Genomic DNA, 115343 nt, shown 5'->3' on the forward strand with positions numbered 1-115343 from the left:
CCGGCACCCGAAGAATCCTTTCTGCTCGGTCTCGGGCAGGACGAGCCCGTGCTGCGGCTCGATCGCTTGCGCCTGGCCGATGGCCAGCCGCTCGCCATCGAGCGCGCCGTCGTACCGATCAAATTCGTCGGCGAGGATGCGGTTTCCGAGGGTTCGCTCTATGATGCGCTGGCTGGAAACGGCTTCAAGCCGGTCCGGGCCCTGCAACGGCTGACAGCCGTGACGCTCGATCCGACCTCCGCGTCGATCCTCAACGTCAAAGCCGGCGCGCCCGCGCTTTTGATCGAACGTATTTCACGCCTGGAAGACCAGCGCGTCGTTGAATACACCCGCTCGCATTATCGCGGCGATGCCTATGATTTCGTTGCCGAATTGAGAATTGGAGATGACCTATGAGCGAGACCCAATCCCTGATGCTGACGGAAGCCGGCCAGTCGCCGGATGTTGTCGCGGCGCTGCTTGAGAAAGAAAAGCCCGTCTTTGCTGAAATCGCAAAGCTCTTCACCTCTACGCGTCCCTCTGTTATCACCACGGCCGCACGTGGGTCTTCCGACCATGCCGCCACCTTCTTCAAATATCTCTTCGAGATCTCCCATGGCGTACCCGTCGCGTCGGTCGGTCCGTCGATCGCCTCGGTCTATGGCGCCCCCCTGCATCTAAAGGGCGGCATCCACTTCACCGTATCGCAATCCGGCGGCAGCCCCGACATCATCGCGCTGCAGGCCGCCGCCAAGCAAGGTGGTGCCACCACGATCGCCGTCGTCAACGTCACCGACAGCCCGCTCGCCAAGGAGGCCGATATCGTGCTCGGTCTCAACGCCGGCCCGGAAAAGAGCGTCGCCGCCACGAAATCCTTCATTGCCTCCGTCGCAGCGCTCGCCGGCGTCACCGCCGCGATCTCGGGAAACCAGGCGCTTGCCGCCGGCCTCGCCAAATTGCCGGAAGCGCTTGCAGCGACATCGGGGATCGACGGCAAGGCCGCCGAGGACGTGCTGTTCAACGCGACATCGCTTTATACCGGCGGTCGCGGTCCAGCATTCGCCATTGCGCTGGAGGCAGCCCTGAAGGCCAAGGAAACCTCTGGCCTGCATGCCGAAGCCTTTTCGCTTGCCGAGCTGATGCACGGACCGATGCGGCTAGTGCAGCCGGGCTTCCCGATTGTTGCCTTTTCGCCCGACGATGCCGCCTTTGCCAACAATGCCCAGGCGCTGGAGCGCCTGCAGAAGCTCGGCGCCACCGCCGTCTCCTTCTCTACCGCTCCGCTACCCGGCATCAACCTTCGCATGCCGACCACCGGCAACGGTTTGCTCGACCCGCTGGTGTCGCTGCTCTGCTATTATCGCCTCATCGAATCCGTGACGCGTCGCAAGGGATTCGATCCGGATAAGCCGGCTAATCTTCTCAAGGTAACGGAGACCATGTGATGGATTACAAGGTCTTTACCGGCGCCCGCGTCTTCGACGGCGAACGGTTTCACGAGGACAGCGCCTTGGTGACCGGCAATGGCCGGGTGCAGGCGATCACCGCCGCCAACAATGTGCCGGATAATGCCGAAGTGATCCGCCTTGACGGCGGCGTCCTGTCCCCCGGCTTCATCGACGCACAGGTGAACGGCGGTGGCGGCCGCATGCTGAACGACGGCCCTTCGCCGGAAGCCATGTATACGATCGCCGAGGGGCATCGCCCCTATGGTACGACGGCGCTGCTGCCGACGCTGATCACCGATATCGCTGCGACGACGACGGCGGCGATCGAGGCGGCGACCGAAGCCGTCAAGGCCAACCGAGGCGTCGTCGGCCTGCATCTCGAAGGCCCGCATCTGGCGCCGGCCCGCAAGGGTGCACATCTTGCCGAACTGATGCGCCCGGTCGAAGACAGCGACGTCAAGACCCTCATCCGCGCCCGCGAGGCGATCGGCATCCTGCTGGTCACCATGGCGGCCGAGCAGGTCACCGCACGCCAGGTACAGGCGCTGAACGAAGGCGGCGTCATCGTCAGCATCGGCCATAGCGACTGCACCGCGGAAGCGGCCGATGCCCGCTTCGACGCCGGCGCCCGTGGCGTCACCCATCTTTTCAACGCCATGAGCCAGATGGGTCATCGCGCGCCGGGCCTCGTGGGCGCAGCGATCGACCATCCCGCGCCCTGGTGCGGCATCATCGCCGATGGTCACCATGTCGATCCACGAGCCCTGCGCATCGCGCTTCGCGCCAAGCGCGGCGAGGGCCGGCTGTTCTTCGTCACCGATGCCATGTCGCTGGTTGGCACCGACCTTCCGAGCTTCACCCTGAACGGCCGCACCGTCTATCGCACCAAGGGCGGCTATTGCTCGAAGCTGACGCTGGATGACGGCACGCTTGCCGGCTCCGATGTCGATATGGCCTCGACGATCCGTTACGGCGTCAATATCCTTGAATTGCCGCTGGCAGAAGCCTTGCGCATGGCGACGTCCTATCCCGCGCGCTTCCTGCGGCTTACCGACCGTGGATATCTGACGCCCGGCGCGCGTGCCGATCTCGTCCACATCAATGACGGCATCGAAGTCACCAAGACATGGATCTCCGGCCAGCGATCGGCCTGAAACCGCAAACGAGAGAGGCACGGAATGACCGCAGTCACGGACAGCTATTTCTCCGCCCTCATCGGCCGGCTGGAAACCTTGCGCGAGACGCTCGCCGAGCCGATGGCCAAGGCTGCCGCCGTCATCAGCGCGGCGGCGCGCGCCGATCGACGCGTCTATGTCTTCGGCACCGGCCATTCGCATATGCTGGCGGAGGAGGTGCACTACCGCGCCGGCGGCCTGGCCTTCACCATCCCCGTGCTGGTCGGCTCCGCCATGCTGCACGAAGGCGCCGTCATCAGTTCGGTCTATGAGCGCACCGAGGGCCTGATACGGCCGATTTTCGAGCGCTACGGCATGCAGTCCGGCGATGTACTGATCATCGCCTCCAATTCCGGCGTCAATGCCGCCCCGATCGAGGCTGCCGATTACGGCCGCGAGATCGGCGCGACCGTCATCGCCATTACTTCCCTCGCCTACTCCACCGCTATCGCCAATGGCCGCCGGCGGTTAGCCGATATCGCCGATATCGTCTTCGACAACGGCCTGCCGCCTGGCGACGCCGTCATCGATCTGCCAGGCAGCGATTTGAAAGTCGGGCCGGCATCGACTGCGATCGGCGCCACGGTGTTGAATGCCGTTTTTGCCGAAGTCGCCGCCGAGCTTTGCAAGGACGGCGACCCGCCGGTCTATCTCAGCGCCAACATGCCGCGCGCCAAGGAAATCAATCAGCGGCTGGTGAAAAAATACCGGCCGCGCAATCCACATCTCTGATCCGTATCACTGCGCCGCGGCGTCGTGGGCTGAAGGCGCTTCCGCCGCAGCCTCCGCCGCCGGCCGGCGCCGCCTGCGCAGCACGACGTAGAAGACGGGCGTCAGGAACAGGCCGAACAACGTCACGCCGAGCATGCCCGAGAAAACCGCCGTACCCAGCGACTGGCGCATTTCCGCGCCGGGGCCGGTGGCGATCATCAGCGGCACGACGCCGAAGATGAAGGCGAAGGCAGTCATCAGGATCGGCCGCAGGCGCAGATGGCTGGCCTCGATTGCCGCTTCGACGGCACTCTTGCCCTCCTCCTGCGCCTGGCGGGCGAATTCCACGATCAGGATCGCGTTCTTCGCCGCAAGGCCGATCAGCACGATGAGGCCGATCTGCGTCAGGATATTGTTGTCCATGCCCCTGAGATGCACGCCGATGAGGGCAGCCAGCACCGCCAGCGGCACGATCAGGATGATGGCCAGCGGCAAGATCCAGCTTTCATACTGCGCCGAGAGCGCCAGGAAGACGAAGATGACCGACAGCGCGAAGATATAGACGGCCGTATTGCCGGTGTTCCTTTCCTGATAAGCGAGCTCCGTCCATTCGAAGGTCGTACCCGCCGGCAGGAGGTTCTTCGCCAATCCTTCCATCGTATCGAGCGCGGTGCCGGTCGAAACTCCCGGCCCCGGATTGCCCTGGAGGGGGACCGAGACATACATGTTGTAGCGTTGGACAAGCGTCGGCCCGGTCGTATCCCGAATGTCGACCAGCGTCCCGAGCGGCACGAGCGCACCGGTTGCCGAGCGAACTTTCAGAGCGAGAATATCCTCCCGGTCCATGCGATATTGCTGGTCCGCCTGCGCCCGTACCTGATAGACGCGGCCGAAGGCGTTGAAGTCGTTGACATAGGACGTGCCGAGATTGATCGACAAGGTCTCGAAGATATTCGGGATCGGCACGTTCAGCGCCCGCGCCTTGTCACGATCGACCGCGAGGAAATATTGCGGGCTATTGGCCGAGAAGGTGGTGAAGACGCCGCTGACCCCCTTGTTCTGCGCGGCCACGCCCATGAGCTGATAGGCCAGCGGGAGAATCCGGCGCATATCGGCATTTTCCCGGTCCATAAGCTGCATCTTGAAGCCGCCGGAATTGCCGACGCCGCGGATGGAAGGCGGCGGAATCGCGATGATGAAGGCTTCCTGGATGCCCTGCAGGCTGCCGTAGAGCTGACCAATGATTTTGCTGGCGCTCTCCCCGTTCTTCAATCTCTCCTCAAACGGTTTGAAGGGCGTGAAGATGACACCGGAATTCGAGGCATTCGTGAAGGTCGCGCCGTTGAAACCGGCGAAGGCAACAGCGTTTTCGACGCCCGGCGTTTTCCTGATGATCTCGGTCGCCTTCTGAATGACGGCGTTGGTGCGCGCGAGCGACGCTCCATCCGGAAGCTGTACGACAACGATGGCATAGCCCTGGTCCATGGTCGGGATGAAGCCTTGCGGCACGATCTTGCCCATGTACCACGTCGCACCCAGCAGCCCGACGAAAACGACAAGAGCGCAGCCGAGCGCGACCCAGGTCGTGACGAGATGGCTGATGACCCAGGAATAGCCGCTGCTCATCCGGTCGAAGCCGCGGTTGAAACCGTTGCCAAGAGCGCGGCCGAAGCGCGAGAAGATGTTATTCGATTTCTTATGGTCATGCGGGCGCAGCACGATCGACGCGATCGCCGGCGACAGCGTCAGCGAATTCAGGCAGGAAATCGCTGTTGCAACGGAAATCGTCACCGCGAACTGCCGGTAGAACTGCCCCGATATGCCGGGAATGAAAGCCGTCGGCAGGAAGACGGCGATGAGGACCAGCGAAATCGCCAGCACGGCGGTACCGACCTCGTTCATGGTCACGTGCGACGCCTCTTTCGGCGTCATCCCGAGCGCAAGATTGCGTTCGACGTTTTCGACGACGACAATCGCATCGTCAACGACGATGCCGATGGCGAGCACTAGGCCGAACAGCGTCAGCATATTGAGCGAGAAGCCGAAGGCCAGCAAAAAGGCGAAGGTGCCGATCAACGATACCGGGATGGCGACGATCGGAATAATCGCCGTTCGCCAGGATTGCAGGAAGACCAGCACGACGATGGCGACGAGGATCGCTGCCTCGAAGATCGTCTTGTAGACCTCGTTGATCGATTCCGAGATGAACTCCGTCGGATTGTAGACGATGCGATATTCGAGGCCCTGGGGGAAATCCTGTGCCAGATCCTTCATCGTCTTCTGGATATCTGCGGCGGCATCGAGCGCATTGGTGCCGGGCCGCGAAAAGATGCCGAGCGCAACGGCGGGAGCACCGTTCAGATAGCTGTTGGTGACATAGTCCTGCGCGCCGAGTTCGATGCGCGCCACATCCTGCAACTGCACGAGCCGACCGCTATCCGTCGCCTTGACGATGACATAGCGGAATTGTCGCGCATCGGAAAAGCGCCCCTGGGTCGTCACCGTATATTGAAAGGCATTGGTGCCCGAAACCGGCGGCCCGCCGATCGAGCCGCCCGATACCTGCACGTTCTGATCCCTCAAGGCCTGGACTATATCGCCGGCCGTCATGCCGTAGGCGGCAAGCTTTTCGGGGTCGAGCCAGATGCGCAGCGAATATTGCCGCTCGCCGAAGAGCTGCACGTCGCCGACGCCGTCGAGCCGGACGAGAAGGTCGCGGATGCGCGTGCGGGCGTAGTTGGAGATATAGAGTTGATCATAGCGATTGCTCGGAGAAAGCAGATGCACGACCATCATCAGGTCAGGCGAGCTTTTGACCGTGGTGATGCCGATGCGGCGAACCTCATCCGGCAGGCGGGGCTCGGCGATGGAGACGCGGTTCTGGACCAGAACCTGCGCCTTGTCGAGATCGGTGCCGAGCTTGAAGGTAATGGTCAGCGACATCGAACCGTCGGCGCTGGAATAGGAGGACATGTAGAGCATGTCCTCGACGCCGTTGACCTCCTGCTCGATCGGCGTCGCCACCGTATCGGCAATGGTCTGCGAATCCGCACCCGGATAGGAGGTTCGCACCACGATCGTCGGGGGTGCCACTTCCGGATATTGCGCGACCGGAAGCTGGAAATAGGCGATGCCGCCGACGATCAGCAGCACGATGGAAAGGACCGACGCGAAAATCGGCCGGTCGACGAAGAAATGGGAAAATCTCATTGGTCCGACCCCTGGACCGATGCCTGTGTCGGCGCCTCCTCGTTGGTCGCATCCGGCGGCAGTTGGACCAATTGCGGTGCAACCTTGACGCCGGGCCTGATGCGCATCAGCCCGTTGACGACGATGGTTTCGTCGCCAGTCATGCCGCTGCGGATGACGCGGTAGCCGTAAAGCTTCGGCCCAAGCCGCACGGATTTCGGCGTAACGCTGCCATCGGCACCGACGACGTAGACGACGCGCTGATCCTGATCGGCGCCGATGGCCTCGTCGGGAACAAGGACCGCCTTGTAACTATTGGAACCCGCGACCTGGATGCGCCCAAAAAGGCCAGGCTGCAAGACGAGATTCGGATTGGGGAAGCGGGCGCGCACACGGATCGTGCCGGTTTGGTTGTCGACGCGGTTTTCCGCGAAATCGAGCTTGCCCTTGAACGGCTGCTGGCGATTGTCGGCGATCATCACGGTGACATCGAGGCCGCCGCCGCCCTGCTGCAGAACACTGCCGTTCTTGCGCGCCTCATCAGCATAGGAAAGCAGCCGCCGTTCATCGACGTCGAAATAGAAGTCAATCGGATCGAGCGAAACGATGGTCGTCAAAACGGTCTGGTCCGCCTGGACGAGATTGCCGACCGAAATCAGGCGCCGGTCGATGCGGCCGCTGAGCGGCGCAGTGATCCTGGTATATTCCATGTCGAGCGAGGCACGATCGACAGCCGCCTGCGCGCCGCGGACATTTGCCTGCGCCGAGATCAGATCGCGGCGGCGATCGTCGAGATTGGATGCGGACAAACTGCCGGTACCCGCCAATGCCTGCGTGCGCTGAAATTGCGCATCGGCATTCGTCAGTGTCGACTTCGCGACTTCGAGGGAAGCCGTGGCTTCATTCAGCGCGTTGACGTAGGGCCGTTGGTCGATGACGAAAAGCAGGTCTCCCTGCTTGACTATGGTACCGTCCTGAAAATGCACCTCCTGCAGATAGCCGCCGATGCGCGAGCGCACGGAGACCTCATCGACCGGCTGGAAGCGGCCGATGAATTCATCGCTGTCGATGACATCGCGGACCACGGGCTTGGCGACCGTCACCGGTGCCGCGGGCGGCGCATTTTGCGCTAGCGCCTGAGATCCCGTGAGAACAGCAATTGCACAGCTTAAGAAAGCGACACGCGCCAGCGTCATCGGCATGAAGGAACCCCCTGACCAATAAATCACCCACGGCAAAAACTGCCGCGTCAAGCGTTCATGATGTCTGCCTGCAGCCTTCCGCGAAGGACCTACACCGCCAGCGGCGGAATCTCGTCAGATCTCTTCGGACTTCTCAATGCGTCGCGGATGACTGACGATCCGCGGCGTCCTCCAGCTCTGGAACGCCGTGCGTTGGTTTAAACGCAGAAGGGGCGCTCTGGACGTTTGAACCTGGAGCATCTGTTCGCTTGGAGGGGATATTTACCTGAAAGCAGGATGCTCTAGTCTGGTACTTTCAACACAATGTATAAACAGTTTATCGAATTCGACAACAGGGAATAGCACCGGCTGCAACCATCTGTTTTCTTTAATATACCGATGGCTATGAAAGGTTGATGACACGGTTTGAACCGCGCCTCAGCCCTCCAGCTCTTCCCGCAGCATCTCGAGCTCCAGCCATTCCTCTTCCATTTTCGTCAGGCTGTCGCGCAGCTTTTCCATCTCGGCCGCAAGGCGGTTGAAGCTTGCCGGATCCTTGGCGAAGAGGTTGGGATCGGCCATTTTCTTTTCGCGGGCGGCGATGTCAGCCTCGGCCTTCGCCATCTCCTTCGGCAGGTTTTCCAGGGCGAATTTCTGCTTGTAGGAGAGCTTGCCCTTACCCTTCGAAGCTTCAGCGGTGGCTGCCTGCGTCTCCGCTGCTTTCGGCTTCTCGGCTGCCTTTTCGGCTCGCTTGCGCTCCTCGATTGCGCCCTTGCGCTGAGCGAGCATGTCGGAATAGCCGCCGGCATATTCGATCCAGCGGCCGTCCGGCTCTTCGGGATTGGCAGGTGCGATGGTTGAGGTCACGGTCCGATCGAGGAAATCACGGTCGTGACTGACGAGGATAACGGTGCCGTTGAAGCCGGCGACGATCTCCTGCAAGAGGTCAAGCGTCTCGATGTCGAGATCGTTGGTGGGTTCGTCGAGGATCAGGAGATTGGTCGGCCGCGACAGGATACGCGCCAGTATCAGCCGGGCACGCTCGCCGCCGGAAAGATTCTTGATTGGCGTACGCGCCTGTTCCGGCTGGAACAGGAACTCCTTCATATAGCCGGTGACGTGCCGCTGCTCGCCATTGACCAGCAGGTTTTCACCGCGGCCGTCCGTCAGGTAATTGGCGAGCGTATCCTCCGGATTGAGGTCTTCGCGCTTCTGGTCGAGGGTGGCGATCTCCAGATTGGTGCCGAGCTTGACCGTGCCGCCGTCCGGCGGCAATTGGCCTGTCAGCATCTTCAGGAGCGTCGTCTTGCCGGCACCGTTCGGACCGACGAGACCGATACAGTCGCCGCGATGCACCCGGATCGAAAACGGCGCGACGATAACGCGCTCGTCATAGGTCTTGGTGATCTTGTCTGCCTCGATCACCAGCTTGCCGCTTTCCTGCGCGTCGGCCGCCGCTGCCTGCACCGTGCCCTGCGGTCCCTTATGGCCGCGATGGCGCGCGCGCATGTCCTGCAGCTCGCCGAGGCGGCGCATATTGCGCTTGCGCCGCGCGGTCACGCCGTAGCGCAGCCAGTGCTCCTCGCGCTCGATCGCCTTGCCGAGCTTGTGCTGTTCCAGCTCCTCGGCCTCCAGCACCTGGTCGCGCCAGCCTTCAAAAAACGCGAAGCCGCGATCGAGCCGCCGCGACGTGCCGCGATCGAGCCAGACGGTCGCCGTCGACACCTTTTCCAGGAAGCGCCGGTCGTGCGAGATCAGCACCAGGGCGCTGCGGCTCTTCTGTAGCTCGCCTTCCAGCCATTCGATGGTCGGCAGGTCGAGATGGTTGGTCGGCTCGTCGAGCAGAAGGATATCCGGTTCCGGCGCAAGAACGCGGGCAAGCGCCGCGCGGCGCGCCTCGCCGCCCGAGAGGTTTTTCGGGTCCTCCTCACCGGTCAGGCCAAGATGGGAGAGCAGGTAGGTAACGCGATAAGGATCGTCGCCCGGTCCGAGCCCGGCTTCGGCATAGGCGGCCACCGTCTTATAGTCGGCGAAATCCGGCGCCTGCTCGAGATAGCGCACCGTCGATGACGGATGACGGAACACTTCGCCGGACTGCGCCTCGACAAGGCCGGCGGCGATCTTGAGGAGGGTCGACTTGCCGGAGCCATTGCGGCCGACAAGGCAGATCTTATCGCCCGGCTCCACCTGCAGCCCGGCGCCGGCCAAGAGCGGCGCGCCGCCGAAGCTCAGAAAGATGTCGTCGAGTTTCAGGATGGGAGGGGCCAAGATCAGACTCCGCTGAGATCATAGGGGCGGGCAAGGACGATCGCCCTGCCGCTGCCGAGCGAAAGGCGCACAGTGCCTTCAGCCACATTGGAAATGGTGCGCGACGCGCCGAAGGGCAGATGGAAATCGCGCAGGGGATAGCGGGCGTTGTGAATGAAGAGACCCTTCAAGTCGCTGAAGCCCAGAATGGAAAACAGCGAGCCGGCCGGCAGCGCCAGTTCCAAGTCGCCCGGCAGCAGCGGCACGGCCTCTTCATCGCCCGAGGTCAGCAGCACGTCGAAACCTTTTTCGGCGAGCTGAACGCCATTGAGCAGATGCTGGATCGCGTGATCCGAACGTTCTCCACCCATGGCGCCGGCGAGGATCAACCGCTTCGCACCACGATTGATCGCTTCCGACACGGCGATCTCGCCGTCCGTCGCTGCCTTTGCCTCCGGATAGGGCTGCTTGGGCACATCCGGAAATGCACCGTGCAGATCCGCCGGCGTCGAGTCGAAATCGCCGACCCAGAGCTCGGGCGTCGCCTTGAGCGCCACGGCATGGCGCATGCCGCCATCTGCCGCAATGAAACGGCTACCGGCGACCGCCGCGCGCAGCCGGTCCGTCAGGCGAAGCTCGCCGCCGAGAAGGATGGTGAAGGTGGTGGATTGGCTCATGTGCCAAGCCCATAGCGCAAAGACGCGTCCTAAGGGAAGAGCGCTGTTGGCAAGAACGGCGGTGTCAGCCGTTCAGCCGTCTGTTTCCTTGATGCGCGCCTGGAAAACCTGCTCATAACCGCTGACGAACCGATCGAACAGCAGCGAGAAAGTCTCGATGTCCTCGGTCGACCAGTCGGCAATGATGCTCTCGATGACCGAAAATTTCTGCGCCTGGATTTCGGCGAGCAGCCTTTGGCCCAGCGCGGTCAGCACGACCACGATGCGGCGCGCATCCGCCTGCGAGGCTTTGCGGCGCAGAACGCCGCGGGCGACCATATCAGCGACGATGCGGCTTGCCCGCGATGGATCGATGCGCAGGATGTCGGCGATGGTCCCGACCGTGACTTCGCCGGCCTCTTCCGCGCGCCTTACGGCATCGATGACGTCGAGATGCGAAAGCTCCAGGCCCGGCGCAACGTTCTGGATGGCAAGCCGACCGATCATGCGGCGGCCGGTCATCAGGCGCATGCGGGTCATCACCTGCCCGATGCGCAACCGGTTTTCATCTTCGGGCAAGGTTGAGGCTTCAACTTCTCGTGTGTTCGTCGCTGATGTCATCATTCCAACATATCAGAGACGGATAGGAATTAAAATATGCAAACAGCATTCACTTGCCATTGACAGTTATATGCTGATAGCACATATATTGTTTCGGAACATTCGCTTTCGAAGACCTGTCCGAAAACGCCATGTTCCGCATTCAGGAACCGGGGCGTTCCCATGCGTTCGGTCGAGCGCATAGCGTTTCGGGCAAGCTCGGATTTCTCGTTCCATGGATATGCAGACCACGCCCGCGCCACTCGTGGCGGATCATCGCCGCCGGCTGATTCTCTTCTTTTTCCTGATGACCGCCATGTTCATGGCAACCCTCGACAACCAGATCGTATCGACGGCGTTGCCGACCATCGTCGGAGAATTCGGGCACTTGGAACGCTTCGGCTGGATCGGCTCGGCCTATCTGCTGGCCCTATCCGCCTCGATGCCCGTTTACGGCAAGCTCGGTGACCTCTTCGGCCGCAAATATGTGATGATGACCGCCATCGCCATCTTCACCGTCGGTTCGGCCGTCTGCGGCCTTGCAATATCGATGAACACGCTGATCGCCGCCCGCGTGCTGCAGGGCCTTGGCGGCGGCGGCATTCTGGTATCAATCTTCTCCGTCAACGCCGATCTCTTCGAACCGCGCGAACGCGCCCGTTATCAGAGCTATTCCAGCCTAGTGCTGATGGCCTCCGGCGCCATTGGCCCCGTTCTTGGCGGCACGATGAGCGACCTTTTCGGCTGGCGCTCGATCTTCCTCGTCAACGTGCCGATCGGCTTTATCGTTCTGGCCGGCCTCGCCTTCATGCTGCCGTACCGCAAACCGGCCCGCAAGCCGAAGATCGACTATGCCGGCGCGCTTCTCCTTGCGCTGACGACCACCAGCATCGTACTTGCCGCTGACGGCACCGAACTCTTCGGCTCATTGCTTTCGCCGCAATGCCTCGGGATCATCGTCTTCGGTGCGCTCTGCGCGCTGGCCTGGGTTTTCGTCGAACGCCGCGCGCCGGAGCCGATCGTGCCGATGACGCTGTTCCGCAACCCGACCTTCGGCCTGCTGCTGATCATCTCGGTCACCAGCGGCGCGGTGGCAATCGGCATGGTCAATTATTTCGCGCTCTTCCTGCAGACGACGACCGGCCTGTCGCCATCCATGGCGGGTCTGCTGTTCATTCTGTTGACCGGCGGCATCGTCTGCGGTTCGCTTTCTGCCGGCCGGCTGATCTCGATGAGGGGTCGCTACAAGCCCTTCGCCATCGCCAGCGCCGCCTGCAGCACCATCGCCTTCGCCACGCTGGCGCATGTTCACGCCGGCACGCCGATCGTCTTCATCGGCGCCCTGATGCTGCTGCATGGCATCGGCATCGGCCTGGCACAACAAGTCCCGGTCATTGGCGTGCAGAATGCCGCAGCCAGCCGCGACGTCGGTGCCGCCACCGGCGCCGTGACGCTCTCGCGCATGGGCGGCGCCTCGATCGCCATTTCCATCTACGGCGCCATCATCGCCGCCAAGCTCGGCAATATCGGCGTTTCCATTCCCGGTGTCGCCAATATCGAGGAACTGACGCCGAAGATGATGGCGGCCCTGCCGGACGCCACGCGCGAAAGCGTTGCCAATGCCTATGCGAGCGCCTTCAGCCCACTGTTCATGACGGCCGCCGCCATCTGTTTCCTCGGCCTGCTGACGGCGATCTCATTGAAGAACGTGCAATTGCCCGGCTCCGCCAAGAAGCTCGACAGCCAGGCGGCTGCGCACGCAGCCGAGTAAAACGAACGTACTGCAATCGACAGGGGAATCATTCCCCTTGTCATCCCTTCGTCACAGGAATAAACCTGCCAACGCTCTAACGGGGTGCCTTATGTCTTTCGAAGACATCTGGCTGAGAGGCTTTCACCGGCCAACCCGCGGAACCTGATCCGGCTAACACCGGCGGAGGGATTAGACGCGTGACAAAATCATGGCGCCCTTTTCCCGTTCAAAACGAAACCAACGAGGAGGCGCTGTCATGCCCAACCGATCGCTATTGTCACTGTTTACCGGCTTGGCTCTCGCCGCCGGCGCAACGCTTTTCGCCGCCCCGGGCGCCGAAGCCGCCGACAAGACGCTCACCATCTACACCTATGAAAGCTTCACCGCCGACTGGGGTCCGGGCGCCAAGGTCAAGGCCGCCTTCGAGAAGACCTGCGGCTGCACGGTCAATTACGTCAGCGTCACCGACGGCGTGGCGCTGCTTTCTAGGCTGAAGCTGGAAGGCACGGGCACGAAAGCGGACGTCGTTCTCGGCCTCGACACCAACCTCGTCGATGAGGCCAAGGACACTGGCCTGTTCGACGCCAGTGGCATCGACACATCAGGCCTGAAGGTTCCGGGCGATTTCAAAGACGACGTCTTCGCCCCCTATGACTACGGCCATTTCGCCGTCGTCTACGATACGCAGACAGTCAAGAATCCGCCAAAGAGCCTGAAGGATCTGGTCGAGGGCGATCCGTCGCAGAAGATCGTCATCGAGGACCCCCGCACCTCGACGCCGGGCCTCGGCCTGCTGCTCTGGGTCAAGTCGGTCTATGGCGACAAGGCGGCCGATGCCTGGACGAAGCTCAAGGGCCGCATCCTGACCGTGACGCCCGGCTGGTCGGAAGCCTATGACCTCTTCACCAAGGGCGAAGCGTCGATGGTGCTCTCCTATACGACGTCGCCGGCCTATCATATGGTCGTGGACAAGACCGACCGCTATCAGGCGGCCGCCTTCTCCGAAGGTCACTATATCCAGATCGAAGTCGGCGGCCTGATCAAGTCGTCTGCGAACAAGGACCTTGCCCGCGACTTCCTGAAGTTCATGGTTTCGCCCGGCTTCCAGGACACAATCCCGACCAACAACTGGATGATGCCGGTCTCGGCCACCTCCGAACCGCTGCCGGATGCCTTCAGCAAGCTGGTCGTCCCTTCGAAGACCTTCCTGATGAGCCCCGATGTGGTCGAAAAGAACCGCAAGGCCTGGATCGACGAATGGCTGGCCGCCACCAGCACCAATTGATGTCGAGATGCTGCTGACGGCGCCTGAGAAAAGACATGCTATTGCCGGCGGGGCCTTCAGCCTCGCCGGTATCGCGTTTTTCATCGGCCTTGCCATCGTCACCCTGCTTGCCGCTGGCATCGAATCCGCCGGCGGCAATCCGCTTGCCGATCCCTATCTTCTGCGCGTGCTGCGTTTCACCCTGCTGCAGGCAACGCTGTCGACCCTGCTTTCTGTCGCCCTCGCAATTCCGGTCGCCCGCGCGCTGGCGCGGCAACCGCGATTTCTCGGCCGGCTCTGGCTGATCCGCCTGATGGCCGTCCCGATGGGCCTGCCGGTGCTGATCGGCGCGCTGGGCTTGCTCGGCATATGGGGGCGTCAGGGCATTCTCAACCAAGTATTGACGGGGCTCGGCCTAGCGCAGCCGGTCAGCATCTACGGGCTGACGGGCATCCTGCTGGCGCACGTCTTCTTCAACCTGCCGCTCGCCGCCCGCCTGATGCTTGCCGGGCTGGAACGCGTGCCGGCGGAATATTGGCTGATGGCCGGTGGCCTCGGCATGCGCCCCGCCTCCGTCTTTCGTTTCGTCGAATGGCCGGTGCTGCGCGGCCTCATTCCCGGCATCGCGGGCCTGATCTTCATGCTCTGTGCCACCAGCTTCACGCTGGTGCTGATCCTCGGTGGCGGCCCGGCCGCGACCACGCTCGAAGTGGCAATCTACCAGGCGCTGCGCTTCGATTTCGACCCTGGCCGCGCCGTAGCCCTGTCCCTCCTGCAAATCGTGGTGACCGCCGCCATTCTCGGCGCCATGGCCTTGCTTCCGGCGCCGGACGATCACGGGCTGACGGCAGGCCGCGCCGTGCGGCGCATCGATGGAACAGTGCCCGCCGCCAAACTCGCCGACAGCACGCTGCTCCTGCTCGCCACCCTATTCATCGGCCTGCCGCTCGCCTCGGTGGTCGTCACCGGCCTCAAGGCAGACCTTCTGAGGCTTGTCAGCCAGACGATCTTCCTGCAGGCAGCCTCGACCAGCCTCGCAATCGCGCTTGCCGCCGGCATTCTGGCGGTTCTCATCTCCTTCGCCATCATCCGCGCCCGCGCGGCGATAGCGGCCGAACGCCGGAAAGCGCCGGGCCTGCGCGCCCTCGCCTTCGCCTTGAGCGGCACGTCCTCCCTCGTCTTGCTGGTGCCGCCGATCGTGCTGGCGACCGGATGGTTCCTGGCGCTGAGGCTGTTTGGCGATCCCGCCCGATTTGCAGCGCTTCTGATCGTCGCCATCAACGCCCTGATGGCGCTTCCCTTTGTCATCCGCGTCATCGAACCGGCCCATGCTGTCCATCGTCGCCGCACGGAACGTTTGGCCGCAAGCCTCGGTCTTCAGGGCCTCGCGCGGTTGCGGTTGGTCGACTGGCCCGGCCTGCGCAAGCCGCTTTTTACGGCGCTCTCCTTCGCCATGGCGCTGTCGCTCGGCGATCTCGGCGCCGTCGCTCTCTTCGGCTCCGATAGCCTGGTGACACTGCCTTGGCTGGTCTACAGCAAGCTCGGCAGCTATCGCACCAACGATGCGGACGGACTTGCTTTCATTCTGGGGCTGATATGTCTACTCCTGACTGTCGCCGGCACGGCCGGTCAAGGCAGGCATGAGGACGAAGGCAGGCGGAATGATCGATAATCAGCGCACGGGACAACGGGGCATCACAATGACCGGGGTCGAATTGCGGCTCGGCACCCATGATTTCCGCTTCGATTGCGAACTGCCGCAAGGCCGGATCATCGCTATTACCGGCCCGTCCGGATCGGGCAAATCCACCTTCCTCAATCTGCTCGCCGGCTTCGAGACGCCCGACCGTGGCCGTATCATGCTTGCCGGGCAGGATGCGACTAGGCTGCATCCCTCCGAGCGGCCGGTATCGCTGGTTTTCCAAGATAACAACCTCTTTGCCCATCTCGATCTCTTCACCAATGTCGGGCTTAGCATCAGCCCGTCGCTGAAACTCTCGGTGGACGACCGGCAAAGGATTTCGGGAGCCCTGGCACGCGTAGGGCTTGCCGGCTTCGACAGACGCAAGCCCGGCACCCTTTCCGGCGGCGAGCGCCAACGTGCGGCCTTCGCCCGGGCGCTGGTGCGCGACAAGCCGATCCTACTGCTCGACGAGCCCTTCGCCGCGCTCGATCCCGGCCTGCGCTCCGGCATGGCGGAGCTTTTGTCCGAGCTTCACCGCGAAACCGGCAATACGGTGCTGATCGTCTCGCACGACCCGGCTGAAGTTCGCCGTCTTGCCGATCATGCCGTCTTCATCGATGGCGGAACCGTTCCGCTTTCAGCTCCCATCGAGCGTTTTTTGATGCAGGACGGCATTCCAGCACTGACCACATTTTTGCAACATTGAATGCGATGCAGCATTTTGCTGCCGGTTTTGCCTTAATTTCGTCGCGGCGGACGGCTGAAAGTCCTGGCATATGCTTGCCAAAATACAACGCTGCCACATTTAAACGGAGTCTCGCTATGCAACTGCTGCCGAAATCGGCTACAGCAAAGGGCAGAGACCACCCGGACGAACTCAGGTCCGATCGGGGTGGATGCAACCTTTGACGAAACGCGGCGATGATCTGCCTAGTCATGATCAACCGGGTTCGGCGTCCGGCCGGCATGGCAGTAAGATGAGTGGGACACAGGCACTGAAGCAGAGCGACTACGCAGGACGAAGGATCAGCACGACTGTCGCGGCCCATGCGCGCCGCTTGGCCCCCATCCTCATTGCCGCGGCGGTGCTCAACGGCTGTCAGTCGGTGCTGGATCAATCCTACCAGCCGAATATTTCGCCATCGTCCAGCCCGCAGATCGTTTCCGAAGTACAGAAGAACGATCCGCGCGCGCAGATGGGCGCCCGCGAGCATCCGCGCATTCTGGCGAGCTATGGCGGCGAGTATAAGGATGCCAGGACCGAGCGCCTGGTCGCCCGCATCGCCGGCGCACTAACGAGCGTGTCGGAAAATCCGCAGCAATCCTATCGCATCACCATTCTGAATTCGCCGTCGATCAATGCCTTCGCGCTGCCCGGCGGCTATCTCTACGTCACGCGCGGCCTGTTGGCGCTTGCCAACGATGCCTCGGAAGTCGCCGCCGTGCTGTCGCATGAAATGGCGCACGTCACCGCCAATCACGGTATCGAGCGCCAGAAGCGAGAAGAGGCTGAAGTCATCGCCAGCCGCGTTGTCTCCGAAGTTCTGTCGAGCGATCTTGCCGGCAAGCAAGCCCTCGCCCGCGGCAAGCTGCGCCTTGCCGCCTTCTCTCGCCAGCAGGAGCTTCAGGCCGACGAGATCGGCATCCGCACGCTTGGCCAGGCCGGCTACGATCCTTATGCGGCAGCCCGCTTCCTCAATGCGATGGAAGACTACAGCCATTTCATGACGGCTAATTCCGACGCAGACCAGAGCCTCGACTTCTTATCGAGCCATCCGAGCACGCCGCAGCGCATCGATCTTGCCAAGATGCATGCCCGTGAATTCGGCGAGGAAGGTAAGGTCGGCGATGCCGGCCGTGATTATTACCTCAACGGCATCGACGGCCTGCTTTATGGCGACAGCCCGGAAGAAGGCTATGTGCGTGGCCAGACCTTCCTGCACGGCGGTCTCGGCATTCGCTTCGATGTCCCGCCCGATTTCCACATCGACAACAAGGTCGAGGCGGTCATGGCGACCGGCCCGGGCGATATCGCCGTCCGCTTCGACGGCGTAGCGGACAATCAGAATCAGAACCTGACGAATTATATTTCCAGCGGCTGGGTCACCGGTCTCGATCCCTCGACCATCAGGGCCATCACCGTCAACGGCATGGAGGCGGCCACTGCGCGTGCCTCGGCCGATCGCTGGGATTTCGACGTAACCGTCATCCGCGACCGCTCGCAGATCTTTCGCTTCCTGACGGCCGTGCCGAAAGGCAACACGACCGCCTTGCAGCAGACGGCCGACGTGCTTCGCTCAAGCTTCCGGCACATGACGCCGGAAGAAGCCTCATCACTGAAGCCGCTGCGCGTGCGCGTCGTGACGGTCAAGACAGGCGATAATATCACAACGCTCGCCGCCCGCATGATGGGCACCGACCGCAAACTCGATCTCTTCAAGCTGATCAACGCCCTGCCAACGGGCGCAAACGTCGCGCCCGGCGACAGGGTCAAGATTATTTCCGAATAATTGATCGCGTATCTTCGCCCCAGCACGAAAATGCCGCGCACAGCGCGGCTTGAGGGCGTTATCGAGAAAAGCTGCCTTTTTGCTGGTACCTGATCCTTCCCCCATGGGGAGAAGGTTTTTATCAAGCGTAACTCGCCATACGCGGATCGGCGTCGACCAGAGCGCTGCGGAGTTTTTCCATGGCGCGGCTTTCGATCTGACGCACGCGTTCCTTGGAAATGCCGAGATCGGCGCCCAGCTCCTCCAGCGTCGCGCCATCCTCCACCAGCCGGCGGGCCCGGATGATCTTCATTTCACGCTCATTGAGGTGCTTCAAGGCGGAAGCCAGCCAGACGCGGCGGCGCTCGCCATCGATCATATTGGAGACCTGTTCGTCGGGCAGAGGCTCGTCGCTGATCAGGAAATCCATGCGCTCGGCGCTTTCGGCGTCACCGGAAATCGACGGCGCCTGCAGGGATGCATCATTGCTGGAGAGGCGCGCATCCATGGTCTGCACATCGGCAAGGCTGACGCCGAGGGCGACGGCGATTTCTTCGTGGATCGACTGCACCGTAACGCCGGTATTGCCCCGGGCGAGCTTTGCACGCAGGCGGCGGAGATTGAAGAACAGCGCCTTCTGCGCCGAACTCGTGCCCCCGCGCACGATCGACCAGTTGCGCAGGATATAATCCTGGATCGAAGCGCGGATCCACCAGCTTGCATAGGTCGAGAATCGTACCTCCCGTTCCGGTTCGAACCTTGCCGCCGCCTCTAGGAGACCTACATAGCCTTCCTGTACCAGATCGCTCATCGGCAAGCCGAAATTGCGGAATTTGCCCGCCATCGAAATAACGAGGCGCATGTGGGCTGTGGCGATCTTGTTGCGAGCGCCGCGGTCGTCGTGATCCTTCCAGCGGATGGCGAGGTCGTGCTCTTCATCGCGGCCGAGATAGGGAGCGGCCATCGCGATCTTAATCATACGCCGATCTGCAGACATATTCTTCATATGCATATCCCCTAATCCTGCCCCAAAATCGTCTCTGTGCTACGGTCAACGGAAAAGACAACAAACATCGTTTCCCGACATCGCTGCGCGGGTGAAAATCTATGAATGGAATGCAATTGGAGGCCGATCTCCGGATATCCGACGATCGGTGTTACGGGTCTAATTCGGCTTCTCCGAAATGACCTGGCGAAGGAAATGACTTCCGATCGCCGGGAAATTTCCAATCAAAACGCATGGGGTCCGGTCCTCGTGAACGTTAAGGGAAACGGCTGGGCGAGAAACTCTGATAACGAGAAAGCGCGCACCAGCCGCAAATACGAAACCTAAACGCATCAGACCAAAAAAGGTTCCAAAGAAAAAACCCGGCTCGAAGGCCGGGTTTTTTGACGTGGTATGTGAGCTTCCGGCCTTATGCGGCTTCGTCCTGGGAATCGTCTTCTTCGACGACCTTGCCGCGCTTCGGGCCCTTGTTCAGATTGACTTCGACGAGGCGAACGGCCTCGGTCTCGGACATCTTGTTGACGGCGGCGATTTCGCGCGCCATGCGATCGAGCGCAGCTTCATAGAGCTGACGTTCGGAATAGGACTGCTCCGGCTGGTTCTCGGCGCGATAGAGATCGCGAACCACTTCGGCAATCGAGATCAGATCGCCGGAATTGATCTTGGCATCATATTCCTGGGCGCGGCGCGACCACATGGTACGCTTGACGCGAGCCTTGCCCTGAACAACCTTAAGCGCCCGATCGACGAAATCAGTCTCGGAAAGCTTACGCATTCCGATGCTCATGGCCTTGGCCACGGGCACCTTCAGACGCATCTTGTCTTTTTCGAAGTCGATTACAAAAAGCTCAAGCTTCATGCCTGCGACTTCTTGCTCTTCAATCGCGGTAATCGTACCAACACCGTGAGCGGGGTATACGATCGATTCGCCGGTCTTGAAGCCATGGCGTGCTGCTGAAGGTTTTTTCTGCTGGATCGTCATTCTTTTCAAAAACTCCCTGTTACGCACCCAGCATGAGCCGGGGCCGGGTCAGTCAGGCCCGGTTGAGACGGAAGCACCGTCGGGGTGACTTCATCCTGGTCCAGCCAGACGCGTGCAAAAAGAAATCCGTTCATCGCGATCCCAGACCCGACAACTCAAAACGTTGATATGTCAAGGAAACCGCGTACGGATTTGTTACTTGCTTTCGTGATGGTTTGGGGCACGCGAAATGCCGCAGTGGATCAGTGTGAGGAAGCTATCACAAAAATCTGACTAAATCAATAATTTGCTTTACGCACACCAAAACGGCCACGTCGACCGCTCCGGCGGCCAACGGCAATGATTCGTCTTTAAGCGTTATCGACTACACCTTTATCGACGGCCTGTCACGGCCCTCAATCAGTCACCCGAACCAGGGTTGGTCGAGAAATATTTCTCGAACTTGCCCTGTTCGCCGTCCATTTCCTTGGCTTCCGGGAGAGGATCGCGCTTGACCGTAATATTCGGCCAGATCGAGGCATAATCCGCGTTGATTTTCAGCCACTTGTCGAGGCCCGGCTCGGTATCGGGCTTGATCGCCTCGGCGGGACATTCCGGCTCGCAAACGCCGCAATCGATGCATTCGTCGGGATGAATGACGAGAAAATTCTCACCCTCGTAGAAGCAGTCGACGGGGCAGACTTCCACGCAATCGGTGTATTTGCAGCGAACGCAATTGTCGGTCACGACGTATGTCATGAAGCACTCCAGGGATGTCTCTCGTTTTCCGCGGATGCGCAACCTGGAACGTCACGCTTTTCCCTCGGAAGCCGGCGGACAGGCGTATGCGCTATGCGCAGGCATGCCGACCGGCTGGTTACCAGCGGGTTGACCGTGAGGTATCGACTTTGCCGGCCAATTTCAAGGGATAAACAGTCCCAAAATCATGGAGTTCGAGCAGAGTTTTCTAATCATCCTCGGAGGTCAGCCGGTCTATAGCTCGCCGGTCGCGTTTCGTCGGCCGTCCGCTGCCCGGCGCGCGGAGCGCCTGCTCGAAGGGAGTGAGACGTTTTGTCTCATCTGGCGGCGGCGTCAGATCCTCATAAAGCAGCTTCGCTTCTTCAAAGGGACCTCTGCGCTCGCCCGGCTGACGCACGATCAGGACGACGTCGCGCCGCTCGAGCGAGAGCTCGATCCGGTCGCCTGCCTTGACGCCGTAGCTCGGCTGAACGACCCGCTCGCCATTCACCCGCACGCTGCCGTTCTGGACATAGACCTGCGCCAGCGAGCGGGATTTTACCATGCGGGCAAAGAACAGCCACTTGTCGATGCGCTGGCGCGAACCGGAAGATGGCTGCTTTTCGTCCGTCATGGCCTATTTCTTCATCTGCTCCTTGAGGGCAGCGAGCTTGGCGAAAGGAGAATCCGGATCGATCGGCTTTTCCTTGCGCGGCGGCTTGGCCTCGAAGCGCAGCGGCTGCGATGCGCCGCGATTGTTGCGGTCGTTCCGATCATTGCGATCGTTACGCTCTTTCCGGTCACCCCGGTCGCCGCGATCCTGGCGGTCGTTGCGTTCGGAACGATTGCCCTGATGCTGCGGACGGCCGCCGTCGCGATTGCCGCGCGGTCCTCGGTTGTCGCCACGGGCCTCGCGCCCTTCGCGATTATCCCGGCCCTCGCGGTTGCCTTCGCCGTTCGCCTGCTGCTCGCCACCGCCGTTGCGGCGATTACCCTGGTGACCGCGCCCCTCGCCCTGATGGCCGCGACGATCGCCATGGCCGCGTCCACCCTGGCGCTGCTGGTTATCGCTGCGTCCGCCAAGACGCCAAAGCAGAACCGGCTTCGGTTCGACCGGCTCGGTGGCGGCGACATCCGCACCCGGACCCGGCAGCTCGGCTGTAGCCTCAGAGGCTTCCATTGGCTCGGCAGCGGCGGCAGGCTCAGCAGGAGCTTGCGCTGCGGGAACCGCATCCTGTGCGGCGGTTTCGCCTTCGGTAGCCGGCTCATCGCCTGCGCCATCGGCATCGTCGTGATCGGCCTTCTCTGCGACGGTTTCCGCAACCTGCGCCGGAGCAGGTGCCGAGGAGGTATCCTGCTGCGAAAGGAAGGCTGCCGCATCTTCGGCCTTCACCGCGTCGGCCCGATAGCCGAGACCCTTCAGGATCTCTTCCATATCTTCCAGCGTTGCGCCGAGAATGGAGAGCATCGCGGTCGTCGTCGTGAAGCGGCGGCCGTCATAGGCGCCTTCCGGACGCGACGCCTGCCCAGGCTTCCACTGCAAGAGCGGACGAATAATATCCGCTAGCCGCTCGAGAATGTCGATGCGCACCGCCCGCTTGCCGAGGAAGCGGAAGCCGGCGAGCTTATAGAACATGCGCTCGAAAGTCGGATCGGTGACCACGGACGTACGGCCCGCCGCCAGAACCGGGATCAGGTCGCCATAGCCCGGCTTGTCGAGGCCGTCGTTCTTCAATGCCCAAAGCAGGGTGATGAGCTCGGCCGGAGCCGGCTTCAGCAGAGCGGGCACGAAAATGTGGTAGGCGCCGAAGCGGACACCGTAACGGCGCATCGAGGCGCGCGCGTCCTGGTCCAGCGATTTCACCTCTTCCGTGACGTCGCGGCGGAAGAGCACGCCGAGATTTTCGACGAGCTGGAACGCCAGCCCCTTGGCAAGACCCTGCAAATCTTCGGCGCGCGACAGATCGTCGAGCGGCTTCAGCACCGTGCTGATATGATGATTCACGAAGCGCTCGATGCGCGCGGCGACATGATCACGCGCATTGCCCGTCAACTGCTCGTCTGCGAGCAGGATGACGCGCGGACGCATGACGTGATCGCTGCCCGACAGCCGCGCCACGGGATCGCCGAGCCAACGGACGAGGCCATCCGCACTGATCGCCAAATCGCTGTTGCCTGCCGCATGGATACGGGCGGCGCGCGCCTCGAATTCCAGCGCCAGCGCCTTCTGCGAGGCCGTCTGGACAGCCTTGGCGTCCGGCCCCTCGGTTCCCGCGATAGGCGTGAACCGGAATCCGGTCAACTGTCCCACATGATGCCCCTCAACGAAGACATCCCCATTCACACTGATTTCAGCTTCCAGCATCGCATTCTCTCTCAGGCGCTTCATGAGCACAGATGTCCTGCGATCAACAAAGCGTTTCGTCAACCTCTCATGTAACGCGTCAGACAATCGATCTTCGATTTCCCGCGTCTTTTCTTGCCAGTGTGTCGGATCGGCAAGCCAACCGGGCCGGTTCGACACATAGGTCCAAGTCCTTATCTGCGCGATTCGCGCCGAAAGCGTGTCGATCTCACCGTCCGTCCGATCGGCGCGATGCACCTGCTCGGCAAGGAAGTCCTCTTTTACCGTGCCATAGCGCACAAGGTCGGAAAAGAGGGTGGCGATAAGATCGGCATGCTGGGCGGGCGTAATCCGCCGATAATCCGGAAGCGCGCAGGCTTCCCATAATTTTTCGACCCGCGCCGGATTATTGGCGAGATCGGAAATCTCCAGATCGCGCGACAGATATTCCAGCGCCTGCTGATCGACCGCCGGCAGTGCCCGCGTCAAGCCCTGTACGCGCGGTGCGCTCTCGAGGCTCGCGCGCAGCGAAGCGATCGAGGAGAAATCGAATTCCTTGGTGCGCCATTGTAGCACTTTAACCGTATCGAACTCGTGACCCTCAATGCGCCGTACCAATTCGTCGTCGAAGGGATCCACCTGGCCCGTTACGCCAAAAGTGCCGTCCTTCAGATGACGACCGGCGCGGCCGGCGACCTGGCCGAGTTCGCCCGGATTGAGATTGCGGAACTGATAGCCGTCAAACTTGCGATCCTGGGCAAAGGCGACGTGATCGACATCCAGATTGAGCCCCATGCCGATCGCATCGGTCGCCACGAGATATTCGACATCGCCGGCCTGATAGAGCGCGACCTGTGCGTTGCGGGTACGCGGGCTGAGCGCGCCGAGGACAACGGCGGCACCGCCGCGCTGGCGACGGATGAGTTCGGCGATGGCATAGACTTCGTCGGCGGAGAAGGCGACGATCGCTGTGCGCTGCGGCAGGCGGGTGATCTTCTTCTGTCCGGCATAGAAGAGATGCGACAGCCGCGGCCGCTCAACGACGGTGATCCCCGGCAGGAGCTGCTCAAGGATCGGCCGCATCGTGCCGGCGCCGAGCAGCAGGGTCTCGTCCCGCCCGCGCAAATGCAGGATACGGTCGGTGAAGATATGGCCGCGCTCCAGATCGCCGGCGAGCTGCACTTCATCGATCGCGACGAAAGAGGCCCGCGTCTCACGCGGCATCGCTTCGACGGTGCAGACGGAATAGCGCGCATTGGGCGGCGAGATCTTTTCTTCGCCGGTGACCAGCGCGACATACTGAGCCCCGACCTTCTCGACGACACGCGTATAGACCTCGCGCGCCAAGAGCCGCAGCGGCAGGCCGATGACGCCATTGCCGTGCGCCACCATGCGCTCGATGGCATAATGAGTCTTGCCGGTATTGGTGGGTCCGAGCACCGCGGTCACGCCGCGTCCGCTCAGGATCATTGGCTGCGAAGTCTGAGTCATAGGTCCATGCATGGGCGAGAAACCACTGTCTTCCGATCAGCAAGGTCCCCAGGGAAGAGAAGAAGAGATGACGACCATATGTGACAAAGGCAAGACCTGAATGAAAAAACAACGGCTAGAATATGCGATTTTATCTTTGGCCGTCTCAACCGAAAGCTACATTCTCTCTGCATCCAAAACGAGTCCGGGTGAGTCGAGAACAGCTTGAGAACGAATCGGCGACGAATCGCTGACTCCGCCCTGTTCCCTTTGTGTTCACCACTATATATGGATTTCGATTTACAAACCGCCACCAGATAGTGAATCGCATTGGGACTCCTTTTTCACGTGAATCAGGAGCCATCACGCGAATCCGGCGAACCAGCCTTCCCGTTTGGAAACATGGTTAACCATCTGTAAATTCCGCAATTTTCCGAGATAAATATCGAGAACGGCTCTGAGTTAAGATTCGGGCCAAAGCCGGAACGAATCGGCGACGAATCGCTGACTTTCCACAATTCCGCATTTGTTCTCCACAACATCTAGTGCCTTCTCCGGCGAAATGCCCAGGACTCTGCAGGGTTGAAGCGCCAAATCACGTCGAATCGTGGATTGCAATTAACTTTTGAGCGAAACGTAATATGAAAAGTCCATAATCTCTCGCATTGATTGCAATCGTTAACTTTCCGACCAAAGCCGGAACGAATCGGCGACGAATCGCTGATTATGTCGTGTACTGTATTTGTTCACGGCTAGATATAGCGTTCGGAGGGGAAGCTCATCCAAAGGGAGGATGATGTGACGATATGGGTAGCGAAAAAATTCGCCGGCATTAACCATTTCGACCGAGGAATTACCACTTTCCGGCGATAAGGCCTAAACCTTCCTCGCCGAAAGGGGTAGGTTCTCCGAGGCCACAATCCCTGCCGCCGTTAACCAAAGCCCAAATACAGAACGAATCGCTGACGAATCACGGACAAGCTCGCTTTCCCGTTTCGTTCACCGCAACATATTGTATTTTAAATTGTTTTTAACCATATCCCGCGGTCGTCGGCGGGTATTTTCTTGCGCAGCTCGCAGCCGGGCATTAACCTTTGCCCGGGGCATGCCGGCTCATCTTCATGTCTTGTTATTTCTGAGCCGGAACAATTTCTCGTGAAATAAGTTTCTATCGACAGCGGCATTGGTGCGCCCTCATTCTCGAGGAGTGGATAAGGACGCATCGGCACTTGTATCTAGGCGCATCTTATCCGCTTGCGTGAGGTCGCTCTGGCGGGATGCTCTAGGCGCTGGACGCGGAGGAATACGCTATGCTTGGTACAATATTGCTCGTGATTTTGATTCTGCTGCTGATCGGAGCGCTCCCGAACTGGGGTTACAGCCGAGGTTGGGGATATGGTCCATCAGGTGGTCTCGGACTAGTTCTCGTCATCGTTCTTATTCTGCTATTGATGGGCCGGATCTGATCCGGCTGAGTTTGTTGAAAATCTCACACTAGGGAGCAATACCATGAAGAAAATCATTGTCGCGATCGCTCTTGTCGGCGCACTCGCCTCATGCACAGCAACCGAGAAGGGCACAGCCATAGGCGCCGGCACCGGCGCGATCATAGGCGGTGTCGCCAGCAATAGCTGGGGTGGCGCCGCAATCGGTGCCGTCGCCGGTGGCGCCGTTGGCTACCTCATCGGCCGGTCCCACGAGCACCAGGGCTATTGCATCTACCGCGACCGCTATGGCCGCCGCTATGAGGCTCGCTGCCGGTAAGCCGGTATAGACAAAGATCGATTTCTTCCGGCCGATCGTCAGCGCTTCGTTGACGATCGGTCATGAAAGCCAAATCTTTCGCGCCGAAAATTTGGGCCGACATTTCTTGAGACGAACACTCACACCCACGCAGGTTTCGGGGGGATCGCGTCAACGTTTTTGGAAAGGAACGGCACCATGGCCGAATTCATTGCAAGTATCGCAGCATTCGCTCTTGTCGGCACCACATTTTATGTACTCGGCCATGCCGTACGGATGCGGGACAAGGAAATGCGCCGTGTGGTCCTTAAGCCTGTCGTTTTGGAATTCAAACCCCGGCCACGGCCGTCCGTGAATTCACGCCAGCGATGACTGCCGGGCAATTTCCCGGCAATCATCCGCCACTTCAGCCCATCAGCTCAAACGAAGAACTGGCCGCCATTGGCGCTGATCGTCGATCCCGTGATGAAGCCGGAATCGTCGCTAGCAAGGAAGACCGCGACGCGGGCGACTTCCTCGGGCTCGCCGAGGCGTCCCACAGGGATCTGCGGAATGATGCGCTCGTTCAGCACCTTTTCCGGCACCGCCAGCACCATCTCGGTGCCGATATAACCGGGGCAGATGGCATTGACGGTGATGTTCTTGGCAGCACCCTCCTGGGCCAGCGCCTTGGTGAAGCCGAGATCGCCGGCCTTGGCGGCGGAATAGTTCGCCTGGCCCATCTGGCCCTTCTGACCATTGATCGAAGAGATGTTGATGACGCGGCCGAAGCTGCGGTCACGCATGCCCTGCCAGACATGATGCGTCATGTTGAACAGGCCGGTAAGGTTGGTATTGACGACCTCGTGCCACTGCTGCGGCGTCATCTTGTGGAACATGGCGTCACGGGTGATCCCGGCATTGTTGACGAGGATCTCGATGGGGCCAAGCTCCTCCTGCACCTTGGCAATGCCGACGCCGCAAGCTTCATAGTCGGACACATCCCATTTATGGACGGAAATGCCCGTCTCCTCGCGGAAAGCCTGTGCCTTCTCGTCGTTGCCGGCATAGGTTGCCGCAACCCGGTAGCCTGCATTGCGCAGCGCTATCGAAATGGCCGCCCCGATGCCGCGTGTCCCGCCTGTCACCAACGCCACTCTGCTCATGTCCACTCCCCTCTGTTACCGCTAGAGCAGGATGAGCGAACCCGAATCGCTCATCCGTCTCTCGCTATTTATTTTAGCATGACCTTGTTTACAACCATTCCCGCATCGTTTGGCGCGACGCGGCTCAAAGCGCCTCGAAGCACATGGCGACACCCATGCCGCCGCCGATGCAGAGCGTTGCGAGACCCTTCTTGGCGCCGCGGCGCTTCATTTCGAACAGCAGCGTGTTGAGGATGCGCGCGCCGGAGGCGCCGATCGGATGGCCGATGGCGATGGCACCGCCATTGACGTTGACGATCGACGTATCCCAGCCGAGATCCTTGTTGACGGCGCAGGCCTGTGCAGCGAAGGCCTCGTTTGCCTCGACGAGGTCGAGATCGCCGACCGACCAGCCCGCCTTTTCCAAGGCCTTGCGCGAGGCAGGGATCGGGCCGCTGCCCATGATCTGCGGATCGACGCCGGCAGTTGCCCAGGAGACGATACGTGCAAGCGGCTGGATGCCGCGGCGCGAGGCTTCCGACTCGGTCATCAGCACGGCAGCAGCCGCGCCGTCATTCAGGCCCGAAGCATTGCCGGCCGTCACCGTGCCTTCCTTGTCGAAGGCCGGGCGCAGCTTGGTCATGCCGTCCAGCGTCGCACCGTGACGGATAAATTCGTCGGCGTCGACGCTGACGTCGCCCTTGCGGCCCTTGACGATGAAGGGCACGATCTCATCCTTGAAACGGCCTGCGAGCTGGGCAGCCTCGGCCTTGTTCTGCGAGGAAACGGCGAACTGATCCTGGTCATCGCGCGAGAGCTGCCACTGGCGGGCGATGTTTTCCGCCGTGATGCCCATGTGATAGCCGTAGAAGGCGTCCGTCAGGCCGTCCTTGATCATCGTGTCGATCATCTTCATGTCGCCCATCTTGGTGCCGCCGCGAAGATGGGCGGCATGGGGGGCCATCGACATGGATTCCTGGCCGCCGGCAACGATGATCTTGGCGTCGCCCGAAGCGATCTGCTGCATGCCGAGCGCAACGGCGCGCAAACCGGAACCGCAGAGCTGGTTGACGCCCCATGCGGTTGCCTCCTGCGGGATGCCGGCCTTCATGGCGGCCTGACGGGCAGGGTTCTGCCCTTCGCCGGCCTGCAGCACCTGGCCGAGAATCACCTCATCGACTTCCCTGCCCTCGACACCGGCGCGTTCCAATGCGCCCTTGATGGCAGCAGCGCCGAGCTCATGAGCCGGAATGGTCGCAAAGGCGCCGTTGAAGGAACCGACAGCAGTGCGAGCTGCACTGGCGACGACGATGGATGGATTGCTCATGGAAGCCTCCTCACAGGTTGAACATATATAAGGCGAAACTGTCAAAGCTTTGCGCCGGAGTCAAACGCCAAGAATTTTGATCTTCCAGATTTCATGAAGCCGTCATCGCCGGCAAAAATCTGATTAATGGAAAGGGCTTGCCGCATCGCACAAACCGATTGTCACCAAGCTTCTTTTGCGTCTACACTTGGGGGTGGAGGAGTTTCCATACAATCAGACGGGTCCAGGAGACTGATAATGGCAAAGAATGAGGGCCAGATCGTAATCAAGAAATACGCCAATCGCCGCCTATACAATACCGGCACCAGCACGTACGTGACGCTGGATGACCTGGCGGAGATGGTGAAGAAGGGAGAGGAATTTATCGTCCAAGATGCAAAAAGCGGCGAAGAAATCACGCATTCGGTGCTGACGCAGATTATTTTCGAACAGGAATCGAAGACCGGAAATACGCTGTTGCCGATTTCATTCCTCCGGCAGTTGATCACCTATTACGGCGATCAGATGCAGATGGTCGTCCCGAGCTTTCTCGAACATTCCATGCGCGCCTTCACCGAACAGCAGACACAGATGCGCGATCAGATCAACCGCGCCTTCGGCGAAACGCCGCTCGGCAAGAACCTGCAATTGCCGATCCAGATGGTCGAAGAACAGGTCCGCCGCAATACCGAAATGTTCCAGCAGGCCATGCAGATGTTCTCCCCCTTCATGAAGCCGCCGGCAAAGGAAAGTCGCAAGGCGGAGGCAAAGGACATCGACGAGTTGAAAGAGCAGCTCCGCGCGATGCAGAACAAGCTGGATAGTTTGTGAGCATCTTGCCGATGCCCGCCCACAGTGCAGCGCCGCTTTAATCCGTGCTCTGTACGAGCTTCTCCCCGTCGGGGGAGAAGTCAAAAACCCTCACAATCCGATCGAAACATCCCGTCCCGCCGAGCGGATCGAGATCGTGAATCCGCCGATGACATCGATGAAGTGATGACCATCAGGATGAAGAAGGTCTGTGTCGCCGCATCCTTGACCAGCAGGAATTCGACGAGATAGGCGATGAACACCAGCATCGACAGTATGTGATTGAGCAGCGAGCCGGAACCGTTGCGCGTCGCCTTCAAGATTTCGAAGAACAGCGTGATCAGCGCGATGACGATGAAGAGATCGCCGAGCTGCAGCGTCCATGTCGCGCCCGAGAGCATGGGAAGAGCAAGGATGACATTGTTGAGCGAAGCGATGCCGCCGGCGCCCATCAGACCCAGCATCGCCAGATTGTAGAGCACGAGCGGAACGATCATCAGCGGGAAGGCAACAATCATAGCCAGGAAAATCCCTTCGGAATTGAAGTCGCCGCGAGTCTTAAAGCAAATCCAGGAAAAGTGCGAAGCGTTTTCCGGCGTGATCCTGCTGAACCGAATGCACAAACAGAAAAAGGCCGGCGAGACGCCAGCCTTTTAATCTCAGCCTTTAAGGCAGCGCTTGAATTATGCGCTTTCCTTCGGCGTCAGAACCTGACGACCGCGATACATGCCGGTCTTCAGGTCGATATGATGCGGGCGACGCAGTTCGCCGGAGTTCTTGTCTTCGACATAGGTCGGAGCCTTCAGCGCATCGGCCGAGCGGCGCATACCGCGCTTGGACGGGCTCGTTTTTCTCTTCGGTACAGCCATTCTCGTTACTCCACTTTGCGGACGAAACATATCAGCGGCCAGCCAGGCGGCCGAAACAGACATGGATCAATTTCGGAAATTGGGCGGGCTTATACATGGCTAAAGGGACTTTGACCAGTCCCTTCCCGCATTTTTTGCCCGCACCATCTGATTCGGCGGGATGGAAGCCGAATCAGCGATCAGGCTTCGTCTTCCGGCACGATCCACGGCTCCTCACGCGCCGCTTTTTCCCATTTCTGCCAGGCGGGCAGGGCTTTCATCGCGGCCATATAGTCCAGCGTGTCGGCGGCACTGACGAGATCATAAACTTCAAAGCGGTTGACGATCGGCGCGAACATGGCATCGGCGCCGGAGAAAGCGCCGAACAGGAACGGGCCGCCGGATAGGGCGCGCATGTCGCGCCAGATCGTCTCGATCCGCGCCACGTCCTCCATGACACCCTCCGGCAGGTCGAGCCGGCTGACGGGGCGACGGATGTTCATCGGGCAGGCGTTGCGCAACGCCCGGAAGCCCGCCAGCATTTCCATGGAAATCGAGCGCGCCGTGGCCCGTGCCTGGCGATCACTAGGCCAGAGGCCTGCATCCGGGAAAAGCTCGGCCACATATTCGATGATGGCGAGCGATTCCCAGACCTTGAAGCCATCATGAACGAGCATCGGCACCCTGCCGGTCGGCGAAACCTCGCGGATGCGCGGGTTGCCGGCCGGAAAGTCGAAGGGGATCAGCACCTCTTCGAATGCGATGCCGCAACCCTCCAAGGCGATCCACGGCCGAAACGACCAGGAGGAATAGTTCTTGTTTCCGATATAGAGGGTCAGCTTGTCCATGATTTGTCCTTCTTATTTTTGGAACTCGAATACCAGAAGTTCCTCGAAATGCTTCATGTCGTCGAATGCGCAGAAAGCCGGTGGTCGCAGCTCGAGAACCGGCACCTCGGCGCGAACATCGGCGGCAACCTTGTCCAGCATCGCCTGCCAGCGTGGCAGCGCCTCGTCATCCAGCCGCTCGATGACATAGGAGAAGGTGATGTGGAACGGATAGACGTCATGATCGGGATGGCGATAGCCGAGTAGATCCGCAAAAGCGTTGCGCCACTCCCGCATCACCTGCTGATCCCTCTCGGTCGCGCCATCCATCAAGAGGCCGCTCGGCCGCGCACGCGTCACCGCCACGTTGAAGGGATCGCGCATGGAAAAAGCCTTCAGGCGCTCGCCCATGATCTCGGTCATCTCATCGATCGGCGTATCGAGCGCGATATCCGCCGGCCAATAGAGCTGCTTGCGGCGATATTCGATAATACCCTGAAACAGCGTCATATGCAGGCTGGAAATCGGCGTAAAGGTGAATTGCGCGGCTTCCGGCATCGCCAGAAATTTCTCGCGCGCCGCAACGAGGGCCTGCTGCGTTTCGGAGCCTTCCACCACATGGCAGACGATCGTATTGCCAGGCTCGTATTGGAAATTGCCCGAGAGATCAAAGCGCGTGCCGAGATGAATGGACGGTTCGGGATGGCGGCTCTTGGAATAGTTCAGCAGTTCGGGCGAGAAGGCATCAATGTTCATTGGGCAAATGTCCGGTTTGGTTGGCAGATACCCGCCCTTACGTCACAAGCAAGAATGTCAGATGACGGTCAGCCAATCGAACGACAAGTTCTGATATCAGTTATAAAGGCATTTGATGTACTCGCCGGAACTCCTCGCGCGGCGCTGGATCAGCGAGGCGAGTTGGCGCAGTCCGCGCCCCGGCTTGCTTGCCACCCGGTCGATCGGATTGGGCAGAGAGACGGCGAGAAGAGCGGCCTGACGGGCGTTCAGCTTCGAGGCGGGCACCTTGAAATGATAGCGTGCCGCCGCCTCTATGCCGTAGATGCCCGGCCCCCATTCGGCGATATTCAGATAGATTTCCATCATCCGCCGCTTCGACCAGACGAACGAGGAGGAGACGGCCAGCGGCAGCTCCAGCGCCTTGCGCACGAAGGAGCGGCTGTTCCAGAGGAAAAGATTCTTTGAGGTCTGCATGGGGATGGTGCTGCCGCCCCGCGTGGACTGGCCCCGCAGCGTATCCTGTACCAGCATGCGCATCTCGCCCCAGTCGACCCCACCATGAAAGCAGAATTGTCCGTCCTCAGAAGCCATGACCGACTGCACCAGCACCGGCGCTATCTCATCGAAGGAAACCCACCGACGATCATATCCCTGAAACGTGAGGGCATCGCGCAGCATCAAAGTCGAAATCGGGTGGGTGAATGGCAGAACGTAAAGCAGGATGAACAGATAGGGCAGCAGCATCAAACCGACGAGGAGGAGAACGATACGCTGCCAGAGCGGACGGGCCTTGAACCGTGCAAGCCGGCCCGAGCGTTGCGGCATCTCGGCTTCCTCATCGCTGTCCGTCGGTATGTCCAATTGCTGAAGGTCCACCCGTTGCTCCACCCCGGAGCACTCCTGCGTCCGAGGAACGCGCAGGAATGCTGCAATTGTCATACCGTCTACACAGAGCGATGACCAGAGTGCGACGAGATTCCCACCCTGGCTGTTGACAATTCTCGTTGCCAGCAACACGCACTCATGCCAAACAGCGGCCATGGACAGCACCAATTCCTCCTTCGAACATCGCCTCAGGGACAATGCCGGCAAGGTCGAGGCTGTCCTGAACGAGCTTCTCGCGGACGCCTGCCTGAACGGTGAGATCATCCGTCCCACCCGCCTGCTCGAAGCGATGCGTCATGGCGTGCTGAACGGCGGCAAGCGACTGCGACCCTTTCTCGTGATGGAGACGGCCGCACTTCTCGGCGGCAACGGCGACGCAGCGCTCCGCATCGGAGCGGCGCTCGAATGCGTGCACTGTTATTCGCTGGTCCACGACGACCTGCCGGCGATGGACGACGACGATCTGCGCCGCGGGCAGCCGACCGTGCATGTCGCCTTCGACTATGCAACGGCGATCCTCGCCGGCGATAGCCTGCTGACCTATGCCTTCGATATCATCGCCGCGCCGGAAACCAGCCTGCCGGCCGACCGGAAGATCGAGCTCGTGCTGGCGCTATCGCGCGCGGCGGGGATCGGCGGGATGGCCGGCGGTCAGGCCCTTGATCTTGCTGCCGAAAAAGAGACGCCGGACGAACGCGGCATCACCACGCTGCAGGCCATGAAGACCGGTGCGCTGATCCGCTTTGCCTGCGAAGCCGGCGCCATCATCGCCGGTGCCCCGGCTGAGGACCGTCAGCGGCTGCGTATCTTCGGCGAAAAGATCGGTCTCGCCTTCCAACTCGCCGACGATCTCCTCGATTTGACCGCCGATGCTGCAACCATGGGCAAGGCCACCGGCAAGGATGCCGCCCGCGGCAAAGGCACGCTGGTCGCGCTGCATGGCCAGGCCTGGGCCGAAACCACGCTTGCGCGCCTGGTGGCGGAAGCCGCGGAGTTGCTCTCTCCCTATGGAGAGAAGGCGGCTTTGCTGATCGAGACGGCGCGCTTCGTGGCAAGCCGCCGGAGCTGAGAAGCTCTCGGCGCAAAATGTCACCGTGACAAAAAATCTCCGGGACAAGAGTGACGTCCTGGCGATTCCGTGGCAATTCTGGCGCCTGCAGTGTCAAGCACGCGGAATTGGCCGCGCTGTCTGACATCCTGCGGAGCTATCCCATGCATGAGGCGCTTGCCTATCTGCCGCAGATCCTGCCGGCCTATATTGCCTATATCATCGCCGTCGTCAGTCCTGGACCGGCGATCATGGCCATCATCGGAACATCAATGACCCACGGCCGCAAGGCGGGCATGACGATTTCGCTCGGCATCTTCGGCGGCTCGCTGACCTGGGCGATCGCTGCCGCCGCCGGGCTTGCCACCCTGTTGCAAACCTACGCGATGGCGCTGGAGATCCTGAAGATTTTTGGCGGGTTCTATCTGCTCTATCTCGCCTACAAGGCATTTCGCGCTGTGCGCGCCAGTGGCGACCTGCCGGCCGCCACGGCGGAGCAGAAGACGCCAAGCTTCAAGTCGCTGATCCTGCGCGGCTACGGCATCCACGTCACCAATCCGAAAGCGATCTTCGCTTGGCTCGCCATCATCGCGCTCGGTATGCCGCCGGGTGCGCCGGCTTCCGTTGCGGTACTCATTATAACCGTGTGCGGAGCGACCGGTTTTGTTGCTTTCATGGGCTATGCGACGCTGTTCTCGACGCCGCATGCTCTGAAGATTTACAGGAACGCGCGCCGATGGATCGAAGGCGCCATGGCCGGCTTCTATTGCTTTGCCGGCATCAAGCTGCTGACCAGCAACGTCTGAGGCCAGTTCCGGCGGCGGATCACTCCGCCGCAGCACTCTTCTGGCCGAAACGCTTCTCGATATAGTCGGTAACCAGCGCCTCGAAGTCCGAAGCGATATTCGGGCCGCGCAGCGTCATCGCCTTCTTGCCGTCGATGAAGACTGGGGCGGCGGGCGTTTCGCCAGTGCCGGGCAGCGAGATGCCGATATCGGCATGCTTGCTCTCGCCGGGACCATTGACGATGCAGCCCATGACGGCGACGTTGAGCGCCTCGACACCCGGATATTTCTCGCGCCAGACCGGCATGTTCTTGCGGATGTCGTTCTGAATGTTCTGCGCCAGTTCCTGGAACACGGTCGAGGTCGTCCGGCCGCAGCCGGGACAGGCCGCGACAACCGGCACGAACTGGCGGAAACCCATCACCTGCAGCAGTTCCTGCGCCACCTGCACTTCGCGGGTGCGGTCGCCATTCGGCTCCGGCGTCAATGAGACACGGATAGTGTCGCCGATGCCGTGCTGCAGCACATAGCCCATGGCGGCGGATGAGGCGACGATGCCCTTCGAGCCCATGCCGGCCTCGGTGAGGCCAAGATGCAGCGCATGATCGGAACGGGCAGCGAGCATGGAATAGACGGCGATCAGGTCCTGCACCTGGCTGACCTTGGCCGAGAGAATGATGCGATTGCGCGGCAGGCCGATTTCCTCGGCAAGGTCGGCCGAAATCAGCGCCGACTGCACGATCGTCTCGCGCGTCACCTCGCGGGCCGAGAGCGGCGAGCCCTCGGCCGCATTCTTGTCCATCAGCGCCGTCAGCAGGTCCTGGTCGAGCGAGCCCCAGTTGACGCCGATGCGCACCGGCTTGTCGTAGCGGATCGCCATCTCGATGATTTCAGCGAATTGCTTATCCTTCTTGTCCTTGAAGCCGACATTGCCGGGATTGATGCGGTATTTCGCCAGCGCCTCGGCGCAGGCCGGATGGTCGGCAAGCAGCTTATGGCCGATATAATGGAAATCGCCGATCAGCGGCACGTCCATGCCAAGGCGCAGCAGCCGCTCGCGGATCTTCGGAACGGCGGCGGCACTTTCGTCGCGATCGACGGTGATGCGCACCAGCTCAGAACCGGACCTATAGAGCGCTGCGACCTGCGCCACCGTCGAATCGATATCGGCGGTATCGGTGTTGGTCATGGACTGCACGACCACGGGCGCGCCGCCGCCGACAATCACGCCGCCGACATCGACGGCAACGGAGGAACGGCGCGGTTTCGGATCGAAATCACTGGCGGACGACATGGAAAGCTCTCGTTAGCCTCGGGAAATGGGTGCCTTTCAGGTGGATCACGGAGCGGTCGTTGTCAACCGCTCCGGGCTTCACTTTTGCTCAGGCGATAGCAGGCGAAAGCGACCAAATTAATGCGAGCCGCTGCCAATGCCGTCGGCGTAATGGGCCAGAGACGACAGCGCCAGCACGATGAGCAGCAGCACCGGCAGCGCCATCAGAACCGGCGAAAAGCCGACGTGCTCGGCGGCGAAACCGATGGCGGAAGGAGCGACCAGCATGCCGGAATAGCCCATGGTGGTGACGACGGAGATGCCGATGCCCGGCTGCAGCCCCGGAATATTGCCGGCGGCCGAAAAGGCGATCGGCAACATGTTGGAAATACCGATGCCGCAGAGCGCGAAGCCGACAATGGCAAGTTCCGCATTCGGCGCCAGCGCCGCAAGCAGCATGCCGACAATCGCAAAGACGGTGCAGACCCGCAGCGTCTTGACGGCGCCCAGCCGGTCGCGAACGAAATCGCCGGCAAAGCGCATCGTTGCCATGGTGAGGGAGAAGGCGGCGAAGCCAAATCCGGACAATGTCACCGAAGCGGCCTTTTCCTGGCCGAGATAGAGGGCGCTCCAATCAAGCACCGCACCTTCCGGAATCATGCAGAACAGCGCCATCATGCCGAGCAGCCAGGGCAGGGGGATCATCGGCAAGCGCGCCTTCGGCTTTGCCTCGTCCGGATGCGGCTGGTCGCCGAGCATCATCGGCCAGGCGACAGCGAGGAAGAGAACAGCAAGGGCCGTGGCCGCCTCGGCATGGCCGAGCACGCCCCAGCGCGAGATCAGAAAACCGCCGATCGCCGAGCCGATGAGGCCGCCAAGACTCCAGAACGCGTGACAGGACGACATGATCGCCCGACGCATGGATTTCTCCACCGACACGGCATTGGCATTCATCGCCACATCCATGGCGCCGATGAAGCCGCCAAACAGGAAGATGGCGATCGCGGCAGTCCAGACATTCTGGGTGACGGTCAAGGCGAGCAACATCGGCACCAGCAACACGGCAAAGGCCTTGACGACGATCTTCGAGCCGCGCCCGGCAATCTGCGCGCCAGCCATCGGCATCATCACCAGCGACCCCAGACCGAAGACAAGGATCATCAGGCCGAGCTCGAATTTGGTCAGTTGCAGCCGTTCGGCGAACTCCGGAATCTTTGGCGCCCAGCAGCCGACGGTGAAGCCGTTCATCAAAAACAGCAGGGAAACGGCTGCGCGCGATTTTGTGAAAAATCCGCTTCTACGAGCCTGAAAGCTCCCGGATCGAGTCATATCATCCATAAGAAATCCCCAAATCGGTGGCCGCAGGATATTTAAATCGATTGAAATCTCAACATCCGAAAAGACGCCGATCGGTCACGTTTCGTCTCCGTCTGTTAAAACGGAGGCAAGGAAGTCACAACCGCAAACAATGTTTCTCATGCGGTTTATCCAGCCCATATGGCCTATTGACGGCGAAAAAGTAGCCGCCTATCCGTTGAGCCTTAAAAGAAATTTTCCGCCGGCCTGCCTCAAGCCATTCCCCTGGTGCTTCCGTGAAAAACCCCATCAGCTACGGCATCCTGCTTACGGTGTTTGCCTATATGCTGTTCACTGCCCACGATTCGGTGGTGAAATTGCTCGTCGCCGACATCCCCGTCTGGCAGATCCTCTTCTGGCGCAGTTGCACCATCCTCGCCGGCTGCTTCCTCTTCGAAGGGCCGTCGCTGGCGCGCAAGGTCCGCCGCTCGCCGATCATCAAGCCGATGATCGTGCGCAGCATGTTGCTGGTTATCGCCTGGACCTCCTACTATTCCGCCGCCCGCTACCTGCAGCTTGCCGAAGTGACGACACTTTATTACGCCGCCCCGGTCGTCGGCACGATCCTGGCGACCATCGTCCTGCGCGAGAAGGTCACCCTGGTCCGGTGGACGGCGGTCGGCCTCGGCTTCTGCGGCGTCGTGATCGCCTCCAATCCGGTCGGCCTGTCCATTTCCTGGCCCGTCTATCTGGCGCTGCAGGCCGCCGTGCTCTGGGCGACCGGCATGGTGCTCCTGCGCAAGACCGCGCTGCACGAAAAAAGCCATATCCAGATGGCCGTCTCGAACATCATCTTCATCCTCCTGACCGCCACCATGGCCATCCTGCATTGGCAGACGCCAACCGCCTATCAGATGTTGCTGCTTTTCGGCACAGGCGTCATTGCCGGCGCAGGACAGCTTGCCTTGTTCGAAGGTATGCGGCAGGCGCCGGTCTCCGTTCTGGCGCCGTTCGAATATACGTCCCTCATCTGGGCTTTCCTGCTTGGCTTCCTGATCTGGGGCGACATCCCCAAGGCCAACACCTTCCTCGGCGCAGCCTTCATCCTCAGCGCCGGCTTGATCATCATCGTCAGCGAGCGAATGAAGGGGAAAGTGGCAACGGTTTGACGAGGAGCAGATAGCGGCGGCTGGACTCGTTATGCGCAGTCGGCCATACGCGCGGTTCGACAGCAACCATGGCCTGACTGACCGGCAGCTATCCGCCACCAGTAACCAATCCTAAAAGATGCTTTTTGCGCCATCACTAGTATGGCGCGACGCACGGCCGTCTCGGACCATAGGAGGGCTGGAACGTATCATCGTAAGCCCTGTAGGACCGATAACGCGCATAGCACCAGCGCACATGCGCACTGCCGCCATAGTAGGCTCGTCGGTAATAGCGCGGACCATAATAGCCGCCGTAATAGCCAGGCCCATAATAGCCGCCGCCGTAATAGCCCGACCCGTAATAGCCGCCGTAATAATTCGGCTGCGCCAGTAGCCCGCCGATTAACGCGCCAGCAGCAAGGCCGCCGAGCGCCCAACCCCAGTTGTCGCCGTGGTGGTGATAGTATCCGCCATGATGGTAGTATCCGCCATGATAACCGCCATGCCAGTCTATCGGCTGCGCCTTCGGTGCCTCGACTTTCGGGACAACAATGATGGGAAACGCCTCAGCCGGCGGGACGCTTGTCAGCGCCGTCGCTAGCGACAAGGCAACGATTGCTAGCCTCTTCATTAGCTTCACCTTTCCGTCTACATTGCAGCCGATTATTATAACGCGGAAAGGACGGCGTGGCACTTAATTTCCGAGCTGGCCATGGCGTCGGCAGGGCTGACTTTTGCCGCCATTTCGCACCGGCGGATGCCTCATTCCATCCGGCGCGAAACCAATGCTGTTAATCGGGCTTATGATGACTCGCGAAGCTGGACCGCAAGACAAGGATTGGATCGTCAAGCTCCTCACAGAGCGATGGGGGGGCACGAAAGTCGCCGCCCATGGCGAGATTTTTGACCTGCTGGATCTGCCGGCGCTCGTCGTTGATCCCGAGCGGGGATTGGCAACCTACCGAATACAAGGCAATGAGGCGGAACTGATGTCGCTGGATGCGGTTCACTCCGGCCAGGGCGTGGGAACCGCTTTGATAGAAGCGCTCGCCGATCAATTGCGCCAGCAAAGCGTGTCGGCACTCTGGGTCATGACGACGAACGACAATCTCGATGCCCTCCGTTTCTACCAACGTCGAGGTTTCGAACTTCGGCGGGTTCGACCCGGGGCGGTCGACGAGGCACGGCGGCTGAAACCAAGCATTCCAGGGATCGCCGACAACGGAATCCCCATCAGAGACGAACTCGATTTGTGCCTTCAGCTCCTTTGAGAAAAATATTCGCAATTGCCGAATTCTTTTGCAGTTTTCTACGCTTCACTGCCCTAGATTTTCTGCAATGTATTCCTCATCGATTGAACCGCTCAAGAAACGGAAGAAAACAATGAACTGGTTGAAGACCGTCGCCGCTGCCGCCCTCGTGCAGACCGCATTTCTCCTGCCCGCCCATGCAGGCGATAACCTCAAGGCGATTCAGTCCGCCGGCGTTTTGAAGGTCGGCACGGAGGGCACCTATGCTCCTTTCACCTACCATGACGAAAGCGGCAAGCTCGTCGGCTTCGATGTCGAGATCGCCGAGGCGATCGCCGGCAAGCTCGGCGTGAAGGCGCAGTTTCTGGAAGGCAAGTGGGACGGCCTGATCGCCGGTCTCGATGCCAACCGCTACGACACCGTCATCAACGAAGTCGGCATCACCGATGCCCGCAAGCAGAAATATGATTTCTCCGATCCCTATATCGCCTCCAAGGCGGTGCTGATCGTCAAGGAAAGCAACAGCGACATCAAGGACTTCCCCGACCTCAAGGGCAAGAAGGCCGCACAGTCGCTGACCAGCAATTTCGGCAAGCTCGCCCAAACGTCCGGCGCCGAACTCGTCGGCACGGATGGCTTCGACCAGTCGATCCAGCTCGTGCTGACCGGCCGCGCCGACGCCACCATCAACGACAGCCTCTCCTTCTTCGATTTCAAGAAGCACAAGCCGGATGCGCCGGTGAAGATCGTCGCCCAGCAGGCCAATGCCGATTATTCCGCCGCCATCATCCGCAAGGGCGAGCCGGAGCTGCAGGCCGCCATCAACAAGGCGCTGGCCGATATCAAGGCTGACGGCACCTATGCCAAGATTTCGCAGAAATACTTCGGCCAAGACGTTTCGAAGTAATAGGCATCGCCGCCAAATTGTGAAAAAGATGCGTCCGGAACCCTTTCCGGACGCATTCCTTTATTGAGAGGCCGCTTCTTCGTGCAGCACTGGTTGCAATTGATGTGGGAATCACTGGGCTCGCTGCTTTGGGCGGGGCTCGTCTTCACCATCCCGCTCACCCTGATTACCTTCGTTCTCGGCCTGCTGCTCGGGCTGCTCACCGCGGTCACCCGGCTTTTCGGCCCGCGCCCGCTCGTCGCTGTCGCACGCTTCTATGTCTGGGTGATCCGCGGCACGCCGCTGCTGGTGCAGCTTTTCGTTATCTTTTACGGCCTGCCGAGCCTTGGCATCCTGCTCGATGCCTTTCCCGCCGCCGTCATCGGCTTCACGCTGAGCGTCGGCGCCTATACGTCCGAGATCATCCGCGCCGTCATCTCCTCGGTGCCGAAGGGCCAGTGGGAAGCAGCCTATTCCATCGGCATGAGCTGGCGGCAGGCGATGAACCGCACCATCCTGCCACAAGCCGCACGCGTCGCCGTGCCGCCGCTGTCGAATACCTTCATCTCGCTGGTCAAGGATACCTCGCTTGCCGCGGCGATCACGGTGCCGGAACTGTTCCAGGCCGCGCAGCGCATTGTGGCAACGACCTATGAGCCGCTAATCCTCTATATCGAAGCAGCCCTGATCTATCTTGTGATGAGTTCTTTCCTGTCGACGCTACAGGTCTCTCTCGAACGCCGTTTCGCCCGCTATGGCGGCACGCTGGAGGCACGGACATGATCGAGCTGTCGCACATCGAAAAACGCTTTGGCGAGAATATCATCCTGAGCGACATCAGCCTGCTCATTCCGGAAGGCACGGTGACAGCGCTGGTCGGCCCTTCCGGCGGCGGCAAAAGTACGCTGCTGCGCTGCATCAACCTTCTGGAAATCCCGACCGCCGGCATGATCCGTATCGGCGAGGAGACGGCCACCTTTCAGCCGGGCAAGAAAACCGGCTGGCAGGATATTCAGAAAATCCGCCGCCAGACCGGCATGGTCTTCCAGAATTTCCAGCTCTTCCCGCATCAGACGGCAATCGAAAACGTCATGGAAGGCCTGGTCACCGTGCTGCGCTGGCCGGCCGAAAGGGCGCGCGCCCGCGCCGTCGAGCTTTTGACCAAGGTCGGCATGTCGCACAAGATGGACGCCTGGCCCTCGACACTATCCGGCGGGCAGCAGCAGCGCGTGGCAATCGCCCGCGCGCTTGCCCCCTCGCCCCGCGTTCTTCTCTGCGACGAACCCACTTCGGCGCTCGACCCCGAACTCGCCGCTGAAGTCGTCGACGTTCTCGGCCAGCTCGCCAATGAAGGCACCACCATGGTGATGGCAACGCACGACCTGCGCCTCGCCTCGAAAATCGCCACCAGCGTCGTCTTCCTCGAGGCCGGCAACATCGTCGAAACCGGCCCCTCCCGCGCCATCTTCAGCGCCCCGACGCAGGAGCGCACGAAGCGGTTCATCTCGACGCTGAATGCCGGGCACAGCTACGATATTTGAGCGACAGCGCTGCCGGGCATCCATTGCGCCGGAAAAGGCGCATTGACCGCGCACAGCTTTCCGTCTAGCTCTGGTGTCATGAACACGGCACTCGTTCTCGCAGTGGTAGGAAGGCGCATGGGCAGGATGGTGTAACCATCCGGCGAAAGCACCCATGCGCGGTAAGCAGGCTCCTGACGGGGCCTTTTTTATTGCCCTCAATCCGGGCAGCGCCCCGTCAGATCTCCCTCGACTTCCCACTCACGCGACGGACAAGGCCATGACGCGCACCAAAAGCCGCATAGACCATTCAGCCACGCAAGCAATCGAAGACACGACCATCGGGCAAGCCGCCGCACAGCCGCGGCTAACGACCCTCATCCTGCTTTCCGCCCTTGCCGTGCTGCCGGTCAACATGATCCTGCCGTCGCTGCCGAAGATATCAGCGGCGTTCCATGCCGATTTCGCCCTCGTGAACCTTTCGGTCGCCGGCTTTTCCATCGTCACCGCGTCCCTTGAGGCCATCGGGGGAGCGATATCGGATCGGTTCGGCCGCCGGCCTGTGGTCCTGACGGCGCTTGCGATCTTCATCATCGCCTCGATCGGCTGCGTTCTCGCGCCCGATATCGGCACCTTTCTCGTTTTTCGCTCGATGCAGGCATGCATCGGGCCGTGCTATTCCGTCGCTCTCGTCGTCATCAAGGAAACATCCGACGAGCACGAGGCCACCAGCAAATTCGGCTATCTCGCCATGGGATGGGCGCTGGCGCCCATGGTCGGGCCGCTGTTCGGCGGCTCGCTGGACGAGTTTTTCGACTGGCGCGCAAGCTTCGTCGTCCTCGCGATCCTCGGCATCGCCGCCTTCCTCCTCTCCCTGCGTGAATTGACGGGATCGAGAGCGCCCTTATCGGATGCGCGGAGGAACTACCTTGACTCCTATGGACTGCTTTTGCGTTCGGCGCGATTCTGGGCCTATACGCTCTGCATGGCCTGCTCCATGGGCGTGCTCTATATCTTCCTCGGAGGAGCCCCGCTCACGATAGGCGATTCCCTCGGCGGATCGAGCACCAAGCTCGGCTTCTACATGGGCCTGGTTCCCGCCGGGTTCATTCTCGGCAGCTATCTCGCCGGCCGCTACGCCGCGAAAATCCCGCTCGGCAGGATCCTTGTCATCGCGCGGCTTCTGACCTGCATCGGCCTGTCGATCGGCTTGGCACTGTCCCTGTCGGGAATGACGTATATCTGGGCGCTCTTCGGCCCCTGCATGTTCATCGGCATCGGCAACGGTCTCACCATGCCGGCTGCCAACAGTGGTGCAATGTCGGTCCGGGCGGATATGGTCGGCACGGCTGCGGGGCTCGCCGCCGCCATGAGGATCGCGGGCGGCGCCCTCATCGGCTCGATTGGCGGGTTGTTCATCGCGCAATCGGCGACGATCCATACCCTGTTTGCTCTGATGCTGATATCCGCGGTGCTCGCGCTGCTGGCGGCAGTCTGGGCTGCCTTGATCGAGAAGCAGAGATTGTGAGCGAAGAGAGCCTATCCGATGCGCTTGCTCAGTGCACTGGCCGGCGGATGCTTCACACCGGCGAAATCCTGTAGCCGTTGGAAACCAGCTCCACGCGCCCGAAGCCGGTGATGTGGCCGCCTGCGACGATCCAGCCTTCGCAGACAGCATCTTCCAGAGCAGCCCAGCGGGTTCTGACGGCCAGCTCGGGATCGAGATCATAGGCGAGGCCGATCTTCGGATCGCCGGGCTGCAGATCCCCCAAATGCAAGGCATCGCCCCAGATCAGGAGAGAATCGTCGCCACCGCGCAGCAGATAGCCGGTGTGGCCCGGCGTGTGGCCCGGCAGCGGATGCGCCTCTATATCGGGCAGCACTTCGCCAGCACCGATCCGCTTTATGCGGGAGCCATAGACGCGCTGCAGTTGCTCGGCCACCTTGAAGCCGCCGCGCCGCGCCTCCGGCACAGCCTCGCGCGCGACGGGATCGGTGAAGAAGGCGATATCACGGTCCGATACGAACACGTCTGCATGAGGGAAATACGGCTTGTCTCCATCGAACAAGCCAAGCGCATGGTCACCATGAATATGGGTGAGTAAAACGCTCTGGATTTCATCCGGCGCGATCCTCGCTTCATGCAACGCCGATCGCGCATGGCCGTATTTCGGCCCCCAGGAAGTGCCCGTCCCGGCATCGACGAGAAGAACACCGGAAGGCCCGCGCAGGAGAAAGCAGTTCACATCCACCTGAAGCGTCGGCTTACCCCAGCTTTCGATCGCATGTTGCCGGGCAGCATCGCCATCCGTGTGGATCAACACATCCACCGGCGCTTCGAATAACCCGTCGTGCAGAAGAGTAACGTCGTATTGCCCGACATGCAGGGAATAATCGGTCATGGATGCGACTCCGCTCGCGGGCTGCAGAAAGGGGCCGGATGACGAGCCGCCCCCTTTCCGTGTTTTATGGACGCTCAAGCGCCATATACGACGAGCAGATCCTTTGCGTCGATCTGATCGCCGGCTTTCACCAGCACCTCGGAAATCGTGCCGTCCTTCTCCGCATGCAGCGCGGTTTCCATCTTCATCGCTTCGATGGAGACGAGCACGTCGCCGGCCTTGATCGCCTGGCCGGGCGAGACGAAGACAGTGGAGATGACACCCGGCATCGGCGCGCCGACATGGGCGGCATTGCCGGTCTCGGCCTTGCGGCGGATGGCGCTGCCCGACGCACCATGGGCACGGTCCGGCACCTTGATGCGCCGCGGCTGGCCGTTGAGCTCGAAGAACACCGTCACCATGCCCTTCTCGTCGGTCGCCGTCATCGCCTGGTTGACGATGACGAGCGTCTTGCCCCGCTCGATTTCGGCAAACAGCTCGTCGCCTTCCTTCAGACCGTAGAAGTAAGCCGGCGTCGGCAGCACCGAGACCGGGCCATAGGTGTCGGCCGCCAGCGCATAGTCGGTGAAGACCTTCGGATACATCAGGTAGGAGGCGAATTCGAAGTCGTCGACCTTGCGTTCCAGCTTGGTTTCGATCGCCCTACGATCGGCATCGAGATCGGCCTCAGTGAGCAGCGAACCTGGACGGACGGTATAGGGCTTGTCGCCCTTCAGTGCCTTCTTCTGTAGTGCTTGCGGCCATCCGGACGGCGGCTGGCCGAGATCGCCCTTCAGCATGGAAACGACCGAATCCGGGAAGGCGATATCCTTGGCCGGGTTTTCGACATCGGCGACCGTCAGGTCCTGGGACACCATCATCAGCGCCATGTCGCCGACCACCTTCGAGGACGGCGTCACCTTGACGATGTCGCCGAACATCTGGTTGGCGTCGGCATAAGCCTGCGCCACCTGATGCCAACGGGTCTCGAGGCCAAGCGAGCGGGCCTGTTCCTTGAGATTGGTGAACTGGCCGCCCGGCATTTCGTGCAGATAGACTTCCGATGCCGGTCCCTTGAGATCGCTTTCAAAGGCGGCGTACTGATGGCGCACCGCTTCCCAATAGAAGGAGATACGACGGATCCATTCTGGATCGAGGCCCGGATCGCGCTCCGTTCCCTTCAAGGCCTCGACGATCGAGCCGAGGCAGGGCTGCGAGGTATTGCCGGAGAGCGCATCCATCGCGGCATCGACGGCATCGACGCCGGCGTCTACGGCCGCCAGCACGGTTGCGGCTGCAATGCCCGAGGTATCATGCGTATGGAAATGGATCGGCAGGCCGGTCGCCTCGCGTAGCGCCTTGAACAGGACCTTGGCCGCACCCGGCTTCAAAAGCCCGGCCATATCCTTCAGCGCGATGATATGCGCGCCGGCCTTTTCCAGCTCGACGGCGAGATCGGTATAATATTTCAGATCGTACTTCGGACGGGCCGAATTGAGAATATCGCCCGTATAGCAGATCGCCGCTTCGCAGAGCTTGTTCTCCTCGGCAATCGCATCCATCGACACCCGCATGTTCTCGACCCAGTTCAGGCAGTCGAAGACGCGGAAGAGATCGATGCCGCCCTTGGCCGCCTGGCGAACAAAGTATTTGACGACATTGTCGGGATAGTTGGTGTAGCCGACGCCGTTGGCACCGCGCAGCAGCATCTGCAAGAGCAGGTTCGGCGCGCCCTCGCGGATCAGCGACAGGCGTTCCCACGGGTCTTCGGTGAGGAAGCGCATGGAAACGTCGAAGGTGGCGCCGCCCCAGCATTCCAGCGACAGCAATTGCGGCAGAGCGCGCGCATAGGTGCCGGCAACCCGGGCGATGTCGAAGGTGCGCATACGAGTGGCGAGCAGCGACTGATGGCCATCGCGCATCGTCGTGTCGGTCATCAACACGCGCTTTTCGTTGCGCATCCATTCGGCGAACTTCTGCGGGCCAAGCTGATCCAGGCGCTGCTTGCTGCCGTCCGGAACCTTGCCGTCGCTATAGGGCAAGACCGGTTCGGCCGCCTTCGGCGACGGCGCCGGTCGGCCGCGGGCTTCCGGATGGCCGTTGACGGTGACGTCGGCGAGATAGGTCAAGAGCTTGGTGGCGCGGTCCTGACGCTTGACCTGCTGGAACAGCTCCGGCGTCGTGTCGATGAAACGCGTCGTATAGCTGTTGTCGCGGAATTTCGGATGGGTGATGATCGCTTCGAGAAAGGTGAGGTTGGTCGCCACACCGCGGATGCGGAATTCGCGCAACGCGCGATCCATGCGGGCGATGGCCTCCAGCGGGTTCGGTGCCCAGGCCGTCACCTTCACCAGCAGCGGATCGTAGTAGCGGGTGATAATGGCGCCGGAATAGGACGTGCCGCCGTCGAGACGGATACCGAAGCCGGAGGCCGAGCGATAGGCGGTAATCCGGCCGTAATCCGGGATGAAATTATGTTCCGGATCCTCGGTCGTCACGCGGCATTGCAGCGCATGACCGTTGAGACGGATGTCCTCCTGTTTCGGAACGCCGGACTCTTCGGTGCCGATCGCATAGCCGTCTAGGATGTGAATCTGCGCCTTGACGATATCGATGCCGGTGACGACTTCGGTCACGGTATGCTCGACCTGGATACGCGGATTGACTTCGATGAAGTAGAATTTGCCGGTGTCGGCGTCCATCAGATATTCGACGGTGCCGGCGCCGATATAATTCGTCGCCTCGGCGATCTTCAGCGAATAGGCGGCCAGTTCCTGGCGCTGCGCATCGGTCAGATAAGGCGCCGGCGCACGCTCGACGACCTTCTGGTTGCGGCGCTGGACTGAACAGTCGCGCTCGAAAAGATGCACGACATTGCCGTGCGTGTCGCCAAGGATCTGGCTTTCGACGTGGCGGGCGCGTTCGACGAGCTTTTCCAGATAGACCTCGTCCTTGCCGAAGGCGGCCATCGCCTCGCGCTTGGCCTCCGTCACTTCCTTGGCGAGATCCGCCTCAGCGCGGATGACGCGCATGCCGCGACCGCCGCCGCCCCAGGAGGCCTTCAGCATGACCGGATAGCCGATCTCCTCGGCCATCTTGGCGACTTCCTTCATATCGTCCGGCAACGGCTCGGTGGCCGGCACGACGGGCACGCCGACCGAAATCGCGAGATTGCGCGCTGCGACCTTATTGCCGAGCTGGCGCATCGTATCGGCTTTCGGGCCGATGAAGATGATGCCGGCGGCATCGCACGCATCAACGAATTCCGGGCTTTCCGACAAAAGGCCATAGCCGGGATGGATGGCGTCGGCGCCGGACAGCTTGGCGACGCGGATGATTTCGTCGATCGACAGATAGCTTTCGATCGGGCCGAGATCGCGCGAAAGATGCGGGCCGCGGCCGACCTGATAACTCTCATCCGCCTTGAAGCGGTGCAGCGCGAGTTTGTCTTCCTCGGCCCAAATGGCCACCGTTTTTATGCCAAGCTCGTTGGCGGCGCGGAATACGCGGATGGCGATTTCGGAACGGTTGGCAACCAGGATCTTGGAAATGGGCAATGCTGTCTCCTCACGGCATCGAAACGGGCAATGCTGCACCCGCGAAGAGAATTCTTAACTTCTTGTCACAAGAAGTTCAATTTCTCCTGCGACATCCGACATCAAAATAGTTGCCACTACGGAATAAGCCCGTTTCTGAAGGCGATGGCAACGATATGCTGGCGGTTCTTGGCGTTCAGCTTGTCCTGGATACTATTCATATACCAATCGACGGTGTGATTTGAGATTTTGAGCGTCCGGCTGATTTCCATGGAGGTCATGCCTTCCGCCAGATGGTTCAACACCTCGGTCTCGCGCCTGGTCAGCTTCACGTCGATAGTAGCCGGCTGCTCCAGCGATTGCGCTTCGCCGCGCAGTTCCAGAAGCCGCCAGAAGGCTTTTTTCGCCACCGCATCGAGTAGCGAGAGTTCGACGGGCGACAGATCGACCACATTGCCGCCGACGGTCATGCTGCCGAGCAGGCCGCTGCGCCCATGAATGGGGAAGATATAGCCATCGATCAGCCCGTGGGCGCGGGCATCGGCCATCATCTGCTCCATGCGCCGGCGCAGCGGATCACCCTTCAGCGCCGCCATGGCATCGCGCCAGCGGAAAGGCCGCTGCGCCCGGCCGAGATAACGGATGGTGGGGTCGATAAGCAGGTATTTCTTGGCGACATAGGTGAGCGGCCATTTGTCGGGCCAGCGTCCGGCCAGCATCAGGGTCGTGGGGTCCACATTCGGCCGCGGCTGCTTCAGCAGACCGTAGAAATCGAACTTGTAGGACCGCAGCACCAGTTCCAGCTCCGCCACGACATTCTTGGCAAGCTTGCATTCTTCAATGACCACAAGCAATTGTATTAAGGAATGAATATTCACAGCTACCCCCTGGCTTGAAAGCCTGGTTGTTCGTCAGCAGATGCCGCCTTCATGTTCCGCCTTGCCTCCCGAGTCGGCGGATGGCGGGCAAACATAATCGGATCGAAAATAAATTGAACGTCATTGGCGAAAAATTTAGTGATCAACCCTGAATAGCAATCGCATCGCTGCGCGACAATGCCATGATATAAAGTATTCTTTAATTATCACATTTCTCTGGCAGCCGATTTCGTGCCCTCGCGGCCCCTGACATAAGGGGTAAAAATTACCCTGAAAAAACAGCGTCGGATTCCGTTAATCGCCGGTTCAGGAACCAATCTGTAGCATCCGATCATTCCGAATTTTCGCAGATGCACAGAGGGTGCCCGACGTGTCGTTGTTCAAAGTCTATGCAAGAGCCCTGAAGTATCTTGGCGCGTATCGATACCGCGTCTGGATGGTTGTCATCGCAAACATTGCACTGGCGATGACCACTATTTACGAGCCGGTTCTGTTCGGCCGTATCTTCGACGCCATTGCCAAGAAAGAGGCCGCGGCGCCGACGATGATGCTGTGGGCCGGTTTCGCCGTCTTCAGCGCAGTCGCCTTCATCGTCGTTTCCCGCGAGGCGGATCGTCTCGCCCATGGACGCCGCGCCTCGCTGCTGACCGAAGCGTTTAGCCGCATCATCTCCATGCCGCTCTCCTGGCACAGCCAGCGCGGCACGGCGAGTGCTCTGAATACGCTGCTCCGCGCCTGCGAAGCCCTCTTCGGCCTCTGGCTCGAATTCATGCGCAACCATCTGACGACGGCGGTCGCACTGGTCGTGATGGTTCCCACGGCCATTGCCATGGACCTGCGCCTGTCGGCCGTTCTCATCCTACTCGGCGTCTTCTACTGGATCATCGGCCGTCTGGTCATGAACCGCACGAAGGATGGCCAGACCTCGGTGGAAAGCCATTACAACACGGTGTTCTCGCATGTCAGCGACAGCATCAGCAACGTTTCCGTGCTGCATAGCTACAACCGCATCGAAGCCGAAACCAGGGCGCTGAAGTCCTTCACCGAACGACTGCTCGCCGCGCAGTATCCGGTTCTCGACTGGTGGGCGCTCGCCGGCGCGCTGAACCGCACGGCCTCGACCGTCGCGATGATGGCGATCCTGATGATCGGTACGGTGCTCGTCCAAGACGGCAGCCTGAGCCTCGGCGCGCTCATCACCTTTATCGCCTTCGCCAACGTGCTGATCGGCCGCCTGGAGCAGCTCCGCAACTTTGCCAACCAGATCTTCGAAGCACGTGCCAAGCTGGAAGACTTCTACACGCTGGAAGATTCCGTGCGCGACCGTGAAGAGCCGGCCGGCCTTGCCGAAATCAAGGACGTCAAGGGCGAAGTCGAGTTCCGCAACGTATCCTTCGGCTTCGGCAATACGTCGCAGGGCCTGCACAACATCAACTTCACGGTGAAGGCCGGCCAGACGGTCGCCATCGTCGGCCCGACCGGCGCCGGCAAGACGACGCTGGTCAACCTGCTGCAGCGCGTCTTCGACCCGCAGGACGGCCAGATCCTCGTCGACGGCAACGACATCACCAAGGTGACACGCAAGTCGCTGCGCCGCTACATCGCCACCGTCTTCCAGGATGCCGGCCTGCTGAACCGCTCGATCAGCGACAACATCCGTCTCGGCCGCGAAGGCGCGACCGAAGAGGAGATGGTCCGCGCCGCCCAAGCGGCTGCCGCCAACGACTTCATCGAAAATCGCGAGAGCGGTTACGAGACCCGGGTTGGCGAGCGCGGCAACAAGCTCTCCGGCGGCGAGCGCCAGCGTATCGCTATCGCCCGCGCCATCCTGAAGGACGCGCCGATCCTCGTGCTCGACGAAGCGACCAGCGCGCTCGACGTGGAGACCGAGAACCGGGTCAAGGCGGCGATCGACAATCTGCGCCAGAACCGCACGACCTTCATCATCGCCCACCGCCTGTCGACGGTGCGCGAGGCCGATATCGTCCTCTTCCTCGACAATGGCCGCGTGATCGAAAACGGCAGCTTCAACGAGCTCAGCCAGAGCAACGGCCGCTTCGCCGCCCTGCTTCGCGCCAGCGGTATCCTAACGGACGACGAAGTCCGGAAGGCACATACCACGGAAAACGAAGCCGCCTGATATTTGCAAAGGGCTTAAAGATCGAGGCCGGGAGAGCGATGCTCTTCCGGCTTTTTTGTTGCCGACAGCGCGGAGTTTATCAGGCAAGCACGATGACGCCGCAGCCCTGTGCCTGGCCCCTCGCAAGAAACATCCCCTTCGAATACGGCAACTAAACCAAAAACAAGAAAGGCCCGGCAGGGAACCCGGGCCTTTCTCCTTCTCTGATCGGAGGTCAAATCGGTTTTGGCGTCAAGCTGGAGTCACGGCCGACGTCAAACCGGTTGCGACTGGCGTCAAACCGGGATCAGATCAGAACTTGCGTTCGAAGCGGAGCACGCCGGCCCACTGATCCTTGTCGGCAGCGTCCCAATCCGTGTAGGAGACTTCCGGCTCGATCAGCAGGTCCTTGACCGGACGCCAGGCAACGTTGGCGGTGGCGGCGAGGATCTTCGAGTCGGTGTAAGCGACTTGAGCATTGGCCTGCAGCTTCGGCGTCAACTGGTAGCTGGCGCCCGTCCAGAAGGCCCAGTCGCCCCAGCCGCAATCCGCGCCATTGGTCGGGCAGGCTGAGCGGTTGCTGTTGAGGTAAGAACCGGCATACTTGTTCAGCTTGTCGCCATCCGTGTTCCAGCCGCCCATCAGGAAGGCCTTGAAGTCGCCGAAATCGGCGTCGATGCGAGCCTTGATGGCGCCTTCTTCGACGATCGAGTCATAGCCGCCGATGACCCGGAGGGTCCATGCACCGGCCTTGTAGCCGGCGCCGGCAACAACGTCAGGAGCATAATGATCGGCCTTGCCGGTGCGCCATGCGCCGCCGTAGGACGAGGTGTCGGCCGACGAGTTGGAATCTTCCAGCGAGATCACTGCCGTGAAGCCGTTGCCGGCATCATATTTGTAGGTGAACTGGTTGAGTTCCTTCGGGCCGTCATAGACGACGTCGTCGTTGATGACGTTGCCGGCATAGCCCATGAAGAGGTTGTACTGCGAGTCGAGCTTACCGACGGTGAAGCCGGCGAGGCTGATATTGGCCCAAAGCAGCTTCGTGCTCGTGGAGTTGCCTTCCTGCCAATCCCAACGGTAGACGGTGTTGGTCTTCAGCGGGCCGTATTCGGTATCGCTCGCCGTGTCGATGCTGAGCTCGGCGCGAGTATGCCAAAGCGTACCGTTCTTGCTGTTGGCGTTGTAGGCATCGTACCATTCGCCTTCGGTGCGGACGCGGCCGCCGATCTTCAGGCAGGTTTCCGTGCCGGGAATGAAGAAGTAACCGGCGCCAAAGGCGTCGCAGATGCGAACATATTCAAGCGGCTCCGGCTCGGCGGCCACGATGGCGTCAGCCGCCTGTGCTCCCGAAACGGCAGCCAGAGCAGCGGCCGAACCGAGAAGAAGACTTCTGATATTCATAGATTACTCCAATCCAGTATCGATTGGGCATGAGCTATCGCGCCGAAAAATCGACGTTCCCTACCCCATTCCCGTTTTGACAATCCCCACGAATGCGCCGCGCCCGTCGTTGGGACGCGTATAGCGCCGGGGTGGCGGCACTCCCCGAGCGCCGTCACGGTCCCGATGTAGGCAATTCAATTTTGCACAACAAGATTTCGAGCAATGGAATCTTTGCTGCAACGCACTGGATTGTCATTGCGTTGCAGAAAAATCACGTCACACTTCGTTCACACAAGTGTCGCAAAACGAATTGGGAATATAATTCAATGGATTACGTGTTGTGGTAGCCGATGGCCGCAGAGCCGACTATCGGCGCTTTTCGGTTCGCACCGGCAGTGGAATCGTCGCTATGGACGTCGCAAGGGACGGGCGGCTGACTGCATCCTGCCGCTTATGCTCGAGATAATAGGCATAGGCGAACTGTGCGGCGATCCCGACGAGCACATAGGCGCCGCCAACGGCCGGATCCTTGTCGGTAACGTAGAGGATGACCTGGCCGGCCATGGCGAGGATCGTGCCCGCAACGAAAATGCTGAGGGAATGCCGTCCAAGGATCGTCAACGGATGATCGGCGGACCGACGCAGCAAGCGCGAAACGGACGGCACAGTGATGATGAGATAGGCGAGCGCCAGCACATGTAGCAAGCGCGGCAGCGACAGAAATGTCTTGTCGAAACCGGTGACGACCGTCGGGAGACCAAACGCAGCAAGATGATCGCCCAGCACCCAGAGCTTGTCGGTGACCCAGATGAAGGACAGCACGACATAGGCGAGCGACAGCGCAAACAGGGCCGGATTATAGGATATCCGGCCGCCGCGCTTCACATGCATGACGGCAACGAAGCCGATGACGAACAGGAACTGCCAGGACAGCGGATTGAGGAACCAGAAACCATCCAGCAACGTCGTGTGCGGCGCCATCTGATAGATGCCAGCGACCAGCCAGACGCTGCCGGAAACCAAAAGCAAAAGCAGCGGGCTTCGCGCCTCTAGCACCAACATCAGCGGCAGCATCAGGAACAAGGCGCCATACATCGGCAGGATGTTGTTGTAGCCGATCTGGTGGCCGAGCAACAGCAGGGCCGGAATGCCGCGAGCCGGATCCATCAGCACGGCAAGGATGTTCACCTCGCAGAGCAGGCCCGCCTGGCGGAATACCCATGCGCCGGAAATGAACAGCACCAGCGTGATGAAAGTGGTGATCATATGCGCGGTATAAAGCGTGAAAGCGCGCTTGACCGCCTTTAAGGCAGTTGAAAGCCGGTTGCCCGGCTTGAACCGCGTGCCATAGGCAAGACCGACGGAGATGCCGGAGATCAGCACGAAGGCTTCCGCCCCGTCGGAGAAACCGAAATTCTTGGTGGTCAGCCGCTCGAGGAACTGACCGGGCACATGATTGATGAAGATCGTGATCAGGGCCAAAGCCCTCAGAACATCCAGTCTCGTATCCCGCTGCGTCGTCGCCTTCGGCAAGGTGATTCGCGTTGCCGAGGCCACGTCGATATTTGCCCTGGAATTCATGGACCTCTCCTGTTCCGACAACCAAATGCGATCGGGGCCAAAGAGTTCCCCCTTTGGCCCCGATCGTTGAAGCGAAACAGTGCAGGAAAGCGCTACTGTCCGATCGGATAGCCCTCTTCGGGATGGGCGATCGCCCTGTCATTCACAGACACCAAGTATCCCTTAGCATCGGGCGCTTTTGAGACGGAAATGCGGTATTTTCCGCTCGGCAGATCGAGGTCCGCCGCAAAGCCATCCCACTTCGACGGCAGCGCCGGCTTGACGTAGAGATGGCCATTTTTGACGCGAATGCCGAGAATTCCCTCAATTGCCACGCGATAAAGCCATCCGGCCGAGCCCGTATACCAGGTCCAGCCGCCGCGGCCGGTCAATTGCCCCTCGCCGTAGACGTCGGCGGCAATGACATAGGGCTCCACGCGGTAGGTATCGGCCTCATCACGATTTCGTGCATGGTTCACGGGATTGAGCAGTTCGAAGCAACGCCAGGCATCGTCGCCGCGATTCATCTCTGCCAGTGCCATGACCACCCAGGTCGCGGCATGGGTATACTGGCCGCCGTTTTCGCGCACGCCCGGCGGATAGGACTTGATGTAGCCCGGATCGCGCGCCGACTTGGAGAAGGGCGGCGTGAACAGCCGGATGATGCGGTTATCATCGTCGACTAGCTTTTCGAGAACGGCATTCATCGCCTTCTCGCCGCGCTCGCGGTCGCCTTCGCCGGACAAGATGTTCCAGGACTGCGCGATCGAATCGATCTGGCATTCGAAATTCTCGTCCGAGCCGAGCGGGCTGCCATCGTCGAAATAGCCGCGGCGATAGTGGCCGCCATCCCAGCCCGCCGTTTCCAGCGCCTTGCGCAGTTCCGGCAGATGCTTGGTCCAGCGTTCGACACGCTCCCGGTCGCCCCGCGCTTCCGCATAGGGCAGGAAAGCGGTGAGCGTGCCGGCCAGGAACCAGCCAAGCCAGACGCTTTCGCCACGGCCCTGAATGCCGACCCGGTTCATGCCGTCGTTCCAGTCGCCGCCGAGGATCAGCGGCAGGCCGTTGCCGCCCTTGCGCTTGATCGCCAGATCGAGCGCCAAGGCCGCATGCTGATAGACGCTGACCTTATCCTGCGACACGGTCGGCTGGTAGAAGGCATCGTGCGTACCAGGCATAAGGGCCGCACCTTCGACGAAGGCGAGTTCTTCATCGAGAAGCGACTTGTCGCCGGTCACCGTGCAATACTGGTTGATGGCATAGGCGAGCCAGACGACATCGTCCGAGATACTCGTGCGCACGCCGGCCCCGCTGCCCGGCAGCCACCAATGCTGCACATCGCCTTCGCGGAACTGGCGTTGCGCCGCATTCAGGATCTGCTTGCGGGCAAGCTCCGGCGCATGCATCAGGAAGGCCAGCGTATCCTGCAACTGGTCGCGGAAACCGAAGGCGCCGGAAGCCTGATAGAAGGCAGTGCGGGCCATGATCCGGCAGCCGAGGCTCTGATAGGGCAGCCAGGCATTGATCAGGTTGTTCATCGCCTTGTCCGGCGTCGAGATCTGCAGACGGCCGGTGAAGTTATCCCAGAAGCCGCGGCTGGCCGAAAGCACAGCCTCGAAATCGGCATTGCGGATGTCGGCCACCAATGCGCGCGCCTCTTCGATCGAAGCGGTATCGCCCATATAGAAGCAGATATCCTTCTGTTCGCCGGCTCCGACCGTCAGATCGAAGGCGAGCGCCGCGCAGGGATCGCCGTCGAGATCGGTGGAATTGGAAAGGGCAGCGCCGGAAACGACGGCTTCCGGCATCTGCACCGTGCCGTAACGGCCGATGAATTCGCGGCGGCTGGCCGAGAAGCTCGAATGCGCCTCGCTCGCCGCCATGAAGGCGATACGCTTGGAATAATCGATGCTGTAGGGATTGTTGGCAAACAGCGCGCCGGTTTCCTCATCCACCGACGACAGGATGAACGGCCGTGTCTTGTGCGGATTGATGCCGAGCACCCATTCCGCATAATTGTAGAGCCGCAGCCGGCGGCTACCCTCGCCCGTATTGCGGATGCGCAGGCGGAAAAGCTTGACCGGGCGTTCGCGATCGATCGTTTGCGTCAGCTCCAGCGCTATGCCGCTCTGTTCGCTCGAGAACACCGAATAGCCGAGACCGTGGCGGGCCTCATACTGGACCTTCGGATTGCGCGACAGGGCCGCATAGGGGGTCATCACCGTATTGCTGTCGAGATCGGTCACATAAAGCGCCTCGCCCGGACGGTTGATGACCATGTCGTTGGTCCATGGGGTCAACTGATAGTCGCGCGAATTGTGGCTCCAGGTGAAACCGCCGCCTTCAGCAGGCACATGGAAGCCGAAACGCTCGTTGGAGATGACGTTGATCCACGGATGCGGCGTCGACTGGCCGCCGGCGAGCCGGACGACATATTCGCGGCCATTGTCGGCAAAGCCGCCATAGCCGTTCCAGAAGTCGAGGTCGTCCTGTGCTTCCAGTTCACCGGCTGCAAAGACGGATTTCTGCGGCACCATCGGTACGGCAAGGCGATTGACCGGCGCCGGCCCATCGGACTGCGCCGAACCGAACAGCGTCGCCGCACGGGCGATTTGATCAACAAGCTTGCCGTTACGTGCATGGAAGATCACGCGCGAGGCAGCAAGAATCTGCTGGTAGGTCTCCTGCTCGATCAGATCCTTGCGAACCGAGAAGATATTCTGGCGCAGGCCCTCGCCCTGATTGTGGCGAATATGCTCGACGAGCTTGTCGAGCTCACGTTGCATGTCCTGGGCTTGGTCTACGGCCCGCTCATTGACGATCACCAGATCGGCATTGATGCCGCGTGAACGCAGATATTCCGCGGCACTCAGCGCTTCCCGCGCGATTTCGAGGTCGATATCGTCGTTGATGCGCAGGGTGAAGATCGGGAAATCACCCGAGATCGTCACCGGCCAAAGTGCGGACTGCGAATGCAGGCCGGCCTGAACGGTGGCGCTGTCGGCGCGCAGATGCATGTCCGGATAGACGAGATAGCGGGCAAGCTTCTGGAAGGCTGCGGCCTGCTGCGAGGTGACGCCGACATGGCGCATCTGCATCTGCGTGCGCGTCCAGGCCTGCGTGAGCTCGATGCCGAAGGTATCGGGATTGCGGTAGCGATCGACCGCCTTGTCGACATCCTCGCGGCTCGGTGCGGCGATCGTCCAGAAGATCACGCTGACCTTCTTGCCGGCCGGCACGCGCACGACGCGACGCAGCGACAAGCAGGCGTCCATGGTGAAGCCGTCCGTGCCGGACAGAGTTGCGCCCGAATCGAAAGCGGCGGCTTCCGCGAGCGTCCGGCCACGGCCGAGGAACTTGCGGCGGTCTGTCTCGAATTCCGTCGGGCGCTCGGTGCCGGCATTGTCGACGACCAGATGGGCGATCGACATGTCAGGCTCATTGTAATCGCGCTTGTTGCGCTCGGCGCGGATCACGTCGCCGGTGCTGCCGATCTCGGTGCGCACGAACATGCGCGCAAAGACCGGATGGCCCGAATCGACATCGTCGCTGGCGATTGCCGGCTCGAGATAGGAGGTCACTTCAATGAAGCGATCCTCCGCGCCCATGTTGAGCAGCGTCACACGGCGGCCCTCGGCATCGTGTTCGGTTGCGACGATGCATTCGACATCGCTGGTGAGATCACCAATGGTCTTGCTGTACTCCGCCTTTTCATCGCTGAAGGTGACTTTGACCTTTTCGCCTTCGACGCTACGCGGCTCTGATGTGGCCGACCACCATTGGCCGGATGCGGTATCGCGCAGGAAGATGAAGGTGCCCCAGCGATCTTCCGTCGGATCGGGCCGCCAGCGCGAGACCGACAAGCCATTCCAGCGTGAGTAGCCGGCGCCGGTCGCCGTCAGCATGACGGCGTAATGGCCGTTGGACAGGAAGGCGAGTTCGCGATCGTGCGTCGCCGGATCGGCAATTTTGCGGATTTCCGGACGCAGCATGTCTTCCTGGATATTGGCCGGCTGGTCGCTCTCGTGCTTTGCGGCCATGACAGGGATATCGCGCGGCGCCTTTTCCTGCAGCAGCAACTCGGCCGCTTCGATCACCGGATCGGCATGGAACAGCTCACGCAGGCGTCCGTTGAAGGCGACGTTGGCAATAGCCGCAATCGACATGCCGTGATGGTGGGCATAGTAGTTGTAGACCACCGCGCACTTCTTGCCCTCGGGAACGCGGGTCGGCGTGAAATCGACGGCGTCGTGGAAGCCATAGGTGCCGAGCGCGCCGACCTTGCGCAGCTTCTGCAGGTTTTCGAGCGCCGCTTCCGGACGATACTGGCTGGCCAGAATCGAAGCATAGGGCGCGATGACCGCATTCTGGCCGAGACCGCGCTTCAGGCCGAGCGAAGGCACGCCGAAGTTGGTGTACTGGTAGTGCATGTAGTGGTCGCGGGCGTTGAAGGCCGCTTCCGAAATGCCCCAGGGGATGCCGGCGCCGAGGCGCTTGGCATAATTCATCTGCTCCTGAACAATCAGATTGTTGGTCTGGTTGAGGATACCACCCTGACGCTCCTGCATGACGAGCGGCGGCATCAGATATTCGAACATCGAGCCGGACCAGGAAACCAGAGCACCCCGCGAGCCGATCGGCACGACCTGGCGGCCGAGGCGATACCAATGCTCCGTCGGCAGATCGCCCTTGGCGATGGCGAAGAGGCTGGTAAGACGCGCTTCGGATGCCAGCAAGTCGTAGCAGGCGGCATCGAGTTCGTTGGTTTCAACACGGAAGCCGATAGAAAGCAGGCGCCGTTCCGGACGGTAGAGGAAGGCGAATTCCATACCGAAAGCAGTATCGCGCATGCGGTCGCGCAGCTTTGCCAGACGCTGGCGCAGCGCATCGACATTGGCGAGATCGAAGACGCTGTCGGCAATATGGCCTTCGCAGACCTTCACCAGCGATTCCGACCAGGTGAGCACCTCGCCGCTCTGCTGCGACTTGACCTCATGGTCGAGGTTGGCGGCGAGCTTCTGAATATCATGCGCCAGGACCGACAGGTTGATGATGCGGATCGAGGCGAACTCGTGCTCGCGCTTGACGGCGGCCAGCGCGTTCCGGAAGCCGATGATGCGCTCTTCCAGACGATGACGCAGCGGACGAACGGTCTTGCGGTCATCCGGCAGTTCGGCGAGCATTTCACCGAGAATGCCGGCGACATCGCCGATGCCGTCTAGATTGCCCTGCATATGCGCGGAGGGCGCTTCCGCCCAGATGCGGCAGGCCGACGACACGGCGATCAGGTGACCGGCGAAGTTACCGCTGTCGACCGCCGAGACATAGCGCGCGCCCATCGGCTTCAGCGTGTCCGTATGATACCAGTTGCAGAGATGCCCGCGGAATTTCTCGAGCTTCTCGACGGTCGCCATGGTCTTTTCCATGCGATCAATGGTTTCTTCGAAGGAAATCCAACCGAAATTGCGGGCCGAGATCACGGAGAGCAGGTAGACGCCGATATTGGTCGGCGAAGTCCGCGAAGCGACCACCGCATGCGGCGTCTGCTGCACATTGTCCGGCGGCAGGTGGTTTTGCTGCTCGACCACGAAGGTGTCGAAATAACGCCAGGTGCGCCGCGCGATCTTGCGCAGCTCGGCGGAGACGCCTTCCGGCACTTCGAGCTTGTCTTCGGTTTCCGCCGTCTGGCTGACATACCAGGCGATCGCCGGCGACAGAATCCACAGCAGCGCGAAGGGGATGCCGACGAAGAAGGCATTGTCGCCGGAAAGAGATGCGAAAGCCAATGCCAGCAGCGCCAGCACCGGTGCATGCCACATGACGCGGTAGTGGCCGAGGATCGTCGTCTGCGCCGCGGCCTGGGCGCTGGCCGCCGTGCGCCACTGCAGCATCAGCTTACGGCTGACGAAGGCACGGTAGAGCGAGCGGCCGATGGCGTCGGCCATGATGCAGGCGCCGTCGGCGATGAAGACGATACGCAGCGCGACCTGCGCATTGGCGGCGCGGATATCCGACCAGACCGTATAGAGATGGGCCCGGGCAACGATATCGCTGGTGCGCGGAATGATGCCGTTGATCAGCGACAGTGTCGGCGCCACGAACAGGCAGAAGATCAAGAGGATCTGCCAGATCAGGGCGGCGAACGGCCCCATGAAATACCAGCCGAGAACGGAGGCGAAGAACCAGGCGATCGGCGTCAGCGAGCGGCGCAGATTGTCCATCATCTTCCAGCGGCCGAGGCCGGTGACGCCGCGCTTCGGATTGAAGAGATAGGGAAGCAACTGCCAGTCGCCGCGAGCCCAGCGATGCTGGCGCGAGACTTCAACTTCGTAGCGGATCGGGAAATCCTCGACGAGTTCGCAGTCGGTGACGAGGGCACAGCGCGCCATCGAGCCTTCGAGCAAATCGTGGCTGAGAACCGCGTTTTCCTCGATCTTGCCCTTCAGCGAAGCCTCGAAGGCGTCGACATGATAGAGGCCCTTGCCGGTGAAGGTGCCTTCCTCGACTAAGTCCTGATAGACGTCGGAGACGGCGAAGACATAGGGGTCGAGACCGCGATTGACGGAGAAGACGCGCTGGAACACCGAGGCGTCCTTGCCCGTCGTCAGCGACGGGGTGACGCGCGGCTGCAGCACGCCGTAACCACGCACGACCCGCTTGGTCTCAGGATCGAAGACCGGGCGGTTGGTCGGATGATGCAGCTTTCCGACGAGCTTCGTGACCGTGTCGCGCACCAGGCGCGTGTCGGAATCGAGCGTCATGACGTATTGCACGTTCTTCGGCACGGTATTGGCGCCGGGCAGGAAGGTCGTGTCGCGGTCGCCGCGCAGCAGCAGGTTCAGCTCGTGCAGCTTGCCGCGCTTGCGCTCCCAGCCCATCCAGGCGCCTTCGGCCGGATTGTAAAGACGGCGGCGATGCAGCAGATAGAAGCGCTGCTTGCCGTCCTCGGCATAGCGGGCCGAGAGATTGGCGACTTCGCGGCGGGCGTAATCCAGAATCTCCAGATCGCGTTCGCTCTCTTCTTCCTTGCTGTCCGGCCAGTCGCTCAGAAGCGCGTAATAGACTTCGCCAAGCGGATTGGCGAGATAATGGACCTCGATGTTGCGCACCAGTTCGTCGACGCTGTCGCGATTACCGATCAAAGTCGGCACGACGACCAGTGTACGAGCCTCTTCCGGAATGCCCTCCTTGAACTCATAGCCGACGAGACGCGCCGGCGTGAGGTACATGGTGACCACGAAGTTGAACAGGCCGGTGGCGCCTTCGGATGCCGGCAGCGAGAACATCAACAGCAGGATGATGGTTTCAGCCCAGCCCATGCCAGCCTGGATCATGAAATAACCGACGATCCAGAGAGCGATGACGGTGATCAGGAGAACGGGGGCGGCGATCGCCAGCCAGTTGAACTTGCGCCACTGGCGGACGAAACGCTGCGACAGCTTCGGGCGGAAGCCGATCGCCTTTTCCAGCTTCTCGATCTGCTGGCCGACGATGAAATCGCCGATATTGGGCTCATGCGGCTGCGGCTCGCCCGAGGCCTTGGCCGCTTCGGTCATGGCCATGGCGACCTGGGCTATCTCCATTTCCGTCTTGTCGGAGCGGCGTGCTAGCTTCTCAATGGCGCGGCGATAGCTGTTGCGCGAGCCAGGATCGAGCTTTGCGTAATCGGTCTCGTCCCAGAGCAGCTTGTCGACTGCGCTGACCTCCTCGACCCAGCCCGACCAGTCGGTATCGTCGATCAGCCGCAGGCTTTTGATGATGTTGCCCATCGTCACATTGCCGGACGACAGGCGGTTGTGCTCGGCCATCATGACGGTTTCGGCATCGGTGCCGGCTTCCGTCAGACGCCGTTCCAGCCAGGTGACGGCGAGGCCCGAAGTGTGCGAGCCGTCGCGCAGACGATAGAGGAACTGCGTGGCGAAGGTATTGTCGGACGTATAGGGCTCGAGCGTCCTCAGGAACTCGGTGACCTTGGCGTCGTCATTGAGGCGAATCAGCTCATCGACCGCGGCATTGGCCTTCTTGCGCGTCAGGCGGCTCTGCTCGACGCGGCTGGAGATGCGACGCAGATTGTCAACGAGCACATAGCGCACCAGCGACGGAACCGCCCAGAGCTCACCGATCTTCAGCATGTCGTGCGACTGGAAGCCTTCGACAAGTGCCAAGAGACCCTGGTTGGATACGGTGCTGTGCGTGTGAGCGACATAGAGCCAGGCAAGCGCCAGCGTGCGCGGCATCACCATGCCGTCTATGGTGATCTTCTGCAGTTGATCGTAGTACTTCTTCGGGAAATCGCGGCGGACTTCCTGGATCGCCTCTTCGATGATGTAGTGGTTGTCGAGCAGCCATTCGGCCGCAGGCGTGATCGATTCACCGGCATCGACGTCGGCATTGGCCGAACGATAGACGCGCAGGATCTCTTTTTCGTTCTCCTTGTGCCGGTCGAAGAAATCGAAGGGCGCAAAGCCCGGCAGCTTCGTCGCAGCGCCGTTGCGGGCGAAGATCGAACCGCATTCCCGGATCTGATCGTTGGAGAAATAGGTGGCACGGATCGAATCGTTATGATCGATCTGCTTGGCTTCAGAATCGCGCGGCGGAACAGTGGAGAGGTTTTGAGACGTCATGGATTCGGGTTCTGGGTCCAAACAGAGTGACAGGCATTGTCGCCTTTACCGTTTTTGTCCTGCCCCACACGACTATTCATGCATTTGGACCCTTTGCTTCGCTTCCCGGCGCGCGAAGGGGATGAATTCGAAGTGGCGGCTTAGAACAAACGTATTCAGGCGAAGATTTTCACGGCCTCTTCGTCAGGATCATGGCAATTTTGCGCCATCATTCGAAACAGGCTTCCGTGAAACTTGAGACGCGACCGGATGGTTCCGGCAGCAGTCTGCACGTGTCAAAGACAATCGATCAAGGTCATGAGGTATTCTCCTTAGGCTGATTTCTTGCAATCGGAAATTCAGTAGGGTTTGGTAGGTTGCCCTCCATATCCCGCGGAAGATGAACTTAAACTGAACTCCCTCAAAAGATTCGCAAATTCCTCTCAAGAGCTGTGTTTCTCAGGGTAGGAAATGATCGACAGAAAGCGGATCGGCAGACTAACGAGCACTTCCGGACCATGCGGCGCATCGGCATCGAAAAAGAGGCTGTCACCCGGCCGCATCGCATAAAGCTTGTCGGCATGACGGTATTCGACTTCCCCTTCCAACATATAGATCAATTCCAGCCCTTCATGCTGAAATGCCGGAAAAACATCAGAATCGGCCGTCAGCGTGATGAGATAGGGCTCGACCTGCAGCCCGCTAGACCCGTTGGCTATGTGACCGAGCAGATTGTACTGATGACCGGCGCGCGTACCCCGCCGCTCCATCTCCACACCCTCGCCGGCCTTGACGAAGACGGCGTTGCGCTTTTCTTCGAACCGCCGGAAAAACGAGGTGACGGGCACTCCAAGCGCCCGCGCCAACGCCTGCAATGTGGTGAGAGACGGCGACGTGTTGCCGTTTTCGATCTTTGAGAGCATGCCGAGCGATATGCCGGTGGCCGAAGCAAGGTCGGCGCCGGTGATGCCGAGCTTCTTGCGAAAGGCGCGGACCTCGTGGCCGATCGCCAATTCGAGATTATTCTCTTTTACGTCGCGTATGGCATGCGAATCCTGGTCCAGGACCGCTCGCCCGTCTTGACCACCATTCCGTCTGCCGCTGCGCCCAGCCTCCGCTTTGGTCATGCTCCGCCCCACTCTATTTTGTGTTTTGGCGAAGCTTACTGTTTTCATGAAGCGCATTCTATCGGTCATGGGAAATTTTCTTTGCCCGGCGAAGTTTTGACAAGGCCGGGAAAGAAGAATTGCCGTTAGGGAAGCGTTTCAACTTGGGAAGAAACAGGAATGCGACGGTAACGTCTGGCTGACCTGAAGATTAGCCCGATCGGCCGTGGCCGTTAGAAAACAAAAAAGAGATGACGCCAACCATCGCTCTATAAACGCGGCACCGCAGCGGCGCGCGCCCATGATATGACCGATCAATGCCGGTCATATCATCCTTGCAGCGCGTTCAGATCACGATGCCGAAGACGATGGCGACGACGAAGAGGAATGCGGCAGAAAACAGCGCAACGTGGATTGCAGTCTGGATCTTGCTGCGCGTCGTCGCAACGCGCTTCGAGCCGTCGAACTGATTCACATGCGTATTCGACATACCCAAATTCGCCATGTGTTGCCTCCGTTCGTTTTTGTCGTTGTCATGTGGGCGAGCCCACGTCCGACATTTATACAATCCCTATCAATTAGGTAGAGATGAATTTTTGTCCAGAGGCCAACGCAAGAAAAAATAAACCATTGGACGGCGGTCTGGCTCGAAAGATCAGCAAGGCTGACATCAGCAGAGAATGCGGCGAGCCCAGATCAAAGTGCGCTCTACGGCGCTTGCTTCAGCAGCCGGAGTTTCGGTCGGACCGATCTGACGGCGGCTCTGTTCTTCCGGCAGAGTGACGGTCAACGCGTCCTCTTCTTTTGCCGGTGCTGGCGGATGAAGATACCCCATGGTCATGCCACCCATGAAAAACATGCCTGCCTCCACTCGCGCATGACCCCATGTAGGAGATCACGAAAGTTAACCGCCATTAATGGGATCATGACAGAATTGCGGCACGAGTCAATAGTCTATACGATTAGTCGTCTTTTAAGCGAAGCTTAACTAAAAGGGCGATGAAGGACTAATGATTACAATCAATTAGGCACGGACAAAGCCTTTGCTCGCAATCATCAGGTTGCGCGTGTAGTCCTGCTTGACATCGCCGGCCGCCAATTCTTTTGCGCTCAGCCGCTCGACGACAGCGCCATTCTGCATCACCACGAGGCGTTCGCACATATGGGTGACGACACCGAGATCGTGACTGACCATAACGAACGTCAGATGACGATCCCTGCGCACCTGCTCCAGCAAATTGAGCACTTCCGCCTGCACGGAAGCATCCAGCGCCGAGGTCGGTTCGTCGAGCAACAGGATAGACGGCTCGACGATCAAAGCGCGGGCAATCGCCACGCGCTGGCGCTGGCCGCCCGATAGTTGGTGCGGATAGCGGAAACGGAAGCCTGAACCGAGGCCGACTTCGTCAAGCGCCCGGGTAATGCGCGTCTCGCTGTCGCCGATGCCGTGGATTGCCAGCGGCTCCAGCAGCAGCCGGTCGATGGTTTGACGCGGATGCAGCGAGCCATAGGGGTCCTGAAACACCATCTGGACCTGGCGGTAAAACGCTTTGGTGCGTTTTGCACCCTTCAGCGCCTCGCCATCGACGCGGATCACGCCGTCGCTGACAGGCGCGAGACCGGCGACGGCGCGCAGTAAGGTCGATTTGCCGGAACCGGATTCGCCGACAAGACCGAAGGATTCGCCCTTGTTCACATCGATGTTGACCGCATCGAGGGCGTAATAACCGTCATAGACGACACTGAGGCCGTCGACCGCAAGCGCCGCCGTCATGCCGCCCACTCCGGCTTGCGATCAAGGACCGGCAGCGGGTGACGGTCCTCGCCGATGACGGGCATGCAGTTCAACAGACCGCGCGTATAGGGATGCTGCGCATTGTTGAGTTCGGAAGCTTTTAATTCCTCGACGATCTTGCCGGCATACATGACGATCACCCGGTCACAGAAGGAGGACACCAGCCTCAGATCGTGGGACACGAAAATCAGCCCCATGCCGCGTTCCGATACCAGCCTGTCCATGATCCTCAGCACATCGAGCTGCACAGTGACGTCCAACGCCGAGGTCGGCTCGTCGGCGATCAGCAGCTCCGGGCCTGCGATCAGCATCATCGCGATCATCGCGCGCTGGCCCATGCCGCCGGAGACTTCATGCGGATGCAGGTCGTAGACGCGCTTGGGATCGCGGATCTGCACCGCTTCCAGCATGGCGAGTGCGCGCTCGCGCGCTTCCGCCCTGCTCACCTTCTCATGCGTGCGCAACGTCTCGGTAATTTGCTTGCCGATGGTCATCACCGGATCGAGCGAATATTTCGGGTCCTGCAGCACCATGGCAATGCGCTTGCCGCGCAGCGACCGGCGCTCCCTGGCCGAGACCGACAGCAGGTCGATGCCGCTGAAGTTCAGCTTGTCGGCCGTGACGATGCCATGCGACGAAGTGAGGCCCATGATCGCGCGGCCGGTTTGCGACTTGCCGGAACCGCTCTCGCCGACAATGCCGAGTCGCTCGCGGCCGAGCGTGAAGGAGACGCCGCGCACGGCTTCGATGATGCCGGTGCGGGTGGGATAGCGAACCCTGAGGTTCTCGACCGTCAACAGTGGCGTCATTGGCCGCTCTCCTTCGGATCGAGCGCATCCCGCAAACCGTCGCCGAGCAGGTTGAAGCCCAGGCTGACGATCAGGATGGCGATACCCGGCATTGCCGCCACCCACCATTGATCGAGATAGTATTTGAACCCGGTGGCAATCATCGCGCCCCATTCCGGCAGAGGGGGCTGTGCGCCCAGGCCGAGGAAACCGAGACCCGCCGCCGTCAGAATAACGCCGGCCATATCGAGCGTGACACGCACGATCACCGAGGAGATGCAGAGCGGCATGATATGGCGGAAGACGATACGGATCGGCGAGGCGCCCATGAGTTGCACGGCAGCGATATAATCGGAGCGCCGCACCGTCATCGTCTCAGCCCGCGCCAGGCGCGCATAGGGCGGCCAGGAGGTGATGGCGATCGCAATGATGGCATTCTCGATGCCGGGGCCGAGCGCGCCGGCAAAAGCGAGCGCCAGCACCAACTTCGGAAAGGCAAGGAAGATATCGGTGATACGCATCAGCACGGTGTCGATCCAGCCACCTGCATAGCCAGCTATCATACCGATAAACAGCCCGAGCGGCGCCGAAATGATCGCGACGAGAACAACGATATAGAGGGTCCATCGCGACCCATAGATCAAACGGGACAGGATATCGCGCCCGAGATTGTCGGTACCGAGAAGATAGCCGCCGGTCCCGGGCGGCTTCAGATAGGCATTGGTGAGATCCCCAATACTCGGCGGATAGGGGGCGATAACATTGGCAAATGCCGCCACAAGAATGAGGACGACAATGATCAGCAATCCGAGAACCGCCAGCCGATTGGCGGAAAATTGCCGCCATGTGACATAGGCACGTCCGAGGCTCGCTTGCCGGCGCGACTGCGGCCGATCCGACAGCAGCCAGTCACGCCAGCCAGGTTGCGTGGTCTCAGCGGTCGCCGTCATTTGCGTCGCGTCCTTGGATCGAGAGTGCGGTAAAGCAGGTCGGAGAGCAGGTTAATCCCGATGAAGGCTGTACCGACGACGACAGTTCCGCCGAGCACGGCGTTCATATCGGCGTTCTGCAGCGAGCTGGTGATGTAGAAACCGATGCCCGGCCAGGAGAACACGATCTCCGTCAGCACCGAACCTTCCAGCAATCCGGCATAGGAGAGCGCGATCACCGTGATCAGCGGCACGGCGGCGCTGCGCAGCGCATGTCCCCAGATCACCCGCGTTTCCGAAAGCCCCTTGGCGCGGGCCGCGACGATATATTCCTGGCCGAGTTCGTTCAGCATGAAACTGCGCGTCATCCGGCTGATATAGGCAAGCGAGAAGTAGCCGAGCAGCGAGGCCGGCAGAATGATGTGGCGGAATGCATCCCAGAACACATCCCATTGCCCCTGCATGGCGCTGTCGATCAGATAAAAGCCGGTGATCGGCGTGAAGGTATATTCGAAGGCGATGTCGATGCGTCCGGGATAGGCCACCCAGCCCAGCTTGGCATAAAAGATGACGAGCGACACCATGGCCAGCCAGAATACCGGCACCGAATAGCCGACGAGGCCGATGACGCGGACGATCTGGTCGATGAAGCTGTTGCGGCGCACGGCGGCAAGCACGCCGAAGGGAATTCCGAAGATCGCGCCGATGATCGTACCAACGGTCGCAAGCTCCATCGTCGCCGGAAAAACGCGCCGGATATCGTCCATCACCGGATTGGTCGTCAGCACGGATGTGCCGAAATCGCCGGTCAGGGCACTCAGTAGATAATAATAGAACTGCAGATAGAGCGGCTGATCGAGATGCATTTCACGGCGCAGGCGCTCCAGCACCTGCGTAGGTGCATGGTCACCGGCAATCGCCAATGCCGGATCGATCGGGATGACGCGCCCGATGAAGAAAGTGACGGCGAGAAGGCCGAGATAGGTCGTGACCGCCACGACCAGGAAGCGCAGAACGCCCATCAGAATGGGCGCGGCACGGCCCTTTTTGGGCCGCACCTCCATTTTCCGTTCGACAGTGCTCAAAGAACCAGTCCTATCGGACCATCACTTCGACACGGGCCAGACAAAATTGGTGTCGAAGCTCGGGCCGAGCTTGAAGTCCTTCACATCCTTGCGATAGCCGGCGACTTCCGTCTGCTGGAAGAGGAAGACGAAGGGGCTGGCATCCAGATACTTCTTCTGGATCTCCTGATACATGGCGCCGCGCTTGGCAGCGTCGACCTCGAACAGGGCAGCCTTTGTCTCCTTGTCGAGTTCAGGTGTCGTCCAGTCGTTGCGCCAGGCGAGCGTCTTGTTGGTGCCGGCGTCGGAGTTGTCGGGATTGTTCGTGAACGTATCGGCATTGGAATGGGGATCCCAATAGTCATTGCCCCAGTTGCCGAAATAGATGTCGTGGTTACGGGCGCGATACTTGGTCAGCTTCTGCTTGCCATCGCCGGGGATGATCTCGACCTTGATCCCGGCCTGGCCGAGCGTCTGCTGGATCGAGGTGGCAACGCCCGTATCCGGCTCGATGCTGCGCACGTCCATCGTCACGGAGAAACCGTTCGGCAGGCCGGCCTTGGCAAGCAGGTCCTTGGCCTTGGCAACATCAAGCTTGAACGGATTTTCATCCAAGGAGCCAAGCATGCCCTTCGGCTCGAAGGTCTGATGGATTTCGCCTATGCCCTTGATAAGCGTCTTGCTGATGGCGTCATAGTCCACCAGGTATTTGAACGCCTGCTGCACTTCCGGCTTGGCGAGGTTCGGGTTCTTCTGGTTGAGGCTGACGTAATAGATCGTGCCCTTCGGCGCATTGGTGGAGGTAAGTTCAGCGTTCTTCTCGATGGCCGCGAGGTCGGTCGGCGACAGGTTGCGGGCAACGTCGATGTCGCCATTCTCCAGCGCCAGGCGCTGCGCCGAGCTTTCCTTCATGAAGCGGTAGATGACGCGCGCAAGCTTCGGCTTTTCACCGTAATAATTGTCGTTGCGCTCCAGAACGACAGCCTGGTTGGCGCGCCATTCGCGCAGCTTGAACGGACCGGAGCCGGCATAGCCGGTCTTTAGCCAGCCATTGCCGAAATCGTTGTCGTATTTGTTGTCGGCCGACGGCGTCACCGGTTTGACGTGCTCCATAACCAGCTTCTTGTCGACCACTTCCGCAACCGTCGCTGTCAGGCAGTTCAGCACGAAGCTCGGCGCATAGGGCTTGTCGACGGTGAAGGTGAAGGTGCTCGGATCCGTAGCCTTAGCCTTTTCCGTGACGTTGTCGCCGGTCAGGCCGAACTGGGTGAGGATGAAAGCGGGGCTCTTGTTGAGCTTGACGACGCGCTCGAAGGACCAGGCGACGTCATCGGCGGTGATCGGATTGCCCGATGCGAATTTGAGGCCGGGCTTCAGCTTGAACGTATAGGTCAGGTGATCGTCGGAGACCGACCAGCTCTCGGCAAGATCGCCCTGGATCTTGGAGGTATCGTTGATATCGAGGCGAACGAGCAGGCTGTAGCTGTTGCCGGTAACCTCGGCGGCGGAGAGTTCGTAGGCTTCGGCCGGGTCCATGCTGAGAATGTCGTCGAAGGCGAAACCTTCAACCAGCGTATCCTTCGGCGTTGTCGCGAAAGCGCTCGGCACAGCCATCGTCAAAAGCGTGAGAGCCGCACCGGCCGAAAGGGCGCGAAAGTTGCGGTTCATCTTGATCATCATCATGTTTTCGTTCCCTTATTTTAGCTTTTATTACTATCAATCACGCACGCGACTTGCTGCTCTCTCCCCAAGCAGAAGCCAGGATACGAAGCCAGTTCTCCCTGCATAGCTTCACAAGATCGGCTTCAGCATAGCCAACGTTCCTGAGCGCAGCAATCAGCTTTTGGTTGCCTGCAGCGTCGCCGATTTCTTCCGGAATCGTCGCTCCGTCGAAGTCCGATCCGAGGCCGACGCAATCGATGCCGACACGGCTGACGAGGTGGTCGACATGGCGAACCAACACCTCGATCCGGGTGTTGGCATCCGAGCGGCCGTCCTCGCGCAGCATGGCCGTCGCATAGTTCAAACCGACGATGCCGCGGCTCTCCCTGATGGCGTCGAGCTGCTTGTCGGTGAGATTGCGGGCGACGGGGGTGAGCGCATGCGCGTTGGAATGGCTGGCGACCAGCGGCTGATCCGATGTCTTCGCCACATCCCAGAAGCCTTTCTCGGTGATATGGGCAAGGTCGATGACGATGCCGAGCCGATTGCACTCGCGCACCAGCGCAAAACCAGCATCGGTGAGGCCCGGCCCGGTATCGGGCGAGCTCGGATAGGCGAAGGGTACGCCATGGGCAAAGACGTTATTGCGGCTCCAGACGGGGCCGAGCGAGCGCAGGCCGGCCGCATAGAAGGTTTCGAGCGCGACGAGATCGGCGTCGATGGCCTCGCAGCCCTCCATGTGCATCACCGCGGCGAAGATGCCCTTTTCCATGCAGTCGCGGATTTCGGCGGTCGAGCGGCAAAGCTTCCAGACGCCGGCGCGATCGAGCTTGAGGGCGATCGCCGCCATTTCAAGCGCGATATCGAGCGACGACGCCCGCTCCAGCGGCGGCGAGAGCGGTGTTGCATAATGGCCGTTGCGATCGGGATCGGCGAAGACGAGATTGCCGGAGGGGATATAGATGGCGCAGAGGCCGCCGCCCAGCCCACCGGCCTTGGCGCGGGGCGCATCGATATGGCCAGTCGATATTCCATCCCTGAACTCGGCGACCGGATCAGTTCCTTCGCGGGCATGATTCCAGAGTCTCAGTAGAACGTCGTTATGGCCATCAAATACGGATTGCATTGTCTATCCTGGATAATGCGCTCGGACGAGCGGCGGGAAGCGGCCAGAATAGAAAAGATGGCAGGATTCGCCATACCTAAATGAAAAAAATCTGCATTAGCATAGAATGTCGCAGCAAACGAAAAAGGCGGGGCCAAAACCCCGCCTCGAGATATCAGACGAAACCTTGGCCGCTTCAGTGTTTGACCCGCTTCTTCTGGCGGTAGACGTCGATTGCGACGGCGGCGACGATGATGATGCCCTTGGCGATTTCCTGATAGTAGGCGTCGACGTTCAGGAAGGTGAATCCCGAGATCATCACGCCGAGGATAACCGTACCAATGATCGTGCCGGTAATGCGTCCGACACCGCCCGTGAGCGAGGTGCCGCCGATGACGGCAGCGGCGATCGCATCCAACTCGTAGGTTACACCCATGCCAGCCTGCGCCGTCTGGACGCGGGCGGCGGTGATGATGCCGGCAAGCCCGGCCAGAAGTCCGGCAATCGCATAGACCTTTACCAGATGTGCCTCGACATTGATGCCGGAGACGCGTGCTGCCTGCACATTGGCGCCGATCGCATAGGTGAACTTGCCGTAGCGCGTGTAGCGCAGCACGATATGGAAGATCAGCGCGACAAGCAGGAAGACGACGACGGGCCAGATGCCGGTGCCGATAAAATTGAACTGATCGGTGAGGCCGGAGACCGGTTGCCCCTTCGTGTACAATTTCGACAGGCCGCGGGCCGATACCATCATGCCAAGCGTCGCGATGAACGGCGGAATCTTGGTTTTCGTGATGAGCTGGCCGTTGACGTAACCGGCGGCAAGGCCGATCAGCAGGCCGATGCCGATCGGAACGAAAAACGGCATATCGGTCAGCGCTGGATAAAGCGCCCGCGCCCAGGTCGAGGACTGTGCGAAGCTCGCCGCCACCATGGCGGTCAACCCGACGACGGAGCCCGATGAAAGATCGATGCCGCCGGTGATGATGACCTGCGTGACCCCGACCGAGATGATGCCGATCACGGAAACCTGCAGGATCATGATCTTCAGGCGCTGCACATTGAGCAGAAAGCTCTGACCGACGAAGATCCAGCCGAGGATTTCGCACAGGAGCGCAATGCCGATCAGCACCAGGAAGATGCCGAGTTCCGGCGGGACGCGGCGGCGCCTGGGACGCGTCACTGACGGTGCGGTCGCCTCTGCAACTTTGCTAACCATGGTTCAGTCCTCCCTTGCGATGATTGGCGGCGTCACTGCGCGGCCAGTTCCATCACCTTCACTTGAGTTGCTTCCGCACGATCGAGAAAACCGGTCACCCGTCCCTCATGCATCACCATGATGCGATCGCTCATGCCGAGAACCTCCGGCATCTCCGACGAAATCATGATGACAGCGACGCCGTTACGCGCCATTTCGGTGACCAGGCGGTGGATTTCCGCCTTCGCGCCGACATCGATGCCGCGGGTCGGCTCGTCCAGGATCAGGATGCGCGGATTGGTGAGCAGCCAACGGCCGATCAGCGCTTTCTGCTGATTGCCGCCGGAAAGATTTTCGATGCGCTCGTCAAGGTTCGGCGTCTTGATGCGCAGCTTGCGCGCCATCTCCTCGCAAGTCGCCTCCATCGCGCCCTCCTGCACGAAGCCGGCCCGCACGAACTTGTCGTGCAGCACGGCGACCTGCATGTTCTCGAGCACACTGAGGATCAGCAGACAGCCGGTATCCTTCCGGTCTTCCGTCAGGAACGCCATGCCGTGCCGGATTGCCGTCGCCGGCGAGGAGATATCGACCTTCTTGCCGAAAAGCTCGATCGTGCCGGACGAAGCCGGCGTCACGCCGAACAGCGCTTCGGCGACATTCGAACGGCCGGAGCCGACGAGACCCGCGACCCCCAAGATTTCGCCGGCCTTAACATCGAAGGAGACATCGGAAAACACGCCGTTCAGGGTGAGCCCCTTGACGGAAAGGACGGTGTCGCCGATCGGCACCTCTTCTTTCGGGAACATCTGGGTGATCTCGCGGCCGACCATCATGCGGATAATGTCGTCGCGGGTGACGTCGGTGGACGTATGCGTGCCGATATATTTTCCGTCACGGAACACCGAGAATTCATCGGCGATCTCGAACAGCTCGTTCATTTTGTGGGTGATGTAGACGATGCCGATGCCCTGCGCGCGCAGATCGCGTATGATCTCGAAGAGATGCGCCACTTCGCGTTCGGTCAGCGCCGACGTCGGCTCATCCATGATCAGCACGTCGGAATTATAGGATACCGCCTTGGCGATCTCGACCATCTGGCGGTTGGCGACCGAAAGCTCGCGCACCTGAATTTCCGGATCGATGGTGATGTTCAGGCGGCGAAAGAGCTCGTCGGTCTTCCTGTTCATCTCGGCATGGTCGACGAAGCCCAAGCGGTTCTTCGGCTCGCGACGGATCCAGATATTCTCGGCAACGGTCATGAACGGCATCAGGTTGAGCTCCTGATGGATCATCGCAATGCCGTTTTCCAGCGCATCCAGCGGAGACTTCAGACGAATCTCGACGCCCTTCAGGCGCACTTCGCCCTGATCCGGAATATAGATGCCGGCTAGAATTTTCATCAGCGTCGACTTGCCGGCGCCGTTTTCGCCCATCAGCGCATGCACGGTGCCGCGCTTTAGACGGAAGGAAACATCATCGAGGGCCAGCACGCCCGGAAATTCCTTGCGAATGCCTTCGGCACTCAGCAGATAGGCGGCATTGGGGACCGCGCCGCTGGCGCGCACCGCAGCCATGGTGGATGGGCTCACAACCATCTTTTCCCTCCCGGGAGCTGTCGGAATTTGGGGATGCGGGCTGTTGCGCCCGCATCCGTCGCTAACAGCGCTCTGTTAGTTCTTCTTGACGAAGTCCTTGACGTTCTGGGGCGTCACGAGCTGGAAGGGAATATAGACCTTCTTGTCGACCTTATCACCCTTGGCAAGCTTCAGCGCGGCATCGACCGCACCCTTGCCCTGACCGGCTGCGTCCTGGAAAACGGTGACGTCGAGGTCGCCGGCCTGCATGGCCGCCAAGGCGTCCTGCGTGGCGTCGACACCGCCGATGACAACCTTATCCATCGACTTTCCGGCTGCCTTCAGCGCCTGAATGGCACCGATCGCCATTTCGTCATTGTTGGAAATGACGGCATCGAATTCCAAACCGCTGGAGAGCCAGTTGGTCATCAGGTCGGAGCCCTGGGTACGCTGCCAGTTGGCAGTCTGTTCCTGAACGATCTGGATGCCCTTGCATTCGTCGGTGGCGAGAACGTCATGCACGTCCTTGGTACGCATGCGGGCTGCCTGGTTCGACAGTTCGCCCATCATGACGACGGCCTTGCCCTTGCCCTTCAGCAGGCGGCAAACTTCCTTGGCTTCCAGCGTGCCGGATTCCTGCTCGTTGGAAGCGACGAAAGCCTGTTTATCCGGCAGGCTGTCGACGTTTGCCGGTTCGCGGTTGACGTAGATCAGCGGAATTTTCGCATCAGCAGCGAGCTTCGACATGGCAGCCGTGGCATCCGTGTCGACCGGGTTTACGATGATGGCATCGACCTTACTGGCGATGAAATTCTGGATTTGGCTCTGCTGCTTGGCGACGTCGTTCTGGGCGTCTTCGACCTGCAGCGTCACACCCTTCATCGTCTTGGCATAGTCCTGCATGCCGTTGCGCAGAACGGTCAGGAAGTTGTCGTCGAACAGCGCCATCGACACGCCGATGTTTTCGGCATGGGCCGCAGTCGACAGCAGAAGCGCCATCGCGGAGCCCAGAATGAGTTTTCTCATGATTTTTCCTCCCAATTGCGGTGTCCGGCCACACCCCTCCTGAACGCCGGAGCCCTCGGTTTCGACCGCAGGGCCAACAATCCCGAGCTGCCATCTCCCATAACGGCACCTCAAAAAACGGAACAAACAAACCGTAAAATCCCATCTTCGGAATATTTATTCCATTTTTCCGTAAAAACGTCAACACTATTTTGTAGCCGCGCCGACGGAACCGGCGATCGACGCGCGATAGGGAATTTTTGGCCCAAAAAGGCTGTAAAAGCTGACGATCGAGCATACATGTGGGCCGCTCACCCTGATGGAACGGACATTCCATCGACACTCGAATGACGTAAAATACCGTCGACCTCAGGCCGAAGCCACCGACTGACAATGGAGAACCAGCATGCCCTCGATGTACCGCTTCTCAGTCCCCGTCTTTCAACGCGGCCTCGCGAATCTTGCGACCTATCTCGACGCGATCGAGGCCTATGCGGCGGAAAACGGCACCGATCCGAACGAACTTGTCGGCGCACGCCTCATTGACGACATGCTGCCGCTCTCCGGCCAATTTCAACGCGCCACCGACAGCGCCAAACTCGCTATCGCCCGGCTGACGGGCATTGACGCGCCGCGCTTCGAAGACAACGAAACCACCGTTGCAGAGCTGCGCGAACGCGTGAAGAAGACGGAGGATTTCCTGGCGACGATCACGCCGGAGACGATGCAAGGCACCGAGAGCCGCGAAGTGACGATCGCGCCCGGCGGAAACAAGATCGTGTTCAGCGGCGAGGATTATCTCGCAAGCTTCGCTCTGCCGAACTTCTTCTTCCACGTCACCACAGTGCACGACATTCTGCGCAGCCGCGGGCTGCCGGTCGGCAAGATGACCTATCTCGGCCCGTTTGCCCGATAGCCTGCTATTTAAGCTGGATCAGGGCCGGCGCGATACCGGCCCTTTTTCCGTCAGTTCGGTATAGGCGAGTGTCTGATCGAGATGCTCGGCCCTCAGCGACAGCAGCTTTTCGGCACAGGCAAGCCGAGTTGCCGCATAATCCGGGTCATCGGCGAGATTGGAGAGCTCCATCGGATCATTCGCTAGGTCGAACAGCAAGGGCGGCAGGCCGGTGAAGTGGACGTATTTGAAACGTTCGTCCCTGATGACGGCGAGATTGCAGGCATTCGACCTGAGGCCGAGATGCCGTTCCGCCTCGCCGTTAGCGATATCGCGGAAATCGAACTCCCAGAAGGCCGCATCGCGCCACCGCTCCGGCTCCGCGCCCTCCATAAAGGGCAGAAGCGTCTCACCGTCGAGATGATTGTCGGGCACGAGACCCAGGCGATCGCAAAGCGTCGGGAAAATATCGGCGGCGCTGGTGAAACGCTCCACCTGCCGGCCGGTACCGCCAGGCTGCCCGGGATCGCGGATGACCAGCGGGATATGATAGCTGCCATCGAAAAAGCCGCCCTTACCCAGCATCCAGTGATCACCCATCATTTCCGCGTGGTCTGACGTGAAGACGATCAGCGTATCGTCCCAGGCATCCGCATCCCTCAGCGCCTGCCAGATCCGCCCGAGCTGCGCATCCACTTCGGCGATCATGCCGTAGTAGGTGGCGCGGATCGCTGAGAGATCCTCAGCCGTCCAGTCGCTCGCAGGCCCCTCGCCGCCATGGATGAAGCCGCCCTTGCCGATCAGCGGGATGGCGAAGGCGAGAAAGGGATGTGCCGCCAACTCTGCCTGGCGGTCGGCAGCGCGCGCAAAAGCCGGTCCGTCGCTTGCGGCAAACATGCGGTTATAGGGTTCAGGCACCGAAAACGGCGGATGCGGCCTGAGGAACGAGACATGCGCGAACCAGGGCTCGTCCTGTTCGCCGAGCCAGCGAATGAATTCGCCGGCGAGAAAAGCCGTCTGCGTCTCATCCTTGGAGTAAGCCGGCGCGGCATTGGAGATGTCACCTGGCTTCACGCCGACGGGGATGTGGATATCACGGCTCGTCGCCCCCTCATGCCCCTTCGAGCGCAGCCATGAAAGCCATTGCTTTTCATGCTCCGGCAGAAGCTGGCGCACGCTGAAACCGGGAAGTACGCCCTCATAGGTCGTCAGATGCGGATCGTTGGGGTCCATGCCACGCGGATCCGGCGCCGTATCGGTATAGCCGAACAAGGTCGGATCATAGCCGGCGCGGCGGGCGGCAAGCGCCAGGTTGTCGAAACGCACATCCAGCGGCGAACCATTGCGGCAGACGCGATGGTTCATCTGATAAAGGCCGGTATAAAGCGTCGCCCGCGCCGGCGAGCAGGGTGCTGCTCCGGCGAAATGCCGGCGGAACAACACACCGTCGCGCGCCAGAGCGTCGATATTGGGCGTCTTCACGCAGGGGTGACCGACGGCGGAGAGACAATCGCCCCGCCATTGATCAGCCGATATCAGCAATACATTCGGGCGCTCGCTCGAAGCCCGACGCTTAATGCTGATTGGATTTGGCATGCCAATTCCAGGCGGATTCGATGATCCGCGACAGATCATATTTCGGCGACCAGCCGAGAATATCGCGGGCCTTGTCGTTATTGGCCACCAGCGTGGTCGAATCGCCTTCGCGGCGGCCGACATATTCGACGGGGAAAGGCCGGTTCGACACCGTCTCGATCGTCGACAGCAATTCCTTGACCGTCGTGCCCGTACCCGTGCCGAGATTGAGCGCGACCGATTCGCCGCCGCGCAGCAGATATTCCACCGCCCGGACATGCGCATCCGCCAGGTCGAGGACGTGGATATAGTCGCGCACGCAGGTGCCGTCGCGTGTATCATAGTCGCTACCGAACACCTTGAAGCCCTGACGGCGGCCAAGCGCCGCATCGATCGCCAACGGGATGGCATGGGTTTCCGGCGTATGCCACTCGCCGATGCGCCCTTCGAAATCGGCACCGGCCGCATTGAAATAGCGCAGCACCACGGAGCGCAGGCCCTTGTATTGATCATAATCGGCAAGCGCCTGCTCGACGATATATTTGGTGCGGCCATAGGGATTGATCGGCACCTGCCGGTGGCTTTCATCCAACGGAACGCTCTGCGGCAGGCCATAGGTCGCGCAGGTGGATGAAAATACGAAAGCCCCGATGCCGGCCGCCTGCGCCGCCGACAGCAGCGTCAGCGTGCCAATGACATTGTTCTCATAGAAGGAGACAGGATCCTTGACCGACTCGCCGACCTCGATCAGCGCCGCGAAATGCAGGATGGCGGCTGGCTTGTATTTCGCCAAGACCTCGTCGAGCCGAGCCCGATCCCGGATATCGCCCTCTTCCGCCGGACCCCATTTGACGAATTCGCGATGACCGTTGGAAAAATTGTCGTAGACGACGGGCTGAAACCCCTTATTCGCCAGATCCAGACACGTATGCGAGCCGATATAGCCGGCTCCCCCGACCACCAGAACCGTTTCTCCTGCCATGACCATCCCTTCTCAAAGACTGACTGCTCAAGCACGCAGCGTCGCGCTCGAATCCCCGCGTAGAGTTAGAGACCTGTAGATCAGTTGCAAGACCAGAAAAAGACGGGAGCTCTGCCAGCTCTAACGAAGAGCATCAGAATGGCCTATGCCGGCTTTGCCTGCGGCTTGCTTGCATGAAATAGGATTCCGACCAGCGCCATAACCGGCGGCACGAGGAAGCATTCCACGCCGGCGAACATGAAAAGCAGGGCCGCCGCGGCGCAGCCGCAGGCAAAACCGCCGACCGCAGCACCCATCCGGCCGAGTCTTGCCTTGATGGTGGCTTTCGCCTCTGGGGTGGTTCCTAGCAGGAGGTCGGCGATATCGATCATGATCTGCGTCGTCGTGCCCGTCATCAAAGTCGTCGGCGGCGCGGAGGCAAGATGGATGCGATGCAAGGCATTCTGGATAGCCATGGCTGAAACCAGCGTCATTCCGGTGAGGATCGCCTGCCAACCGTCGCCGCTGGGGAAGGGGCCGAAGCTGATGGCAAAGATGGCCGCAAGCACGAGCAGCAGGAATTTCAACGTCAGGATTATCCGCAACACCGGCAATTTGCGTCGAGATAGATCACCGCCCAACAGATGGGCGAGAATGACGACGATGCAGAAGACCGGCAGCGCCAGCAGCTTGGCAATCGCACCCGAGGTTCCCAGTACCATGGAAGCGCCGAAGGTAACGAAATTGCCGGTGACATGTGCGGTGAACAGACCGTGCAGGGCAAGGAATCCGGCAGTGTCGACATAGCCGCCGTTGATGCTGAGAAGGGTCGGCAGGCTCGGCTTCATCGGCTCCTCGCTCATTTCGATCGGCTCCGACCTTATCGCGCCATATAGCCGCCGATGTCGAGACGTTTGCGCGTCTGCCGATCAAAGCACCGTATTTCTTGCCAATCGGCAGGCCCGTAACATGTTGCAGACCGAGGTTGTATACCCTTGCCTGATTGGGTTGTGCTTTGCTAGCTTTCGGTTCAGAGGGTGGGGCATCGGTTCATGATTTTTGCAGTTTTATGGCATCTTGTACGTGGCGCCGCTAACGCTTGTCGGCTTGGAGCCATAGCGGGATCGGCACTCTTGGGGCTGGCGACTGTTGCTGCGGCCCAGGTGCCCGGCGCACCCATGCAATTCATGCTCGTTCATGCCGATCCCAGCTCCGGCAACTGTCGGCCCGAGGGCTGCGTGGACTGGATCGCGGCGGAAGGCATGATCGATGCGAGATCTCCTGGCGATCTGCGCAAGCTCCTCACTAGCATCGGTGACCGGAAACTGCCCATAATCGTCAATTCGCCCGGCGGAAATGTAGCGGCTGCGATGGAAATGGGTGAGATCATCCGGAAGCGCGGCCTGTCCGTCGCTGTGGGCGGCACGAGGCTCCAGTCCTGTCCAAGCGGCCAGCCGCTCTGTGGCGATGGCTGGCGGGCCGGCGCGAAGGGCATGGTTTATTCCGCCGGCGCCGAATGTCTTTCGGCCTGCCCTTTCGTACTGGCAGCCGGGGTTAGACGCGTCACCAGTCCCTTCAGCATCGTGGGTGTCCATCAGGTCAGGACAACCTTTGATCAGGAGCGGATAATCTATCGGGAGAAATATCAGGTCGTTAACGGCAAGAAGCACATCATCAGTCGCCAGGAGGTCAGTCGCAAATTTGTCGGACTGTACGATAGCACGAAGCTGTCGAAATCGCTGCGATCGAAGATTCTCACCTATTTCAAGGAAATGGGCGTCGATCGGTCGATCCTCGATATGGCGATGAGTGCCGCGCCAAGTTCGATACGGCTCATTACGCCGGATGAAGCAATGAAAATCGGCCTACTGACCGATAAGGTTTCCGCCGACGACTTAGTCAAGGCCGGCGCTTGCGCAGTCGGTCAGCCATTTTCGGCCTGCGTCGCGCCCATATCCACGGATTCAACGGCTCTTCTTGCCAATCCACCCTTTGCGGATTGGCAACTTAGCCCCGTGCAGGATTACCTTCCATCCTTTGCGACACCGAACAGCCAGACACAACAAAGTAGCGGCTGCGTCCGCGAGCCAAAGGACTATACGCCACGTTCAGCCTCAAGATCGGCGATTTCGTCGGAGATTTCCGTGATGCGTTGCCGGAGCTCCGCCTCGGTGCCGTCATCAACCTCTCCCTCGCCGAAACAATAGCGTGCTATATGCAGCTCGAGCTTGGACTCCAGCTCCGAGCGCCTGGCGTATAAATGGGCAAGATATGTGTTACGCATTGCGAACCACGCATTCCGAGAAATATGTCTCTGAATACTAAAATAGGTACGCTGCGAAGGGTTTCGATAGGGAGCGCCGCGACCTTTTGGCCTGCCGCGGCGATTTGAGAATGAACCGCCGGCGCTTATTTGCGCACGGGGATCATCCGGACAAGCACGCGATCCCGAAACACGTAATGGTGCCCAAGGGCGGCGGCGGCGTGAATTCCCGCAACGGCGATGATTGCCCAGGCGGTGTAGTCATGCAGTTCACCCATCACATGCCGTGTCGGCTGATCGAGGACGATCAAGGGCGGCACCGAGAACAGGCCGAAGAAGCTCGGTTCGTTGCCCGAGGCCCAGATCATCAGGAAGCCATAGGACACCTGCGAAATCATCAGTGCATAGAGAGCAAGGTGGGCAAGCGTCGCCACCGCATGCTGAAGCCCGGAGACCGCCGGGGCCGTGCGCCGGTGGGTCGCAATGCGCCAGACGATGCGCAGGATTAGGACGGCCGCAAGCAGAATGCCGAGCGAGATATGCACGAAGATCAGATCCCCGCGAAGCGGCGTCCCACGGGCTACGAAGCTTCGCGCCTCGGCCAATGTGAACATGGTCAGCACCAGAAGAGCCGTCAGCCAGTGGAACGTGATGGTGACATGGTCGTAGCGGGCTGCCCGCGCATCCGCGGCAGCCATATTGAAATTACTCATGATTTGCGATCTCCTTGGGAGGAACAAGCAGCAAACACGTGAGGTTTCCTTTTTATTCGGCTGCCTTAAGAAGACAGGCGGCTTGCAACGGCGCCCCGCCGATGCCTCTCTTGCAAAGCCTCCGCCCGATCGTCACATTGATCTGACTTGCGCCTGAATTGACGTCTCCTAACAAAGATTTGCGCTGACACGCCGCTTGGGTTTGGGCTAATTCAGGTCGATTGTTCGAGGTGGATTGTGTTGAGCGAAAAAATTGCCGTCATTGGCCTGGGTTACGTCGGATTGCCTGTTGCGATCGCGCTCGCCGGAAAATTTTCCGATGTGGTCGGCTTCGATATCAAGCCATCCCGCATTGCCGCCCTGAAAGCCGGGGAAGACGACACGCGCGAGGTGTCGCCGGCCCGCCTGAAGGAAAGTGGCCTCCGCATCAGCAGCGACATTCATGACCTGCAGGACCGTGACATCTTCATCGTCGCCGTTCCGACGCCGATCGACCGCAATCGGCAGCCGGATCTGCGGCCGATGATTGCCGCCTCGCGTACCGTCGGCCTGGCTTTGAAGAAGGGCGGCATCGTCGTCTATGAATCGACGGTCTATCCCGGCGTGACGGAAGAGGTCTGCGGCCCCGTGCTTGCCGAGGTCTCGGGCCTGCGCCAGGGCGAGGATTTTCACGTCGGCTATTCACCGGAGCGGATCAACCCCGGCGACAAGGAGCACACGTTCGAACGCATCGTGAAGGTGGTCGCCGGCGACAATGAGGAAACGCTGGAAAGGATCGCCGCCGTCTATGGCGCCGTGGTCGAGGCCGGCATTCACCGCGCGCCTAGCATCAAGGTGGCGGAGGCCGCCAAGGTGATCGAAAACACCCAGCGCGACCTCAACATCGCCTTGATGAACGAGCTGTCGATCATCTTCGAGAAGATGGATATCCGCACCGCCGACGTGCTGAAGGCGGCCAGGACCAAATGGAATTTCCTGCCCTTCACGCCCGGCCTGGTCGGCGGCCACTGCATCGGTGTCGATCCCTATTACCTCACCGCCAAGGCCGAGGAACTCGGCTATCATCCTGAAGTCATCCTCTCCGGCCGCCGTATCAATGACGGCATGGGCGCCTTCATCGCCCAGAAACTCATCAAGATGCTGGTAGCGGCGCAAAAGCCGATCAATGGTGCCCGGATCGGCATCTTCGGGCTGACCTTCAAGGAAAACGTGCCTGATCTGCGCAACAGCCGCGTGCCCGACATCATCCGCGAACTACACCAATTCGGCCTTGAGCCGCTGGTGCACGACCCCATGGCCAGCCATCACGAGGCGGAAGAGGAATATGGTGTGCGGCTGGCGGCGCTCGATGATTTCGGCAAGCTCGACGCCCTCGTGCTTGCCGTGCCGCACAAATCCTACCTGAGCGACGGTGCGGCGCAGATCCTGAATCTGTTGGGCGAGAACGGCGTGGTCGTCGACGTGAAGGCTGCCCTTGAGCAGAACAACCCTCTACTCAACGGCCACGCCGTCTGGAGCCTGTGAACGACAGTCAGTGATCCCTCTCGGCTGCGGCGACTGTCTGCCGCAGGCCGTCATCGACCGAATAGGGCGGCGACCATCCGGTAATTGCGATCGTTTCGCCGATATCGACCTGCAACGAACCGAGAAGGCGTTGCGCCGCCGCACGGCGCCCGAGCAGCGCCGCAAGCCCTTCCAACAGGCGCGGCGGTACGGGCAGCAGGAAAGCTCTGCGCCCCATTGCCGAGGAGAGTTTGCCTATCAGCTCGCCGATGGAAAGATCCGCGCCATCGCTAATCAGGAACACTCGATTTCCCACATCGGCATGGCTGATGCAAAGCAGGATGAAATCGACGAGATTGCCGACGAACACTAGGGATCTCCGGTTTGCGACCAGGCCGAAAGGCCAAGGCAACGGCCGCTTAGCCCATTTCATCAAGCTCGCGAAATTCGCCTTCACCCCAGGGCCATAGACGAGTGGCGGGCGGATGATGACGACATCCATGTTCGTCTCCTTGCCGATAGCAAGGAGCGCCTCCTCCGCCTCCCGCTTCGACTGCCCGTAGGGGTCTTCCGGATGCGGCGTATCGGACGCGGTAAACGGCTTGCCGGGCGCGGTCGCCTCACCATTGACCTTGATCGAACTCAAGAAGATGAAGCGCTTTACGCCGGCCTGCGCCGCCTGCCGCGCCAAGTTGACCGTGGCGTCGACATTGACAGCGCGAAAGGCCGCAAGCGGGTCGGCCGCGGTGTCGTTCATGACATGGACCCGCGCCGCCAGATGCACGACCGTTTCGACGTCGACGAGCGCATTGGTCCAATCCGTCCCGCCATCGATCGTTCCCAGCGCCAGAAATCCCGGCCTCGGGGTACGGCTGACCGGTCGATAGGCCATCTGTCGCCGCGAAAGCTCGGCGCAAAGCGCCTGCCCGACAAAACCCGTCGCGCCCGTCACCAGGATCATGCCTCTGCTACCCCTCGTTCTGCCCGGTTTTCACTCCCGCCATGCTTTGCACATTCCCTTTGCAGGGAACAAGCCCGGCAAAATTCGTGATGAGGGCGATTGTGAACAAGTCCGTGATATGAGATGCACTCCGCAGAAAGCCCTTATCGGCGCAATTGAGACACGAGCACCGGCAGAACCAACGGAAACGATGCCCTATACCATTGCCAAGCGCCTTTTCGATTTCCTGGCCGCCCTCGGCGCAGCCGTGGTCTTTTCCATCCCGATCCTGATCGTCGCCATCGCCGTCCGGCTGACCTCCCGCGGCCCCGTACTCTACTGGTCGGACCGTGTCGGCCGTGAAAACAGGATTTTTCGCATGCCGAAATTTCGCAGCATGCGGACCGACACCCCGGCGGTTGCCACCCATCTGCTGAAGGACGCCAACGCCTATCTGACGCCGATCGGTTCCTTCCTGCGCAAATCCAGCCTGGATGAACTGCCGCAGCTCTGGTGCATCCTGAAGGGCGAGATGAGCATCGTCGGCCCTCGCCCGGCCCTCTTCAACCAGCATGACCTGATTGCGCTGCGTACCGAGCGCGGCGTCGACGCCCTACCGCCGGGCCTAACCGGCTGGGCGCAGGTCAACGGCCGCGACGAACTGCCGATCCCGCAGAAAGTGGCTTTGGACGAAGACTATCTGCGCCGGCGCTCGTTTCTTTTCGATCTGAAGATCATCGTCCTGACGGTGCTGAAAGTTCTGCGCAGTGATGGAGTGACGCATTAACGGGACGGCGATATCAAAGGTTTTGATATCATAAACAGAGCACGCAAAATGCCGGTCACCAAAATGCCGTATTCCTGCCCGCTTGCGACCTTACTGGCAACGGACACCGGCTGCTGGCTGAAATAGGAACAAAGGCGGACGCACTATTGGCACAGTTGCAGACGAATAAACCACCCGTCGATCTCGCGTCCGGAAACAATGCCGGCGAACTGGTGCCCGTCGTCCTGCCGCAGCGCCTGATCATCCTGGGCAGCTTGCTGTGGCTGGTGATCATTTCGCCGCTATTCATCGAAAGCGCCGCCTATCGGTATGTCGCTCCGTTCCTCGCGCTCATCGCCCTCCACTACTACCGGAAGGCGCTGGTGCGCCCAAGCACCAACTGGCTTGGTTGGCTGTGCATGGGTTGGGGCGCCTACGTGCTCATCCGCTTTGTCGCCATCTTCCTCATGACCCCTGAGCATTCGATCGGCGCGTCCGACTGGCTCTATGCCTATCCGTTCTTTTTTCCGATCCTTGGCGTCGCCTTCTTGCTCTACGAACCGGTGCTGGAAAAAATCATCGCCGCAGTTTTTGCCGTCGTGCTGATCATGTTGATCGCGACGCAGCACTTCCGCGACGTCTTTGCCGGCGAAACGGTGCGCCCGCTGATCATGAACAATCAGATTCACGGCGCGGTCGCCTGCGGCCTGATCCTGATCCTCACCGCTTTCTGGCTGCTGCATTATCTGACGGACAAATCCAGCAGTCGTTTGATCGCCCGCTTCGCCTACATCGTCTCGCCGTTGATTGCCATTCTCTGTCTGATCGCCATCTACGGCGCCAAGTCGAAGGGCGTCTGGCTGGCGCTTGCCGCCACACTGCCGGTGCTGGGATTGGTGACCTTGACCTATCTACGCTTGAAAACCGGCCTTATCGTCGTCGCCTGCACCGCGGTGCTTCTGCTGGCCGGCGCCTATGCGGTGCGGCACAATATCGAAAAGACCGCCGGCCCGACGGTGTCTTCCACCATCGAGATGATCGACAACATCACCAAGAGCCAAAATCTCGGTGACGCCGTGTCGAGCACGATCACCTCCGATACCACGCCCTTTGCCATGGACGCACGGCTGCAGCTCTGGTCGAACGGCTGGGAACTGTTCTCCTCCGCGCCAATCTTCGGCTGGGGCGGCCAATGGGTGGAACGCTGGAAGCACACGCGCTATGCCAACGTCCAATACACGCTGCTGCACAACGGCTATCTCGAGATGCTGGTGCGGCACGGCTTGTTCGGCGGCCTTGTCATGACGGTCATTCTCACTGGGCTCATCGTCAATGTCTGGCGTGCCCGTAAGGCGGGCCTCATACCGCGCACCGCCTGGCATGCCTATGCCGTCAGCCTATTCTTCTTTTCATTGACGCTGCTCAGCAACTCCAACAACCGCCTCGCGATCGGCGAAAGCTTTGCGTTGACCAGCTCCGCCTTCGCCTGTTGGTGCAGCATCCGCTTGAGCGGGGGACGCCTGCTGATACCGGCGAAAAAACAACAGGCAGAGGCCGTCAGCGCCTGATCATGAGCGGGTCGGCGCGGCAACCCTGCGGTCGACGAGCCCCTTCAGCGCTTTCTTTCCATTGAGCCGGAAGACGTTTGACCGAGCAGTCTTTTGTAGAGCGCTGCATAGGCATTCCCCATCCGCTCTGCGGTAAAGCATTCTTCGTATCGCAGGCGGGCCCCTGCGCCCAAGGACGCTGCCGCTTCAGCATCGTCCACAAGCCGTCTCATCGCCTCCGCGAGCGCCGGCGGATCGTCGGGGCGCACGACATAGCCCGTTTTGCCATTTTGGTTGACGAAACTCGTCCCCGTGCCGATTTCGCAGGAAATCATCGGCTTGCCGAACATTGCGGCTTCGACGAGTGAAAGGCCGAATGCTTCCGAGCGGAGGTTGGAAGGGAATGCGACCCCGGTGCATAGTTCGAGAAGAGCGGTCTTATCGGCATCCGGCAGCGCACCCAAAAAGAAGACGTTTTTGAGATTGTTCTGCTGCGCATAGGCCTTCAAGGACGCCTCCATCGGACCTTCGCCGACGATGACGATATCGCTGGCTGTCTGTCGCGCCGCCTCAAGAAGGATGTGAACGCCCTTGTAGTAGCGCAGCACGCCGACGAAGAGGAAAAACGGCTTGGGAAACCGCGTGCGCCAACGCGCTTTATCCTCTTCACTCGCCCTGGGATAATCCGCCTCATCCAGACCGAGCGGGATGACGGCGGTCTTATCCTTGTAGCGCTGCAGGACCTCGCTCGTCGCCAGATAGTTCGGTGATGTCGCAACGATACTGTCAACGCTCGCGAGAAAGCGATGCATGACAGGCCCATAGAGTTTCAGCAGGAACTTCTGCTTCACGATGTCGGAATGGTAGGTTACGACCGTCGGCTTGCCGGGCGGGATGGCAAGATGGACGATGTCCATCATCGGCCACGGAAAATGATAGTGGACAATGTCGGCCTTCCGGCTCAGCTCTCGAAAACGCCCAAATGCCTCGCGCGAAAAGCCGGTGGAGGCGAATTCAAGATCAAGCTTCGCCTTGTGAGCCATATGGCCATCGAATTCGACGGCGTTTTTCTCCGGCGTTTTGCTGAGCGAGAGGACTTCGGACTGTATATCGTGTCCTGCGACGCCCTTGACGATCGCATGGATTGTCCGCTCGACCCCGCCGAACGTATCCGGCCAATATGTTTTGAAAAAATGTAGAACGCGCATGTCCCTCCTGTAGCGAGAGAAGCTGCGCAGGTCCATAACCGGTATCGCGCGAAGATCCGGATGTCAGATCATTCCTTCATACCGCAGCCAATCTATCATCTTCGGCAGCCTCGCGAGCCGCGCGGCGAATGCGGGATCAATCGAATATCTCGGCATCCGCCAGCAGCGGCTGCCGCTGATCCTTCCCGGAAAGCGTCAGATCGTCGATGGCGGATTTCCAATCGATCGCGAGCTCCGGATCGTCCCAGCGAATGCCGCGATCGCTCTCCGGAGCATAATAATCAGTGGTCTTGTAAAGGAATTCGACGCGGTCGCTCAAGGTCAGGAACCCGTGCGCAAACCCTTCCGGAATCCAAAGCTGGCGCTTGTTCTCCTCCGACAGAAGCACACCGACCCACTGGCCGAAGGTCGGGGAAGACCGTCTGATGTCGACGGCAACATCGTACACCTCTCCGATGACGACCCGGACGAGCTTGGCCTGAGCGCGTGGCGGCAACTGATAATGCAGGCCGCGCAGGACACCTTTCCCGGACCGGCTGTGATTGTCCTGCACGAATGTCGGGCTTAGTCCGGTCGCTGCTTCGAATTTTACCTGGCTGAAGCTCTCAAAGAAAAACCCGCGATCGTCGGCAAACACCGTGGGTTCGATGATCTTGACGTCCGGTATGGCGGTATCGATGGCTTTCATCTGTCTTTCCTGCTTCACTCAGCCCGCATTGGCGCGGCCGGCAGCGCGCGGCATCACCAAGCGCGTTGTTAAAATACCCGTTCCCGCAGCATCCCGAGAAGATACTGCCCATAAGCATTTTTCTTCAGCGGATCGGCCAGGGCCTCGACCTGGGAAGCGTCGATCCAGCGGCTCCGATAGGCGATTTCCTCGGGGCAGGCTACCTTCAGGCCCTGCCGGCTTTCGATGGTGGCGATGTAATGGCTCGCCTCCAGCATCGATTCATGCGTGCCGGTGTCGAGCCAGGCATAGCCACGGCCCATCGTCTGGACGTCGAGCTGCCCTGCCCTGAGGTAATGCGCGTTGACATCGGTTATTTCCAGTTCGCCGCGCGGCGAGGGACGTATGGACTTCGCCACATTGACGACATCGGCGTCGTAGAAATAGAGCCCGGTGACGGCATAGTGGCTCTTGGGGACTTTCGGCTTTTCTTCGAGGCTGATCGCACGCCCCTGCGAATCGAACTCGACCACGCCGTAACGCTGCGGATCCTGCACGTGGTAGGCAAAAACGGTGGCGCCGCCCTGCTTGTCGTTTGCTTGATGAAGAAGCTTGGTGAAATCGTGCCCGTAGAAGATGTTGTCTCCCAGCACTAGGGCGGACGGAGCACCATCGAGAAACGCCTCCCCGATGAGAAACGCCTGGGCAAGACCATCCGGGCTCGGCTGAACCGCATAGTCGAGCTTGATGCCCCACTGGCTTCCGTCTCTCAGCAACTGTTCGAAACGAGGCGTATCCTGCGGCGTCGAAATGATCAGGATTTCGCGAATGCCGGCCAACATCAAAGTCGTCAGCGGATAGTAGATCATCGGCTTGTCGTAGATCGGCAGGAGCTGCTTGCTGACGGCAAGGGTGGCGGGGTACAGGCGAGTCCCGGATCCGCCGGCGAGTATGATGCCTTTACGTGCTTTGTTCATTGTAGAAACGTCTCGTATCGAATTCGTCTTACAGCCAATCAACTCATTGATTACAAATCATAATTATGGAAATAAGCGCCTTCAATTGATGGCCCGTGCAAGCCTTTCAATCACCTCATTCACACCTTCCTGCCACGCGGGAAGACGCAAGTCGAAACAATCCGTCAATTTCGCGCAGTCCAGTCTGGAATTTTGTGGCCGCTTCGCCGGCGTCGGATATTCGGCGGTCGAAATCGGCTTGAGAGCATCGGGCGTCAGAGCAAGCTTGACGTTTTTCGCCGAAGCTTCGCGGACGATATGCGTGGCATAGCCATGCCATGACGTATTGCCCCCGGCGCTCAGGTGATAGGTGCCCGACACATCAGACGCATTCGGGCCACTGACGACCTCGATGATCCTGCGCGTGACATCCGCAATCAGCGCCGCCGAAGTCGGTGCGCCGACCTGGTCGGCAACGACGTTCAACGCGCTGCGCTCCTGCGCCAGCCGCAGGATGGTCTTGAGGAAGTTGTTGCCGTGATGCCCGTAAACCCAGCTTGTCCGCAAGATGACATGATTTGCGCCGGCAGCGCGCACGGCCTCTTCGCCCAGCCACTTGCTTTCACCATAGACCGACTGCGGATTGACCGGGTCGCTCTCCGCATAGGGATCGGCTTTCATCCCGTCGAAGAGGTAGTCCGTCGAATAGTGCAGGAGATAGGCGCCGTTATCGGCAGCCCAGCGCGCCAGCACGCCGGGCGCTGCGGCATTGACCGCCATCGCCTGCTCCCTTTCGCTCTCGGCGCGATCGACGGCCGTATAGGCGGCGGGATTTACGATGATCGCCGGCTTGTGCTCCCTGAGCACGGAGAGGATGCTCGCTTCATCGGCCAAATCCATCTCGGCACGCGTCGCGGCAATTATTTGGCCCAACGACGCCAGAGAACGCTGCAATTCGAAGCCGACCTGCCCATTGGCGCCGGTGATCAGAAGCGCGCTCACGCCTGAACCTCATACTGCTTGCCGACCCATTCGCGGTAAGCGCCGCTGGTGACGTTCCCCACCCAATCCTGATTAGCGAGATACCATTCGATCGTCTTGCGAATGCCGGTCTCGAAGGTCTCTTCGGGCTTCCAGCCCAATTCGCGTTCGAGCTTGCGGGCATCGATCGCATAGCGGCGATCGTGACCGGGCCGGTCCTTCACGAAAGCAATCTGGTCCTTATAGCGACCGCCGCCAGACTTGGGCCGCAACTCGTCGAGAATACTGCAGATCGTATGCACGACGTCGAGATTGGGCTTTTCGTTCCAGCCGCCGACATTATAGGTCTCGCCGACCTTGCCGGATTGAAGCACGCGGCGGATGGCGCTGCAGTGATCCCTGACATAGAGCCAATCGCGAATCTGCTGGCCATCGCCATAGATCGGAAGGCTCTTTCCCGCCAAGGCATTCAAGATCACCAGGGGGATCAGCTTCTCAGGAAAATGATAGGGGCCGTAATTATTGCTGCAATTCGTCGTCAATACCGGCAGGCCATAAGTATGATGCCAGGCCCGCACCAGATGGTCGGACGCCGCCTTACTCGCGGAATAGGGGCTGTTCGGTTCGTATCGATTGAGCTCGTTGAACGGCGCATCGTCCTTTGAAAGCGTGCCATAGACCTCGTCGGTCGAGACATGAAGAAAGCGAAACGCCTGCTTCTCGTCACCCGGCAGGCCGTCCCAATAACCACGAACCGATTCGAGCAAATTGAACGTGCCGACGACATTCGTCTGGATGAACTCGCCAGGTCCATGAATGGAGCGGTCGACATGGCTTTCGGCGGCAAAATTGACGACGGCGCGCGGCCTATGGGTAGCGAGCAGATCACCGACCAAATCGCGGTCGCCAATATCGCCATAAACGAACACGTGGCGATTATTGCCGTTCAATTCTTTCAGCGTGTCCAAATTGCCGGCATAGGTCAGCTTGTCGAGATTGATCACCGTTTCATCGAACTGATCGAGCCAATCGAGAACGAAATTCCCGCCGATAAACCCGGCGCCACCAGAAACCAGTATCGTCATTTCGCTTTTAGTCTCACCTAAAACTTTTAAATACAACTTCTAATGTACGTCGCGGTCGCCAGACCTATATTGCCAAGAAATATTGGCGATGGATGCCCGACTTGTACAACGTCCACAAACGTTTTTGGAAGCTCCCACTGCCAATTCGCTCACAGATTGTCTCGGTGTGTTGCGATTTCGCTCGCGGAAAGAGGCGATCGAGGCCGGCGATCAAAAAGTCGTATCGACGCCTTGCGGGCAGCCCGCTTGCAACATGCGTATGAACGCGGACAGTTTATGTCTGCGAACGAGGGCCTGTTGATTGGAAGCTTAGATTGGCTGGGAAACCTGGATTCGAACCAAGATTAACGGAGTCAGAGTCCGCTGTTCTACCATTGAACTATTTCCCAACAGCCGCCGGACGATGGACGCCCCCGCGGGGAAAGCAGCGCCTCTATAATGGAATTCGCCGCGGATGCAAACACTTTAACGCCAGCGAATGCGATTTTTTGGGCAAGAGACAAGATAGTCCCTGAATAGCGGCGTTTCCAGCCTATATCTAAAATCGGCTGGCCACCGACAACAGCAGCTACATCACCAGCGCAGCATGCGCTTACCAGCGAAATATCCAACCGCCGTCACCGCAGCGACGGCGATCGGATACCAGAGCAAAACAAAGAGCGGGCTGTCGTCCGTGCAATTGGAAGCATAGAAGGTGGCGGCGATGCCGCTTGCTGCGAGCCCGGCGACCGCGCCGGCGATGCCCGGATTTTCCGGCGCTCCTTGGCGCAGTGCGAAAAGGAAGCAGGCAAGCGGGCCGATCGACAGTAGCGGAATGAAGGTCAGGCAAAAGCGGGCATTGTGCCCGATCATCCGCGCGCCCCAGCTATCGACCGGCATGACCATCATTTCGGCCAGCGCGGCAGCAGCCAACAACAGCGGGGCGGCAAAAAGCATCCAGCCCCAGGGGCGCAACGATACGCCGGGCCGGCCGATGCGGAAGACGACGGCACCGGCGGTGACGGCCAGCGCAATGGTGACGACGAATTTGAACAGGAAGCGGATCGTTTCCATGGCATTGCCGATATCGGGACGAAACCCGATTGCAGCGAAAAAGATCGCGCCGCTGATGAGGATGCCACCGACGACCGCCAGCGTCAGCGCCTGCCCGATCCGCGCGCGGACCGGCGCATCCTGCGCCAGAAGATTGATGAGGTCATCGGTTTTCACTGGTCTCGCTCCGATATAAGGCGGCAAGCGCCTTCAATGCGCGATGCAGGGCGACGCGCACCGCACCCTCCGTCATCTTCAGCCGATCGGCCGTCTCGCGCACGCTTGTTCCCTCGACGGAAATCGAGCGTACGATGGTTCGCTGCGGATCCTTCAATTGCTCCAGCATGTGATCGACATCAAGGCGATCCAAGGCATCCGTCTGCTCTTCCGCCTCCAAAATATCGATGACATCGTCGATCGGCACGCTCATATGCCGCCCGCGTCGCCTCAGGCTGTCTATCAGCTTGTTGCGCACGATGGTCGATAGCCACGGCCCGATGGGACGGGAGATGTCCCACGTTCCGCGTTTGAGATGGATCGTCAGTAGCACTTCCTGGACCACGTCCTCGGCCTCGCTTGCCGGCGCGCCGAACTGATCGCAACGTCGGCGCGCCATGGCGCGCAAATGCGGAGTGACAGTGGACAGGAAGCGATGATAGGCCTGCGCATCGCCGTCTATGGCTGCCCGCATCCAGACTGCCCATTCCTCTTCGCGCGCCGAATAATTCATTCGACATCTCCTACGCGCGACTCCACGATTTTGTTACTGGCAATGGTCATTCTTTTGCAAAACCTTGCCTGAAGCGGATTTCAGCCAGTGATTCGACCGTTATGAGACATGAAAGAGCGCAGCTTGGAAAGGCCGCTATCTGACGATCAGTCTAATAATGCCCCTCGGCCATGGTATCTTCCCTGCTTACAGAACCAAAGCTCATCCCTGCTCCCGGTATACATGCAAGGAATCGAGTAATAGACTGCTCTCGCAGGAATTTGGACAGCAATCAAACATCACCGCTAATGCTGTAATATACGCCGAGCGTTTCTATCGACGTCAGTGCAATGCAACGACGCTTTGTACGCTTGAGGGAGCCAGGATGATGAAAGACAGCGTCGTCACGGTGGCCATTGCCGGCATGCTGGCCTCCGCGGTCGCATCCCTTGTCGCCGCTCCCGCTACAGCAGCCGACAGCAAGGCCAAGGAAAAGTGCTACGGCGTTGCGCTCAAGGGTCAGAACGATTGCGCCACCGGCGCGGGCACCACCTGTGCCGGCACCTCGACAATCGACTACCAGCAGAATGCCTGGAAACTGGTTCCTGCCGGAACCTGCGAAACGATCCAGACGCCGAACGGCCATGGCACCTTGGCAGAGGGACCGGCGCCTATCTGAAAAAACCGCCCGAATGAACAGCGTCCGGGCAGAGCCCATGGACCATCATCTACCGCAAGACCGGCTCCCCATGGAATCGGCGGCGAGACGGTTTCGAAACGCCGAAGCCGACTTCCATCATCAGCCGCGGCTTTTGCGTCGGCATGGTGCCCATGTGGAAACCGAAGGGATCTTCGACGAAGCCGAAACCGGCCTTGCCGGTCAGCGTGACGGCGCTTTCCTCTCCGTAAAATCGAAGCACCTCCTCCGCCGGATGGCCGACGAGGAGCGTCAATTGATGCTTCATCCGCCGCCGTCTGTGGCTGCCCTTGACGAAGACATGCGGCCCGGTGCCTTCATCCACATCGACCAGATTGAAAAAGAACTTCAGCATTCGCCAGTCATCAAGGTCGAAATGATATTTGAACGAGGCACGGCTTAACTCGGCCTCGGAGGCCGATTTTGTCGGAAAACTCCACCAGATGCGGGTGGTTATCACCTGGGCCTGCCCGCCGAGATAATGTCGGGCGACGTCCCCGAGCAGCGGATCGCGCTGAACCGCCAGCACCGCGTCGCAATCGAGCGAACGCTCGAAAAAATGCCCGCTGAGGAGCGAGCGCCCGAATCGCGCCTCCGCATCCGTATGTTCGGGCGCCACGAATTCCAGCTTCCTGTCGAAATTGCCGAAGCAGCCGGTGCTCCCGGCAAACTCGGCAATTTCCCGATGAATATTGTCGGGCAGTATCAGGCCGGGAAAAAGCCCGTCGGTTCGCAGCGCATTGACGACAGCATCGCACTCGACCCCCGTGAACATCGATGTGCCGGCCCCTGGACGCGCCACCGGCCGCCTGGTCGCGAACCAATGCATGCGCCGAAACGGCATCGTTCGCGCCAGCAGAAACATCGGCAACCAAGCCGGATTTTCCCGCACATCCGTCAAATAGGTGGGTATGCGAACAGCCATTCGCTTGAGACGACCGCCCTGCCGGGCGATGGACTCCAAGTCATCTGCCGGGGGATTGTGCATAAGTATCCTTTCCGCACGCGCATAAATCCATGCAACAGGCCGAGGCCTATTGAGAAATTCGTTGGAAGTTGGCCACTGTAAGGCGTTGCGAGACGCCTGCTGCACTGCGGCAAATAGAAACCCACTCACCATGGTCAAGGGGCTCAAAACGCACATTTCTGCTTGTTTGACGAAAATTTGCGAGGCAATCGCCTTGCGATTTTACAAGCGATTTCAATGACTCACGGATCAGTTGTTAAATGTTGCTAATATATTTCTGGCGATGGGCGAATGGAGCATCATTCGCTGGGCCAACGCACTTGCAGCATAAATTTATTTGCCATTGCTTAGGATAAGATCGCTAGGAGCATTTACAGAGAAGGAGTGGCCGGCCGAGACTGAGGCAGAACCGGACAGTTTTGTCAAAGCCAATCGCGCCGCCAATCTACAGTCACAATCCTGTTCCGATCATCGGCTAGACGACCAGCAACTGCGAAAGAGGGCGATATGACAGAGACAGATCCGGCGGAAGGTATAGTCGATTTTGACGCGGGCGAAGGCGAAGCAGCGACCGTGGAGATGGACGACTATACGAAAAGCCTCGCGCAGGCGAAGGCCAAGTCGGTCAAGCTCGTCGACGCCATTACCGGCGCAACCCTCAAGAAGAAGGATGCGGTCCATTTCGATGACCTGCGCCCATCGCTTGCGGAATTCGTGCGCCAGAAACATCCGGGCATCCGCTCCGACGACTATATCAGCCGCAAGGCGATGGACGACTATCGCGCCCAATATATCGCCGAGCTGCTGACGGACGAGCGCGGCGAGCTTTCGAACTTGGAGGACGAAGTCGTCGAAAGCTTGAAGACGCACGACACCCTGGCCGAGAACATCGAAGAGGATTACGAGGACCATCGCTCCATCGGCGACCGAATGGCCGATATGGTCGCAGCCTTCGGCGGCAGTTGGACCTTCATCATCTCATTCTGCTTGTTCCTGACGGTGTGGATGGGCATCAACCTCGCCATGGGCGAAAGCAAAGCCTTCGACGCCTATCCCTTCATCCTGCTGAACCTGATCCTTTCGACCATCGCCGCCCTGCAGGCGCCGATCATCATGATGAGCCAGCGCCGGCAGGAAGCAAAGGACCGGTTGCGTGCCCTCAACGACTATAAGGTCAACCTGAAAGCCGAACTGGAAATCCGCCACCTGCACGAAAAAGTCGACCATCTGCTCAATCGCCAATGGGAGCGGCTGACCGAAATCCAGCAGATCCAGATCGAGATGATGCTGGAACAAGCCAAGGCGGCCACGCGCGCCCTGAAAGTCAGCAAGGCATCGAAAGTGAAGACCAATGCCTTGAAGAGCCTCTTCGGCGCCAAGCCCAAGCCCGAAGAGTCTGATGATTCACAGGAGTAGGGTCCGGCCGTCCGCTAGCGCATCGGCTCTACACAGGCATACACGTTGAGAGGCCGCCGTCGTCGCCCCGGCCTCCTCATTCAAACAGCAAATGCACCCGGTTTTCGAAATCCGGGCAATGCGAGCAAGGCTACGGGTGAACGACCACCCGCGCTTTTGCCGGCGCAGATTCGCTCGACGGTAAGCCGGCAGCCCGCCGGCAGCATAGTCGAACCCCGTCAGGACCGTATTTTTTAGTATAGACGCAACCGGTCGTGTCCGTGCGGCCCGGCAGCAACAAGGCACTTTCTGCGATCTCGGCTGCGGGTATTATCGACGACACACGTATAATGTTTTGCGCTGCGCCTGCGGCCGTGGCACCCCAAAATACGACGAGAAAACACACGAACGTTCTCATGCCCCTCTCCATTACGTTAGAGAGACAACAATAAACCTGAAGTTGTTATTGGTCAATTTAGCACTCTTAAAGTAGCTAAAACGGATGAGGCCGCGCACTTGGAGAGTTCATCGAACGGCGATTTTCGTGATGCCGCCCAAGGCGATAGATCGAATGAAGGGCGCGGGGCGCGATAATACTTACGTGTTAGCCACGATGTTAAGGTTGACTCGCTGTTAGCGCGACCTAAGCTTCAGTTTGGAACTACTACTGAGGTGTCGCCATGACCTACTTCGAGGAGACCAAAAGAATAGCATGCGAAAATGACGCCGGACGCCGCATCGTCATTATCGAACAATTGAAATGGCCCAAATTCGCCTTCTCGGACCGACCGGGAGGCCCCGTTTTCGACTACATGACGGAAGACGGCCAGATCGCCAACAAACTGGACGACGAGAATTTCCTTTTGCTGCTAACGGACGAAGTCTTCCATCGCACGTAGAGCATCCCGCTTTCAGGCGAAATCGACCGAAAGCGAAAAGTACACCCATTCGAAAGACCGGAGCGACCTTCGTGCGTTCAAATGAACGCACGAAGGTCTGGCGGTCGAAGAAAGACTCCCCAGCAGCGCGGCAAGCCTCGCACATCCCTCATACAAGATACTCCTAATGCGCCGTCGAACTCGGTGCAAATAAGGAAGGGGGATATAGCCATGGACTACGACTGGGATGGCGTGAAGACACGCCGCATGAAGATACTGAAGCTCGGCATATCACTATTCATCTTCGCCATGACTTTGGTCGGGCCGACGATGTTTCTTTTGCATTTTCGATGAGGCTGGGCGTATTCAATCGGCGGGCTGGGCTCGGCTTTTGGCGGAAGGCTTCCAGCTTGGGAAACCGGAAAATCAGCATTCTGCACAAGACAATGGCGGAGAGGGTGACCGCCAACTTAGCGGACAAGAAACTTCAGCTACGTGTGATAAACGTTGCAATATCAATGGCATATTTTTTCGCATCGTCCAATATCGATCATTGATGTCCAATAAAATCCGAGCTAATTTGTGGTGATTTTGTGGGGTACAATCTTCTACCATGCCCAAAGCCGAAGGCAGGCATCCTGAAAAAGCACTATCAGCCCTGAAGGTGAAACACCTCAAAGAGCCGGGCCGATACACCGATGGCAACGGCCTCTATCTTGTTGTCGATCCATCCGGCGCAAAGCGTTGGTTGTTGCGTGTGACCATTCAGGGCAAACGAAGTGATATCGGGTTGGGCAGCGCTGGTCTCGTCAGCCTCGTTGAAGCACGAGAAAAGGCCTTTGAATATCGTAAGCAAGCACGGGCCGGTGGCGATCCTCTGGCAGCTAAGCGCGAGGCCAAGAAGATTTATCCAACATTCAAAAAGGCGGCCGAGACCGTTCACCAGGAGCACAAAGCCGCCTGGAAGAATGCCAAACACGCGGACCAATGGATCAACACACTTAAGCAGTATGCTTTTCCGTTAGTCGGAGAGCTACGCATCGATCGTATCGATACCCCTGAAATATTGAAAATTCTTTCACCGATATGGTTGGCCAAACCCGAGACTGCACGTCGAGTTCGGCAACGTCTAAAAAATGTCTTTGATTGGGCCAAGGCCTCAGGCTACCGCGTGGGCGATAATCCGGTGGACGGTGTGACGCGTGGTTTGCCGAAGCAGGTTGACAGAGACGAGCACCACGCAGCGTTGCCGTTCGCGGAAGTTCCTGCATTCGTCAAAGCAATGAAGGCTACAACCAGCAATCTAATTTCCAAACTGGCGTTCGAACTTTTGATTCTCACAGCGACGCGCACAAGCGAGATCCTCTTAGCTGAAAAGGACGAATTCGATCTACAAGCTGAATTTTGGACGATCCCCGCCGAGCGGATGAAGGCCAAACGTATTCATCGCGTTCCGCTCAGTGCTCGCGCCGTTGAGATTGTTAAAGAGGCGATCGATTACTCCGGAGAAGGCAAGTACTTGTTTCCGGGGCGATCGGAAAAAAGCCCATTATCAAACACGGTATTCTTGCAGATGCTCAAACGCATGGAGCTTTCGGTGACCGCCCACGGATTTCGATCATCGTTTCGCGACTGGGCATCGGAGACCACTGCATTCCCCAGCGAATTGGCGGAGATGGCACTTGCCCATACTATTGAAAACAAAGTCGAAGCCGCTTACCGTCGCGGCGATCTTCTAGAAAAAAGACGGGAGTTGATGGCCGCATGGTCGAGTTTTCTGATGTAATATCTTCGGCTGACTTCCGGCAAAAAGTTAAGCTTCTGCTTAATGGGATATTCGAAAACCGACCAATGGTGGAGAGGCCTGAAAAGGAAAAATCCTTTGCAAAAATGGCGCTCGGCGCAAATTTCGACGCTCGATCAAGTATTGATGTGCTTTTGGATGAGCGTCCCACTTATTTCGGTCACCGAGAGATGTTGTATGCAGGTTTGGTGGCGTGGGTACTAAATCCTAAGGAAGAGAGCTTGCGTTGGCTTTGCCTTGGCACTGCAGCATCTCGTTGTATCAGCGAGGCAGAGCAAGCGCTGCCACTCGGGGAAGAAGATACAGAGATAACAGACTTTGTGGTTCGGCACTTTATCTTGGGGCCCCAATTTTTACAGGAAATATATTATCCCCTAAATGGGGCGCAGAGCCTGATGGATGCGAGTTCATTCGACCTCGATTCTGTTCTCATCAATAGCGCCGACGCGATTTGGACCGTTGTACGAGCTACTGGTTGGTTCCATTTTGTTAGCGCGAATTTCCGGGGGAACGAAGAATACTTCAAGCCGAGCGTCAATAAAGCTGTCGAAATGATCGAAGACCATGATCTAGTCAAGCTGCCCTATGCGCGCAAAATCGTCGGACGCTCAGCATTCTTTGATGCATGGACCAACCGACGTGTCACCATAGCGCTCCTATACTCAGCGTCGACTATCCCAGTGGCGGATGGAACGTTCCTTCACGAAATTCTGAAAGCCGATTTCAACTTTAGTTTGGGAAATGGCTACTTGCGGCAATGGCTCGCAAGGGCACGGTACGTGTGTGATTTCGTGCTTTCCGAAATGGCCGAACCGACGATCGCTCAAGAGAATTTAAAGGCCCTGCGCTCGATCAAACCGGAATCTTTCGAAGTTCCGGCCCTCGCTGACATTGAAAAAAAGGCGATCTATTCGGTTTTCGGCCGAACAGCGAAAGCAAAAAAATACAAATAAACCAAAGATTTGGGCACTAGTTCGATTTGCGTCCGAACTAGTTTTTATTTTTCCAAAATTCAAAGCGACCACCATCGATTTCATACTCCTCACATCGAATTCAGTGAAGGAGAACATTCGATGCAACGCAATATATGGGCCCTCGTGGGCGACTCTGACCGCGAGCAGCTTCCCTTTAAAATCACCGGCTTCGTTCGCCTTGAGGCGCTCGTCGGGCCACGCGGGATATTTCCGATTAGCCGTTCCACTTGGTGGAATAAGGTCCGCAGCGGCGAGTTCCCCCAGCCGGTGAAACTCGGACCGAGAACGACAGCTTGGCGCGTCAAAGACATCCTTGAACTTATCGAACGCTTTGAAGGAAAGGATGAAGCTCGTGGTTAAAAAGTCTAAAAATCGTTCGTCGAAGAAAAAGAAAAACAAATTTCGTCAGAGCTACGCCGCCAAGCATTACTCGGCATCCATAAATAACGCGATCATAGATCGATTAAACGCAATGCATGATGTCGATATGGAGCTGAGGGCAACATACAGAAATATAAGCCGTAGCGATGCTTTTGCTGCAAACTTCATTCAGGATATGGAAGAAATTCTTTCAAATACTTTCTGCAGTATCGAGGAATACGTGGACGATGATGAGGCTCACGTAGACAAAGCTGTGGCCGAGATCCGCAGTGCGTTGGGCCGGTTGTCCGGGCTGATCGAGCTTGGAACACCAACTCCTCGCGCGATGCGCAGAGAAATATCAAAAATCAGATTGGTCGTCGAAAATGAGCGAAGCCGTTACGACCGCGCGCCGACCCCGGGAGCATTATAATGACCATGAATAACAGGAAAGTAATATCAATGCCGGGCAAAAAGGCGACAGAAGGTGCCGAGCATCGGCATAAATCGGATAATCCGAATTTGATTGAGCAGCTTAATAGCCTGCGAGCAAAGCGTGCCAAGCGGCTAAAAATGAATCGCGCCGCACAGCGTCAGGAAATCGTCGATGCCTGCGAACTAGGAGTTTCGCTTATGGCAGACAGCGCAATGTGGCACGAATTCTGTGAGGCAGATTGGTCGGGTATACGAAATCCTCCCCAATTAAACGAGCGCCACAAAGCAGTATTCTTTGCGATTAAATACATGTGTGGACCTGGAGATGAAGCCCAGAGCGAAGCAAGCTTCTACTTCGGTGCGGTTGATGAACTTGTTCAACTCGGCGTCCTGGGGGATGAGCTTCGAGATGCTATTAAGCGCTACGGCCTCAAAAATTTGAACGACGAACGAAGAGCCCGCGCGAAGATGAAAGCACTGCCGCCCAGTGAAGATTCATCAATAGCGTGGGAAAAATATGATGCAATCTCACAAATCACGGCTCAACTAGCATCCCGCAAGCATCCAGATGAGAATAGGTTTTTGAAAGCTCTGCCTCATGAACAGAAATGGGAGCGGGAACATCCAACCAGATTCTGGTTCGACGTTCAGTTCCCTTTCGATCCGAAGAGTACTTTTGAAGAGCCGCTTCCTGATACGTTTATGTTGTATGTCAAGATTACGCGATTTGGGGAGAAATGCGCGATGGACGTACTGAAGTTCCAAAGACATAAAGAAAACCGCAGAATTGGACGGCCCATCTGAATAATGAAATGCCCGGCCTAACTGCCGGGCATTTCGCTATGGACCTTCGGCAAGACTAATATCGCGTCCTGACCAATCCGGCCCCGATCAACCTGCTTCAACGCGTATCTGATAGCCTCTCGTTCAGTGCGCTCGATCGGCACGACATGGAGGCGCAAAATCGGCTTCGTTTTACCGGCGTATTTGCCTTGGTGCTCTTCGAGATACGCGTGGAGCGCTACCTGCATCCGAGATCGGGGCGGCAATAGGAATATCCCGTGCCAGTGCTTTCCCTCGTTCACGGCGCTCTCCTCGACGGTCATCTTCAGATGACTGTGTACCGGCCAATCCGGCGCGGCTAGCAACCTCGGGAACTCGGTGTAAAGGTCGGCCTTGCGCGGCTTCCTTAGGATGCGTGTGAGGAGCTGTTTATAAAATTCCTCGATTGCGATGATCATCCTTTCGCTCGTTCGCCGTTCGCTTCCCATCATCTGATTGAACATGAACGTCAGCAGATACGGTTCATATCCTCCGTTCACCAGATTCATCGTCCATTCGATCCAAGCATCGAGGTATTCCTGTTTAGTTGGCATAGCCTGTTACTACCTTGTCCTATGGGTTGGTATTGGTTGGTTCTCATCGGTCAGGTTCGTTGACCGTGTCCTGTACTGCGAGGCTATGCAGGCATGACTTGCCCATATGCTTTGCCGTCATCCGACAAAGACATTCCAAGACTCGAAACTCGTGTTGGGGTTCCGGTGGCCATTCCTCCCTTCGCCCGCATCACGATATGCCCGCACATTCAATTCGCATCGGCTGCTTGCTCTTATGCCGCCAAAGGCTGCGATCATTCTGGATTGTTGCTTGGATTGGCTGGCTTGCTCGCGAGATAAATTGGCATCGCGCTTAAGTGCTTTACCGACGCCGGTTTCGATCCAGGCACGCGTTCGAATGGAACCCGTTTTGGGTATCTTACGCGCGGCGTCTGCAACCATCTGTGATTGCATGAAAAACGCTCCACAATTGACAAATTGAAATAATATCTATATAAATCAACGTGTTGCTGATCGGCGCACAGGCCATCGGCATTGCAGCACACCCCTTACACGGCCCCTGTTGCGGGGCCTTCATCATTTTGGAGATCCAGATGAACATGTCTGCGTCGACTGCCGCCGCTCGCGCTTCGCTACCCCATCCCATTGTCGTTTTTGGCCGTGATGACAGCGGCAAAGCCCACGCCTCGTATTTTTCCTCCGCTGACGGCCATATGGCGAAGAAGGCGGCTGGGCTGATGGGCATGTTTGCACTGCGCGCCGACAACGATCACGTCCGATCGCTGATCGGGAGAATTCCGAAGGGCAAGCTGTTCAGCAGTGGCAAGGCTTTCGTGCCCTTCGTGAAGCAGGATCTGTTCCAGCAGTTGGCTGATCAGTTGCCAGCGGAAGATCGGCAACGTCTCGATCAACCACGAGCCGCTGCTGCTGACGATGCCATCCCCGGCGATGTCGGCGACCTGAACTCCGCTGCCATGCCTGAAAAGCCCTCCCGCCTACCCGAGGATTGGTCGAAGCTGAAGGTCGGCAGCGTTGTCCTGGCGACCGAGGAGCCGCTGGAAGGATGGTTCGAAGCGACCATCATGGAGATGAAACCCAACGGTGCCCTACGACTGAAGTGGCGTGATTATCTCGACCTGCCCCCGTTCGGCCGCGCCGTTGAACAGGTCGCGCTGATTCATCCGAACTACGTTGAAGGCTGAAGTCCGAAATGCTGATGACCGCCAGCCCAATCGATCCTACAGACGCCGGACACACCGGCGTCACCACCAAGATCCGAATGTTGAACGATGCCTTTCGGCGCAGCCCTCGCCACGGAGGGTTGATGGTGACGGCGGGTGTCAGCGCCCTTAGCGCAGACCAACTCGTGTCGCTTTTTCGCGCCGTTCGCGATTTCGACAACTTCGATGCGGGTAACGATCCCTTCAACGAACATGACTTCGGTGCCGTGGACTTCGATGGCGCCACCTACTTTTGGAAGATCGACTACTACGATCTCGATCGCCGCTACGGCTCACCCGACCCGAGCAATCCCGACGTGACAAGCCGGGTGCTGACGATCATGCGGGCGGATGAGTACTGACAATGAGACGGTCAGGTATCGTGCTGTTGAGTCAGCCTTCCAGTTTTGGCTTTCGTCCGGCGCGCAATGGGGGCGTAGGTTTCGCATTCTTGGCAGGTTCGACAAACAGCTCGGCGACCTTTGCGGACAAAACCGAAGCCAAAGCATCGAGTGTCGCCACCGTTACGTTCTCTTCACCCCGCTCGACACGCCCGACGTATGCGCGGTCAATCGAAGCTTCCAACGCAAGACGTTCCTGCGAAATGCCCTTTGCGACGCGCAAGCGCCTCAGATTCCAGCCGATGATTTGCCGCGTGTCCATGGTGCAGAAACAGGCCACAGCACTTGCGGTTTAATCGACGGACTGTTGATCCATGATTTATTTTGTGGCACCAACTTTCACACAATCGAGAATTGGCGGCGATCGGAGAAACATCGCCTAAGACAAGAGGAAATCGAAATGAACGCATACCTTGATGGCATGAGGAAATACGCGACCTTCAGCGGCCGGGCGACGCGCTCGCAGTTCTGGCTGTTCACGCTGATGTTCGTAATCCTGGACGTGATCGGCGCTGTGCTTGACGCAGCCATCGGCACGGGGACCGCCAACGGACCAGGAGCTATCGCGGGGTTGGTAGTGCTGGTGCATGCCCTACCCTACATTTCGGTCTTCGTACGGCGTCTGCACGACATTGATCGGACCGGCTGGTGGTACTGGTTCGGTGCCGTGCCGGTTATCGGCTTCATCGTGCTGCTCGTCTTCATGTGCACGCAATCGACCCCCGGCGCGAACAGGTATGGCCCTCCCGCGGGCTCGTCTCCCGAACCGGCATTGGCAGGCGGTGGCTTGGCCTCTTCACCGGCAAAAGTCGAGCAACTGGAGAAACTTGCCAGCCTGCGTGCCTCCGGTGCCATTGACGAAGCCGAGTTTCAGAAGATGAAGTTTGACGTTTTGAGCGGGTCGGCCCGGTCATGACGACGAATCCTCGGTTGCCGTCGCTGCGCTTGGTCGAGCTACCGGTTCTTTCGATTGGCGCGGTGTCGGTTGCCACGCAGGCCCACGCGGATGATGACGGTTCGGTTGTCGCCGCGACGTTCCTGATCATCGGCCTGATTGCCACGCTGATTTACTTGATCCCGACGATTATTGCTTTTTGCCGCAGCCATCCGAACCGCTGGCTGATCGCCGTCATCAACGTCGCTTTGGGCGGAACCGGCATCGGCTGGCTGGGGGCGCTGGTGTGGGCCTGTTCGGCGGCTCACCTTAGCCCCACAGGCAGCAACGGTGGCGAGAGTGGGCTCAACCTGTTCGTCAACGACCCTCAGCGCGTGAAGATCGAGCCAGCGGGCTTACAAATGAGTTTCGATGACATTTCCGCGCAACTGCTTCGCCTTAAGCGCCTGCGCGATGGGGGCGCGATTACGCCGGACGAATATGAAGACCTCAAACAACCGCTGATCCGATCGCTTTAGTGCCATCGGCCGTCAACGCATAAGGGCGGCGCTTCCGCCGTCGAACTAGCCATCAATTGAAGAGTAGCGCACCCGCGTCGGCATGACGCGAAAGGAATGAATTGCACCATGCGCCTTTTAATAGTTTTTTTCTTTCTCATGATCCTGGCCGGGCTGGCGTGGTTCCAAGTCGACGCGAAGTGGCTGGCTTACATTCATGCCGCTGCCGCAGCAGCGCTCTTCCTGGCCTATATCGGCTATGTGTGGTCTCGGGATGAGGACGAAGAATAGCACTCAAGAACCGACCATCTTCAGGTGGTCATTTGGATCAACTGTGGGGACTTACCGTCCATTTCTTGCTGAAAAGTATCTTTTTCGCAATCGAATGCTGCGCTCGCTTGACTTGCAATAAAATGTCATTGTACGAATTCTCTGGTTGCGCCGTGGGGGCGAATTTTATGTTGCAAGCGACGTAGTCGTCGCCTGGAAGTAAGCATGTTGGCCGTCGGGGATTTACTCGGCTGGCATGATGTGAGGCGCTGGATTGGATAACTGTTTTGTTTTTGGACCGAGGAGCACCGCCGAACGCGTGTTCTTGCTGCTGAAGGCTTAGGCGTTCAAACACCATGGCTGACCGCTCCACTCGTGTGTATTGCTGTTACTGTTGAAATTTACGGACTAAGTGTCTGGTCTCTTTGGTCGTGACGTATCCCATGACTTCGTTAAATCTGCCGTGGATTGTTGGTCCGGTGCCGATCCTGCTTACGGTTTGGGCAATATATCCTTTTACGCTGCTTTATTTGCGTAGATCGGCGTTAAATGGAAGCAATATTTGCGCAACTTTCCTTTTGCCGTTGGCTTTTTTTTCTATAATTATTCCGGGCTATTATTCCAAATACGAAATAATATACCTTGTTTTATTGAGTGAGATTCTTACTTCGCTATCCTTTTTGGCGCTGGTGTTATTGGCCGCCTACAGGAATAGCGGAAGAGCGGAATTACAAGGAAAGATTTATAGTATTTCCGAACTGAAGTTGCATTTATTGGTATCCATTCCATCATTTATAGTCTTCAATTCTCTTATATCGTACTTCTCCGACGATCCGTGCGGTATAGCGAAATGTTTTGTGGTAGAAGGAATGTTCGGTCAGAAGTCATCCGCATTTGTACATGTCTATCTTGGCGGGTTGGTGGGATCTATTATCCTTATACTGATTATTATCTCAATTTACCAACTCGTCCGACGTAAGTATTCAAAGAAAAATTAAGGGGTGGAGAATGAGCGACGAAAGCACTTTCGGCTCTTTGTGGAACTCGGTTCCGGCAGCGAAAGTCAACGACTTCGCAACGTACGCACAATTGGCTATTGGCGCGACCCAGGTCGGCATTTCAGCCTCCATTTGGGGAACTTATGCAGTTGGGCCTGCGAGCCGCTTTCCTAATGTTAGCGCGCGAGTCCCTCAAATAAACAAGATGATAGCGTCGTCGAAGTTTGCCGACATTGCGAAATTTTCGACCAGTGAGCCGATCATCGCGAAGGCAATTTCGGTATCAAAGCTTGGTAAATTCGCGCTTCCCTTGACTGCGTTAGAGAACCTCTATGATCTGACACACTACTCAGGACCATCGCACTACACACGCTTTGCGGGAATCGTGACTGACGATGCGGCCGGTGTTTTGGCTACGGCTGCCGGCGTCTTTGTCACCTCCCTTGTTGCGGGGGCGGTTCTCGCGTCGCCGCCGGGGTGGATCGCGCTGGCTGGCGGTGTTGCTGCCGGTTTTCTTTATTCGCTGGAAGGCGGCACAACAGTCCGTGATGGCGTGACAAAACTTTTGGATAATGCCCTTGGTTGGACTCCGCCAACGCCGGGAGCTGTTCTCTCCGATCCAGACGGCGATGTTGACGATGATAATCATGATTTGGCCGTAGGAGCTGCGCCGGGCCAGCCATCACCAGGAATACCAGGGAGTGTACCCGCCGGGTCTCCAGGGGGAGCGTCATCTGTGCCTGGTGCTCCTGCTGGACAGCCGTCTGGCGTAGGTTCAGTTAAATATGAACCGACGGATCTCTCCAATCTAGCGAAAGCTCCCACACCGGTAAATCCGGTGATGCCGAGCGTACCGGCCAAAGCAGCAGATTTTTCTTCTGATCCTTTTCATGGTGTTTTTGGGCCGACGGACTCCTCTTCATCATACGGTGGTGGAAGAGGCGGCAGCGATGGTTCATCTAACAGCTCTGGCTCAGTTGGATCCGGCGGCGGATTTTCTGGCGGAACCGGCGGACAGCCCGGATCAAGTGGCTCGCATTCAGGCAGTGGCGGCTCGCACTCTGGCGGGGCGAGCGGGGGTGGCCGAGGCGCGAACGGTGGTTCGCCAACCGGCAATACGACGAGTGGCTCAACACATGAGCCTTTAGAGATATCGATTGGTTTCGATCGGGCAACGGGTGCCGTGCAATCCGTGCAGTCAAATAGGGATTACGGAAACGCGCTTGGTGCAGCAATTGGCGGAAACGACGAGGGAAGAGCGCTTGGCAGAAGTCTCGGCGGACATCCGGCTGAACCCGTTCTTCTTGATCTGTCCGGCAACGGCATCAACATAAATCCTCTTACGAGCTCTTCCCAATTTGTAGACATCAATGGTGATAGCTATCAACATCGTACAGCGTGGGCCGGCAACGGCACCGGCGTTCTGGTTTTCGATGCTGACGGTGATGGGAAGATCACCAGTGCAAAAGAATACGAATTTACCCAGTGGGACTCAGCAGCAACCGGCGACCTCGAGGCAATCAAAGACGTCTTCGATACCAACGGCAACGGCAAACTTGATGCGGGCGACGCACAGTGGTCGAAGTTTAAGGTCATGGTCAATGGCCAGCTTGTGTCGTTGGATTCGCTCGGAATTACCTCCATCGACCTGACGCCGAAGGGCAGCGGTCAGACGTTCAGCGACGGGTCTGCGATCACCGGTACGACCACCTATACCAAATCCGACGGCTCGACCGGGACGGTTGGCGACGCCGTTCTTGCCAGTGATTCCAACGGTTATATCGTCAACTCGGCCGTTGTCACGAATGTGGACTTGTCCAAGACGAACACTATTCTTGCCTACAATGCCGACGGAAGCTTGGCGTTTAGAAACATTGTGACCACCAGCGCCGACGGCAACAGCGTTCAAACGCAGTATGACGATGACGGCAATGGCACCTACGATCGATCGCAGACAGATGTGACGACTGTTGACGCCTCCGGCGTCCAAACCCGCGTCATCTCGAATTTTAATGCCGACGGCTCTCTGGTTGATAAGACGACCACGGTGACAAGCGCCGATCACCTGACGGTGACGACGTCGCTTGATCAAGATGGCGATGGCAAAATCGATCAAAGCCAGGTCTTCGTCACCAACGCAGACGGCTCGACATCGACGGCGGTAAAGGCGCTGAGTTCCGCAGGCACCGTGCTTGCTCAGACACTGGTGCAAGCGAGCGCCGACGGTCTGTCGAAGACGACCAAGACCGATATCAATGGCGACGGCACCTATGAGGATGTGGTCACGGACGTCACGGTGCTGTCAGCCGACGGCTCGCGCACCAGAACGGTGAAAGACAGCAGCGCCAACGGCGCGCTCCTTTCCAGCGTCATCACGGCGACCAGTGCAGACAATCACTCGAAAACCGTGACCAGCGATCTCGATGGCAACGGCACGGTCGACAGGACTGACCAGACGCTCACGACGATTGCCGCCAACGGCGATGTCACAACAGTGCTGACGGTGACCAATGGCGATGGCTCCGCTCGCGGAAAGGTAACCACCGTTGCGGCCGCGAACGGCCTGTCGAAGACGGTTTCAACTGACATCACGGGAGACGGAGTGGCGGACCTCGTCGACTCCGACATAACGACGGTCGCCGCTGACGGAACGCGGACGGAAACAGTTCAGGAAAAGAGCGCCAATGGCACGCTTCTGTCGAAGAGCGTCACCACCACCAGCGTCGATGGTAAGACAAAGACCATTTCTGTTGATGTCAACGGCGATGGAGCCGCGGATGCACTGACGTCCATCACTGTTGCGACCGACGGCTCTACCTCGCAGAGCGACAGCATATTGAACCCCAACGGCACGCTGGTTAGCAAAACCTTCACTGCCACAAGCGCCGATGGCCTTTCGAAGACCATCAGCGCCGACATCAATGGCGACGGCACTTTTGACAGGATTACGACGGACGCAATCGTAGCGGCATCAGGCGGCGGCCGCACGGAGACAGCGACGGTAAAGAGTGCCAGTGGTTCCGCGCTTGGCACGTCCGTTACCACCACATCGGCTGATAGCCTGACCCAAACAGTGCAGACCGATGTCAATGGCGACGGCGTTTTTGACAGGACTATCACCGACACCATTGTCCTGGGATCGGGCGGCACCCGCCAGGAGACCGTTGCAGCGAAGAGCGGCAATGGAACACTGCAGCAGCAGACTGTCACCCTCGTCAGCGCCGACCGCCAAACCACAACGGTGACGACGGACAGCGACGGTGACGGACATACGGACAACACGAGCGTCAAGGTCGTTGCTGCCAATGGCAGCCAGACGATCACGACAACGGCAACGAGCGCCGACGGCGTGCTGCACGCGAAGACAATCGCCACGATCAGTTCCGATGGTTTGACAACAACGATCGCCGGCGATCTCAATGGTGACGGAACGACGGATGTCACCACCGTCGACCAGACGGTCATCAATGCGGATGGCAGCCACACCGAAACGGTCACTACGACAAGCACAAATAGCACACTGCTCAGCAAAACGAGTTCCGTCGTCAGTGGCAACGGTCTTACGACGACCGTGCAGAAGGATGTGAATGGCGACGGTGTTGTCGACACAACAACCATCCAGGCGTCGATACTCAACAGCAATGGATCGACCACAACCACGACGTCCGACTATCTTGGCACGACGCTGGCGGATCAAACCAAGACTGTGACAAGTGCAAATGGCCTCGTGGTGACCACCTCCTACGACTACGACGGCAACGGCACATTCGACCGAGTGGCCACCTCCAGCAAGACGCTGAATGCCGATGGCTCAACGTCGGAAGCCGACTCGGTTAGGACCGCTGCGGGCACGCTGCTTTCGAACATGACTAGTACCGCGACGGCCGACGGCAAGACCGTTACAAGCCAGGTCGATCTCGATGGTGACGGCAAGAATGACGTGAAGACGACCGCCGTCATCGACGCCACCGGTCAGACGACGAAAACGGTGGAGACCTATAAGACCGGAACGACAACGCTAAGCAGCCGTGCAGTGACGATGGCCGCTGCCAATGGCTTGTCGGTTACCGCAAAATCTGATCTGGATGGTGACGGGGTCTACGAGCAGGTTCTCACCGATATCACGACGTTGAATGTCGATGGCAGCCGCAAAGAGGTTGTCACGCGGTCGACCAATACCGTACCGATCGAGCAGACAAGCGTCACGACATCTGCCAATGGGTTGAGCAAGACCACGGTAGCGTCCTCCGACGTCTACGGAGCGAATACCCGCAACGAAATTTATCGCCTCTATCATACTGTTTTGGGCCGGGATCCGGATCCCAGTGGCTTTGCCAATATGGCGAGCGGGTTTAATGCCGGCACAACTGCGGTTCAGATTGCCGCTGTAATGATTAATTCTGCTGAGTTCGCTCAAACATACGGCACGCTCGACAATACGCAATTCGTCACTCTTCTCTACCAAAATGCTTTAGGGCGTGCCCCAGATTCCGGAGGTCTCAATACTTGGTTGAGCCGCCTCAGCTCTGGCATGTCACGCGCTTCCGTCGCGCAGCAATTCGCGGATTCGGCCGAAGGGCAAACCTATATGGCGAGTGGGGCTCAGACCTGGGCGCTCATTCATCCAGCGATCATTTTCTCGGCGGTCAGGACGACCACGGATGTGACAACAATCAAAGCAGACGGTTCGTCAACCGAGGTGATCACAAATACGGGTGTTGTCGCCAACCAGACGACGACCACGACGAGTTCTGACGGCAAAACGGTCACGGTAACCCATGACATCGATGGTAACGGCGTTGTCGACCAGAAGTCCGTGACCACGAAGAACGCCGATGGCAGCGTAATGCAGACGCTTTCCGACCTGACCTCGGCAGGCGCAACCGCGCATACCAAGACGATCACCACCAGCGCAGACGGTCTCAACCAAACGGTCGGCTACGACACGGATGGCAACGGCGTTGCCAACAAGAGCGTGACCGATGTGACGACTCTTAATGCCAACGGCAGCAAATCGACGACGGAAAAAACCTACACAGCCAACAGCGGCGGCACGTTGATACTGAGCGCCGTCACGCAGACTGACACCTCAGCCGATGGGCTCACAGTCACCACGAAATGGGACCAGACGGGTTCCGGTACCTTCACCAAGAGCCGAACCGATGTGACTGTGCTCAACGCGGATGGATCGCGCACCGAAACGGTCAGCTACTTTACCGGGACGACGCTGACGAGCCGCTATCTGACGAAGACCAGCGCTAACGGTCTGTCGATCACCACACAATCGGATCCGAACGGCTCCGGAACATACAGCGAGACGTCGACCGACATCACCGTCATCAACGCCAACGGCATCTCGACTCGGACGGTATCCGATACCAAGGCTGACGGCTCGATCATCTCGACAATTACGACGACGACCAGCGCCGATGGCAGAGTGCTATCCACCAACGAACAGCGCACCGGCCTGGCCACGCAGAACGTCAGCGACACCATCGAGGTCCTGGCTGACGGCGCCATGCGCGAGACGGTCGTGACCTCGGATGCAAGCGGCAAGCTAATCGACAAGACCGTGACACTGACGACTGCGGACAAGCTCACGATCACCATCGACCGTGACGCCAACGGTGATGGGGTCGTCGATCAACATCAGCAGAGTGTTGTGGCAGCCTCGGGCGTCGTGACCTCAACAGTGACGGACTATAAGACTGCAGGTGTCATAGCCGATAGTTCGATGAGTACGAAATCGGCAAACGGCCTTCAGACGACGATCAACTGGGATCTCGACGGCAACGGCACGAACGATCGTCAGAGGGTGCAGGTCGACACAAATAATGCCGACGGCAGCAAGACGACGGTCATTTCCGACACCGATCTGACGACAGGCAAGCTGGCGACGAAGACGACGATCCAGTTGTCCTCCGACGGAACGGTTCGCACGATGTCGAAGGATGTCGACGGCGATGGCACGGTCGATCAAACCGAAACGCTGACGACGGACACGACGGGTGCCAGCATTTCGATCTTGACGAACAATACGACGGCGCGCTCGGCGACCTATCTGTTGTCCGGCCAAGTCTATTGGAAGCAGGCGGTCGCCGCCAAGGTCGAGACCGACAGCGCCGCCGACGGCATTACCAAGACTGTCAAATACGACTATGATGGCGACGGCATCTTCGAAGTCGTGATGAACTCGCAGCGTAAGGTCGATGGTTCTGTCGTCACGACTGTCAACGAGACAAATTCGGCGGGCACAGTCGTCGCAAAGGGCACGGTTACGAGCAGTACCGATGGGCTGATCACCGTCCTGAGCAAGGACTCGAACAACGACGGAGTCATCGATCACACCGAAACGTCCGTTACCCACAATGACGGTTCGATCACGCTGACGAAGGTCGACCGCAATGCCAGCGGCGCCGTCACCCAGACGGTCGTCGATACCGTCACGGCGCTTGGCAGTCTGTCGCTGCGGGTAACCAGCGACGGCCAGGGGCGAAAAACATCGCAGTTGGCGATCGCGGCCGACGGCAGCTCTGTTACCACGGCCTATGATGCCACCAGCGGTCAAACGCTGAGTGTTTCCAATGCGAACAAGGCTGGCATTCCGACTGGTGTGGTCCTTTACGATCCGCTGAATGCCAATCCTTGGACCAGGGACGAGCAGTCCTTCGATGCGACTGGCAAGAAGACACTCGAAAAGCAATTCAACGATGATGGCACCCGCACTGAGATCACCTTCTACACGCCGTCAGGTGCCCAGCAACATATCGACTATTTCAACACTGCAGGCGTCCGCACCAGTTCTGTGGACTTCGACGTGACCAATACGCAGGGCTGGTCCAGGCTGGATCGCAACTATGACAGTGCCGGACGGATCACCTTCCAAAGGACCTACAACGACGATAGTTCGCAAACCGCAACGACCTATGATGCGGCGAATACTCAATCATGGACCACTATCGTGCAGGATATCAATTCTGCTGGCCAGGTGCGTACGCAGGCGCAGGCCAACGACGATGGATCGCGGGATGTAACGACCTATGATTACAACAACGCGCAGCCGTGGTCGCGGCTGCAGCAGCATTTCGACTCCGCAAGCCGTCTGACCCAGCAGATCAATTACAACGACGATGGAACATGGGGCGTTTACACCAACGACGTGACCAACGCCGTTAGCTGGCAGGATTATATCCAGCTCTATAATGCCGTGGGTCAAAACTATTATGTCGCGCAAGACAACGACAATGGCACGCGTTTCGCGGTCACGTACGATGTGACCAATGTGCAGCCGTGGTCGCGTGCCGAGCAAAACTTCGACAGTGCGGCTCGGCTCACCAATCAGTCGAATTTCAACGATGACGGTACGCGCACCGCTTATACCTGGGATGTCACCAACGCGCAGCCCTGGTCGTACGTGGTTCAGGTATTCAATACGGCCGGCCAGATGGTGAATCAATACCAGTACAACGACGATGGCGGGCAGGTTCAGTACACCTTTGATGTCAACAATACGCAGGGCTGGTCCTATCTTGCGAATGCCTATACGGCCAGCCTGCAGCTCGCTGCTGCCTATGTTTACAGCGATACCCCTGGCAGGCTGACCGTTACGAACTATGACTACGCCAATAACCAGCCTTGGACGACGCTCGTTCAGAATTACGTGAACAATGTCATCAACACGGCTACCTCCAACAATGACGTCGGCGGCTACACCAATTACCAGTACAACAGCTCCGGTACGCTTGTCTCCTGGCAGCGTTACGCCTATCAAGGCGGGGGAGGACAGACCAATCTTGTGATGGTCGATCAATGGCCGACCCCAACCTCCAGCCACCGGCCGGTGCTGCTTGATCTCAACGGCGACGGTCACGTCGATCTGCGGCCGCTCGATATCAACGCGCTTGCGACGGGCTCCTCCGTCACCTTCGATTGGAATGGCGATGGTGCTCGCGATGGGACGGCGTGGGTCGGATCACAGGATGGCTTCCTGGCGATCGATCTCGGGCAAGACGGTCAGGCAGGTCCGGATGGTGTCATCGACCAGGCGAAGGAACTCTCCTTCTCGGCTTGGGCCAGCGATGACCAGGTTGCTGCCAACGGTGGATCGGTGTCGGATCTCGACGGCCTTCGTCTGGTCTTCGACAGCAACCACGACAATGTCCTCGATGCGAACGACGATCGCTGGAGCGAGTTCCGCGTTTGGCGCGATGCCAACCAGAATGGCGTTACCGATGACGGTGAATTGCTGACCATGTCCGATGCCGGGATCAAGCTCGTCAATCTGCTTCCGACAACAGACGGCAGCCAGTCGTTCGCCGACGGATCGGCGATCACCGGCACGAGCTCGTATCAGACCACTGACGGCACGTCGCGCTATTTGGTAGGCGATGCGACGCTCGCCTATCAGGCGGCAATTTCGCGGCAGAACGCCGCCTGAGGGTAGTTCATCCATCGATGATGCCGAGCCTTTCAACAGCTCGGCATCGCCACCTGTATCGCGTGAGCCTACTTCACAATGGACAACACTGCCCTCGCTGAAGCGCCCGCAGATGTGCAGAGCGCTTTTAGGCGCCCACATCATTCTATCGGCAACAGAGGGAAGCTTTCGACAATGAATATGATAGTACGTGCCACAACGGGCGTTGTAATCATGTTGACGTGCGGAATTGCGCGCGCAGACGAATGTCAGCCAATCATAGGCGCGATTGGAAAGCTAAATTCTGCTACTCAGTTTCAGCAAAAGGGCATCTCCGCCACAGATGGCGAAAAGTCGCATTCCATAGACTATCTCGTTTCTAACGACAAAGAATATTCACGCAGGGACAACGGCCCTTGGAAGATCAGCGCTCGCCAGCTCGTTCCGTTGATTATTGACGGCAAGTCTACTGTTTCTGAGTGTAGTCGTGTCGGCATCGAACAGTTGGGCGATGTTTCGGCAATCGTCTACATATACAAGCGCCTCACGCCGGCTCATGATGTACGAGACGTCAGGCTTTGGGTCGCTGAAAGCACTGGAAAACCTCTCCAGACAGTGATCGGTATCGATACGGAACCCGGCCAAAAATACAAATTTACGTTCAGCTATGATCCACACGCAGCTTTGCCCACGGTCGGTGATCAATGACAGGGCAAGGGGTGAGTCGCATTTTGACTTCAGACAATAGCGAATGTCCTATGTCTTACGGCAACGCGCGGGCCTGACCCTTATGGACGACACCACCCTCGCTGAGCCTGAGCAGGTGCCGGTAACGCCGGTAGATGCGGCGCAACGCCCAGACAGCGGCCTGGCGGCGATTGCGGCAATCGCCGGGTATTATCGCATCGCCTCCAATCCCAATGT

97 protein-coding genes, 1 tRNA gene, 1 pseudogene and 1 riboswitch (2 of these 100 running past the window's edge) are annotated in these 115343 nt (G+C 59.3%); of the genes and pseudogenes, 42 read left to right on the forward strand and 57 right to left on the reverse strand.

All coding sequences use genetic code 11. The features are described from left to right. The 4 genes in view from N2601_RS16490 to N2601_RS16505 are tightly spaced (at most 24 nt apart) and all read left to right on the forward strand, a layout consistent with a single transcriptional unit that may run on beyond the window. On the forward strand, positions 1 to 396 hold the 3' portion of the coding sequence (locus N2601_RS16490; protein ID WP_104824806.1) for a GntR family transcriptional regulator. Its footprint begins 378 nt before the window's first position; 396 of the gene's 774 nt are visible here — the last part of the coding sequence; its start codon lies off the left edge, out of view; the stop codon is at positions 394 to 396. Further along, the gene (locus N2601_RS16495; RefSeq protein WP_104824807.1) at positions 393 to 1424 is read left to right on the forward strand and encodes an SIS domain-containing protein; all 1032 of its coding nucleotides are present in this window, start codon (positions 393 to 395) and stop codon (positions 1422 to 1424) included. The genes N2601_RS16490 and N2601_RS16495 overlap by 4 nt, the downstream gene beginning before the upstream one ends. Beyond that, positions 1424 to 2581: an N-acetylglucosamine-6-phosphate deacetylase gene (nagA, locus tag N2601_RS16500; RefSeq protein ID WP_104824808.1), complete on the forward strand. Its 1158-nt coding sequence runs from the start codon at positions 1424 to 1426 to the stop codon at positions 2579 to 2581. Before N2601_RS16495 ends, nagA begins: the two co-directional genes overlap by 1 nt. Before the next feature lie 24 nt (positions 2582 to 2605). Continuing rightward, on the forward strand, positions 2606 to 3334 hold the full coding sequence (locus N2601_RS16505; RefSeq protein ID WP_104824809.1) for an SIS domain-containing protein: 729 nt from the start codon (positions 2606 to 2608) through the stop codon (positions 3332 to 3334). Positions 3335 to 3340: 6 nt separating this feature from the next. On the opposite strand, the gene N2601_RS16510 is transcribed toward N2601_RS16505, so the two are convergent. From N2601_RS16510 to N2601_RS16530, 5 genes are all read right to left on the reverse strand, one after another. Continuing rightward, the gene (locus tag N2601_RS16510; RefSeq protein ID WP_104824810.1) at positions 3341 to 6523 is read right to left on the reverse strand and encodes an efflux RND transporter permease subunit; all 3183 of its coding nucleotides are present in this window, start codon (positions 6521 to 6523) and stop codon (positions 3341 to 3343) included. Further along, positions 6520 to 7704 (reverse strand): efflux RND transporter periplasmic adaptor subunit, encoded by a 1185-nt coding sequence (locus N2601_RS16515; protein ID WP_445944967.1) that lies wholly within the window; start codon positions 7702 to 7704, stop codon positions 6520 to 6522. The genes N2601_RS16510 and N2601_RS16515 overlap by 4 nt, the downstream gene beginning before the upstream one ends. Positions 7705 to 8121: 417 nt before the next feature. Then, on the reverse strand, positions 8122 to 9951 hold the full coding sequence (locus tag N2601_RS16520) for an ABC-F family ATP-binding cassette domain-containing protein (RefSeq protein ID WP_104824812.1): 1830 nt from the start codon (positions 9949 to 9951) through the stop codon (positions 8122 to 8124). Positions 9952 to 9953: 2 nt separating this feature from the next. Beyond that, positions 9954 to 10607, reverse strand: coding sequence for a thiamine diphosphokinase (locus N2601_RS16525; protein ID WP_104824813.1), 654 nt, complete (start codon positions 10605 to 10607; stop codon positions 9954 to 9956). Positions 10608 to 10679: 72 nt separating this feature from the next. Then, a complete protein-coding gene (locus N2601_RS16530; RefSeq protein WP_104825268.1) occupies positions 10680 to 11207 on the reverse strand; it encodes a MarR family winged helix-turn-helix transcriptional regulator in 528 nt (175 codons plus the stop codon). Between the two features lie 214 nt (positions 11208 to 11421). Between N2601_RS16530 and N2601_RS16535 the strand changes: the two genes are divergently transcribed. The 5 genes from N2601_RS16535 (at position 11422) to N2601_RS16555 (ending at position 18397) form a co-directional block, all read left to right on the forward strand. Continuing rightward, on the forward strand, positions 11422 to 12957 hold the full coding sequence (locus N2601_RS16535; RefSeq protein WP_104824814.1) for an MDR family MFS transporter: 1536 nt from the start codon (positions 11422 to 11424) through the stop codon (positions 12955 to 12957). Between the two features lie 70 nt (positions 12958 to 13027). Beyond that, positions 13028 to 13145, forward strand: a riboswitch (TPP riboswitch). A gap of 50 nt (positions 13146 to 13195) precedes the next feature. Next, on the forward strand, positions 13196 to 14224 hold the full coding sequence (gene thiB / locus N2601_RS16540; protein WP_260303204.1) for a thiamine ABC transporter substrate binding subunit: 1029 nt from the start codon (positions 13196 to 13198) through the stop codon (positions 14222 to 14224). Between the two features lie 7 nt (positions 14225 to 14231). Next, on the forward strand, positions 14232 to 15875 hold the full coding sequence (thiP, locus tag N2601_RS16545; protein WP_104824816.1) for a thiamine/thiamine pyrophosphate ABC transporter permease ThiP: 1644 nt from the start codon (positions 14232 to 14234) through the stop codon (positions 15873 to 15875). Beyond that, positions 15865 to 16593: a thiamine ABC transporter ATP-binding protein gene (locus N2601_RS16550; protein ID WP_104824817.1), complete on the forward strand. Its 729-nt coding sequence runs from the start codon at positions 15865 to 15867 to the stop codon at positions 16591 to 16593. The genes thiP and N2601_RS16550 overlap by 11 nt, the downstream gene beginning before the upstream one ends. Before the next feature lie 271 nt (positions 16594 to 16864). Beyond that, positions 16865 to 18397, forward strand: coding sequence for a M48 family metalloprotease (locus N2601_RS16555; RefSeq protein WP_104825269.1), 1533 nt, complete (start codon positions 16865 to 16867; stop codon positions 18395 to 18397). A 121-nt stretch (positions 18398 to 18518) separates the two neighbouring features. Here N2601_RS16555 and N2601_RS16560 read toward each other — a convergent pair whose 3' ends face one another. From N2601_RS16560 to N2601_RS16580, 5 genes are all read right to left on the reverse strand, one after another. After that, entirely contained in the window at positions 18519 to 19382 is an 864-nt protein-coding gene (locus tag N2601_RS16560; RefSeq protein ID WP_028751537.1) for an RNA polymerase factor sigma-32, read from the reverse strand. Positions 19383 to 19791: 409 nt separating this feature from the next. Continuing rightward, positions 19792 to 20364 (reverse strand): CarD family transcriptional regulator, encoded by a 573-nt coding sequence (locus tag N2601_RS16565; RefSeq protein ID WP_028751538.1) that lies wholly within the window; start codon positions 20362 to 20364, stop codon positions 19792 to 19794. Positions 20365 to 20763: 399 nt separating this feature from the next. Next, the gene (fdxA, locus tag N2601_RS16570; RefSeq protein WP_028751539.1) at positions 20764 to 21102 is read right to left on the reverse strand and encodes a ferredoxin FdxA; all 339 of its coding nucleotides are present in this window, start codon (positions 21100 to 21102) and stop codon (positions 20764 to 20766) included. Between the two features lie 208 nt (positions 21103 to 21310). Next, positions 21311 to 21715: an RNA-binding S4 domain-containing protein gene (locus N2601_RS16575; RefSeq protein WP_104824820.1), complete on the reverse strand. Its 405-nt coding sequence runs from the start codon at positions 21713 to 21715 to the stop codon at positions 21311 to 21313. A 3-nt stretch (positions 21716 to 21718) separates the two neighbouring features. Next, complete coding sequence (locus tag N2601_RS16580; RefSeq protein WP_104824821.1) at positions 21719 to 24916, reverse strand: helicase-related protein; 3198 nt, start codon at positions 24914 to 24916, stop codon at positions 21719 to 21721. A gap of 1289 nt (positions 24917 to 26205) precedes the next feature. Here N2601_RS16580 and N2601_RS16585 point away from each other — a divergent pair. Both N2601_RS16585 and N2601_RS16590 read left to right on the forward strand, forming a co-directional pair. Next, positions 26206 to 26361 carry a DUF3309 family protein gene (locus N2601_RS16585; RefSeq protein ID WP_104824822.1) on the forward strand — a complete coding sequence of 52 codons (156 nt, stop codon included), beginning with the start codon at positions 26206 to 26208 and terminating at the stop codon, positions 26359 to 26361. 43 nt (positions 26362 to 26404) lie between these two features. Then, on the forward strand, positions 26405 to 26659 hold the full coding sequence (locus N2601_RS16590) for a YMGG-like glycine zipper-containing protein (protein ID WP_104824823.1): 255 nt from the start codon (positions 26405 to 26407) through the stop codon (positions 26657 to 26659). A gap of 398 nt (positions 26660 to 27057) precedes the next feature. Here N2601_RS16590 and N2601_RS16595 read toward each other — a convergent pair whose 3' ends face one another. Together N2601_RS16595 and N2601_RS16600 are read right to left on the reverse strand one after the other, a co-directional pair. Next, a complete protein-coding gene (locus N2601_RS16595) occupies positions 27058 to 27783 on the reverse strand; it encodes a beta-ketoacyl-ACP reductase (protein WP_104824824.1) in 726 nt (241 codons plus the stop codon). Between the two features lie 124 nt (positions 27784 to 27907). Continuing rightward, on the reverse strand, positions 27908 to 29089 hold the full coding sequence (locus N2601_RS16600; protein ID WP_104824825.1) for an acetyl-CoA C-acetyltransferase: 1182 nt from the start codon (positions 29087 to 29089) through the stop codon (positions 27908 to 27910). Between the two features lie 237 nt (positions 29090 to 29326). On the opposite strand from N2601_RS16600, the gene phaR reads away from it, so the two are divergent. Next, on the forward strand, positions 29327 to 29899 hold the full coding sequence (gene phaR / locus N2601_RS16605) for a polyhydroxyalkanoate synthesis repressor PhaR (protein WP_104824826.1): 573 nt from the start codon (positions 29327 to 29329) through the stop codon (positions 29897 to 29899). Positions 29900 to 29989: 90 nt separating this feature from the next. Here phaR and N2601_RS16610 read toward each other — a convergent pair. From N2601_RS16610 to mtgA, 5 genes and pseudogenes are all read right to left on the reverse strand, one after another. Then, positions 29990 to 30396: pseudogene (locus N2601_RS16610) on the reverse strand (hypothetical protein). 165 nt (positions 30397 to 30561) lie between these two features. Continuing rightward, positions 30562 to 30747, reverse strand: coding sequence for a 50S ribosomal protein L32 (rpmF, locus tag N2601_RS16615; RefSeq protein WP_003543812.1), 186 nt, complete (start codon positions 30745 to 30747; stop codon positions 30562 to 30564). Between the two features lie 179 nt (positions 30748 to 30926). After that, positions 30927 to 31574: a glutathione S-transferase family protein gene (locus N2601_RS16620; protein ID WP_104824828.1), complete on the reverse strand. Its 648-nt coding sequence runs from the start codon at positions 31572 to 31574 to the stop codon at positions 30927 to 30929. Positions 31575 to 31586: 12 nt separating this feature from the next. After that, positions 31587 to 32309: a DUF1868 domain-containing protein gene (locus N2601_RS16625; protein ID WP_104824829.1), complete on the reverse strand. Its 723-nt coding sequence runs from the start codon at positions 32307 to 32309 to the stop codon at positions 31587 to 31589. Positions 32310 to 32405: 96 nt separating this feature from the next. Then, entirely contained in the window at positions 32406 to 33116 is a 711-nt protein-coding gene (gene mtgA, locus N2601_RS16630) for a monofunctional biosynthetic peptidoglycan transglycosylase (protein WP_104825270.1), read from the reverse strand. A 214-nt stretch (positions 33117 to 33330) separates the two neighbouring features. Between mtgA and N2601_RS16635 the strand changes: the two genes are divergently transcribed. Together N2601_RS16635 and N2601_RS16640 are read left to right on the forward strand one after the other, a co-directional pair. Then, complete coding sequence (locus N2601_RS16635) at positions 33331 to 34245, forward strand: polyprenyl synthetase family protein (protein WP_104824830.1); 915 nt, start codon at positions 33331 to 33333, stop codon at positions 34243 to 34245. A 143-nt stretch (positions 34246 to 34388) separates the two neighbouring features. Further along, positions 34389 to 35030, forward strand: coding sequence for a LysE family translocator (locus N2601_RS16640; RefSeq protein WP_260303205.1), 642 nt, complete (start codon positions 34389 to 34391; stop codon positions 35028 to 35030). 19 nt (positions 35031 to 35049) lie between these two features. On the opposite strand, the gene ispG is transcribed toward N2601_RS16640, so the two are convergent. Beyond that, on the reverse strand, positions 35050 to 36303 hold the full coding sequence (ispG, locus tag N2601_RS16645; protein ID WP_104824831.1) for a flavodoxin-dependent (E)-4-hydroxy-3-methylbut-2-enyl-diphosphate synthase: 1254 nt from the start codon (positions 36301 to 36303) through the stop codon (positions 35050 to 35052). Positions 36304 to 36420: 117 nt separating this feature from the next. Continuing rightward, positions 36421 to 37620: an MFS transporter gene (locus tag N2601_RS16650; RefSeq protein ID WP_260303206.1), complete on the reverse strand. Its 1200-nt coding sequence runs from the start codon at positions 37618 to 37620 to the stop codon at positions 36421 to 36423. 254 nt (positions 37621 to 37874) lie between these two features. On the opposite strand from N2601_RS16650, the gene N2601_RS16655 reads away from it, so the two are divergent. After that, on the forward strand, positions 37875 to 38747 hold the full coding sequence (locus N2601_RS16655; protein ID WP_104824833.1) for a DMT family transporter: 873 nt from the start codon (positions 37875 to 37877) through the stop codon (positions 38745 to 38747). 136 nt (positions 38748 to 38883) lie between these two features. On the opposite strand, the gene N2601_RS16660 is transcribed toward N2601_RS16655, so the two are convergent. Continuing rightward, positions 38884 to 39357 carry a BA14K family protein gene (locus tag N2601_RS16660; protein ID WP_260303207.1) on the reverse strand — a complete coding sequence of 158 codons (474 nt, stop codon included), beginning with the start codon at positions 39355 to 39357 and terminating at the stop codon, positions 38884 to 38886. Positions 39358 to 39532: 175 nt separating this feature from the next. Between N2601_RS16660 and N2601_RS16665 the strand changes: the two genes are divergently transcribed. From N2601_RS16665 to N2601_RS16685, 5 genes are all read left to right on the forward strand, one after another. Beyond that, positions 39533 to 39997 carry a GNAT family N-acetyltransferase gene (locus tag N2601_RS16665; RefSeq protein WP_199773501.1) on the forward strand — a complete coding sequence of 155 codons (465 nt, stop codon included), beginning with the start codon at positions 39533 to 39535 and terminating at the stop codon, positions 39995 to 39997. 112 nt (positions 39998 to 40109) lie between these two features. Next, on the forward strand, positions 40110 to 40883 hold the full coding sequence (locus N2601_RS16670) for an amino acid ABC transporter substrate-binding protein (RefSeq protein ID WP_104824835.1): 774 nt from the start codon (positions 40110 to 40112) through the stop codon (positions 40881 to 40883). Between the two features lie 81 nt (positions 40884 to 40964). Further along, on the forward strand, positions 40965 to 41645 hold the full coding sequence (locus N2601_RS16675) for an amino acid ABC transporter permease (RefSeq protein WP_104825273.1): 681 nt from the start codon (positions 40965 to 40967) through the stop codon (positions 41643 to 41645). After that, a complete protein-coding gene (locus N2601_RS16680; RefSeq protein ID WP_104824836.1) occupies positions 41642 to 42403 on the forward strand; it encodes an amino acid ABC transporter ATP-binding protein in 762 nt (253 codons plus the stop codon). The genes N2601_RS16675 and N2601_RS16680 overlap by 4 nt, the downstream gene beginning before the upstream one ends. A 259-nt stretch (positions 42404 to 42662) precedes the next feature. Continuing rightward, positions 42663 to 43910: a multidrug effflux MFS transporter gene (locus tag N2601_RS16685; protein ID WP_260303208.1), complete on the forward strand. Its 1248-nt coding sequence runs from the start codon at positions 42663 to 42665 to the stop codon at positions 43908 to 43910. A gap of 52 nt (positions 43911 to 43962) precedes the next feature. Here N2601_RS16685 and aidB read toward each other — a convergent pair whose 3' ends face one another. The 3 genes from aidB to N2601_RS16700 all read right to left on the reverse strand — a co-directional run bounded on the left by aidB (position 43963) and on the right by N2601_RS16700 (position 49177). Beyond that, positions 43963 to 44784, reverse strand: a complete 822-nt coding sequence (gene aidB, locus N2601_RS16690) for an AidB family quorum-quenching N-acyl homoserine lactonase (RefSeq protein ID WP_104824838.1) — start codon at positions 44782 to 44784, stop codon at positions 43963 to 43965. Between the two features lie 74 nt (positions 44785 to 44858). Next, entirely contained in the window at positions 44859 to 48320 is a 3462-nt protein-coding gene (gene pyc, locus N2601_RS16695; protein ID WP_104824839.1) for a pyruvate carboxylase, read from the reverse strand. A gap of 116 nt (positions 48321 to 48436) precedes the next feature. Further along, positions 48437 to 49177, reverse strand: a complete 741-nt coding sequence (locus N2601_RS16700; RefSeq protein ID WP_104824840.1) for a helix-turn-helix transcriptional regulator — start codon at positions 49175 to 49177, stop codon at positions 48437 to 48439. Between the two features lie 370 nt (positions 49178 to 49547). Between N2601_RS16700 and N2601_RS16705 the strand changes: the two genes are divergently transcribed. Further along, positions 49548 to 51317, forward strand: a complete 1770-nt coding sequence (locus tag N2601_RS16705; RefSeq protein WP_104825274.1) for a glucan ABC transporter ATP-binding protein/ permease — start codon at positions 49548 to 49550, stop codon at positions 51315 to 51317. 291 nt (positions 51318 to 51608) lie between these two features. On the opposite strand, the gene N2601_RS16710 is transcribed toward N2601_RS16705, so the two are convergent. The 15 genes from N2601_RS16710 to N2601_RS16780 all read right to left on the reverse strand — a co-directional run bounded on the left by N2601_RS16710 (position 51609) and on the right by N2601_RS16780 (position 75095). Then, entirely contained in the window at positions 51609 to 52700 is a 1092-nt protein-coding gene (locus N2601_RS16710; protein WP_104824841.1) for a porin, read from the reverse strand. A 348-nt stretch (positions 52701 to 53048) separates the two neighbouring features. Beyond that, positions 53049 to 54263 (reverse strand): OpgC family protein, encoded by a 1215-nt coding sequence (locus N2601_RS16715; RefSeq protein ID WP_104824842.1) that lies wholly within the window; start codon positions 54261 to 54263, stop codon positions 53049 to 53051. A 92-nt stretch (positions 54264 to 54355) separates the two neighbouring features. Continuing rightward, a complete protein-coding gene (locus tag N2601_RS16720; protein ID WP_260303209.1) occupies positions 54356 to 62866 on the reverse strand; it encodes a GH36-type glycosyl hydrolase domain-containing protein in 8511 nt (2836 codons plus the stop codon). Between the two features lie 422 nt (positions 62867 to 63288). After that, the gene (locus N2601_RS16725) at positions 63289 to 63972 is read right to left on the reverse strand and encodes a helix-turn-helix domain-containing protein (RefSeq protein WP_104824844.1); all 684 of its coding nucleotides are present in this window, start codon (positions 63970 to 63972) and stop codon (positions 63289 to 63291) included. Positions 63973 to 64297: 325 nt separating this feature from the next. Continuing rightward, on the reverse strand, positions 64298 to 64456 hold the full coding sequence (locus N2601_RS16730; protein WP_199773502.1) for a hypothetical protein: 159 nt from the start codon (positions 64454 to 64456) through the stop codon (positions 64298 to 64300). A gap of 165 nt (positions 64457 to 64621) precedes the next feature. After that, on the reverse strand, positions 64622 to 64810 hold the full coding sequence (locus N2601_RS16735) for a hypothetical protein (RefSeq protein ID WP_104824845.1): 189 nt from the start codon (positions 64808 to 64810) through the stop codon (positions 64622 to 64624). A gap of 165 nt (positions 64811 to 64975) precedes the next feature. Continuing rightward, positions 64976 to 65725, reverse strand: coding sequence for an ABC transporter ATP-binding protein (locus N2601_RS16740; protein ID WP_104824846.1), 750 nt, complete (start codon positions 65723 to 65725; stop codon positions 64976 to 64978). Then, positions 65722 to 66555 carry an ABC transporter ATP-binding protein gene (locus tag N2601_RS16745; RefSeq protein WP_104824847.1) on the reverse strand — a complete coding sequence of 278 codons (834 nt, stop codon included), beginning with the start codon at positions 66553 to 66555 and terminating at the stop codon, positions 65722 to 65724. Before N2601_RS16745 ends, N2601_RS16740 begins: the two co-directional genes overlap by 4 nt. Next, on the reverse strand, positions 66552 to 67484 hold the full coding sequence (locus N2601_RS16750; protein WP_104824848.1) for an ABC transporter permease: 933 nt from the start codon (positions 67482 to 67484) through the stop codon (positions 66552 to 66554). The genes N2601_RS16745 and N2601_RS16750 overlap by 4 nt, the downstream gene beginning before the upstream one ends. Then, positions 67481 to 68548: an ABC transporter permease gene (locus N2601_RS16755; protein WP_104824849.1), complete on the reverse strand. Its 1068-nt coding sequence runs from the start codon at positions 68546 to 68548 to the stop codon at positions 67481 to 67483. The genes N2601_RS16750 and N2601_RS16755 overlap by 4 nt, the downstream gene beginning before the upstream one ends. Before the next feature lie 21 nt (positions 68549 to 68569). Next, a complete protein-coding gene (locus N2601_RS16760; protein WP_104824850.1) occupies positions 68570 to 70210 on the reverse strand; it encodes an ABC transporter substrate-binding protein in 1641 nt (546 codons plus the stop codon). 37 nt (positions 70211 to 70247) lie between these two features. Next, positions 70248 to 71315, reverse strand: coding sequence for a dipeptidase (locus N2601_RS16765; protein ID WP_104824851.1), 1068 nt, complete (start codon positions 71313 to 71315; stop codon positions 70248 to 70250). A 175-nt stretch (positions 71316 to 71490) separates the two neighbouring features. Further along, entirely contained in the window at positions 71491 to 72516 is a 1026-nt protein-coding gene (locus N2601_RS16770) for an ABC transporter permease (protein WP_104824852.1), read from the reverse strand. Positions 72517 to 72548: 32 nt separating this feature from the next. After that, complete coding sequence (locus N2601_RS16775) at positions 72549 to 74090, reverse strand: sugar ABC transporter ATP-binding protein (protein ID WP_104824853.1); 1542 nt, start codon at positions 74088 to 74090, stop codon at positions 72549 to 72551. A 75-nt stretch (positions 74091 to 74165) separates the two neighbouring features. Further along, complete coding sequence (locus tag N2601_RS16780; RefSeq protein WP_104824854.1) at positions 74166 to 75095, reverse strand: sugar ABC transporter substrate-binding protein; 930 nt, start codon at positions 75093 to 75095, stop codon at positions 74166 to 74168. Positions 75096 to 75480: 385 nt separating this feature from the next. On the opposite strand from N2601_RS16780, the gene N2601_RS16785 reads away from it, so the two are divergent. After that, a complete protein-coding gene (locus N2601_RS16785; RefSeq protein WP_104824855.1) occupies positions 75481 to 75990 on the forward strand; it encodes a DUF1993 domain-containing protein in 510 nt (169 codons plus the stop codon). An 18-nt stretch (positions 75991 to 76008) separates the two neighbouring features. Here the strand turns inward: N2601_RS16785 and N2601_RS16790 are convergent, their stop codons facing one another. From N2601_RS16790 to N2601_RS16815, 6 genes are all read right to left on the reverse strand, one after another. Then, on the reverse strand, positions 76009 to 77565 hold the full coding sequence (locus N2601_RS16790) for an alkaline phosphatase family protein (RefSeq protein WP_104824856.1): 1557 nt from the start codon (positions 77563 to 77565) through the stop codon (positions 76009 to 76011). Further along, positions 77543 to 78526 (reverse strand): UDP-glucose 4-epimerase GalE, encoded by a 984-nt coding sequence (gene galE, locus N2601_RS16795; RefSeq protein WP_104825275.1) that lies wholly within the window; start codon positions 78524 to 78526, stop codon positions 77543 to 77545. The genes N2601_RS16790 and galE overlap by 23 nt, the downstream gene beginning before the upstream one ends. A 143-nt stretch (positions 78527 to 78669) precedes the next feature. After that, positions 78670 to 79353, reverse strand: coding sequence for a YoaK family protein (locus N2601_RS16800; RefSeq protein WP_104825276.1), 684 nt, complete (start codon positions 79351 to 79353; stop codon positions 78670 to 78672). Between the two features lie 219 nt (positions 79354 to 79572). Continuing rightward, positions 79573 to 80100 carry a hypothetical protein gene (locus tag N2601_RS16805; RefSeq protein ID WP_158704500.1) on the reverse strand — a complete coding sequence of 176 codons (528 nt, stop codon included), beginning with the start codon at positions 80098 to 80100 and terminating at the stop codon, positions 79573 to 79575. A 500-nt stretch (positions 80101 to 80600) separates the two neighbouring features. Next, the gene (locus N2601_RS16810) at positions 80601 to 80789 is read right to left on the reverse strand and encodes a hypothetical protein (protein WP_104824858.1); all 189 of its coding nucleotides are present in this window, start codon (positions 80787 to 80789) and stop codon (positions 80601 to 80603) included. Positions 80790 to 80914: 125 nt separating this feature from the next. Further along, on the reverse strand, positions 80915 to 81481 hold the full coding sequence (locus N2601_RS16815) for a cytochrome b (protein ID WP_104824859.1): 567 nt from the start codon (positions 81479 to 81481) through the stop codon (positions 80915 to 80917). Positions 81482 to 81718: 237 nt separating this feature from the next. Here N2601_RS16815 and N2601_RS16820 point away from each other — a divergent pair, with 237 nt between their 5' ends. Continuing rightward, positions 81719 to 83005 carry a nucleotide sugar dehydrogenase gene (locus N2601_RS16820; protein ID WP_104824860.1) on the forward strand — a complete coding sequence of 429 codons (1287 nt, stop codon included), beginning with the start codon at positions 81719 to 81721 and terminating at the stop codon, positions 83003 to 83005. A 7-nt stretch (positions 83006 to 83012) separates the two neighbouring features. Here N2601_RS16820 and N2601_RS16825 read toward each other — a convergent pair whose 3' ends face one another. Next, on the reverse strand, positions 83013 to 83945 hold the full coding sequence (locus N2601_RS16825) for a UDP-glucose 4-epimerase family protein (RefSeq protein WP_104824861.1): 933 nt from the start codon (positions 83943 to 83945) through the stop codon (positions 83013 to 83015). A 190-nt stretch (positions 83946 to 84135) separates the two neighbouring features. Here N2601_RS16825 and N2601_RS16830 point away from each other — a divergent pair, with 190 nt between their 5' ends. Together N2601_RS16830 and N2601_RS16835 are read left to right on the forward strand one after the other, a co-directional pair. Further along, positions 84136 to 84711, forward strand: a complete 576-nt coding sequence (locus N2601_RS16830) for a sugar transferase (protein WP_104824862.1) — start codon at positions 84136 to 84138, stop codon at positions 84709 to 84711. Between the two features lie 146 nt (positions 84712 to 84857). After that, a complete protein-coding gene (locus N2601_RS16835; protein WP_104824863.1) occupies positions 84858 to 86258 on the forward strand; it encodes an O-antigen ligase family protein in 1401 nt (466 codons plus the stop codon). A 44-nt stretch (positions 86259 to 86302) separates the two neighbouring features. Here N2601_RS16835 and N2601_RS16840 read toward each other — a convergent pair whose 3' ends face one another. The 8 genes from N2601_RS16840 to N2601_RS16875 all read right to left on the reverse strand — a co-directional run bounded on the left by N2601_RS16840 (position 86303) and on the right by N2601_RS16875 (position 92896). Further along, a complete protein-coding gene (locus N2601_RS16840; protein ID WP_104824864.1) occupies positions 86303 to 87445 on the reverse strand; it encodes a glycosyltransferase family 4 protein in 1143 nt (380 codons plus the stop codon). A gap of 136 nt (positions 87446 to 87581) precedes the next feature. Continuing rightward, a complete protein-coding gene (gene rfbC, locus N2601_RS16845; RefSeq protein ID WP_104824865.1) occupies positions 87582 to 88133 on the reverse strand; it encodes a dTDP-4-dehydrorhamnose 3,5-epimerase in 552 nt (183 codons plus the stop codon). A 68-nt stretch (positions 88134 to 88201) separates the two neighbouring features. Beyond that, the gene (gene rfbA / locus N2601_RS16850; protein WP_104824866.1) at positions 88202 to 89089 is read right to left on the reverse strand and encodes a glucose-1-phosphate thymidylyltransferase RfbA; all 888 of its coding nucleotides are present in this window, start codon (positions 89087 to 89089) and stop codon (positions 88202 to 88204) included. An 81-nt stretch (positions 89090 to 89170) separates the two neighbouring features. Continuing rightward, positions 89171 to 90070 (reverse strand): dTDP-4-dehydrorhamnose reductase, encoded by a 900-nt coding sequence (gene rfbD, locus N2601_RS16855; protein ID WP_104824867.1) that lies wholly within the window; start codon positions 90068 to 90070, stop codon positions 89171 to 89173. Next, positions 90067 to 91134 carry a dTDP-glucose 4,6-dehydratase gene (gene rfbB, locus N2601_RS16860; RefSeq protein WP_104824868.1) on the reverse strand — a complete coding sequence of 356 codons (1068 nt, stop codon included), beginning with the start codon at positions 91132 to 91134 and terminating at the stop codon, positions 90067 to 90069. Before rfbB ends, rfbD begins: the two co-directional genes overlap by 4 nt. Positions 91135 to 91449: 315 nt before the next feature. Then, a tRNA-Gln gene (locus N2601_RS16865) sits at positions 91450 to 91523 on the reverse strand. Between the two features lie 184 nt (positions 91524 to 91707). Continuing rightward, positions 91708 to 92343 (reverse strand): NrsF family protein, encoded by a 636-nt coding sequence (locus tag N2601_RS16870; RefSeq protein ID WP_104824869.1) that lies wholly within the window; start codon positions 92341 to 92343, stop codon positions 91708 to 91710. Continuing rightward, positions 92330 to 92896 (reverse strand): sigma-70 family RNA polymerase sigma factor, encoded by a 567-nt coding sequence (locus tag N2601_RS16875; RefSeq protein ID WP_104824870.1) that lies wholly within the window; start codon positions 92894 to 92896, stop codon positions 92330 to 92332. Before N2601_RS16875 ends, N2601_RS16870 begins: the two co-directional genes overlap by 14 nt. A gap of 367 nt (positions 92897 to 93263) precedes the next feature. Here N2601_RS16875 and N2601_RS16880 point away from each other — a divergent pair, with 367 nt between their 5' ends. After that, positions 93264 to 93554, forward strand: a complete 291-nt coding sequence (locus N2601_RS16880; protein ID WP_104825277.1) for a BufA1 family periplasmic bufferin-type metallophore — start codon at positions 93264 to 93266, stop codon at positions 93552 to 93554. 49 nt (positions 93555 to 93603) lie between these two features. Here the strand turns inward: N2601_RS16880 and N2601_RS16885 are convergent, their stop codons facing one another. Beyond that, on the reverse strand, positions 93604 to 94560 hold the full coding sequence (locus N2601_RS16885) for a hypothetical protein (RefSeq protein ID WP_104824871.1): 957 nt from the start codon (positions 94558 to 94560) through the stop codon (positions 93604 to 93606). 486 nt (positions 94561 to 95046) lie between these two features. Here N2601_RS16885 and N2601_RS16890 point away from each other — a divergent pair, with 486 nt between their 5' ends. The 8 genes from N2601_RS16890 to N2601_RS16925 all read left to right on the forward strand — a co-directional run bounded on the left by N2601_RS16890 (position 95047) and on the right by N2601_RS16925 (position 101189). After that, the gene (locus N2601_RS16890) at positions 95047 to 95955 is read left to right on the forward strand and encodes a DUF1003 domain-containing protein (RefSeq protein ID WP_104824872.1); all 909 of its coding nucleotides are present in this window, start codon (positions 95047 to 95049) and stop codon (positions 95953 to 95955) included. Positions 95956 to 96614: 659 nt separating this feature from the next. Beyond that, entirely contained in the window at positions 96615 to 96833 is a 219-nt protein-coding gene (locus N2601_RS16895) for a hypothetical protein (protein ID WP_104824873.1), read from the forward strand. 210 nt (positions 96834 to 97043) lie between these two features. Further along, a complete protein-coding gene (locus tag N2601_RS16900) occupies positions 97044 to 97166 on the forward strand; it encodes a hypothetical protein (RefSeq protein ID WP_260303210.1) in 123 nt (40 codons plus the stop codon). 259 nt (positions 97167 to 97425) lie between these two features. Then, entirely contained in the window at positions 97426 to 98598 is a 1173-nt protein-coding gene (locus N2601_RS16905; RefSeq protein ID WP_260303211.1) for a tyrosine-type recombinase/integrase, read from the forward strand. After that, positions 98577 to 99569, forward strand: coding sequence for a hypothetical protein (locus N2601_RS16910; RefSeq protein ID WP_260303212.1), 993 nt, complete (start codon positions 98577 to 98579; stop codon positions 99567 to 99569). Before N2601_RS16905 ends, N2601_RS16910 begins: the two co-directional genes overlap by 22 nt. Positions 99570 to 99689: 120 nt before the next feature. Beyond that, positions 99690 to 99950: a helix-turn-helix transcriptional regulator gene (locus tag N2601_RS16915; RefSeq protein WP_260303213.1), complete on the forward strand. Its 261-nt coding sequence runs from the start codon at positions 99690 to 99692 to the stop codon at positions 99948 to 99950. After that, on the forward strand, positions 99934 to 100383 hold the full coding sequence (locus N2601_RS16920) for a hypothetical protein (protein ID WP_260303214.1): 450 nt from the start codon (positions 99934 to 99936) through the stop codon (positions 100381 to 100383). The genes N2601_RS16915 and N2601_RS16920 overlap by 17 nt, the downstream gene beginning before the upstream one ends. Further along, positions 100383 to 101189 carry a hypothetical protein gene (locus N2601_RS16925; protein ID WP_260303215.1) on the forward strand — a complete coding sequence of 269 codons (807 nt, stop codon included), beginning with the start codon at positions 100383 to 100385 and terminating at the stop codon, positions 101187 to 101189. Before N2601_RS16920 ends, N2601_RS16925 begins: the two co-directional genes overlap by 1 nt. Before the next feature lie 17 nt (positions 101190 to 101206). Here N2601_RS16925 and N2601_RS16930 read toward each other — a convergent pair whose 3' ends face one another. Continuing rightward, positions 101207 to 101761, reverse strand: coding sequence for a hypothetical protein (locus tag N2601_RS16930; protein WP_260303216.1), 555 nt, complete (start codon positions 101759 to 101761; stop codon positions 101207 to 101209). A gap of 117 nt (positions 101762 to 101878) precedes the next feature. Further along, positions 101879 to 102175 carry a hypothetical protein gene (locus tag N2601_RS16935; RefSeq protein ID WP_260303217.1) on the reverse strand — a complete coding sequence of 99 codons (297 nt, stop codon included), beginning with the start codon at positions 102173 to 102175 and terminating at the stop codon, positions 101879 to 101881. A 53-nt stretch (positions 102176 to 102228) separates the two neighbouring features. On the opposite strand from N2601_RS16935, the gene N2601_RS16940 reads away from it, so the two are divergent. Then, on the forward strand, positions 102229 to 102924 hold the full coding sequence (locus tag N2601_RS16940; RefSeq protein ID WP_260303218.1) for a hypothetical protein: 696 nt from the start codon (positions 102229 to 102231) through the stop codon (positions 102922 to 102924). 14 nt (positions 102925 to 102938) lie between these two features. After that, the gene (locus tag N2601_RS16945) at positions 102939 to 103304 is read left to right on the forward strand and encodes a DUF3768 domain-containing protein (RefSeq protein WP_260303219.1); all 366 of its coding nucleotides are present in this window, start codon (positions 102939 to 102941) and stop codon (positions 103302 to 103304) included. A 31-nt stretch (positions 103305 to 103335) separates the two neighbouring features. On the opposite strand, the gene N2601_RS16950 is transcribed toward N2601_RS16945, so the two are convergent. After that, positions 103336 to 103605 (reverse strand): helix-turn-helix domain-containing protein, encoded by a 270-nt coding sequence (locus tag N2601_RS16950; RefSeq protein WP_260303220.1) that lies wholly within the window; start codon positions 103603 to 103605, stop codon positions 103336 to 103338. Between the two features lie 138 nt (positions 103606 to 103743). Here N2601_RS16950 and N2601_RS16955 point away from each other — a divergent pair, with 138 nt between their 5' ends. The 6 genes from N2601_RS16955 to N2601_RS16980 form a co-directional block, all read left to right on the forward strand. After that, a complete protein-coding gene (locus tag N2601_RS16955; RefSeq protein WP_260303221.1) occupies positions 103744 to 104259 on the forward strand; it encodes a DUF805 domain-containing protein in 516 nt (171 codons plus the stop codon). Beyond that, positions 104256 to 104756 carry a superinfection immunity protein gene (locus N2601_RS16960; RefSeq protein ID WP_260303222.1) on the forward strand — a complete coding sequence of 167 codons (501 nt, stop codon included), beginning with the start codon at positions 104256 to 104258 and terminating at the stop codon, positions 104754 to 104756. The genes N2601_RS16955 and N2601_RS16960 overlap by 4 nt, the downstream gene beginning before the upstream one ends. A gap of 108 nt (positions 104757 to 104864) precedes the next feature. Continuing rightward, the gene (locus tag N2601_RS16965) at positions 104865 to 105026 is read left to right on the forward strand and encodes a hypothetical protein (RefSeq protein WP_260303223.1); all 162 of its coding nucleotides are present in this window, start codon (positions 104865 to 104867) and stop codon (positions 105024 to 105026) included. 2169 nt (positions 105027 to 107195) lie between these two features. Further along, positions 107196 to 114440, forward strand: coding sequence for a DUF4214 domain-containing protein (locus N2601_RS16970; RefSeq protein WP_260303224.1), 7245 nt, complete (start codon positions 107196 to 107198; stop codon positions 114438 to 114440). Positions 114441 to 114614: 174 nt separating this feature from the next. Beyond that, the gene (locus N2601_RS16975) at positions 114615 to 115127 is read left to right on the forward strand and encodes a hypothetical protein (RefSeq protein WP_260303225.1); all 513 of its coding nucleotides are present in this window, start codon (positions 114615 to 114617) and stop codon (positions 115125 to 115127) included. A 43-nt stretch (positions 115128 to 115170) separates the two neighbouring features. Further along, positions 115171 to 115343 carry the 5' end (the start) of a type I secretion system permease/ATPase gene (locus N2601_RS16980; protein ID WP_445944968.1) on the forward strand. It continues 2053 nt past the right edge of the window, so the window shows 173 of its 2226 coding nt (coding positions 1–173); it begins with the start codon at positions 115171 to 115173; the stop codon falls past the right edge of the window.

This window comes from Rhizobium sp. CB3060 (assembly GCF_025200735.1).
GTDB lineage: Bacteria > Pseudomonadota > Alphaproteobacteria > Rhizobiales > Rhizobiaceae > Rhizobium.

Excerpts from the sequence above, each read along its gene's own strand:
- N2601_RS16495 (WP_104824807.1), top strand. The coding sequence starts at position 393 with ATGAGCGAGACCCAATCCCTGATGCTGACGGAAGCCGGCCAGTCGCCG.
- nagA (WP_104824808.1), top strand. The coding sequence starts at position 1,424 with ATGGATTACAAGGTCTTTACCGGCGCCCGCGTCTTCGACGGCGAACGG.
- N2601_RS16505 (WP_104824809.1), top strand. The coding sequence starts at position 2,606 with ATGACCGCAGTCACGGACAGCTATTTCTCCGCCCTCATCGGCCGGCTG.
- N2601_RS16510 (WP_104824810.1), bottom strand. The coding sequence starts at position 6,523 with ATGAGATTTTCCCATTTCTTCGTCGACCGGCCGATTTTCGCGTCGGTC.
- N2601_RS16515 (WP_445944967.1), bottom strand. The coding sequence starts at position 7,704 with ATGCCGATGACGCTGGCGCGTGTCGCTTTCTTAAGCTGTGCAATTGCT.
- N2601_RS16525 (WP_104824813.1), bottom strand. The coding sequence starts at position 10,607 with ATGAGCCAATCCACCACCTTCACCATCCTTCTCGGCGGCGAGCTTCGC.
- N2601_RS16530 (WP_104825268.1), bottom strand. The coding sequence starts at position 11,207 with ATGACATCAGCGACGAACACACGAGAAGTTGAAGCCTCAACCTTGCCC.
- N2601_RS16535 (WP_104824814.1), top strand. The coding sequence starts at position 11,422 with ATGGATATGCAGACCACGCCCGCGCCACTCGTGGCGGATCATCGCCGC.
- thiB (WP_260303204.1), top strand. The coding sequence starts at position 13,196 with ATGCCCAACCGATCGCTATTGTCACTGTTTACCGGCTTGGCTCTCGCC.
- thiP (WP_104824816.1), top strand. The coding sequence starts at position 14,232 with ATGCTGCTGACGGCGCCTGAGAAAAGACATGCTATTGCCGGCGGGGCC.
- N2601_RS16550 (WP_104824817.1), top strand. The coding sequence starts at position 15,865 with ATGATCGATAATCAGCGCACGGGACAACGGGGCATCACAATGACCGGG.
- N2601_RS16555 (WP_104825269.1), top strand. The coding sequence starts at position 16,865 with ATGAGTGGGACACAGGCACTGAAGCAGAGCGACTACGCAGGACGAAGG.
- N2601_RS16560 (WP_028751537.1), bottom strand. The coding sequence starts at position 19,382 with ATGAAGAATATGTCTGCAGATCGGCGTATGATTAAGATCGCGATGGCC.
- N2601_RS16565 (WP_028751538.1), bottom strand. The coding sequence starts at position 20,364 with ATGACGATCCAGCAGAAAAAACCTTCAGCAGCACGCCATGGCTTCAAG.
- fdxA (WP_028751539.1), bottom strand. The coding sequence starts at position 21,102 with ATGACATACGTCGTGACCGACAATTGCGTTCGCTGCAAATACACCGAT.
- N2601_RS16575 (WP_104824820.1), bottom strand. The coding sequence starts at position 21,715 with ATGACGGACGAAAAGCAGCCATCTTCCGGTTCGCGCCAGCGCATCGAC.
- N2601_RS16580 (WP_104824821.1), bottom strand. The coding sequence starts at position 24,916 with ATGACTCAGACTTCGCAGCCAATGATCCTGAGCGGACGCGGCGTGACC.
- N2601_RS16585 (WP_104824822.1), top strand. The coding sequence starts at position 26,206 with ATGCTTGGTACAATATTGCTCGTGATTTTGATTCTGCTGCTGATCGGA.
- N2601_RS16590 (WP_104824823.1), top strand. The coding sequence starts at position 26,405 with ATGAAGAAAATCATTGTCGCGATCGCTCTTGTCGGCGCACTCGCCTCA.
- N2601_RS16595 (WP_104824824.1), bottom strand. The coding sequence starts at position 27,783 with ATGAGCAGAGTGGCGTTGGTGACAGGCGGGACACGCGGCATCGGGGCG.
- N2601_RS16600 (WP_104824825.1), bottom strand. The coding sequence starts at position 29,089 with ATGAGCAATCCATCCATCGTCGTCGCCAGTGCAGCTCGCACTGCTGTC.
- phaR (WP_104824826.1), top strand. The coding sequence starts at position 29,327 with ATGGCAAAGAATGAGGGCCAGATCGTAATCAAGAAATACGCCAATCGC.
- rpmF (WP_003543812.1), bottom strand. The coding sequence starts at position 30,747 with ATGGCTGTACCGAAGAGAAAAACGAGCCCGTCCAAGCGCGGTATGCGC.
- N2601_RS16620 (WP_104824828.1), bottom strand. The coding sequence starts at position 31,574 with ATGGACAAGCTGACCCTCTATATCGGAAACAAGAACTATTCCTCCTGG.
- N2601_RS16625 (WP_104824829.1), bottom strand. The coding sequence starts at position 32,309 with ATGAACATTGATGCCTTCTCGCCCGAACTGCTGAACTATTCCAAGAGC.
- mtgA (WP_104825270.1), bottom strand. The coding sequence starts at position 33,116 with ATGCCGCAACGCTCGGGCCGGCTTGCACGGTTCAAGGCCCGTCCGCTC.
- N2601_RS16635 (WP_104824830.1), top strand. The coding sequence starts at position 33,331 with ATGGACAGCACCAATTCCTCCTTCGAACATCGCCTCAGGGACAATGCC.
- N2601_RS16640 (WP_260303205.1), top strand. The coding sequence starts at position 34,389 with ATGCATGAGGCGCTTGCCTATCTGCCGCAGATCCTGCCGGCCTATATT.
- ispG (WP_104824831.1), bottom strand. The coding sequence starts at position 36,303 with ATGTCGTCCGCCAGTGATTTCGATCCGAAACCGCGCCGTTCCTCCGTT.
- N2601_RS16650 (WP_260303206.1), bottom strand. The coding sequence starts at position 37,620 with ATGGATGATATGACTCGATCCGGGAGCTTTCAGGCTCGTAGAAGCGGA.
- N2601_RS16660 (WP_260303207.1), bottom strand. The coding sequence starts at position 39,357 with ATGAAGAGGCTAGCAATCGTTGCCTTGTCGCTAGCGACGGCGCTGACA.
- N2601_RS16665 (WP_199773501.1), top strand. The coding sequence starts at position 39,533 with ATGACTCGCGAAGCTGGACCGCAAGACAAGGATTGGATCGTCAAGCTC.
- N2601_RS16670 (WP_104824835.1), top strand. The coding sequence starts at position 40,110 with ATGAACTGGTTGAAGACCGTCGCCGCTGCCGCCCTCGTGCAGACCGCA.
- N2601_RS16680 (WP_104824836.1), top strand. The coding sequence starts at position 41,642 with ATGATCGAGCTGTCGCACATCGAAAAACGCTTTGGCGAGAATATCATC.
- N2601_RS16685 (WP_260303208.1), top strand. The coding sequence starts at position 42,663 with ATGACGCGCACCAAAAGCCGCATAGACCATTCAGCCACGCAAGCAATC.
- aidB (WP_104824838.1), bottom strand. The coding sequence starts at position 44,784 with ATGACCGATTATTCCCTGCATGTCGGGCAATACGACGTTACTCTTCTG.
- N2601_RS16710 (WP_104824841.1), bottom strand. The coding sequence starts at position 52,700 with ATGAATATCAGAAGTCTTCTTCTCGGTTCGGCCGCTGCTCTGGCTGCC.
- N2601_RS16715 (WP_104824842.1), bottom strand. The coding sequence starts at position 54,263 with ATGAATTCCAGGGCAAATATCGACGTGGCCTCGGCAACGCGAATCACC.
- N2601_RS16720 (WP_260303209.1), bottom strand. The coding sequence starts at position 62,866 with ATGACGTCTCAAAACCTCTCCACTGTTCCGCCGCGCGATTCTGAAGCC.
- N2601_RS16725 (WP_104824844.1), bottom strand. The coding sequence starts at position 63,972 with ATGACCAAAGCGGAGGCTGGGCGCAGCGGCAGACGGAATGGTGGTCAA.
- N2601_RS16730 (WP_199773502.1), bottom strand. The coding sequence starts at position 64,456 with ATGGCGAATTTGGGTATGTCGAATACGCATGTGAATCAGTTCGACGGC.
- N2601_RS16735 (WP_104824845.1), bottom strand. The coding sequence starts at position 64,810 with ATGTTTTTCATGGGTGGCATGACCATGGGGTATCTTCATCCGCCAGCA.
- N2601_RS16740 (WP_104824846.1), bottom strand. The coding sequence starts at position 65,725 with ATGACGGCGGCGCTTGCGGTCGACGGCCTCAGTGTCGTCTATGACGGT.
- N2601_RS16745 (WP_104824847.1), bottom strand. The coding sequence starts at position 66,555 with ATGACGCCACTGTTGACGGTCGAGAACCTCAGGGTTCGCTATCCCACC.
- N2601_RS16750 (WP_104824848.1), bottom strand. The coding sequence starts at position 67,484 with ATGACGGCGACCGCTGAGACCACGCAACCTGGCTGGCGTGACTGGCTG.
- N2601_RS16760 (WP_104824850.1), bottom strand. The coding sequence starts at position 70,210 with ATGATGATGATCAAGATGAACCGCAACTTTCGCGCCCTTTCGGCCGGT.
- N2601_RS16765 (WP_104824851.1), bottom strand. The coding sequence starts at position 71,315 with ATGCAATCCGTATTTGATGGCCATAACGACGTTCTACTGAGACTCTGG.
- N2601_RS16770 (WP_104824852.1), bottom strand. The coding sequence starts at position 72,516 with ATGGTTAGCAAAGTTGCAGAGGCGACCGCACCGTCAGTGACGCGTCCC.
- N2601_RS16775 (WP_104824853.1), bottom strand. The coding sequence starts at position 74,090 with ATGGTTGTGAGCCCATCCACCATGGCTGCGGTGCGCGCCAGCGGCGCG.
- N2601_RS16780 (WP_104824854.1), bottom strand. The coding sequence starts at position 75,095 with ATGAGAAAACTCATTCTGGGCTCCGCGATGGCGCTTCTGCTGTCGACT.
- N2601_RS16785 (WP_104824855.1), top strand. The coding sequence starts at position 75,481 with ATGCCCTCGATGTACCGCTTCTCAGTCCCCGTCTTTCAACGCGGCCTC.
- N2601_RS16790 (WP_104824856.1), bottom strand. The coding sequence starts at position 77,565 with ATGCCAAATCCAATCAGCATTAAGCGTCGGGCTTCGAGCGAGCGCCCG.
- galE (WP_104825275.1), bottom strand. The coding sequence starts at position 78,526 with ATGGCAGGAGAAACGGTTCTGGTGGTCGGGGGAGCCGGCTATATCGGC.
- N2601_RS16800 (WP_104825276.1), bottom strand. The coding sequence starts at position 79,353 with ATGAAGCCGAGCCTGCCGACCCTTCTCAGCATCAACGGCGGCTATGTC.
- N2601_RS16805 (WP_158704500.1), bottom strand. The coding sequence starts at position 80,100 with ATGGACACCCACGATGCTGAAGGGACTGGTGACGCGTCTAACCCCGGC.
- N2601_RS16810 (WP_104824858.1), bottom strand. The coding sequence starts at position 80,789 with ATGCGTAACACATATCTTGCCCATTTATACGCCAGGCGCTCGGAGCTG.
- N2601_RS16815 (WP_104824859.1), bottom strand. The coding sequence starts at position 81,481 with ATGAGTAATTTCAATATGGCTGCCGCGGATGCGCGGGCAGCCCGCTAC.
- N2601_RS16825 (WP_104824861.1), bottom strand. The coding sequence starts at position 83,945 with ATGATCCTGGTGACGGGCGCGACGGGTTTTGTCGGGCAGGCGCTTTGC.
- N2601_RS16830 (WP_104824862.1), top strand. The coding sequence starts at position 84,136 with ATGCCCTATACCATTGCCAAGCGCCTTTTCGATTTCCTGGCCGCCCTC.
- N2601_RS16840 (WP_104824864.1), bottom strand. The coding sequence starts at position 87,445 with ATGCGCGTTCTACATTTTTTCAAAACATATTGGCCGGATACGTTCGGC.
- rfbC (WP_104824865.1), bottom strand. The coding sequence starts at position 88,133 with ATGAAAGCCATCGATACCGCCATACCGGACGTCAAGATCATCGAACCC.
- rfbA (WP_104824866.1), bottom strand. The coding sequence starts at position 89,089 with ATGAACAAAGCACGTAAAGGCATCATACTCGCCGGCGGATCCGGGACT.
- rfbB (WP_104824868.1), bottom strand. The coding sequence starts at position 91,134 with ATGACGATACTGGTTTCTGGTGGCGCCGGGTTTATCGGCGGGAATTTC.
- N2601_RS16875 (WP_104824870.1), bottom strand. The coding sequence starts at position 92,896 with ATGAATTATTCGGCGCGCGAAGAGGAATGGGCAGTCTGGATGCGGGCA.
- N2601_RS16880 (WP_104825277.1), top strand. The coding sequence starts at position 93,264 with ATGAAAGACAGCGTCGTCACGGTGGCCATTGCCGGCATGCTGGCCTCC.
- N2601_RS16885 (WP_104824871.1), bottom strand. The coding sequence starts at position 94,560 with ATGCACAATCCCCCGGCAGATGACTTGGAGTCCATCGCCCGGCAGGGC.
- N2601_RS16890 (WP_104824872.1), top strand. The coding sequence starts at position 95,047 with ATGACAGAGACAGATCCGGCGGAAGGTATAGTCGATTTTGACGCGGGC.
- N2601_RS16895 (WP_104824873.1), top strand. The coding sequence starts at position 96,615 with ATGACCTACTTCGAGGAGACCAAAAGAATAGCATGCGAAAATGACGCC.
- N2601_RS16900 (WP_260303210.1), top strand. The coding sequence starts at position 97,044 with ATGGACTACGACTGGGATGGCGTGAAGACACGCCGCATGAAGATACTG.
- N2601_RS16905 (WP_260303211.1), top strand. The coding sequence starts at position 97,426 with ATGCCCAAAGCCGAAGGCAGGCATCCTGAAAAAGCACTATCAGCCCTG.
- N2601_RS16910 (WP_260303212.1), top strand. The coding sequence starts at position 98,577 with ATGGTCGAGTTTTCTGATGTAATATCTTCGGCTGACTTCCGGCAAAAA.
- N2601_RS16915 (WP_260303213.1), top strand. The coding sequence starts at position 99,690 with ATGCAACGCAATATATGGGCCCTCGTGGGCGACTCTGACCGCGAGCAG.
- N2601_RS16920 (WP_260303214.1), top strand. The coding sequence starts at position 99,934 with ATGAAGCTCGTGGTTAAAAAGTCTAAAAATCGTTCGTCGAAGAAAAAG.
- N2601_RS16925 (WP_260303215.1), top strand. The coding sequence starts at position 100,383 with ATGACCATGAATAACAGGAAAGTAATATCAATGCCGGGCAAAAAGGCG.
- N2601_RS16930 (WP_260303216.1), bottom strand. The coding sequence starts at position 101,761 with ATGCCAACTAAACAGGAATACCTCGATGCTTGGATCGAATGGACGATG.
- N2601_RS16935 (WP_260303217.1), bottom strand. The coding sequence starts at position 102,175 with ATGCAATCACAGATGGTTGCAGACGCCGCGCGTAAGATACCCAAAACG.
- N2601_RS16945 (WP_260303219.1), top strand. The coding sequence starts at position 102,939 with ATGACCGCCAGCCCAATCGATCCTACAGACGCCGGACACACCGGCGTC.
- N2601_RS16950 (WP_260303220.1), bottom strand. The coding sequence starts at position 103,605 with ATGGACACGCGGCAAATCATCGGCTGGAATCTGAGGCGCTTGCGCGTC.
- N2601_RS16955 (WP_260303221.1), top strand. The coding sequence starts at position 103,744 with ATGAACGCATACCTTGATGGCATGAGGAAATACGCGACCTTCAGCGGC.
- N2601_RS16960 (WP_260303222.1), top strand. The coding sequence starts at position 104,256 with ATGACGACGAATCCTCGGTTGCCGTCGCTGCGCTTGGTCGAGCTACCG.
- N2601_RS16965 (WP_260303223.1), top strand. The coding sequence starts at position 104,865 with ATGCGCCTTTTAATAGTTTTTTTCTTTCTCATGATCCTGGCCGGGCTG.
- N2601_RS16975 (WP_260303225.1), top strand. The coding sequence starts at position 114,615 with ATGAATATGATAGTACGTGCCACAACGGGCGTTGTAATCATGTTGACG.